General features: G+C 62.1%; 97 protein-coding genes, 3 tRNA genes and 1 pseudogene. 87 read left to right on the top strand and 14 right to left on the bottom strand.

Annotated elements, in window-relative coordinates:
• Window positions 1-66 precede the first annotated feature (66 nt).
• From WIT60_RS12680 to WIT60_RS12625, 12 genes are all read left to right on the top strand, one after another.
• A complete protein-coding gene (locus tag WIT60_RS12680) occupies window positions 67-966 on the top strand; it encodes a flagellin (RefSeq protein WP_339584271.1) in 900 nt (299 codons plus the stop codon).
• A 112-nt stretch (window positions 967-1,078) separates the two neighbouring features.
• On the top strand, window positions 1,079-2,566 hold the full coding sequence (gene fliD, locus WIT60_RS12675) for a flagellar filament capping protein FliD (protein WP_339584270.1): 1,488 nt from the start codon (window positions 1,079-1,081) through the stop codon (window positions 2,564-2,566).
• A gap of 248 nt (window positions 2,567-2,814) precedes the next feature.
• A complete protein-coding gene (gene fliD / locus WIT60_RS12670) occupies window positions 2,815-4,107 on the top strand; it encodes a flagellar filament capping protein FliD (protein WP_339584269.1) in 1,293 nt (430 codons plus the stop codon).
• Window positions 4,108-4,286: 179 nt separating this feature from the next.
• Window positions 4,287-4,700, top strand: a complete 414-nt coding sequence (fliS, locus tag WIT60_RS12665; protein ID WP_339584268.1) for a flagellar export chaperone FliS — start codon at window positions 4,287-4,289, stop codon at window positions 4,698-4,700.
• A complete protein-coding gene (locus WIT60_RS12660; protein WP_300156580.1) occupies window positions 4,697-5,044 on the top strand; it encodes a flagellar protein FliT in 348 nt (115 codons plus the stop codon). Before fliS ends, WIT60_RS12660 begins: the two co-directional genes overlap by 4 nt.
• Before the next feature lie 18 nt (window positions 5,045-5,062).
• Window positions 5,063-5,812, top strand: a complete 750-nt coding sequence (locus WIT60_RS12655; RefSeq protein WP_339584267.1) for a flagellar brake protein — start codon at window positions 5,063-5,065, stop codon at window positions 5,810-5,812.
• A gap of 45 nt (window positions 5,813-5,857) precedes the next feature.
• Window positions 5,858-6,820, top strand: coding sequence for a hydroxymethylbilane synthase (gene hemC, locus WIT60_RS12650; protein WP_339584266.1), 963 nt, complete (start codon window positions 5,858-5,860; stop codon window positions 6,818-6,820).
• Window positions 6,821-6,837: 17 nt separating this feature from the next.
• Window positions 6,838-7,686 (top strand): uroporphyrinogen-III synthase, encoded by an 849-nt coding sequence (locus WIT60_RS12645; protein ID WP_339584265.1) that lies wholly within the window; start codon window positions 6,838-6,840, stop codon window positions 7,684-7,686.
• Entirely contained in the window at window positions 7,683-8,816 is a 1,134-nt protein-coding gene (locus WIT60_RS12640; RefSeq protein ID WP_339584264.1) for a uroporphyrinogen-III C-methyltransferase, read from the top strand. Before WIT60_RS12645 ends, WIT60_RS12640 begins: the two co-directional genes overlap by 4 nt.
• Before the next feature lie 35 nt (window positions 8,817-8,851).
• A complete protein-coding gene (locus WIT60_RS12635; protein ID WP_339584263.1) occupies window positions 8,852-10,105 on the top strand; it encodes a heme biosynthesis HemY N-terminal domain-containing protein in 1,254 nt (417 codons plus the stop codon).
• An 83-nt stretch (window positions 10,106-10,188) separates the two neighbouring features.
• Window positions 10,189-10,265 (top strand) — tRNA-Arg (locus tag WIT60_RS12630).
• A gap of 34 nt (window positions 10,266-10,299) precedes the next feature.
• A tRNA-Arg gene (locus tag WIT60_RS12625) sits at window positions 10,300-10,376 on the top strand.
• A 35-nt stretch (window positions 10,377-10,411) separates the two neighbouring features.
• Here WIT60_RS12625 and WIT60_RS12620 read toward each other — a convergent pair.
• The 3 genes and pseudogenes from WIT60_RS12620 to WIT60_RS12615 all read right to left on the bottom strand — a co-directional run bounded on the left by WIT60_RS12620 (window position 10,412) and on the right by WIT60_RS12615 (window position 11,972).
• Window positions 10,412-11,107, bottom strand: a complete 696-nt coding sequence (locus WIT60_RS12620; protein WP_339584262.1) for a TVP38/TMEM64 family protein — start codon at window positions 11,105-11,107, stop codon at window positions 10,412-10,414.
• Window positions 11,108-11,204: 97 nt separating this feature from the next.
• Window positions 11,205-11,255 (bottom strand): annotated as a pseudogene (locus WIT60_RS16910) (iron-sulfur binding domain-containing protein); the annotation flags it as partial.
• The gene (locus tag WIT60_RS12615) at window positions 11,256-11,972 is read right to left on the bottom strand and encodes an excisionase family DNA-binding protein (protein ID WP_339584261.1); all 717 of its coding nucleotides are present in this window, start codon (window positions 11,970-11,972) and stop codon (window positions 11,256-11,258) included. It lies immediately after the preceding pseudogene.
• A gap of 4 nt (window positions 11,973-11,976) precedes the next feature.
• On the opposite strand from WIT60_RS12615, the gene WIT60_RS12610 reads away from it, so the two are divergent.
• Together WIT60_RS12610 and greB are read left to right on the top strand one after the other, a co-directional pair.
• A complete protein-coding gene (locus tag WIT60_RS12610) occupies window positions 11,977-12,105 on the top strand; it encodes a hypothetical protein (protein ID WP_339584260.1) in 129 nt (42 codons plus the stop codon).
• Window positions 12,106-12,142: 37 nt separating this feature from the next.
• Window positions 12,143-12,706 carry a transcription elongation factor GreB gene (greB, locus tag WIT60_RS12605; protein ID WP_339584259.1) on the top strand — a complete coding sequence of 188 codons (564 nt, stop codon included), beginning with the start codon at window positions 12,143-12,145 and terminating at the stop codon, window positions 12,704-12,706.
• A gap of 51 nt (window positions 12,707-12,757) precedes the next feature.
• Here the strand turns inward: greB and WIT60_RS12600 are convergent, their stop codons facing one another.
• The 4 genes from WIT60_RS12600 to WIT60_RS12585 form a co-directional block, all read right to left on the bottom strand.
• Window positions 12,758-14,959: a RelA/SpoT family protein gene (locus tag WIT60_RS12600; protein ID WP_339584258.1), complete on the bottom strand. Its 2,202-nt coding sequence runs from the start codon at window positions 14,957-14,959 to the stop codon at window positions 12,758-12,760.
• Between the two features lie 134 nt (window positions 14,960-15,093).
• A complete protein-coding gene (gene rpoZ / locus WIT60_RS12595) occupies window positions 15,094-15,297 on the bottom strand; it encodes a DNA-directed RNA polymerase subunit omega (RefSeq protein ID WP_339584257.1) in 204 nt (67 codons plus the stop codon).
• A 30-nt stretch (window positions 15,298-15,327) separates the two neighbouring features.
• Window positions 15,328-15,996: a guanylate kinase gene (gene gmk / locus WIT60_RS12590; RefSeq protein ID WP_339584256.1), complete on the bottom strand. Its 669-nt coding sequence runs from the start codon at window positions 15,994-15,996 to the stop codon at window positions 15,328-15,330.
• Entirely contained in the window at window positions 15,993-16,931 is a 939-nt protein-coding gene (locus tag WIT60_RS12585) for a YicC/YloC family endoribonuclease (protein ID WP_339584255.1), read from the bottom strand. The genes gmk and WIT60_RS12585 overlap by 4 nt, the downstream gene beginning before the upstream one ends.
• Before the next feature lie 32 nt (window positions 16,932-16,963).
• Here WIT60_RS12585 and WIT60_RS12580 point away from each other — a divergent pair, with 32 nt between their 5' ends.
• From WIT60_RS12580 to hemW, 4 genes are all read left to right on the top strand, one after another.
• Window positions 16,964-17,932, top strand: coding sequence for a serine/threonine protein kinase (locus WIT60_RS12580; RefSeq protein WP_320366754.1), 969 nt, complete (start codon window positions 16,964-16,966; stop codon window positions 17,930-17,932).
• Window positions 17,929-18,864, top strand: a complete 936-nt coding sequence (locus WIT60_RS12575) for a PP2C family protein-serine/threonine phosphatase (protein ID WP_339584254.1) — start codon at window positions 17,929-17,931, stop codon at window positions 18,862-18,864. The genes WIT60_RS12580 and WIT60_RS12575 overlap by 4 nt, the downstream gene beginning before the upstream one ends.
• Before the next feature lie 71 nt (window positions 18,865-18,935).
• A complete protein-coding gene (gene rdgB / locus WIT60_RS12570) occupies window positions 18,936-19,610 on the top strand; it encodes an RdgB/HAM1 family non-canonical purine NTP pyrophosphatase (RefSeq protein WP_339584253.1) in 675 nt (224 codons plus the stop codon).
• The gene (gene hemW / locus WIT60_RS12565) at window positions 19,607-20,818 is read left to right on the top strand and encodes a radical SAM family heme chaperone HemW (protein ID WP_339584252.1); all 1,212 of its coding nucleotides are present in this window, start codon (window positions 19,607-19,609) and stop codon (window positions 20,816-20,818) included. Before rdgB ends, hemW begins: the two co-directional genes overlap by 4 nt.
• A gap of 93 nt (window positions 20,819-20,911) precedes the next feature.
• On the opposite strand, the gene WIT60_RS12560 is transcribed toward hemW, so the two are convergent.
• Entirely contained in the window at window positions 20,912-22,606 is a 1,695-nt protein-coding gene (locus WIT60_RS12560) for a long-chain-fatty-acid--CoA ligase (protein WP_339584251.1), read from the bottom strand.
• Between the two features lie 275 nt (window positions 22,607-22,881).
• Between WIT60_RS12560 and WIT60_RS12555 the strand changes: the two genes are divergently transcribed.
• Complete coding sequence (locus tag WIT60_RS12555) at window positions 22,882-23,418, top strand: hypothetical protein (RefSeq protein ID WP_339584250.1); 537 nt, start codon at window positions 22,882-22,884, stop codon at window positions 23,416-23,418.
• A complete protein-coding gene (locus tag WIT60_RS12550) occupies window positions 23,415-25,025 on the top strand; it encodes a GMC family oxidoreductase (protein ID WP_339584249.1) in 1,611 nt (536 codons plus the stop codon). The genes WIT60_RS12555 and WIT60_RS12550 overlap by 4 nt, the downstream gene beginning before the upstream one ends.
• A gap of 95 nt (window positions 25,026-25,120) precedes the next feature.
• On the opposite strand, the gene ompA is transcribed toward WIT60_RS12550, so the two are convergent.
• Window positions 25,121-25,759: an outer membrane protein OmpA gene (gene ompA / locus WIT60_RS12545; protein WP_339584248.1), complete on the bottom strand. Its 639-nt coding sequence runs from the start codon at window positions 25,757-25,759 to the stop codon at window positions 25,121-25,123.
• Between the two features lie 333 nt (window positions 25,760-26,092).
• Between ompA and gyrA the strand changes: the two genes are divergently transcribed.
• From gyrA to lapB, 10 genes are all read left to right on the top strand, one after another.
• Entirely contained in the window at window positions 26,093-28,735 is a 2,643-nt protein-coding gene (gene gyrA / locus WIT60_RS12540) for a DNA gyrase subunit A (protein ID WP_339584247.1), read from the top strand.
• Window positions 28,736-28,810: 75 nt separating this feature from the next.
• A complete protein-coding gene (locus WIT60_RS12535; protein ID WP_339584246.1) occupies window positions 28,811-29,404 on the top strand; it encodes a hypothetical protein in 594 nt (197 codons plus the stop codon).
• 77 nt (window positions 29,405-29,481) lie between these two features.
• Window positions 29,482-30,588 (top strand): 3-phosphoserine/phosphohydroxythreonine transaminase, encoded by a 1,107-nt coding sequence (gene serC / locus WIT60_RS12530; protein ID WP_339584245.1) that lies wholly within the window; start codon window positions 29,482-29,484, stop codon window positions 30,586-30,588.
• On the top strand, window positions 30,581-31,705 hold the full coding sequence (gene pheA, locus WIT60_RS12525; protein ID WP_339584244.1) for a prephenate dehydratase: 1,125 nt from the start codon (window positions 30,581-30,583) through the stop codon (window positions 31,703-31,705). Before serC ends, pheA begins: the two co-directional genes overlap by 8 nt.
• A 19-nt stretch (window positions 31,706-31,724) precedes the next feature.
• Window positions 31,725-32,609 (top strand): prephenate dehydrogenase, encoded by an 885-nt coding sequence (locus WIT60_RS12520; protein ID WP_339584243.1) that lies wholly within the window; start codon window positions 31,725-31,727, stop codon window positions 32,607-32,609.
• A gap of 52 nt (window positions 32,610-32,661) precedes the next feature.
• Window positions 32,662-34,707 (top strand): bifunctional 3-phosphoshikimate 1-carboxyvinyltransferase/cytidylate kinase, encoded by a 2,046-nt coding sequence (locus WIT60_RS12515; RefSeq protein ID WP_339584242.1) that lies wholly within the window; start codon window positions 32,662-32,664, stop codon window positions 34,705-34,707.
• A 183-nt stretch (window positions 34,708-34,890) separates the two neighbouring features.
• Entirely contained in the window at window positions 34,891-36,576 is a 1,686-nt protein-coding gene (rpsA, locus tag WIT60_RS12510; RefSeq protein ID WP_339584241.1) for a 30S ribosomal protein S1, read from the top strand.
• Window positions 36,577-36,722: 146 nt separating this feature from the next.
• Complete coding sequence (locus WIT60_RS12505; protein ID WP_339584240.1) at window positions 36,723-37,037, top strand: integration host factor subunit beta; 315 nt, start codon at window positions 36,723-36,725, stop codon at window positions 37,035-37,037.
• Window positions 37,038-37,044: 7 nt separating this feature from the next.
• Window positions 37,045-37,416, top strand: a complete 372-nt coding sequence (locus WIT60_RS12500) for a LapA family protein (RefSeq protein ID WP_339584239.1) — start codon at window positions 37,045-37,047, stop codon at window positions 37,414-37,416.
• Between the two features lie 35 nt (window positions 37,417-37,451).
• The gene (lapB, locus tag WIT60_RS12495; protein WP_339584238.1) at window positions 37,452-38,609 is read left to right on the top strand and encodes a lipopolysaccharide assembly protein LapB; all 1,158 of its coding nucleotides are present in this window, start codon (window positions 37,452-37,454) and stop codon (window positions 38,607-38,609) included.
• On the opposite strand, the gene WIT60_RS12490 is transcribed toward lapB, so the two are convergent.
• Both WIT60_RS12490 and WIT60_RS12485 read right to left on the bottom strand, forming a co-directional pair.
• Window positions 38,603-39,208: a copper chaperone PCu(A)C gene (locus WIT60_RS12490; RefSeq protein ID WP_339584237.1), complete on the bottom strand. Its 606-nt coding sequence runs from the start codon at window positions 39,206-39,208 to the stop codon at window positions 38,603-38,605. The genes lapB and WIT60_RS12490 overlap by 7 nt on opposite strands.
• 71 nt (window positions 39,209-39,279) lie before the next feature.
• On the bottom strand, window positions 39,280-40,818 hold the full coding sequence (locus WIT60_RS12485; protein WP_339584236.1) for a YifB family Mg chelatase-like AAA ATPase: 1,539 nt from the start codon (window positions 40,816-40,818) through the stop codon (window positions 39,280-39,282).
• Between the two features lie 325 nt (window positions 40,819-41,143).
• Between WIT60_RS12485 and glnK the strand changes: the two genes are divergently transcribed.
• The 7 genes from glnK (at window position 41,144) to WIT60_RS12450 (ending at window position 50,662) form a co-directional block, all read left to right on the top strand.
• Window positions 41,144-41,482 (top strand): P-II family nitrogen regulator, encoded by a 339-nt coding sequence (gene glnK / locus WIT60_RS12480; RefSeq protein ID WP_339584235.1) that lies wholly within the window; start codon window positions 41,144-41,146, stop codon window positions 41,480-41,482.
• 96 nt (window positions 41,483-41,578) lie between these two features.
• On the top strand, window positions 41,579-42,991 hold the full coding sequence (locus WIT60_RS12475) for an ammonium transporter (RefSeq protein WP_339584234.1): 1,413 nt from the start codon (window positions 41,579-41,581) through the stop codon (window positions 42,989-42,991).
• 182 nt (window positions 42,992-43,173) lie between these two features.
• Complete coding sequence (gshA, locus tag WIT60_RS12470; protein WP_339584233.1) at window positions 43,174-44,469, top strand: glutamate--cysteine ligase; 1,296 nt, start codon at window positions 43,174-43,176, stop codon at window positions 44,467-44,469.
• Between the two features lie 84 nt (window positions 44,470-44,553).
• A complete protein-coding gene (locus WIT60_RS12465; RefSeq protein ID WP_339584232.1) occupies window positions 44,554-46,440 on the top strand; it encodes a potassium transporter Kup in 1,887 nt (628 codons plus the stop codon).
• A gap of 17 nt (window positions 46,441-46,457) precedes the next feature.
• On the top strand, window positions 46,458-47,645 hold the full coding sequence (locus tag WIT60_RS12460) for a benzoate/H(+) symporter BenE family transporter (RefSeq protein WP_339584273.1): 1,188 nt from the start codon (window positions 46,458-46,460) through the stop codon (window positions 47,643-47,645).
• A gap of 64 nt (window positions 47,646-47,709) precedes the next feature.
• The gene (gene gshB / locus WIT60_RS12455) at window positions 47,710-48,669 is read left to right on the top strand and encodes a glutathione synthase (RefSeq protein ID WP_339584231.1); all 960 of its coding nucleotides are present in this window, start codon (window positions 47,710-47,712) and stop codon (window positions 48,667-48,669) included.
• A 55-nt stretch (window positions 48,670-48,724) separates the two neighbouring features.
• Window positions 48,725-50,662 (top strand): ATP-binding cassette domain-containing protein, encoded by a 1,938-nt coding sequence (locus WIT60_RS12450; RefSeq protein WP_339584230.1) that lies wholly within the window; start codon window positions 48,725-48,727, stop codon window positions 50,660-50,662.
• Between the two features lie 40 nt (window positions 50,663-50,702).
• Here the strand turns inward: WIT60_RS12450 and ptsP are convergent, their stop codons facing one another.
• Window positions 50,703-52,529 carry a phosphoenolpyruvate--protein phosphotransferase gene (ptsP, locus tag WIT60_RS12445; RefSeq protein WP_339584229.1) on the bottom strand — a complete coding sequence of 609 codons (1,827 nt, stop codon included), beginning with the start codon at window positions 52,527-52,529 and terminating at the stop codon, window positions 50,703-50,705.
• 163 nt (window positions 52,530-52,692) lie between these two features.
• Here ptsP and WIT60_RS12440 point away from each other — a divergent pair, with 163 nt between their 5' ends.
• From WIT60_RS12440 to WIT60_RS12410, 7 genes are all read left to right on the top strand, one after another.
• Window positions 52,693-53,547 carry a GNAT family N-acetyltransferase gene (locus WIT60_RS12440; protein WP_339584228.1) on the top strand — a complete coding sequence of 285 codons (855 nt, stop codon included), beginning with the start codon at window positions 52,693-52,695 and terminating at the stop codon, window positions 53,545-53,547.
• Window positions 53,548-53,573: 26 nt separating this feature from the next.
• A complete protein-coding gene (gene rsmB / locus WIT60_RS12435) occupies window positions 53,574-54,923 on the top strand; it encodes a 16S rRNA (cytosine(967)-C(5))-methyltransferase RsmB (protein WP_339584227.1) in 1,350 nt (449 codons plus the stop codon).
• On the top strand, window positions 54,923-55,513 hold the full coding sequence (locus WIT60_RS12430; RefSeq protein ID WP_339584226.1) for a DUF4390 domain-containing protein: 591 nt from the start codon (window positions 54,923-54,925) through the stop codon (window positions 55,511-55,513). The genes rsmB and WIT60_RS12430 overlap by 1 nt, the downstream gene beginning before the upstream one ends.
• A gap of 6 nt (window positions 55,514-55,519) precedes the next feature.
• Complete coding sequence (locus WIT60_RS12425) at window positions 55,520-57,820, top strand: sensor histidine kinase (protein WP_339584225.1); 2,301 nt, start codon at window positions 55,520-55,522, stop codon at window positions 57,818-57,820.
• A gap of 27 nt (window positions 57,821-57,847) precedes the next feature.
• Entirely contained in the window at window positions 57,848-58,633 is a 786-nt protein-coding gene (locus tag WIT60_RS12420; RefSeq protein WP_339584224.1) for a response regulator, read from the top strand.
• Window positions 58,634-58,687: 54 nt separating this feature from the next.
• Window positions 58,688-58,763: transfer RNA gene (locus WIT60_RS12415), tRNA-Phe, on the top strand.
• Window positions 58,764-58,908: 145 nt separating this feature from the next.
• A complete protein-coding gene (locus WIT60_RS12410; RefSeq protein WP_339584223.1) occupies window positions 58,909-59,313 on the top strand; it encodes a YkgJ family cysteine cluster protein in 405 nt (134 codons plus the stop codon).
• A 42-nt stretch (window positions 59,314-59,355) separates the two neighbouring features.
• Here the strand turns inward: WIT60_RS12410 and WIT60_RS12405 are convergent, their stop codons facing one another.
• Window positions 59,356-59,922 carry a DUF2242 domain-containing protein gene (locus WIT60_RS12405; RefSeq protein ID WP_339584222.1) on the bottom strand — a complete coding sequence of 189 codons (567 nt, stop codon included), beginning with the start codon at window positions 59,920-59,922 and terminating at the stop codon, window positions 59,356-59,358.
• Between the two features lie 201 nt (window positions 59,923-60,123).
• Between WIT60_RS12405 and WIT60_RS12400 the strand changes: the two genes are divergently transcribed.
• Genes WIT60_RS12400 through WIT60_RS12390 form a run of 3 tightly spaced genes read left to right on the top strand, consistent with a single transcriptional unit; the run spans window position 60,124 to window position 65,401 of the window.
• Window positions 60,124-60,759 (top strand): DUF2760 domain-containing protein, encoded by a 636-nt coding sequence (locus tag WIT60_RS12400; protein ID WP_339584221.1) that lies wholly within the window; start codon window positions 60,124-60,126, stop codon window positions 60,757-60,759.
• The gene (locus tag WIT60_RS12395; protein ID WP_339584220.1) at window positions 60,756-62,603 is read left to right on the top strand and encodes an Hsp70 family protein; all 1,848 of its coding nucleotides are present in this window, start codon (window positions 60,756-60,758) and stop codon (window positions 62,601-62,603) included. The genes WIT60_RS12400 and WIT60_RS12395 overlap by 4 nt, the downstream gene beginning before the upstream one ends.
• Window positions 62,600-65,401, top strand: a complete 2,802-nt coding sequence (locus WIT60_RS12390) for an Hsp70 family protein (RefSeq protein WP_339584219.1) — start codon at window positions 62,600-62,602, stop codon at window positions 65,399-65,401. Before WIT60_RS12395 ends, WIT60_RS12390 begins: the two co-directional genes overlap by 4 nt.
• A 30-nt stretch (window positions 65,402-65,431) precedes the next feature.
• On the opposite strand, the gene WIT60_RS12385 is transcribed toward WIT60_RS12390, so the two are convergent.
• Window positions 65,432-66,595: a glycosyltransferase gene (locus tag WIT60_RS12385; protein WP_339584218.1), complete on the bottom strand. Its 1,164-nt coding sequence runs from the start codon at window positions 66,593-66,595 to the stop codon at window positions 65,432-65,434.
• Between the two features lie 182 nt (window positions 66,596-66,777).
• Between WIT60_RS12385 and WIT60_RS12380 the strand changes: the two genes are divergently transcribed.
• The 40 genes from WIT60_RS12380 to WIT60_RS12190 all read left to right on the top strand — a co-directional run bounded on the left by WIT60_RS12380 (window position 66,778) and on the right by WIT60_RS12190 (window position 109,862).
• Window positions 66,778-67,686: a glycosyltransferase family 9 protein gene (locus WIT60_RS12380; protein WP_339584217.1), complete on the top strand. Its 909-nt coding sequence runs from the start codon at window positions 66,778-66,780 to the stop codon at window positions 67,684-67,686.
• The gene (locus tag WIT60_RS12375; protein ID WP_339584216.1) at window positions 67,683-68,762 is read left to right on the top strand and encodes a glycosyltransferase family 4 protein; all 1,080 of its coding nucleotides are present in this window, start codon (window positions 67,683-67,685) and stop codon (window positions 68,760-68,762) included. Before WIT60_RS12380 ends, WIT60_RS12375 begins: the two co-directional genes overlap by 4 nt.
• Window positions 68,756-69,559, top strand: coding sequence for a DUF5672 family protein (locus WIT60_RS12370; protein WP_339584215.1), 804 nt, complete (start codon window positions 68,756-68,758; stop codon window positions 69,557-69,559). Before WIT60_RS12375 ends, WIT60_RS12370 begins: the two co-directional genes overlap by 7 nt.
• A gap of 22 nt (window positions 69,560-69,581) precedes the next feature.
• Window positions 69,582-70,637 (top strand): glycosyltransferase family 2 protein, encoded by a 1,056-nt coding sequence (locus WIT60_RS12365; protein WP_339584214.1) that lies wholly within the window; start codon window positions 69,582-69,584, stop codon window positions 70,635-70,637.
• Window positions 70,634-71,674, top strand: a complete 1,041-nt coding sequence (locus WIT60_RS12360) for a glycosyltransferase family 2 protein (RefSeq protein ID WP_339584213.1) — start codon at window positions 70,634-70,636, stop codon at window positions 71,672-71,674. The genes WIT60_RS12365 and WIT60_RS12360 overlap by 4 nt, the downstream gene beginning before the upstream one ends.
• 199 nt (window positions 71,675-71,873) lie before the next feature.
• Window positions 71,874-72,557 (top strand): alpha-1,2-fucosyltransferase, encoded by a 684-nt coding sequence (locus WIT60_RS12355; protein ID WP_339584212.1) that lies wholly within the window; start codon window positions 71,874-71,876, stop codon window positions 72,555-72,557.
• Between the two features lie 89 nt (window positions 72,558-72,646).
• On the top strand, window positions 72,647-73,369 hold the full coding sequence (locus WIT60_RS12350) for a DUF268 domain-containing protein (RefSeq protein WP_339584211.1): 723 nt from the start codon (window positions 72,647-72,649) through the stop codon (window positions 73,367-73,369).
• A 224-nt stretch (window positions 73,370-73,593) separates the two neighbouring features.
• Window positions 73,594-74,265: a DUF4254 domain-containing protein gene (locus WIT60_RS12345; protein WP_339584210.1), complete on the top strand. Its 672-nt coding sequence runs from the start codon at window positions 73,594-73,596 to the stop codon at window positions 74,263-74,265.
• Entirely contained in the window at window positions 74,265-75,221 is a 957-nt protein-coding gene (gene waaC / locus WIT60_RS12340; protein ID WP_339584209.1) for a lipopolysaccharide heptosyltransferase I, read from the top strand. The genes WIT60_RS12345 and waaC overlap by 1 nt, the downstream gene beginning before the upstream one ends.
• A gap of 4 nt (window positions 75,222-75,225) precedes the next feature.
• A complete protein-coding gene (locus tag WIT60_RS12335) occupies window positions 75,226-76,956 on the top strand; it encodes an ABC transporter ATP-binding protein (RefSeq protein ID WP_339584208.1) in 1,731 nt (576 codons plus the stop codon).
• 112 nt (window positions 76,957-77,068) lie between these two features.
• Window positions 77,069-78,793, top strand: a complete 1,725-nt coding sequence (gene pilB, locus WIT60_RS12330) for a type IV-A pilus assembly ATPase PilB (RefSeq protein ID WP_339584207.1) — start codon at window positions 77,069-77,071, stop codon at window positions 78,791-78,793.
• 31 nt (window positions 78,794-78,824) lie between these two features.
• On the top strand, window positions 78,825-80,042 hold the full coding sequence (locus WIT60_RS12325; RefSeq protein ID WP_339584206.1) for a type II secretion system F family protein: 1,218 nt from the start codon (window positions 78,825-78,827) through the stop codon (window positions 80,040-80,042).
• A 6-nt stretch (window positions 80,043-80,048) separates the two neighbouring features.
• Window positions 80,049-80,948: a prepilin peptidase gene (locus WIT60_RS12320; protein ID WP_339584205.1), complete on the top strand. Its 900-nt coding sequence runs from the start codon at window positions 80,049-80,051 to the stop codon at window positions 80,946-80,948.
• The gene (gene coaE, locus WIT60_RS12315; RefSeq protein ID WP_339584204.1) at window positions 80,948-81,577 is read left to right on the top strand and encodes a dephospho-CoA kinase; all 630 of its coding nucleotides are present in this window, start codon (window positions 80,948-80,950) and stop codon (window positions 81,575-81,577) included. Before WIT60_RS12320 ends, coaE begins: the two co-directional genes overlap by 1 nt.
• A 22-nt stretch (window positions 81,578-81,599) precedes the next feature.
• Complete coding sequence (zapD, locus tag WIT60_RS12310; protein ID WP_339584203.1) at window positions 81,600-82,358, top strand: cell division protein ZapD; 759 nt, start codon at window positions 81,600-81,602, stop codon at window positions 82,356-82,358.
• 4 nt (window positions 82,359-82,362) lie between these two features.
• Entirely contained in the window at window positions 82,363-82,602 is a 240-nt protein-coding gene (locus WIT60_RS12305; protein ID WP_339584202.1) for a DNA gyrase inhibitor YacG, read from the top strand.
• Between the two features lie 126 nt (window positions 82,603-82,728).
• Window positions 82,729-83,844, top strand: a complete 1,116-nt coding sequence (locus WIT60_RS12300; protein WP_339584201.1) for an MraY family glycosyltransferase — start codon at window positions 82,729-82,731, stop codon at window positions 83,842-83,844.
• Between the two features lie 97 nt (window positions 83,845-83,941).
• Window positions 83,942-85,063, top strand: a complete 1,122-nt coding sequence (locus WIT60_RS12295) for a polysaccharide biosynthesis/export family protein (RefSeq protein WP_339584200.1) — start codon at window positions 83,942-83,944, stop codon at window positions 85,061-85,063.
• Window positions 85,060-85,497 (top strand): low molecular weight protein-tyrosine-phosphatase, encoded by a 438-nt coding sequence (locus tag WIT60_RS12290; RefSeq protein WP_339584272.1) that lies wholly within the window; start codon window positions 85,060-85,062, stop codon window positions 85,495-85,497. The genes WIT60_RS12295 and WIT60_RS12290 overlap by 4 nt, the downstream gene beginning before the upstream one ends.
• A 13-nt stretch (window positions 85,498-85,510) precedes the next feature.
• Window positions 85,511-87,748 (top strand): polysaccharide biosynthesis tyrosine autokinase, encoded by a 2,238-nt coding sequence (locus tag WIT60_RS12285; RefSeq protein ID WP_339584199.1) that lies wholly within the window; start codon window positions 85,511-85,513, stop codon window positions 87,746-87,748.
• Between the two features lie 2 nt (window positions 87,749-87,750).
• Window positions 87,751-89,028: a Vi polysaccharide biosynthesis UDP-N-acetylglucosamine C-6 dehydrogenase TviB gene (tviB, locus tag WIT60_RS12280; RefSeq protein ID WP_339584198.1), complete on the top strand. Its 1,278-nt coding sequence runs from the start codon at window positions 87,751-87,753 to the stop codon at window positions 89,026-89,028.
• 10 nt (window positions 89,029-89,038) lie between these two features.
• Entirely contained in the window at window positions 89,039-90,058 is a 1,020-nt protein-coding gene (locus WIT60_RS12275; RefSeq protein WP_339584197.1) for an NAD-dependent epimerase/dehydratase family protein, read from the top strand.
• A 50-nt stretch (window positions 90,059-90,108) separates the two neighbouring features.
• A complete protein-coding gene (locus tag WIT60_RS12270) occupies window positions 90,109-91,893 on the top strand; it encodes an ABC transporter ATP-binding protein (protein ID WP_339584196.1) in 1,785 nt (594 codons plus the stop codon).
• Window positions 91,894-91,943: 50 nt separating this feature from the next.
• Window positions 91,944-92,924 (top strand): NAD-dependent 4,6-dehydratase LegB, encoded by a 981-nt coding sequence (locus WIT60_RS12265; protein WP_339584195.1) that lies wholly within the window; start codon window positions 91,944-91,946, stop codon window positions 92,922-92,924.
• A 7-nt stretch (window positions 92,925-92,931) separates the two neighbouring features.
• Window positions 92,932-94,083 carry a LegC family aminotransferase gene (locus WIT60_RS12260; protein WP_339584194.1) on the top strand — a complete coding sequence of 384 codons (1,152 nt, stop codon included), beginning with the start codon at window positions 92,932-92,934 and terminating at the stop codon, window positions 94,081-94,083.
• Window positions 94,080-95,243, top strand: a complete 1,164-nt coding sequence (neuC, locus tag WIT60_RS12255; RefSeq protein ID WP_339584193.1) for a UDP-N-acetylglucosamine 2-epimerase — start codon at window positions 94,080-94,082, stop codon at window positions 95,241-95,243. Before WIT60_RS12260 ends, neuC begins: the two co-directional genes overlap by 4 nt.
• Window positions 95,240-96,319 carry an N-acetylneuraminate synthase gene (gene neuB, locus WIT60_RS12250; RefSeq protein WP_339584192.1) on the top strand — a complete coding sequence of 360 codons (1,080 nt, stop codon included), beginning with the start codon at window positions 95,240-95,242 and terminating at the stop codon, window positions 96,317-96,319. The genes neuC and neuB overlap by 4 nt, the downstream gene beginning before the upstream one ends.
• Window positions 96,316-96,981 (top strand): acetyltransferase, encoded by a 666-nt coding sequence (locus WIT60_RS12245; protein ID WP_339584191.1) that lies wholly within the window; start codon window positions 96,316-96,318, stop codon window positions 96,979-96,981. The genes neuB and WIT60_RS12245 overlap by 4 nt, the downstream gene beginning before the upstream one ends.
• 19 nt (window positions 96,982-97,000) lie before the next feature.
• Entirely contained in the window at window positions 97,001-98,056 is a 1,056-nt protein-coding gene (locus tag WIT60_RS12240; protein WP_339584190.1) for a nucleotidyltransferase family protein, read from the top strand.
• Window positions 98,057-98,129: 73 nt separating this feature from the next.
• Window positions 98,130-98,405 (top strand): acyltransferase family protein, encoded by a 276-nt coding sequence (locus WIT60_RS16905; protein WP_445207697.1) that lies wholly within the window; start codon window positions 98,130-98,132, stop codon window positions 98,403-98,405.
• Window positions 98,318-99,127: an acyltransferase family protein gene (locus tag WIT60_RS12235; protein ID WP_445207696.1), complete on the top strand. Its 810-nt coding sequence runs from the start codon at window positions 98,318-98,320 to the stop codon at window positions 99,125-99,127. Before WIT60_RS16905 ends, WIT60_RS12235 begins: the two co-directional genes overlap by 88 nt.
• A complete protein-coding gene (locus tag WIT60_RS12230; protein WP_339584188.1) occupies window positions 99,117-99,869 on the top strand; it encodes an acylneuraminate cytidylyltransferase family protein in 753 nt (250 codons plus the stop codon). Before WIT60_RS12235 ends, WIT60_RS12230 begins: the two co-directional genes overlap by 11 nt.
• Window positions 99,823-100,911: a hypothetical protein gene (locus WIT60_RS12225; protein ID WP_339584187.1), complete on the top strand. Its 1,089-nt coding sequence runs from the start codon at window positions 99,823-99,825 to the stop codon at window positions 100,909-100,911. The genes WIT60_RS12230 and WIT60_RS12225 overlap by 47 nt, the downstream gene beginning before the upstream one ends.
• Window positions 100,912-101,154: 243 nt before the next feature.
• Window positions 101,155-102,273: a glycosyltransferase gene (locus WIT60_RS12220; RefSeq protein ID WP_339584186.1), complete on the top strand. Its 1,119-nt coding sequence runs from the start codon at window positions 101,155-101,157 to the stop codon at window positions 102,271-102,273.
• 107 nt (window positions 102,274-102,380) lie between these two features.
• The gene (locus tag WIT60_RS12215; protein WP_445207695.1) at window positions 102,381-103,463 is read left to right on the top strand and encodes a glycosyltransferase; all 1,083 of its coding nucleotides are present in this window, start codon (window positions 102,381-102,383) and stop codon (window positions 103,461-103,463) included.
• Entirely contained in the window at window positions 103,460-104,533 is a 1,074-nt protein-coding gene (locus tag WIT60_RS12210; RefSeq protein ID WP_339584184.1) for a glycosyltransferase family 4 protein, read from the top strand. The genes WIT60_RS12215 and WIT60_RS12210 overlap by 4 nt, the downstream gene beginning before the upstream one ends.
• Before the next feature lie 13 nt (window positions 104,534-104,546).
• The gene (asnB, locus tag WIT60_RS12205) at window positions 104,547-106,490 is read left to right on the top strand and encodes an asparagine synthase (glutamine-hydrolyzing) (RefSeq protein WP_339584183.1); all 1,944 of its coding nucleotides are present in this window, start codon (window positions 104,547-104,549) and stop codon (window positions 106,488-106,490) included.
• Entirely contained in the window at window positions 106,484-107,551 is a 1,068-nt protein-coding gene (locus WIT60_RS12200; protein WP_339584182.1) for an EpsG family protein, read from the top strand. The genes asnB and WIT60_RS12200 overlap by 7 nt, the downstream gene beginning before the upstream one ends.
• Before the next feature lie 18 nt (window positions 107,552-107,569).
• Entirely contained in the window at window positions 107,570-108,694 is a 1,125-nt protein-coding gene (locus tag WIT60_RS12195; protein WP_339584181.1) for a glycosyltransferase family 4 protein, read from the top strand.
• Between the two features lie 205 nt (window positions 108,695-108,899).
• Window positions 108,900-109,862, top strand: a complete 963-nt coding sequence (locus tag WIT60_RS12190; protein WP_339584180.1) for an IS5 family transposase — start codon at window positions 108,900-108,902, stop codon at window positions 109,860-109,862.
• The last annotated feature ends 127 nt before the right edge of the window (window positions 109,863-109,989 follow it).

The following is a 109,989-nucleotide window of genomic DNA, read 5'->3' as shown; positions in this document are numbered from 1 at the left end:
CAGACCATCACCATTGACAAGATTGCCAGCGCACGCACCAGCGATCTGGGCAAGTTTGAAGGCGTCTTGGCAACCAACCAAAGCATCGGCACTGCCAGCGATACCACAGCAGCAGCCAAAGTCACCATCGGTGGCACGGACTACAGTCTTGGCACCATCGCCAACGACGCCAAGGCCATTGCCGCAGCCATCAATGCCTCAGGTGCACCTGGTCTGTCGGCCACCGCAGGCAAAACAACGGTAGCCCAGGGAACCCAAACCGACGGCACAGAAGTGACCGCCCCTGGTGATGTTACCGTCAACATCAATGGCACTGACATCACTATTGGCGCCACAACCAATGCCACAACCAATCGCTCCAACGCACTCGACGCCATCAATGCCAAGTCGGCAGTGACAGGTGTGGTCGCCAAAGACACTGGCTCGGGTATCGAGCTGATCGCAGCTGATGGTCGCAACATCACCACGACGTTCAATGACACCAATACCACCGGCGCGACTATGGCCACGTTCGGCTTGGGCGCTGCAGGCACGACCGGAGCGGCCATTAACATCACCTACGCAGCTCCCGAGGGTGTGACAGGCGCTGTGGTGTTTGACGGTGTTTTGACAGGTGGCACACAGAGCTTCAGCATCGCCGGTCAAGGCGTTGCCGTATCCGCTCTGGATATCTCGAACGTCGCCGGTGCAAACGAAGCACTGACATCCATTGATGCAGCCTTGACGGCCATCAACTCCAGCCGCGCGGAATTGGGTGCCGTACAGAACCGCTTCAGCACCACCATCGACAACCTGCAGACGATGAGCGAAAACCTGACCGCCTCGCGCAGCCGCATCATGGATGCCGACTTTGCGCAGGAAACAGCCAACCTGAGTCGCGCGCAGATCCTGCAGCAGGCTGGCACCGCCATGGTAGCCCAGGCTAACCAGTTGCCTCAGAACGTACTGAAACTGCTGCAGGGCTAAACCCTTTGACGTGAGTTCAGCAGTAAATGACACTTGAGGCTCGACAACAAATCGAGCCTCAAGTTGTTGCTTGTACCGGCCGATAACATCCTCAAGCTCGGAGGGCATTGCCATGAGTATTTCATCAACAGGCATCGGCAGTGGGCTGGATGTCAGTAGCATCGTGTCGCAGTTGGTCGCCCTTGAAAAAAAGCCGCTCGCCAACCTGCAATCGACTGCGGTTCGGATCCAGACTCAAATCTCCACCTATGGGCAAGTCCAGAGCTTGATCTCGGATTTATCAGCTGCAGCGACCGAGCTAACCAAAGCCGGCTTGTGGACGCAAAACACAGCCACAAGCAGCAATACTTCCACGCTCACGGCCTCAGCCAAAGCTGGTGCGGCCAGTGGAACCTATAGCGTTCAGGTCAAGCAACTCGCTTCGGCTCAAAGTTTGGCATCGGGCTCGTTTGCCAGCAGTACCAGCGTGCTGGGCAGCGGTAAGCTGACCATCGAACTGGGCACCTGGTCTGGCGGTGCAACAGCCGACGACCCCGCAACAAACGCGATTGACGAAAGCGCACCCAGCGACTTTGTGCCTAAGGGCGAAGCCAAAAAGCTGGACCTCACGTTCAACAGCGCCACCACCACATTGGCCGATGTTCGGGATGCGATCAACAACGCCAAGTCTGGTGTCACTGCCAGCATCGTGAAAGACTCTAGCGGCGCCCGCCTGCTCGTTCGCAGCAATAGCACCGGCGAAGAAAATGCCATGCGCATCAGCGCGACGCAGATCGACAGCGAGACTCCGCTGACTGATGGCTTCGCCAAACTGAATTACATCAACCCACAAGCCGTCGGTGGTACAGGCATGACACAAACGGTGGCTGCAACCAATGCGCGTGCCACCATTGACGGCTTGGCAATTTCATCCAGCAACAATACGTTTTCGGATGTGATTGAAGGTGTGAGCTTCACCGTGGCGGCCACCACCACATCGCCTGTTACTTTAAGTATCGGCAACGACACCGGATCGCAGCGCGCAGCGGTACAGCGGTTCGCGGCCTCTTACAACGCCTTGAATGGCTTTCTCACCAGGCAAACGGCCTACGATGCAGCCACCAAGGTCGGAGGCACCTTGCAGGGCGACAACACGGTACTGAACCTCCGTGGCCGCCTGCGAGGGCTGCTGAGTGACAACGGGGCTGCTGATTTCAGTATTCTGAGCCTGACCAGCAGCAGTGCCGCGACGCCGCGCGACGGCTCGCTCACGCTGGACACCGCCAAGCTGGATGCCGCGCTTTCCGACCCTAGCAAACTCGCCAAATTGTTTGCTGGCAACAGCGAGTCGGGCGTTACGGGTATGGCCCAAAAATTGGCCGACTTTGCCACAGCGTTGACTGGCTCCGACGGCCTACTGTCCACCCGCAAAGAAGGCCTGACCAAGAGTCTGACACGGAATCAGAAAGACCAGGAGAAGTTGGAAGATCGGGTGGCCAAGGTGGCAGAGCGACTGAACAAGCAGTATCAGGCGCTGGATGGCCGCATGGCATCCCTCAACACCCTGTCGACCTACATAAACCAGCAAGTCACGCAGTGGAACAATAACTCCAACAAGTGATCGACTGAGGTAGTCGGGCCGACAATGGGCTACTCCGCAGCTTCACTCACTCCGCCACCATTGAATTTGTAACATATCTAGATCAAGCCTAAAGTTCTCTTTCGAACTACCGAAGGCATAGACATCAAGGAGTTTTCTGGTGACGCGGTGTCACTGCTCCTCTGTAAGGTGTCTTGCGGTATCGGGGGTTCATCATGGCAACGATCTCATCAGCCGGCACAACAGAAGGCGTTGATCTCACGAAAGTGATGAGCAACGCCTCTTTGGCACGCCTGAACACTGAGACGCCGCGCCCCCCCCAGCTGGAGGATGTCGCTGAAATTTCATCTAGCGGCATGCGACAAAGCGCCATCACGGCCCTGTCCGAAGCGGCATCGCAGTTGACCAGCAAAGCACTGTGGTCATCCACCGTTGCATCCTCTGGCGCCCCCGCCGCTGTCACCGCACGCAGCAATGCACAGACGCCAGCCGGAACGTATCAGGTCAACGTAACCCAACTGGCGTCGGCCCAAATCACCAGCACCGCCACGTTTTCGTCGCTCTCCACCGTGGTCGGGCTGGGTACGCTGAACATCGAAATGGGTTCGTGGGACGTGCCCCCCACCACCTTCGCCCCCAACCCCAACTGGCCCAAGGCCAACGTGGTGCTCGGCCCGAAAAACGACACGCTGGACCGCGTGCGCGACAAAATCAATGCCGCTGGGCTTGGCGTGGTCGCCACGGTGGTGTCTGACGCGACCGGTTCCAGGCTGGTGCTGCGTTCGACCGGCACCGGAGCAGACAACGGCTTCAAGATCACGACCGAAGAGGCTGACGCCCCCCAAGCGCCCGCTGAGAGCGGCTCGGACGTCGCAGCCCTGAGCGCGCTGGGGTTTGACCCCTCGTCAATGGGCACGACCGGGATGCAATTGCTGCAATCTGCAAGCAATGCCAAGGCGCAGATCAACGACGAAGCGGTGGAGTCCCCGCTGAATGCCATCGAAAGCCAGGCGGGCTTAAGCCTGATCCTGAAAAGCCCCACCGATATGCCGGCCACCATCAACGTCGGGCCTGACCGCACAGGCAGGCAACAAGCGGCCCAGAACTTCACCCAGGCTTACAACGCCTTGCAGAAGCTGGGCGGCAGCGTGGCCAACTCGGTGCAACGCGGCACCGAGAGCCTGCTGGGCACACCCGATCAGCCCACAGAGTTGGCTCGCACACTGGCACAAACGGGCATGACCCGCACCCCTGCGGGTGAGTTGCAGATCAACACGCAGCAGCTGTCCACTGCCTTGCAGCAGGATTCCGCCGCTGTGCGCCAAAGCCAGACCATGCTGGCGCAACAGGTGCTGGCCGACCTTCCGGCCAACACGACCGCAACCCCGCCAGATGCTGGCGCGCTTGCCCAGCCCAGCACCGACCTGGCTGCGAACTCACCCAGCAGCACGGCGGGCACCTTGCTTCGCCAGCGTTTGCTGGATCAGTACCAAGGTCTTCCATCCCAAACCGGGATGGAAGACAATGAATCTTCGATCCTGCCAGTTGCCTCACGTGCATAAGCCGGAACTGATGCTTTTTTGAGGCCTGTTTCTACGGCATCAAACAGGCATAAAGGGGTCAAGCTACGGGCCGTGCTGCCGATAACCAATTCAACGCTGTTATCAGCATCCACTGCACGAGATCTACGATGTACGCCACAGCCACAGGTTCTACTGCCAGCATGTTCAGCCAACGCAACATGAGCAACACCTATCGCCGCATCGACGTCGAAACCGGCGTAAACGGCGCATCCCCCCATCAACTCACCACCTTGCTGTTCAACGGGGCCTTGGACAGCATCGCGCAAGCACGCGGCGCCATGCTGAACAAGCAGGTAGAGGTCAAAGGCGCCGCCATTGGCAAGGCCATCCGCATCATCGACGAAGGTCTGAAAGCCAGCCTGAACCTGGCCGAGGGTGGCGAAGTGGCCCAGAACCTCAGCGATCTGTACGCCTACATCACCCTGCGCCTGACCCAGGCCAACCTGCGCAACGACACCGCCGCGCTGGACGAGTGCGTGAACTTGCTCAAACCTGTTCGTGAGGCTTGGCTGCAAATCGCCCCCACCTCCGACGCCCCCGCCTCGACCGCAGCCATGAGGATCCAAGCATGAACGCCCCCGACCTCATCACCGCCCGCGAAACCGAGCAACTCTCCCGCAACCTGCTCGGCTACTACGAGGCCATCGAATCCGCCAGCCAGGACATGCTGCAGGCCGCCCGCACCGGCGACTGGGACACCGTGGTCAAGCTCGAAGGCGCCTGCGCCGTGCTGATCGCGCAACTCAAGCACGCCTCGGAAAGCCGTACCCTCGGCCGCGACGAGCGCGCGCTCAAAAGCCGCATCATGCAGCGCATCCTCTTCAACGATGCGGAAATCCGCACGCTCACCGAGCCATGGCTGCACGATCTCAGCCGTATGATGGGCGCTTCCATAGACCCCAAGAAGATGCACTGAGTATCTCGATCCTGGACGATGAGCAAACCGTTGAACGACCGCGCGCAAGCCAGCGCGCTGGATGACTACCGCATCACGTCCCCCATCGAGATCTTCGATCTGCTGCGCCAGGTCGAAGCCTCCCGCACCCTGGTCACCCTCAGCAGCCCCGAGGGGCACAGTTACACCACGCTGATCTGGAACATCGAGCCTGATCGGGAACTCGTGGGTTTCAGCGGCGAAAGCAACCACGCCGGCCTGCGCGCCTTGCTGGAATCGAACGAGGTCACGGCGGTCGCCTACCTCGACAGCATCAAGCTGCAGTTCGACCTGGGGGGGCTGGTGATGGTGCACGGTGACCAGCTCAATGTCATCAACGCGCGCTACCCCCGCGAGCTGTACCGCTTTCAACGGCGCACCAGTTTTCGCGTCAGGCCTGCGGTCAGCGCCATGCCAACGGCCCATTTTGCCCACCCGCTCCAGGCCAAAACCGAGCTGTCTCTGCGCGTGCTGGACGTGAGCCTGGGCGGCATGGCCCTGTTCCTGCCCGACGACATGCCCACCATCCCCGATGGCACCCGCGTGCCCTCATGCAGTCTGCGTCTGGACGACGACACCTGGCTGGATGTGAGCTTCGTCATGCGACACGCCACCCCCATCCACCCCGAGACGCGCGGCTCGCGCCTGGGCTGCGAGTTCGTCAACCTCAACCAGGGTGAGCGCGACCTGCAGTTCTACATCAACCAGACGCAAAAGCGCCAACTCGCACTGGCCTCGCGCAAGGTTTGAGCAAAGCGGGCGCCCACAGGGGCCGAGCGCTGATAGCATCGACACATGACCGTGTCCGCCCCCTCCTCCTCTCCCTGGGTGATCGCCACCCGTGAAAGTCGCCTGGCCCTGTGGCAGGCCGAGCATGTCCAGTCCTTGCTGCAAGCGCGCTTTGGCCGAACGGTCACGCTGCTGGGCATGACCACCAAGGGCGACCAGATCCTCGACCGCGCCCTCTCCAAGGTCGGCGGCAAGGGCCTCTTCGTCAAAGAGCTCGAAGTGGCCCTGGAAGAAGGCCGTGCCGACCTGGCCGTGCACTCCCTGAAGGACGTGCCCATGGAGCTGCCCGACGGCTTCGTGCTGGCCGCCGTGCTGGAGCGGGAAGATCCCCGGGACGCCTTTGTCTCCAATCACCATGCCGCGCTGGACCAACTCCCCGAAGGCGCTGTCGTGGGCACATCCAGCCTGCGGCGCATGGTGCAGTTGCGTGCCCGTCGACCCGACCTCAAGATCGAGGCCCTGCGCGGCAACCTCGACACCCGACTGCGCAAGCTCGATGAGGGACAGTACGACGCCATCATTCTCGCTGCCGCAGGTCTCAAACGCCTCGGTTTGGCCGCGCGCATCCGCGAGCACCTCGACACCAGCGTGATGCTGCCCGCGGCGGGCCAAGGTGCGCTGGGCCTCGAAATCTGCGACAGCCACGCCGAGTTGAACACTGCCTTGCAAAGCTTGGCCCACACGCCAACCTGGCTGGCAACGCTGGCCGAGCGTGGCGTATCCCGCGCCATGGGCGGTAGCTGCTCAATGCCTTTGGCCGCTTTTGCCGAATGGCAAACCGGCCCCTCGGACGACAGTGAACCGGTGCTCGTCTTGCGCGCCCTGCTCGGACATCCCGAACAGCCCTTCCTGGTGCAAGCCACCACCAGCGGATGCCCTCGCAACGCTGACGAAGCGGACGCACTGGGTCGCCAGATCGCCGCACAGTTGCAAGCCCAGGCGGGCGAAGAATGGCTCGCGGCACTTTAAAAGACGCCGAACCCACCATGGACGCACTGCGCATCCTGGTCACCCGCCCCCAGCCACAGGCCGATGACTGGGTGGACGCCCTGCGCGCCCATCACATGGATGCGCACGCCCTGCCCTTGATCGCCATCGAAGCTCCCGCTGACCCCAGCCCCGTCACGACACTTTGGCAGAACCTGACACAGCATCGCCTGCTCATGTTCGTCAGCCCGGCGGCGGTGGAGTGGTTCTTTCAGCTGAGACCCGCAGGGATGACCTGGCCGTCACACACCCTTGCGGCCGCGCCCGGCCCTGGCACTGCCCGACAATTGATCGAGCGCGGCGCCCGTTGCGGCCTCATGCCACATCAGGTCCTCAACCCACGCGCTGATGCCGAGCAGTTCGACTCGGAGTCCCTGTGGCCCATGTTAGCCCCCCTGGACTGGGCCGGCCAATCGGTCTGCATCATCAGTGGTGGCGACCAGCGAGAGGCCCGCGGACGCCCTTGGCTGGCAGAGCAATTTCGCGCACGCGGCGCCCTCGTTCAGCCGCGACTGTGCTATCAGCGGGGGCCCGGCCATTGGAGCACCGCACAGCAAGCACTCGCGCGCACCGCGCTGATCGCGCCAGGTCGGCACGTCTGGCTGTTCAGCAGCTCCCAAGCCATGGATCACCTGCTCACCTCACACCTGCCTGAGTTGCCGGATCGACCTGACACGGACTGGTCCCAGACCCTTGCCCTGAGTACCCATCCACGCATCACCGAACGAGCCCGGCACATGGGCATCACCCAGATCATCGAGACCCGCCCCACGCTCGCGGCAGTGGTGGACGCACTACGCCAGGTGTCCGTAAATCAGGCGGTCGTCGATACAATCAAACCACTGTGACCGAGCCAACCCCCCCCACCCCCGAGACCCTGCCAGCCCCCCTGGCCCCGCAGGTTGAACCTGACCACGCCCCCACACCGGCGCCCGCCGAATGGGTTCGCTGGGCTGTGCTCGTGCTGAGCCTGACTTCAGCAGGAGGGCTCTGGCTGGCCTGGCAGGCACAGTCGCGCGTTCAAGGTCTGGAGCAAGAGTTGGTGCGCCGCCAGCAAAGCAGCCAGACTCAGGCCACCGAAGCGCACCTGCTGGCCAAACAAGCCCAGGAGCTCTCACGCGAATCAGCCGCTCGAACCGCCCTGCTGGAGAGCCGACTGGCCGAGGTGGCGCTGCAACGCACGCAGGTCGAAGACCTCATCAAAAACCTCAGCACCTCGCGCGATGAGAACCTGCTCGCGGATCTGGAGTCCAGCCTGCGTGTGGCCACACAGCAAGCTTCCCTGACCGGCAGCGCCGAGCCCCTGGTGGTTGCACTGCAGTCGGCTGATGCGCGTCTGGCGCGCGCTGCACAGCCACGGCTCGACAACGTCCGACGCGCGGTGGCCAAGGATCTGGATGATGTGCGTGCCACACGGGTGGCCGATCTGAGCGCTCTCACCTTGCGTCTGGACGAGGCCACGCGCCTGGTAGACGAGGTTCCCTTGCTCAACTCACCTGAGTCAGCTCGCGCTCAGCCTCGCAAAGCTGCGCCCCCGCCCAAGGCAAGCGCCCGCCAAGATGCAACCGCATCCGAGCCTGATGCCGCATCCGCCGCCTGGACCAGCCAGGTCTACCACTGGCTCAGCCAAGCGGGCAACCGTGTCTGGCTCGAAACGCGCAACCTGATCCGCGTCACCGAGATCCAGCGGCCCGAAGGCATGCTGGTCTCTCCCGAGCAAAGCTACTTCCTGCGTGAGAACATCAAGTTGCGCTTGCTCAACGCCCGCTTGGCGCTGCTGAGCCGCCAGACCGCCATCGCTGCCAGCGACTTGCAGGAAGTCGAAGCGGTCCTGCCGCGTTACTTCGATGCTCAGTCACGCAAGACGCAGTTGCTGCGCAACCTGCTGATCGACGTTGCAAAGCAAAGCACCCAGACCACCGTGCCAAGGCCCGATGACACCCTGGCAGCGCTGGCGGCCGTGTCCGCCGGCCGCTGACCCTCCGCACTGAAGCACTGAAGGACCGACGCACCATGCGCTCCATCGTCTGGCTTTTGCTGGTTGCCGTGATCGCCGTGGTTGGGGCCTCGGCCCTCGGCGCGAACGACGGCCTCGTCACCGTATACTGGCGTGGCTGGCGCACCGACGTCTCGCTCAACCTCTTCCTCCTCGTGCTGGTGGCCCTGTTCGTGGCGGTCTACTCCCTGGTGCGCGCCCTCGACAGTTTGCTGGCCTTGCCAGAGCGGGCCAAACAGTGGCGCACCTCACGCAGAGACCGTGTGGCGCAAGCTGCCCTGCGCGAGGGTCTGGCGCTGTATCTGGCTGGCCGGTACACGCGCGCTCACAAGACCTGCCAGAAGGCCATTGCCATCCAGGCTGACACACCCGAATTGGCGCTGGATGCCGAATTCACGGCCTTGGCGCACATGCTTTCAGCTGGAAGCCTGCACCGCCTGCAAGACCGCCAGCGCCGCGACGAGCACCTGCAACGCGCGCTGGAGTTGTCGCAGCTGACGCGCAAGCCGCGCGCCACCGAAGAAGGCGCAAGGCTGATGGCGGCTGAAAGTGCCCTGGAGGACCGCGATGCAACGCGTGCCTTGCGTGAGCTGGCAGAACTGCCCCCCGGTGTTGCACGTCGCACCCAGGCGCTGCGCCTGAAGTTGCAAGCAGCCCGACTCGCTCGTCAGCCCATGGAAGCCTTGCGTACGGCACGCCTGCTTGCCAAACATCAAGGCTTCACTCCCTCGGCAGCCGAGGGCCTGCTGCGCACCCTGGCCAGCGAAACCCTCGAAGGCGCCCGTGACATCGACCAAATGCGCAGCCTGTGGGTGAACCTCGATCCGCACGACAAACGTGACCCATTGGTGGTCTCGCATGCCGCGCGACGCATGTCTCAATTGGGCGCGCCCCACGAGGCGCGTCAATGGCTGGCCCCGCTTTGGGATCAGATCAACCAGCAATCACCAGAATCCGTTGAAGCCCTGTCCCGTGCCCTGCGCGACAGCCTGACCGGCCTGGAGGCCGATTGGCTTCCGCGTCTGGACGCCACCACGCCTGCTGCGCTTCGCAACCCAGCGCTGGCACTGACGTTGGGGCTCGCGCTGGCCGAGCGTCAACTGTGGGGGAAGGCTCGGGGCATGCTGCTGTCGGCGGCCAATGATTTGCAACTGGACGTCAACGATCGCCGCACAGCCTGGGCCCAACTGGGACAAATGGCGGAACGCGAAAATCGTCCAGAGGAAGCCGCGCGCTTCTACCGTCTGGCGGCGTTGCCGGAACGCGACTGAATCCCGGCAGCGCAACGAAGATCTGAGAAAAATCAGCGCCTGTTTACAAGCCTGTTAAAAACATGCTATAGTTTCACTTCTCGGCGGCTGTAGCTCAGTTGGATAGAGTACTTGGCTACGAACCAAGGGGTCGTGGGTTCGAATCCTGCCAGCCGCACCAAATCGCAAGACACGGTAAACCGAGAACATTTTTAGCGGCTGTAGCTCAGTTGGATAGAGTACTTGGCTACGAACCAAGGGGTCGTGGGTTCGAATCCTGCCAGCCGCACCAGACGAAGCCCTCAAGCTCACGCTTGAGGGCTTTTGTCATTGGGCTCCTCGCAGCTTGCGCGCACGCAACTGCTGATTCAGCCACCACAGCACGCCCGCCACCAGCAGCACGCCCCCCGCCAGCGCCATCCAGGCACCCAGCGTGGCCGTACGCACGGCCTCTTGCACCTGGCGCATGAACAGAGAAATCAAGACCGTGCCAGGCAGCAAGCCCAAGAATGTACCCAGAACATAGTCACGCAAGCGCACACGCAGCGCGCCGGCGCCCAAGTTCACCACAATGAAGGGGGCTACAGGCAAGGCACGCAGTAACACAATCGCCCATAGCCCGCGCCGATGAAGATGGGTCGACATGAGTTGCAAGCGCCCCTTTAACAGCCGATCCAATGCCTGCGCCCCGGTGACTCGCCCCAATCCGTACGTCACCGTGGCCCCCGCGACCATGCCCACCAAGGCATAGGCCATGCCAGGCCAAGGACCAAAAATCAGCACGCCCAGCGTGATCAAGGCCAGCACAGGCATCGCCAACGCCACCGCCACGACATAGGCCAGCAACACCCACACCGAGCCCATGGGCCAGGCCAAAACCTCCCGCCCGAACTCTGCAAGCATCACAGGACTGAGCAACACACGCCAAGCCGGATCACGCCACGCCATCCAGACCAGGCCCAGCAACAGCAAATAGACCAGCAACAAAGCCAGTCGCCCCCACGGCCTGCGGCGTCGCGCCAAGCTTGAACCCTGCACATTCTCCCCCGAGTGATCCCACCGTGCATCTTGGCGCAGGATCGCCGCTGCGCATGCCGCACAACCACCGATCACCGGGTTCTCACCCCTCCCCGTTCAGGGGGCATTCATCGCACTGCGGCCGTGTCGGGGTTCACTCAAGCTGGGCCGCCCTGCCCATCACACGCTGCCCCAACAGGTAGCGCCCCACGCGCACCGCGATCGCGTCCGCCGTCACAGGCGTATGCACCACCTCGACCGAGGCGGGCACACCTCCTCGGCGAATCAAGGTTTGCGGCGTCCAATCCGTGAGCAGCAACGTGCGCATGCCAGAGATCGACTCACTGCGCTCCAAGGTATGCAACATCGCCATGCCATCCATGCCCGGCAAATCAAGATGGGTGATGAGCAGGTCTGGCGTCTTCTGGCCGATCTGCAACAGCGCCAGATAGCCTGTTTCGGCAAATCGCAACTTCACGGCCTGCCCATATGGGCTCAATGCCAAGGTGCAGGCCTCTTGCCATGCCTGATCGTCCGACACCAGCAACACGTCCATCGCCTCAACAGGCACATCCGCAGGCGCCGAGCGCATGGACGCTCCACGCGCGCCTGTCTCGGCGCGCAACAAATCCTTGCGTGTCACCCGCGGCGAACCTGTCGGCGACGTTTCGCCTCCTAGCCCGGTACTCAGCGCGAGCGCCTCCACGGCGTTGTACGGAATCCGTCGATGCCCGCCGGGCGTCCGCGCTGCCGGCAAAATATCTGCCTCGACCCACAACTGCACCGTGCGCAAGGACACCCCCAGGCGTTGGGCCGCTTCACGTGTCGTCAACATCCGGGCACCCGGCCCCAACGGAATCACGTCGGACATTCTCTTGACCTTTCTGAGTCGCCCCGCCTCGCCTGCCGACGTCATTGGGGGCGCACTTTTTCATTTTTTGGATATTGTGCTCATTGAAGCCAGCATGCGCCGGCATGAAGGCATGTGCGGTGTGAACAAGTGACACTTTTGAAGGCCTGCGCATTGGGCACAATCGCCGTATGAGCAAAGCGTTCACCAAGGAAACCGACAGCGACGAGGACGATGACCTGTCCCTGCCACCGTTGCCTTCGGGCAGCAGGAACTACATCACCCCACAGGGCTACCAACGTCTGCGCGCAGAGTTGCTGCACCTGATCGACAACGAGCGCCCGAAAATCGTCGAAATCGTGCATTGGGCAGCCTCCAATGGCGACCGCTCCGAGAACGGAGACTACCTCTACGGCAAGAAGCGCCTGCGCGAGATCGACCGGCGCATCCGCTTCTTGACCAAACGCCTCGACATCGCCGAGGTGGCAGATCCCAGCTTGCACCACGGCAACGATCAAGTGTTCTTCGGGGCCACCGTGACCTATGAAAACCAGGCTGGGGTGGAGCGCACCATCACCATCAAGGGCATCGATGAAGTGGACAACCTGCAAGGTGAGGTCAGCTGGATCTCCCCGATCGCCAGGGCACTGCTCAAGTCACGTGTGGGCGACGAAGTGCAGTTGATGACCCCTGGCGGACTGGAGCGACTGGAAATCCTGGAGGTCCGCTACCCTGCCCCCGAAACGGCGCACTGAAGCCGTGCTGCGCCACTTGAGGCCTCCTCGCGCGGAGCGCCGATGGCGCACTCAGGCGCTCAGGCGCTCGGCATTGAGCACCACGGGGCAGCGCTTGAGTGAGCGAATGACTTCGGCCAGGTGGTCGGTGTCGCGCACCTCCAGCGTCAGCTTCAGCTCTGCGGTCTCACCGAGGCGCTCATTGCCCATCTCAATGTGGGTGATGTCGGTTTCCGCATGGCTGATGGCGCCAGCCACCTGGGCCAACACACCCTTGCCGTTGGCCACCAAGACTTTCAGCACGGTTTCGAACATCCGCGTCGGTTCGTCAGACCAGTTCACCTCGATCCAGCGCTCGCCATCGCGCTCGAACAAGCGGCGACCCACCGCGCAGGTCTGGGTGTGGACCACCAAGCCTTCGCCGCGCCCCAGATAACCCTTGATGCGATCGCCCGGCACCGGGCAACAACACGGGGCCAAGCGCACCGTGGCCCCCTCGCTGCCGTCAATCACCACTGAGCTGTGCGTGGGAGCCTCATCGGCAAAACGACCGAGCGTCAGTGTCAAGGCGTCCGGACGCTGTCCAGATTCGGCCATCAAATGAGCCAGACGCTTGGCCGCCATGCTCGCCACCTTGCGCCCCAAACCAATGTCGATCAGCAGTTCGTCACGGCTGCGGTTTCCGCCCAAGCGAATCAACTCCTGCCACAAGGCGCCGGAGGCACCTTCACTGTGTTCGTCACCCGGCGGCATCTTGAGGCCTTCTGCGCGCAAGGCCTGCGTCAGCAACTTGGTGCCCAAGGCCAATGACTCCTCCGCCTCCATGTTCTTCAGGTAGGCGCGGATCTTGGAGCGCGCGCGCCCCGTGCGCACAAAGGTCAGCCACGCCGGATTGGGCTTTGCGCCTGCCGCCGTGACGATCTCGACCACATCCCCACTGCGCAGCTCGGTGCGCAGTGCCACCGGCTCGCCGTTGACCTTGGCCGAGGCACACTTGTCGCCCACCCCGGAGTGGATGGCGTAAGCAAAGTCCACCGGCGTCGCCCCCTTGGGCAACGCCACGATGCGCGACTTGGGCGTCAGCACATAGACCGACTCAGGGAAGAGGTCGATCTTCAGGTGCTCCAGGAACTCGGCCGAATCACGGGTTTCGTGCTGGATGTCGATGAGCGACTGCAGCCACACCGCAGCCTGCTGCGGGTTGGCATCGCTGGCCTCGGCCTGCTCCTTGTACATCCAGTGCGCGGCAATGCCCTTCTCGGCCACGTCGTGCATCATCTGCGAGCGAATCTGGAACTCGACCGCTGTGCCCACCGGGTTCACCAGCGTCGTATGCAGCGACTGGTAGCCGTTGGGCTTGGGGATCGCGATGTAGTCCTTGAAGCGCCCCGGCAGCGGCTTGTAGAGCTGGTGCAGCACGCCCAGGGCCTTGTAGCAGTCCAGCAGCTCGTGCGTGACGATGCGAAAGCCGAAGATGTCGCTGACCTGCGCGAAGCTCAGTCCCTTTTCGATCATCTTGTTGTAGATCGAGAAAATCGTCTTTTCGCGACCGTACACCTCGATGTGCATGCCGGCTTCGCGGAAGGCGTCCTGCACCTCGCTCTGGATGCGATCCACCAGATTGCGACGGTTGCCACGCGTGCGCTTCACCGCTTTCGACAGCACGGCATGGCGCCACGGGTTGATGTACTGGAAGGACAGCTCCTGCAGCTCGCGGTAGGTCTGGTTCAGGCCCAGACGGTGCGCAATGGGCACATAGATGTCCAGCGTCTCGCGGGCGATGCGGGCACGCTTGTGCGCGGCCATCGCATCCATCGTGCGCATGTTGTGCAGGCGGTCGGCCAGCTTGATCAGGATGACGCGCACATCGCGCGCCATCGCCAACAGCATCTTTCGGAAGGACTCGGCCTGCGACTCCTCCTTCGTCGAGAAGTGCAGTTTGTCGAGTTTGGTCAGGCCGTCGACGATCTCGGCCGTGGGCGCACCAAACCGCTCAATCAGCTCGATCTTGGTGACCCCACAGTCCTCCATGGCGTCGTGCATCAGCGCCGCCATGATGGCCTGCGCGTCGAGCTTCATGTCGGCGCACAAACCGGCCACTGCGATCGGGTGCGTGATGTAGGGCTCGCCACTGGCACGAAACTGACCCAGGTGCGCCTCATCTGCGAAGCGGTAGGCCTCGCGCACGCGGCGGATGTCCGCCTCGTCAAGGTAGTCAAGCTTGTGGGTCAGGGCCGCAAAAGAGGCGGCGGCTGCATCGGTGGCCAGGGTCATCGTCAGACTGTAGCGCGGATACCCGTTCCCGTGAGCGGGCTGTGTCTATCGGACAAATAGAAAAAGGCCCGCTTGCGCCGGGCCTTTTCGGATGGACTCTTCCTGGCGCGCGCGCCAAGGGGGTCAGCGTGCGATCAGGTCGGCACCTTGCGCAGCATTTCGGTCCCCACCTGACCGGCAGCAATCTCGCGCAGCGCGGTCACGCCGGGCTTGTTGCGCGACTCGATCTTGGGGGTGTGCCCCTGGCTCAGCATGCGGGCACGGTAGGTTGCGCACAGCACCAGCTGGAAGCGGTTCGGGATCTTTTGCAGGCAATCTTCAACGGTGATGCGGGCCATGTGGGTGCTCCGGTAAGGTCTGAATCAGACTCAGATCAAATTGAGCGCACGAAACACATTGGGCTTGTTCCGACGCTGAGCTGAGTATTTTAACCGCTGTGCGTGAACAATGGACTTCAAGTCGAACAAAGCCGACTCAAACAGGGCATTGATCACCACAAAGTCGAAGTGCTGGGCCTGCGCGACCTCGATGCGGGCGTTGGCCATGCGGGTTTCGATCACCTCGGGGGCGTCCTCGCCACGGCGGTTCAGGCGCTGCAACAGCTCCTCGTAGCTGGGCGGCATGATGAAGATCAGGATGGCATTGGGGAAGATGCGCTTGATCTGCAGCGCGCCCTGCCAGTCGATCTCCAGCACGATGTCTTCGCCACTCTGGATACGGTCTTCGATGGCCTTGCGGGACGTGCCGTAGTGGTTGCCGTGCACGTGAGCGTGCTCGAAGAACTCACCGCGCTCGATCATGGCCTGGAACTCCTCTTTCGAGGTGAACCAGTACTCACGCCCGTGCTGTTCCTGACCGCGCGGGGCCCGGGTGGTGTGCGACACCGACACCTGCAAATGCGAGTCCACCTCCAGCAAGGCATTGACCAGGCTGGATTTGCCCGTGCCGCTGGGGGCCGACACCACGTACAGGTTGCCGGGATAGTCGGCCTCGGCTGCGGCGGGCGACGTGGAAGGGGGGGTTTGAGCGGTGGTCATTCGATGTTTTGCACTTGTTCACGCATTTGTTCGATGAGCACCTTCATGTCCACCGAAATCTGGGTCAATTCCAAGGCCGCGGCTTTGGAGCCCAGGGTATTTGCTTCGCGGTGTAACTCCTGAATCAGAAAATCCAGGCGTTTACCCACTTCGCCACCCTTTTTCAGCAGGCGGCCAATTTCGTCGAGGTGGGCTCGCAGGCGCTGAACCTCTTCGTCCACATCGATGCGCAAGGCATAAGCGGCGGCCTCGCTGAGCGCGCGCTCCTGGGCGGCTTCGGGCGTCACCGCGCCCCCCACGGCCTGCAGGGCGTCCTGGTACTTCTGTACGAAGCGCTCCTGCTGGCGTTGCACTGCCTGCGGCACCAGCGGCACAGCCTGCTCGGCGAGCGCCTTGAGACCCTTGAGCTTGTCTTGCAGCACAGCCACCAGGCGAGCGCCCTCGCGCTCGCGGGCCTCTTTCAAAGCCTCGACGCACTGGCGTGCAGCCTCCAGGGCGGCCTCTTCAAGGCGCACCGTGGGGGCGGCCGCCCGGCACCAGGTCAACACCTCGTTGACCGACAGCGGGGCCGCCTTGGGCAGCCAGTTCTGCACCGTACCCTCCAGGCGCGCCAGGGTGTGCAGCTGCTCGGTCTGAGGCTGCGGCCAACCCGCATCGGCGGCACGCTGGGGTTGCAAACGAAATTCGATCTTGCCGCGTTTGAACGAGGCCGTCAGCATTTCGCGCAGGGCGGGTTCCAGGCCGCGAAACTCGTCGGCCAATTTGAAACTCAGGTCGAGAAAACGGCTGTTGACCGAACGCAGTTCGGCCCCCACCGCCCCTGTGGCATGTTTGCGTGACGCAATTGGCGCATCGCCCTCGTCGGTGTTTTCACTGACGTGGTCGGGAGCCGACGACACCGCGCTTGCAAAGCCGGTCATGGAGTAGACTGACATGGTTACTTGACACCAGACGACAAAACTCGATTATGTCAAAGCCGAAACCTGCCCCGTTGCCCCCGGGCACCGTCGTGGGCGGCTACCAGATTGTCAAGAAGCTCGCTGCGGGCGGTTTTGGCGTGGTTTACCTCGCTGAGGACCCAGACAAGCGGCTGGTGGCGCTCAAGGAATACCTGCCCGCTTCCCTGGCGGAGCGTTCCGCGGGTGAGTTGATTCCCCGCGTCAAGCCCGACAAGCAGCCCCTGTACCGTCTGGGTCTGAAAAGTTTCTTTGAAGAAGGTCGCTCGCTGGCCCAGATCGCCCACCCCAGCGTGGTGTCGGTCTACAACTTCTTCCGCGAGAACGAAACCGTTTACATGGTGATGAACTATCTGCAAGGTGACACCTTGCAGGATTTCATCGTCACGGCGCGTGAACTCAAGCGCGACAAGGTGTTCCGCGAGTCCACCATCCGTTCGCTGTTTGATGAGATCCTGCGCGGCTTGCGCATTGTCCACCAGTACAAGATGCTGCACCTGGACATCAAGCCCGCCAACATCTTCATCACCAACGACAACAAGGCGGTGCTGCTGGACTTTGGCGCGGCGCGTGAAGTGCTGAGCAAGGAAGGCAACTTCATCCGCCCGATGTACACGCCCGGCTTTGCCGCGCCCGAGATGTACCGCCGCGACGGCTCGCTGGGGCCCTGGACCGACATCTACGCCATCGGCGCCTGCATCTACGCCTGCATGCAGGGCTATCCGCCCAACGATGCCCCACAGCGCATCGAGAAAGATCGCCTGGGCCTGTCCCTGTCGCGGCTGCGCAATGTGTACTCGGACAACCTCATCGAGGTGACCGAGTGGTGCATGTCGCTCGACCCGCTGGCGCGCCCCCAAAGCGTCTTTGCCCTGCAAAAAGAATTGGCACGCGAAACCGAGCGCCGCTACTCCAAGCTCACCTTCGCCGAGCGGGTCAAGCTGCAACTTGAAAACCTGAAAACCGGTGCCAAGACATGAGGTTCTCCGTCTACCAGATCAGCCGCAAGGGCGGCCGTGAGAAGAACGAAGACCGCATGGGCTACTGCTACACGCGCGACGCCGGGCTGTTTGCCCTGGCCGACGGCATGGGCGGTCACCCGGAAGGCGAAGTGGCTTCACAGCTGGCCTTGCAGACCATGGCCGCGATGTTCCAGCGCGATGCCAAGCCTGTGCTGGCCGACCCGCTGCGCTTTCTGCAAGATGCCATCATGGCAGGCCACCATCAGTTGCTGCGTTACGCCAGTGAGAAGGGCCTGATCGACAACCCGCGCACCACCCTGGTCGCGTGCATCCTGCAGGGCAACATGGCCTACTGGGCCCACTGCGGGGACTCGCGGCTGTACTTCGTGCGTGGCAACAAACTGATCGCCCGCACCCGCGACCATTCCTATTCGGAGCTGCAGCAGACCCTCGGTCACAACGCGCTGCACAACGATCGCTTTAACCGCAACGTGCTGTTCACCTGTTTGGGCAGCCCAGGCAAGCCCGTGGTGGACACCTCGGGCCCGCTGTTGCTGCAAGAGGGCGATCGCATCTTGCTGTGCTCTGACGGCCTGTGGGGCACGGTCGATGACGAGGTCATCACTGACCACCTGTCCGCCAGTCCCATCCACGAGGCGGTGCCGGAATTGGTCGAGGTGGCGCTGCGCAATGGTGGCGCCAAGTGCGACAACGTCACCATCATCGCGATGGAATGGGAGTCGGCCACTGACGAAGACAAGCCAAGTGTGTCCACCCATGAGCTAGGTGACGAGGTCTTCGCGTCCACAATCCAGGCCAGCATCGGCGCAGGCGCCGGTCCCGGCGACAATGTCGAAGATGATGACCTGGACGAAGCGGCCATCGAACGTTCGATCCGAGAGATCAACGAAGCCATCCGCCGCTCCGCCAACGGCACCCGCAAACCCTGATCGGACACCTCATCGCGCCAGCAGCGCGGCCGGTGCCCCGGTCGGGACCTGACCCACGCTGCTGACACCCGATGAGCAAACAACTGATCCTGGCGTCCAACAACGCCAAGAAACTGCGCGAACTGCAGGCCCTGATCGCCCCCCTGGGGGTGGAGTTGGTCACGCAAGGTGCGCTCGGCATCCCCGAGGCCGAAGAGCCCCACGTCACTTTTGTTGAAAACGCTCTGGCCAAGGCACGCCATGCGGCCCGCCTGGGAGGCGGCCCTGCGCTCGCCGACGACTCTGGCCTGTGTGTCAACGCCCTGGGTGGTGCGCCGGGGGTGCGCTCGGCCCGCTATGCGGTGGACGCAGGACGCGTCGCCGAAGGTGCGGGCCGCGAACACATCGACCCGGCCAACAACGCCTGGCTGCTGGAACAGATGGCCACCCACACTGACCGCCAAGCCCACTTCACCTGCCTGCTGGTGGCTGTGCGCCACGCCGAAGACCCCGAGCCCCTGATCGCGGAAGGCCACTGGTGTGGTCAGTTGTTGCACGCCCCGCAAGGCGAGCATGGCTTCGGCTACGACCCGCTGCTGTGGCTGCCCGAACACCAGCTCAGCGCCGCCCAACTGCCCCCCGAAATCAAGAACGCCGTCAGTCACCGCGCACTGGCCTGCCAGCAACTGCTGCAACTCATCACCGCCCGCTGGGGCCTGGGCACCGACGGTGCCACGGCCACTCACTGGCCCTGGCAATCCGCATGATCACCTTGCAACGCCCGGGTGCCCTGAGCACCCTGCCCCCACTGTCGCTGTACGTGCACCTGCCCTGGTGCCTGCGCAAGTGCCCCTATTGCGACTTCAACTCGCACGAACCCGGTGCGGCGCAGACCGCCGGGGCGGCTGGTGCCGGCCAGTTGTCGGCCCAGACCGAGGCCCGCTACCTTGACGCCCTGCGCGCGGACCTCGAATCAGCCCTGCCCCAAATCTGGGGACGCCGCGTGCACACCGTCTTCATTGGGGGTGGCACACCCAGCCTGTTCTCGCCCGACAGCATCGACCGCCTGCTGTCCGACATCCGCGCCCGCCTGCCGCTGGAAGCCGACGCCGAAATCACGCTGGAGGCCAACCCCGGCACCTTCGAGACCGACCGTTTCAAAGCCTTTCGCCAGGCCGGGGTCAACCGCCTGTCGATTGGCGTGCAGAGCTTTGACGGTGCCAAGCTGAAGTCGCTGGGCCGGGTGCACAACCGCGCCCAGGCCATCGCCGCCGTCGAAGAGGCGCAGCGCAACTTCGAGACCTTCAACCTCGACCTGATGTACGCCCTGCCAGGCCAGTCTCCAGCCGACCTGGAAGCCGACATCCAGCAGGCACTGGCCTTCGAGCCGCCGCACCTGTCGCTCTACCACCTCACGCTGGAGCCCAACACGCGCTTCGCCACCCAGCCACCCAAAGGCCTGCCTGACGAGGACACTGCCTTCGACATGCTGGACCACCTGATCGCGCGCACCACGGCCGCCGGCCTGCAGCGCTATGAGGTGTCGGCCTATGCCCGCCCCGGCCACCAGTGCGCGCACAACCTGAACTACTGGCAGTTTGGGGACTATCTGGGCATCGGGGCCGGCGCCCACAGCAAGATCAGCTTCCCGGACCGCATCGTGCGCCAGGTGCGTTGGCGCGAGCCGGCTGCCTACATGGACAAGGCCGTGCAGGGCCTGGCCTGCTCCAACGAACAGGACGTGCCATTGAAATCGCGCGCGTTCGAGTTCATGATGAACGCCCTGCGCCTGAAGGACGGCTTCGAGTTGCTGCGCTTTGCCGAGCGCACTGGCTTGACCCTGGCCAGCATCCAGCAGCCGCTGGCCGAGGCCGAGGCCAAAGGCCTGCTGCAACGGGACCTGGCCCGCGCCTGGCCCACCGACAAGGGCTTTGATTTCCTCAGCGACCTGCAGGCCTTGTTTCTGAGCGACTGACGCGCAAAAAAGCCGCTGCCCCTTGCGGGACAGCGGCCTTCTGCTTGTCTCCTCGGTCGCCAGCCGGGGCCTTACCCCAGCCAGTCGCCTCAGTTATTTCTTCTCGTCGCGCAGTTCGCGACGCAGGATCTTGCCCACGTTGGTCTTGGGCAGGTCGGTGCGGAACTCGATGTACTTGGGGCACTTGTAGCCGGTCAGTTGCTCGTGGCAATAAGCCTTGAGCGCCTCTTCGGTCAGCGTCGTGTCCTTGCGCACCACGAACAACTTCACCGCTTCGCCAGCCTTGGCATCGGGCACGCCCACGGCCGCGCATTCCAACACGCCGGGATGCAGGTTGACCACCTGCTCGACTTCGTTCGGGTACACATTGAAGCCCGACACCAGGATCATGTCCTTCTTGCGGTCGACGATGCGGACCTGACCACGCTCGTCCATGATGCCGATGTCACCGGTGCGGAAGAACCCATCGGAAGTCATGACCTTCGCGGTTTCATCGTCACGCTGCCAGTAGCCGGCCATCACCTGTGGACCACGGATGGAGATTTCCCCCACGCCACCGATGGGCATGTGGTTGCCATCGTCGTCGAGAATCGCCACTTCGGTCGAAGGCAGCGGGTAACCGATGGAGCCATTGAACTCGGTGTTATCCAGGCGGTTGGCTGTGGCCACCGGCGAGGTTTCCGACAACCCATAGCCTTCCACGATCGGGCAACCGGTGATCTTCTTCCAGGCTTCGGCGGTGGCCTGTTGCACAGCCATGCCACCACCCATCGACACCTTCAGACCCGAGAAGTCGAGCTTGGCAAAGTCAGGGTGGTTGGCCAGCGCATTGAACAAGGTATTCACAGCAGGGAACTGGTTCACCTTGTACGCACTCAGCGTCTTGATCACGGCCGGCAGATCGCGCGGGTTCGGGATCAGGATGTTCATGGAACCCAGGCGTGCACCCATGAAGTAGCACACCGTCAGCGAGAAGATGTGATACAGCGGCAGGGCACACACGGCCACCAAGGGTGCGCTGCCCAGCTTGTTCAGCTCAGGCTTGAACCAAGCTTCGTTTTGCAGGATGTTGGCCACCACGTTGCGGTGCAGCAGTGTGGCGCCCTTGGAGACGCCCGTGGTGCCGCCGGTGTACTGCAGGAAGGCCACATCGGAGAGCTTCAAGTCGGGACGGGTGTACTTCATCGAGCGACCCTTGGACACCACATCCTTGAAGGTCGTCAGCGTGCACTTGGCATTGTTCGGCAGGCTGTAAGCCGGCACCATCTTCTTGACGTTGCGCACCACGAAGTTGACCAGCGCGCCCTTCAGGAATGGCAGCATGTCGCCCATGGAGGCCAGCACGATGCGCTTGATCGGTGTGCGCGCCACCACTTCCTGCAGCGTGGTGGCAAAGTTCTCGAGGATGACGATGGCCTCGGCGCCGGAGTCCTTGAGTTGGTGCTCCAGTTCACGCGGCGTGTACAGCGGGTTGACGTTGACGACCACATAACCCGCACGCAGCACAGCAGCAATCGCCACCACGTACTGCGGCACGTTGGGCATCATCAGCGCCACACGGGCACCCTTGGCCAGACCCTGGGCCTGCAGCCAGGCGGCCATGGCGTTCGACATCTCATCGATCTGACGGAAGGTCCAATGCACCCCCATGAAGGAGGCCATATCCCGCTGGGCAAATTGCTTGAACGACTGGTCCAGCAAGTCGGCCAAGGAGGAATACTCTTCGGGGTTGATTTCGGCGGGCACGCCTGGTTCGTAGTGGGCAAGCCAGGGTTTGGTACTCGTCATCGTCGTCCTCTTGTCTGATCGGTTACGGCTGAATTCAATGCCAATGCGGCAGCAGAAGTCACCACTTCTGTGCTGCATGAATTCTGCAACACTCACTCCCCAGGGTTCACCCTCAAACCGCATCACGGACGTTTCTTTTTTGTTGAACGCCACCTGAACAGGTGACTTTCCGCCCCCTTCATACAGGGGTTTACGCCAATTCGCGCCTACCCACGCCAACTTCAATTTGACTCACAATGTTTCCTATTTGAGAAATCCGCCTGGAAACACACAACATGGTTGACCGCGCCATAGACCATCCCCTGATGCCCAAAAGACGCTGGTTTCTGAAGACGGCACTGGCCATCGGGGCGGTGGGAGCCACCCTGGGAGGCCTCGTGTTCTGGCACCGAGGCTTGAGCCAAGGCAAGTTCACCCCCCACGGACGAGACGTTTGCCACGGACTGGCGCGCGGCATTCTGGGCCCCATGCTGCCCAAAGATCCAGCCCAGCGCGCGGCTGCTCTGGAAGCGCACCTTGATCAGCTCGAAGCTTTCATCCAGGGCACGCCGGCCATGATGCAAATTCAGATCAACGCTGTTCTCGGTTTGTTGGGTAACGCCCCAACTCGCTACATGCTCACCGACCTGGGACGGTCCTGGCGCGAGGCCAGCGACGCACAGATCGCGCGCGCGCTCGAGACCATGCGTCTCAACCCCTTGCCCACGCAGCGCCTCACCTACCAGGTGGTGCGTGGCCTGACCTGCATGAGCTTCTTTACCCAAAGCGCCAACTGGCCTATGACCGGCTATCCCGGCCCCCTCGACATATGAGCAAGCTTCCCGATCCCTTCCGTGACGGTCTGGCCCGTGGCTGGAAAACCACCCATGGCGAACAAGGCCTGCCCGCCCAGGTGCAATGTGATGTGGCCATCATTGGCACGGGTGCAGGCGCCGGCATCACCGCTGAGTTGCTCACCCGTGCCGGCCTGGACGTGGTCCTGATTGAAGAAGGCCCTCTGCGCACCAGCACCGACTTCAATCAGAAAGAATCCGACGCCTATCGAACCCTGTACCAGGAGTCAGCCGCTCGCCGCACCCTGGACGGCGCCATCAGCATCATGCAAGGCCGCTGCGTGGGCGGCACCACGGTGATCAACTGGACCAGTTCGTTCCGGACACCGGACAGCACGCTGCGGCACTGGCAAGAGGTGTTCGGGCTGAGCGAGTACACGACCGAATCGATGGCCCCATGGTTCGAACAAGCCGAGCGTCGCCTGAACATGACGCCTTGGACCATCCCGCCCAATCTCAACAATGAGGTTCTGCGCAAGGGAGCGACCAAGCTGGGGATTTCTTCGGCGGTCATCCCACGCAACGTCAAGGGCTGCTGGAACCTGGGCGCCTGCGGCCTGGGTTGCCCGACCAATGCCAAGCAATCGATGCTGGTGACATCCATTCCCGCCGCGCTGGATGCCGGGGCCAGGCTGTTCTACCAGACGCGTGCTCAGAAATTTGACATTCAGAAGGGGAAGGTGACCGGTTTGATTTGCGTCCCCATCCGGCTCAACGGAGACAAGGTGTCTGATCGCACCATGCGGGTCACCGCACGGCACTATGTGGTCGCCGGGGGCGCCATCAACTCACCGGCTTTGCTGCGCCGGTCTGACGCGCCGGACCCCCACGGCCTCCTGGGCACCCGCACGTTCTTGCATCCGGTGAGCTTCTCAGCGGGCATCTTCGACGAACGGGTCGAGGCCTGGCAAGGCGCTCCGCAATCGCTGTACTCCGATCACTTTGTGCACGATGCACACCTGCAAGGACCGATCGGTTTCAAGATCGAGGCGGCACCGCTGCACCCAGGCATGGCGTCCATTTTGCTCGGCGGACACGGCGAACGTCTGATGGCACGCTTCCAGCAGTATCCACACACTCAGATGATGCTGTCCCTGATGCGAGACGGTTTCCACCCTGAGTCGGCGGGGGGCAAGGTGCGCATCCATCTGGACGGCACACCTGTGCTCGATTACCCGCTGACAGACTATGTCCTCGAAGGCTTCCGCCGCTCACTGCTGGCAATGGCGGAGATCCAGTTCGCGGCAGGTGCGCGTACCGTGCGCCCGTTCCACGAGCAGAGTGACGATTACCGCACGTGGGCCTCCGCCAAGGAAGCGATTGCACGTTTTGACATGAAGCCCTTGCTCACCGGCGCAGGCAGTGCGCACGTGATGGGTGGATGCGGCATGGCCGCCAGCGAGAAACAAGGCGTCGTGCGCCCGGACGGCGTGCACTGGCAACTCGAGAACCTGTCGGTTCACGATGGATCGGTTTTCCCAACCAGCATCGGCGCCAACCCGCAGTTGTCGATCTACGGCACAGCCAACCGTTTGGCCACACAGCTGGCCAAACGGTTGAGCGGCAAGGACGTGACCCTGGCCTGAACACCGCACACCTGGCGGCCACGCATGAAAAAACCCCGCCGAGGCGGGGTTTTCATCGTCAGGGCGATCCATGAGGACCACCCCACACGCATCAATTACTTGTTGCGGGTGCCGACGACTTCGATTTCCACGCGACGGTTCTTGGCGCGGCCTTCGGCAGACTTGTTGTCAGCCACGGGTTGCTTCTCGCCCTTGCCTTCGGTGTAGATCTTGGAGGCGTCGATGCCCTTGCCAGCCAAGTAGGACTTGACGGCTTCCGAACGCTTGACCGACAGCTTGTCGTTGTAAGCGTCAGAGCCGACGGAGTCGGTGTGACCCACGGCGATCACGACTTCCAGGTTCAGACCCTTCACCTTGTCGGCCAGATCATCCAGCTTGGCCTTGCCTTCGGGCTTCAGAGCGGTCTTGTTGAAGTCGAAGAAAGCGTCAGCGGCGAAACTCACCTTTTCGGTGGCGGGAGCAGCGGGCACCACAGCCGGGGCAGCGGCAGGAGCCGGAGCGGCAGGAGCGGCAGCAGGAGCCGGAGCGGCAGGAGCCACGGGAGCAGGCACGCCATCGCAGCCTTGAACGCCGGTGGCCGGAGTCCAGGGGGTGTCACGCCAGCAGTATTCGTTCGTGCCGTTCTTCCACACGGTGCCATCGGTGCCGCGCCAGTTGTCCACGGTTTGGGCGAAAGCACCACCGGCCAGAGCAGCGGTAGCGAACAGAGCAGCGACTTGATTGAGCTTGATCATGCGAGTCCTCACGATATAAGAACGCAGCGTTCAACTGCGAAGCGCCCTGATTGGGCAACAGACCGAAGCGCAAGATGGCAACGGCCGCCCCAGGGGTGAACCAAGGGCACATTACGAAATCATTGTGCCATAGTGAAATCGACTCTTGAAGGCAGAACTTCGGTGACGCAAGCGCCCACCTGAATTGTTGCGCGTGGGCGACATGATCGGCCAATTACAATGGTCTTTTCCATTCGGCTGAGGCAGCTGGGCTGCCCCGCCCCATGGAAGCGAAGTCCATGATGCCCTGACGACCCTCGTCGTCCGGTTGTCTCTTCTCACCGTGAAGCACGCATGACGCAATTCGCCAAGGAAACCCTGCCCATCAGCCTCGAAGAGGAAATGCGGCGTTCTTACCTCGATTACGCGATGAGCGTGATCGTGGGTCGGGCCCTGCCCGATGCCCGCGACGGCCTCAAGCCCGTTCACCGTCGCGTGCTGTTCGCGATGCACGAGCTCAACAACGACTGGAACCGGCCTTACAAGAAGTCGGCGCGTATCGTCGGTGACGTCATCGGTAAGTACCACCCGCACGGCGACTCGGCGGTGTACGACACCATCGTGCGCATGGCGCAGGACTTCTCGCTGCGCCACATGCTGGTCGACGGCCAGGGCAACTTCGGCTCGGTGGACGGCGACAGCGCCGCGGCGATGCGTTACACCGAAATCCGCCTGGCCAAGGTCGCCCACGAAATGCTGGCCGACATCGACAAGGAAACCGTCGACTTCGGCCCCAACTACGACGGCTCGGAAAAAGAGCCGCTGGTGCTGCCCACCCGCCTGCCCAACCTGCTGGTCAACGGTTCGGCCGGTATCGCGGTAGGCATGGCCACCAACATCCCGCCGCACAACCTCAACGAGGTGGTGGATGCCTGTTTGCACGCGCTCAAAAATCCCGACTGCTCGATCGACGAGCTGATGGAAATCATCCCAGCGCCAGACTTCCCCACCGCCGGGATCATTTATGGCCTGTCGGGCGTCCGCGAGGGGTATCGCACCGGCCGTGGCCGTGTGGTCATGCGCGCACGCGTGCACTTCGAGGACATCGGCAAGGGTGACCGTCAGGCCATCATCGTCGATGAGATCCCTTACCAGGTCAACAAGAAGACCCTGCTGGAGCGCATCGCCGAGCTGGTCAACGAGAAGAAGATCGAAGGCATCACCCACATCCAGGACGAGTCCGACAAGTCCGGCATGCGCGTGGTGATCGAGCTCAAGCGCGGCGAAGTGCCCGAGGTCATCCTCAACAATCTGTACAAGCAGACCCAGTTGCAGGACACCTTCGGCATCAACATGGTGGCCCTGATCGACGGCCAGCCCAAGCTGTGCAACCTCAAGGACCTGATCACGGTCTTCCTGGAGCACCGCCGCGAGGTCATCACCCGCCGCACCGTGTACGAGTTGCGCAAGGCGCGCGAACGTGGTCACGTGCTGGAAGGCCTGGCCGTGGCCCTGGCCAACATCGACGAGTTCATCGAGACCATCAAGACCTCGCCGACCCCGCCGGTGGCCAAGGCCGCCCTGATGAGCAAGAGCTGGGATTCGTCGCTGGTGCGGGAAATGCTGTCGCGCACCGACGGCGATGCCAAGCTCTACCGCCCCGAAGGCCTGCCCCTGAACTTTGGCATGCAGCCCGATGGCCTGTATCGCCTGAGCGAAGACCAAGCCGGCGAGATCCTGCAGATGCGTCTGCAACGCCTGACCGGCCTGGAGCAGGACAAGATCATCGGCGAGTACAAGGACGTCATGGCCCAGATCGCTGATCTGCTGGACATCCTCTCCAAGCCCGAGCGCGTCTCAAGCATCATCGGTGACGAACTGGGTGCCATCCGTCAGGAATTCGGCCAGACCAAGCTGGGCGCTCGCCGCTCGACCATCGAGCACAACGCGCAAGAGCTGGGCACCGAAGACCTGATCACCCCGACCGACATGGTCGTGACGATCTCGCACACGGGCTACATCAAGAGCCAGCCGCTGAGCGAGTACCGCGCCCAAAAGCGCGGCGGTCGCGGCAAGCAGGCCACGGCGACGAAGGAAGACGACTGGATCGACCAACTCTTCATCGCCAACACGCACGACTACATCCTGTGCTTCAGCAACCGCGGTCGCGTGTACTGGATCAAGGTCTGGGAAGTGCCTCAGGGCTCGCGCAACTCGCGCGGCAAGCCCATGGTCAACATGTTCCCGCTGGAAAAGGACGAGAAGATCAACGTCGTCCTGCCCTTGACCGGCGAGTTCCGCAGCTTCCCTGAAGACCACTATGTGTTCATGGCCACCGCCATGGGCACGGTCAAGAAGACCCCGCTTACCGACTTCAGCAACCCGCGCAAGGCCGGCATCATCGCCGTGGGCTTGGACGAGGGTGACTACCTGATCGGTGCTGCCCTGACCGACGGCAAGCACGACGTGATGCTGTTCTCGGACGGCGGCAAGGCGGTGCGCTTTGACGAAGACGATGTCCGCCCGATGGGCCGCAGCGCCCGCGGCGTGCGCGGCATGATGCTGGAAGAAGGCCAGTCGGTCATCGCCATGCTGGTGGCCGAAGACGAGACACAGTCCGTGCTGACCGCCACCGAGAACGGCTACGGCAAGCGCACCTCCATCGTCGAGTACACCCGCCACGGTCGTGGCACCAAGGGCATGATCGCCATCCAGCAGTCCGAGCGCAACGGCAAGGTGGTCGCGGCCACCTTGGTGCGTCCGGAAGACGAGATCATGCTGATCACCGACAAGGGCGTGCTGGTGCGCACCCGCGTCGCCGAGATCCGCGAACTGGGCCGTGCCACGCAGGGCGTCACCCTGATCGCCCTCGATGAAGGCGCCAAGCTGATTGGCCTGCAGCGCATCGTTGAAAACGATGCCCAAGCCAGTGCCAGCGACAGCGAAGACACGGAAGCCGGCACGGCCGAGGGCACATCGGACGGAACCGAAAACTGATCAGGCCACACCAAGCCTGACACCCCCTCCTCTCCAGGAGGGGTTCACACCTCAACCAGATTGCAAGGACACACGATGACTCTGAAGAAAACCGCCTGGGCTGTGGCCGTGGCCACCACGTTGGCCGTGACCTCGCTGTCGGCCCACGCCGACAAGAAAGCCATCGTGCAGAAGATTCTGAGCTCGCAGCAAGCTGCCCTGGACGACATGTCGCGCAATGTGGCCGAGCAGCCGGCCCGTCAACTGGCCGCCGGTGCACGCCAGATCCTGATGCAAGCCGTTCCTGAGGACAAGCGCGAAGCCACCGCCAAGCAAGTGGATGCCGAGATCAAGAAGTATCTGGAGAGTGCAGTCCCCGCCGTGCGCGCCAGCGCCACCAAGCTCAGCCCCACCGTGCTGGGCGCCATCTACGAAGAGAAGTTCAGCGAGGACGAACTCAAGCAACTGCAAGCCATGCTGGAGTCGCCCATCCTCAAGCGCTATCAGAGCCTGCTGCCCGAGATGAGCAACGCGCTGCTGGAGAAGGTCGTCGCCGATGCCCGCCCCCAGGTCACGCCCAAGCTGCAGACGGCGGAAACCAACATCCGCTCGATCCTGGACAAGGCTTCCGGTGGCAAGCTGAGCCAAGGCGAAGCCAAGCCGGCTGCCAAGCCTGCCACCAAGAAGTAATGTTCCCTGACGCCGGATGAGCGCCTCCCGCGCCCCGGCGTCCCGCCCGTCACACCGTTTGTGCCTGGATGTCGCCCATGACCCGCCCTTTCAATTTTTCAGCCGGCCCGGCCGCCCTGCCTGAAGAAGTCCTGCAACAGGCCGCCAGCGAGATGCTGGACTGGCATGGCTCGGGCATGGGCGTGATGGAGATGAGCCACCGCGGCAAGGAGTTCATCTCGATCGCCGAGCAGGCTGAAGCCGACCTGCGCGAGATCCTGTCGGTGCCGGCCACTCACAAGATCCTGTTCATGCAGGGTGGCGCCATCGCCGAGAACGCGATCGTGCCGATGAACTTGTCGCGCGGTGGACGGGCGGACTACGTGATCACCGGCTCGTGGTCGCAGAAGTCGGCCAAGGAAGCCCACAAATACTGCGAAGTGCACATTGCCGCCAGCAATGCTGCCGATCACCACACCACCCTGCCGGACTACGGCAGCTGGAAAATCAGCGACAACGCTGCCTATGTGCACGTGTGCAGCAACGAAACCATTCATGGCGTTGAAATGCACGAGTTGCCCGATCTGGCCGCGCTCGGCACCCCGGCACCTCTGGTGATCGACTGCTCGTCGCACATCGTTTCGCGCCCCATCGACTGGTCGCGCGTGGGCTTGGCTTACGCCGGCGCCCAGAAGAACATCGGTCCCGCTGGCCTGACCCTGGTCATCGTGCGCGAAGACCTGCTGGGCCACGCCCTGCCGATCACGCCGTCGGCCTTCGACTACAAGATCGTGGCCGACAACGGTTCGATGTACAACACGCCGCCGACCTACCCCTGGTATCTGGCTGGCTTGGTGTTCCAGTGGATCAAGCGCCAGCGTGAAGGCGACCTCACCGGCCTGGCCGCCATCGAGGCACGCAACGTCGCCAAGGCCAAGCTGTTCTACGATTACGTCGACGCCTCCGGCTTCTACGTCAACAAGGTGGCCGGCAACTGCCGCTCGCGCATGAACATCCCCTTCTTCCTGCCCTCGGACGATCTGAACGACGCTTTCCTGAGCGGCGCCAAGGCAGCCGGACTGCTGCAACTCAAGGGCCACAAGAGTGTGGGCGGCATGCGCGCCTCGATTTACAACGCCATGCCGCTGGCCGGCGTGGCCGCGCTGGTCGACTACATGAAGAGCTTTGCCGCACGCCATGGCTGATTCCGCGCACTTCCAACCCGATGATCGCCCGGTGGACGAGCAACTCGCCGACCTGCGTGTGCGCATCGACGCGGTCGATCAGCAGTTGATCGACCTGGTCAACCAGCGTGCCCGCTTGGCCCAGGCTGTGGGCGAGGTCAAGAAAATCGACGGTTCGCCGGTGTTCCGCCCGGACCGCGAGGCTCAGGTCATCGACCGCGTCAAGGCCCAGAACCCCGGCCCGATTCGCGAGGACAGCGTTGCCCCCATCTGGCGCGAGATCATGTCGGCCTGCCGCGCCTTGGAGGCACGCCAGCGTGTCGCCTTCCTCGGCCCCATCGGCACCTTCAGCGAACAAGCCACGCTCAACTACTTTGGCTCGTCCATCGAGGCCCTGGCCTGCCCGTCGGTGGACGAGGTGTTCCGCGCCACCATTTCGGGCTCGGCCGATTACGGCGTCGTGCCGGTCGAGAACTCGACCGAGGGCGTCGTGGCCCGTTCGCTCGATCTGTTGCTGGCCTCACCTCTGACCATCGTGGGCGAAACCAGTTTGCTGGTGACCCACAACCTGCTGCGCCAGGCCCCTTCGCGCGAAGGCATCACCACCGTGTGTGCCCATCCGCAAGCGCTGGCGCAGTGCCACAACTGGTTGAGCCAGAACCTGCCCGAGGCCGAGCGCCGCCCTGTGTCCAGCAATGCCGAAGGTGCACGTCTGGCGAGCCAGGATGGCGCCATCGCAGCACTGGCCAGCGAACGCGCGGCCACCCAGTACGGTTTGCATGTCGTGCAAGCGGCCGTGCAGGACGAGGCCCACAACCGCACCCGCTTCGTGATCGTCACCCGCCCCGGCCCGCACGTCGGCGTGGCCCCGACCGGTCACGACTGCACCAGCCTGATCGTCTCGGTGGACAATCGACCTGGTGCCGTGCACGACATGCTGGTGCCGCTCAAGCGTCACGGTGTGTCCATGACCCGTTTCGAGTCGCGCCCGGCGCGCTCGGGGAACTGGGAATACGTCTTCTTCATCGACCTGGCCGGCCATCCGGCACAGGACAATGTGGCCGCCGCCCTGCAGGAGTTGCGCGCCCAGTGTTCATTCTTCAAGGTGCTCGGCAGCTACCCGCTGGACGTGCACTGAATTCCAAGGATCTTGCAGCATGTTCAACCAACTTGGCCTGATCGGCTGTGGCCTCATGGGGGGCTCCTTTGCCCTGGCCCTGAAAAAAGCCGGCCTGGTCAAGCGGGTCGTCGGCTACAGCAAATCCCCCTCCACCGTTGAGAAGGCCCGTCGCCTCGGCGTGATCGACGTCGCGGCCGAGTCGGCTCTGCTGGCGGTGTCCGGCTCGGACATCGTGCTGATCGCCGTGCCCGTGGCCGCCAGCGAAGGCACGTTCAAGTCCATCCGTCACCTGGTCAACCCGGGTGTGCTCTTCATGGACGTCGGCTCGACCAAGCGCGATGTGGTCGATGCGGCCCGCCGCGTGCTGAAGGAGCGCCTGCCCTCCTTCGTGCCCGCCCACCCGATTGCCGGACGTGAAGTGGCGGGCATCGAGCACGCAGACCCGACCCTGTACCAGGGGCGCAAGGTCATCCTGACCCCCTTGCACCAGACGGATCCGACGTTGGTCCAAAAGGCCACCGACGTGTGGGCGGCCGTGGGCTGCCAGGTGCTCAAGATGAGCCCGGAACACCACGATGCGGCTTTTGCTGCCGTGAGCCACCTGCCCCACCTGCTGGCCTTTGCCTACATGAATGCCATGGCCGAGCAACCTGCCGGACAGGAGTACCTGTCTCTGGCTGGCCCTGGCTTCCGGGACTTCAGCCGCATCGCGGCCAGCGACCCCACCATCTGGCGAGACATCCTGTTGTCCAACCGCGAAGAGATCCTGCGCCAGTCCGAAGCCTTCCGCCGCGCCCTGGAAGAGCTCGAACGCCAGATGCGCGACTGGAACGGCCCGGAGTTGCAAACCTTGATCGAATCGGCCTCGACCTCGCGCAGCCAGTGGCAACTGAACCCGAAATCCACGGTCTCTCGCCTCTGAGGCTCTCTCAGACTCGCCCCACTCAAGGTGGGGCACACGAGTTTTCTTTCGCATGTACACCACCGCCTTCCTTGACCTCCCCCCGCTGCTGTCCGCCGGTGGTACCGTGCGACTGCCCGGCTCGAAGAGCATCTCCAACCGTGTGCTGCTGCTGGCCGGCTTGAGCGAAGGCACCACCGTGGTCCATGATCTGCTGGCCTCGGACGACACCCATGTGATGCTCGAAGCCCTGCGCACGCTGGGCTGCGACCTGCAGCAAGACGGCGACACGGTGCACATCACCGGTCTGGGCGGCCAGCTGGCCGTGAAGGACGCCGATCTGTTCCTGGGCAATGCCGGCACCGCCATGCGCCCGCTGACCGCCGCCCTGGCGCTGCTGTCGGCCACGCAAGGCGGCGTCTTCACCCTGTCGGGCGTGCCGCGCATGCACGAGCGCCCGATCGGTGACCTGGTCGATGCCCTGCGCCCGCTGGGCTGCACCATCGAGTGCACCGGCACCGAGGGCTACCCTCCGCTGCGCCTGGCCGGCGGCCAGCTTGAACTGTCAGCCCCCATCAAGGTGCGCGGTGACGTCTCCAGCCAGTTCCTGACCGCCCTCCTGCTGGCCCTGCCGCTGGTGTCACAGCAACAAGCTCTGACCATCGAGGTGGTCGGCGAGCTCATTTCCAAGCCCTACATCGAGATCACGCTGAACCTGCTGGCCCGCTTCGGCATCCAGGTCGAGCGCCAGGGCTGGGAGCGTTTCATCATCCCGCAGGGCAGCCGTTACCAATCGCCGGGTGAGATCCACGTCGAGGCCGATGCTTCGTCGGCGTCCTACTTCATCGCTGCCGGCGCCATCGCGGGCATCGACACGCCAGTGCGTGTCGAAGGCGTGGGCGCCGCCTCCATCCAGGGCGACATCCGCTTCGTGGAAGCCGCGCAGGCCATGGGCGCCCAGGTCACGTCTGGCCCGAACTGGCTGGAAATCCGCCGCGGCACCTGGCCACTGACCGCCGTGGACATGGACTGCAACCACATCCCCGATGCGGCCATGACCCTGGCGGTGATGGCCCTGTACGCCCAGGGCACGACCCGCCTGCGCAACATCGCCAGCTGGCGCGTGAAGGAAACCGACCGCATCGCCGCGATGGCCTGCGAACTGCGCAAGCTCGGTGCCACCGTGGTCGAAGGCGAGGACTTCATCGAGGTCACGCCACCCGCCACCGGCGCCTGGCAGCACGCCAGCATCCACACCTACGACGACCACCGCATGGCCATGTGCTTTTCGCTGGCCGCCTTCAACCCGCTGGCACCAACCGCCGCGGCGGGCAAGCCGGTGTCGGTGCGCATCGAAGACCCGCGCTGCGTGGGCAAGACCTTCCCCGACTATTTCGAGTCGCTGTTCCAGGTGGCCCAGACCGACCCGGACCTGATCCCGGTGATCACGGTGGACGGGCCCACGGCCTCGGGCAAGGGCACCTTGGCCAGCGCGCTGGCCCACCGCCTGGGCTACAAGTTCCTGGACTCGGGCTCGCTCTACCGCATCACGGCCCTGCTGGCGCTCGAACAGCAGGTCGATCTGGACGACGCGCAAGCGCTGGAAGCCCTGGCCCGCCGCGTCGGCCACGACATCAGCCTGCGTTTCGACGGCGAACACATCTGGGTGGATGACCGTGACGTCAGTGATGCCTTGCGTCGCGAAGAAGTCGGTCAGACCGCCTCGCGCATCTCGGCCGTGCCCGGCCTGCGTCAGGCCCTGGTCGAGCTGCAAAAGGCTTTCCGCGGTCTGCCGGGCCTGGTGGCCGATGGCCGCGACATGGGTACGGTGATTTTCCCGGACGCCGCGCTGAAGGTCTTTCTGACCGCCACAGCCGCCGAGCGCGCCGAGCGCCGGTACAAGCAATTGATCCAAAAAGGATTTTCTGCTAACCTAGACGAGATTTGCGCAGATTTGGAGGCGCGCGACCTGCGGGACCGTACCCGTGCCGTGTCGCCTCTCGTGCCTGCTGCAGATGCCCGCAAACTCGACAATTCCGCATTGACCATCGAAGCATCGATGGACACTGTGCTGGGTTGGTGGGTCGAAGGCTGGCCTCACGTGATCGCCGGACATTGAGTTCGCGACGCGACGCAGGCCGATACAAGGCTGTGACAACCGGCCCTGACCGCCAGGCCAGGGCATGAGCAATCTGGGTCGCCCCCTCGGTGACCTGGCTGTCATGTTCTTCAACCCAACCCGTTCCGGTCGTTCCTGTCGATCTGAGCGTTACCGCTGGCTCACCCCAGCACAGGAAATTCAATGTCTGAATCTTTTGCCGCCCTTTTTGAAGAGTCGCTGCAACGTGCCAACATGCGCACCGGCGAAGTCATCACCGCTGAGGTGGTGGCCGTCGAACACAACTTCGTGGTGGTCAACGCCGGCCTGAAGTCCGAAGCGTACGTGCCCATCGACGAGTTCCGCAACGACCAGGGCGAGATCGAAGTCCAAGTCGGTGACTTCGTGTCCGTGGCCGTGGATGCCATCGAAAACGGCTACGGCGACACCATCCTGTCGCGCGACAAGGCCAAGCGCCTGGCTTCGTGGCTGTCGCTGGAAACCGCTCTGGAGTCTGGCGACTTCGTGACCGGTACCGTCAATGGCAAGGTCAAGGGCGGCCTGACCGTTCTGGTCAACGGCATCCGTGCCTTCCTGCCTGGTTCGCTGCTCGATACGCGCCCTGTCAAGGACATGTCGCCGTTCGAAGGCAAGACCATGGAGTTCAAGGTCATCAAGCTGGACCGCAAGCGCAACAACGTTGTGCTGTCGCGTCGCGCTGTGGTCGAAGCCTCGATGGGCGAAGAGCGCGCCAAGCTGATGGAAACCCTGCGCGAAGGCGCGATCGTCAATGGCGTGGTCAAGAACATCACCGAATACGGTGCGTTCGTGGACCTGGGCGGCATCGACGGCCTGCTGCACATCACCGACATGGCCTGGCGCCGTGTCCGTCACCCGTCCGAAGTGGTGACCGTGGGCCAAGAGCTGACCGCCAAGGTCCTGAAGTTCGACGCCGAGAAGAACCGCGTTTCGCTGGGTCTGAAGCAAATGGGCGACGATCCGTGGGTTGGCGTGTCGCGCCGTTACCCCGCTTCGACCCGCCTGTTCGGCAAGGTCACCAACATCGCTGACTACGGCGCTTTCGTTGAGATCGAACCCGGCATCGAAGGCCTGGTGCACGTCTCCGAAATGGACTGGACCAACAAGAACATCGCTCCCAACAAGATCGTCAACCTGGGCGACGAAGTGGAAGTCATGGTCCTGGAAATCGACGAAGACAAGCGTCGCATCTCCCTGGGCATGAAGCAGTGCAAGCCGAACCCATGGGACGACTTCGCTCAGAACTTCAACCGCGGTGACAAGGTCAAGGGTCCCGTCAAGTCGATCACCGACTTCGGCGTGTTCGTGGGTCTGGCCGCCGGCATCGACGGTCTGGTTCACCTGTCCGACCTGTCTTGGAACGAGCCCGGCGAAGCTGCCGTGCGCAACTACAAGAAGGGCCAGGAAGTCGAAGCCATCGTTCTGGCCATCGACGTCGAGCGCGAGCGCATCTCCCTGGGCATCAAGCAGCTGGACAGCGACCCGTTCACCAACTTCACGACCCTGAACGACCGTGGCGCCACCGTCACTGGCACCGTGAAGACCGTGGACGCCAAGGGCGCCGAGATCAACCTGGGTGACGACATCGTCGGTTACCTGCGCGCTTCCGAAATCAGCCGCGACCGCGTTGAAGACGCTCGCAACGTGCTGAAGGAAGGCGACGAAGTCTCGGCCGTGATCATCAACATCGATCGCAAGACCCGCAACATCCAGCTGTCGGTCAAGGCCAAGGACAACGCCGAGCAGCAAGAAGCTCTGCAGCGTCTGAGCGCTGACACCACCAAGGAAGGCTCCGGCACCACCAGCCTGGGCGCCCTGCTGAAGGCCAAGCTCGACCAGAACAACGGTTGATCTGCCTTCTGCGCATCACATCCCTGCCGGCTTCGGCCGACGGGGGCTGTGATGAGCGTGGTACAAAGCCCCAGGTCCTGGCCCGCCAGGCCCGTGGGGCTTTTTGCTGATGCTCATCACAACCTCCCATTTTTCGCCTCTTTGACATGACCCGTTCTGACCTCGTGGCCCGACTGGCCGAACGCTTTGGCCAGCTGACGCAGCGCGACGCCGAATTTGCCGTCAAGACCATCCTGGACGCCATGTCGGAGGCGCTGGCCAAGGGGCATCGCATCGAGATCCGAGGCTTTGGGAGCTTCTCCATCAGCCGTCGCCCACCGCGCATGGGGCGCAACCCTCGCACGGGCGAGCAGGTGTTGATCCCGGAAAAGCTGGTGCCGCACTTCAAACCGGGCAAAGCCCTGCGCGAAGGGGTCGACAAGGTGGATACTGTGGGTTCTTCCGACACCTCTGACAGCTGAAACACCCATGCGTACCTTGAACTGGTTGTGGCGCGGCCTCCTGTTCTTCGTTCTGTTCGCCTTTGCGCTGAACAACCAGCACACGGTGTCGCTCAAATGGTTCCTCGGCTACCAGTGGCAGGCCCCGATGGTGTTCATCGTGCTGGCGGCCTTCGCACTGGGCTGTGCCGCAGGGGTTCTGGCCATGGTGCCAAGTTGGTGGCGCCAGCGTCGCGAAGCCCGCAACCGTCTCCTGTTGATGCCCGCCCCCGTCAAAGCCGAAGCAGGCACGGCATCGGCCTTGGTGGCGGGTGGACAAAGCGATGTTTCCGAACTGACCTTGCCGCCCGAACTCCCCTTCCCTCCTGACATGCCCGCGCCCCGCAAACCCGTCAAGTAACGTGGCGGCTGGCGCAAGACTCTTTCTCTGAGCCCATGGAATTCGATCTGTACTGGCTGCTTCTGGCAGCCCCGGTGGTATTTTTGCTGGGCTGGGTCGCATCTCGACTCGACCTGCGGCAACTCAAGCGCGAGGATCAGGCGTCGCCTCAGGCTTATTTCAAGGGTCTGAACCTGCTGCTCAATGAGCAGCAGGACAAAGCCATTGACGCCTTCATTGAAGCCGTTCAGCACGACCCCGGCACCACAGATCTGCACTTCGCATTGGGCAACCTGTTTCGCCGCCGGGGCGAGTACGAACGCGCCATCCGCATCCACCAGCACCTCTTGTCCCGCGGCGATCTGAAGCGGGAGGAACGAGAGCGTGCTCAGCATGCGCTGGCGCATGACTTCATGAAGGCGGGCCTGTTCGACCGTGCCGAAGAGGCGTTCAAGGCCCTCGAGGGCACTGCTTTCAGCACCGATGCCCGACTCGCCTTGCTGTCTCTGTATGAGCGCTCCCGCAATTGGCACCCGGCCATCGAGGTGGCGCGTCAGTTGGAGGCAACAGGCACGGGGTCTTTTTCGCAGCGCAGTGCCCACCATTGGTGTGAAGTGGCTCAGGAAGCCGATGCGCGTGGCCGAGCCGATGAGGCCGATCAGGCCTTGGCGCGAGCCCGGGAAGCGGCCCCGCAGGCGGCACGCCCCCTGGTGTTGCAAGGCCAGCGACTGGTCCGCCAGGGCAAACACGCCGAAGCGCTGCAGGTTTGGGACGAGTTGATGTTCAAGCAACCGCAGGCCTTTGCCTTGATTGCCATGGACTATGCACGCAGTGCCCGGGCGTGCGATGCGGTGCCGACAGCACTGAACAAATTACAGTCGGTGTACGCTCAGGCGCCCACGATGGATGTGTTGAACGCCATCGGCGAGTTGCAACCCGACGCAACGGACCGCCGCGAGGCCATCATGCGACACCTGCGCCAACAGCCATCGCTGTCGGCTGCCCAAAGTCTGATCCGCGAACGACTGGTCAGCCATGTGCCTCTGGAAGAGCCCGAGGTAGAGGTCCTGCAAAAAGCACTGACCAGCGCCGCCAAACCGCTTCAGCGATACCGCTGCGCGGCCTGCGGCTTCGAGAGTCAACATTACTTCTGGCAATGTCCAGGCTGCCAGAATTGGGATACGTATCCCCCTCGTCGCCTGGAAGATCAGTGAGCCATGCCGTGATGGTGCTGATGTGCGGCAGGTTGTGCCGCCATGCCTGAAGGCGTCGTGGCGGATGCTCCGCCAGAAGGCATCATCATGTGTGCCTTGACCGGAACGCTGATGGCCTGAGTGACCACCTTGCCATCGGCTGTGCGAAGCTTCAGGGTCAATTGCAGCACTTCACCCTCTGTCAGGGGTTCTTGAAGCTGGGTCAACATCAGGTGATGGCCGCCGGGACGCAGTACCACGGCCTGTCCAGCAGGCAGGGCCAGATTCGAGATGGCCCGCATGCGCATGACTTGACCATCCATGGTCATTTCGTGCAACTCGGACACACCCGTGCGAGCCATGGCAAAAGCCTCCAGGGTCAGTGGCTGGCGCGCTGTCAGAACCATGAAGCCTCCAGTGGCCGTTTGCCCCTTGACCATGGGACGAATCCAGGCGGAATCGACCTGAACCCAGGGGGCAGCGGCCTGAACCGCCTGATCTGGCTTCTTGCTCGCATTCGCGCTCGGTGGGGTCGATTGAGCCCAGCCCGAAGTGGCCAGAAGAGACAGTGTCAAGACAGCGGCGGCGGTGCGGATGCGTGGGTGGTGAAGGCAAGACATGCGGAGGTCTCCAGCTTGATGGGATGACCCAGAGTCTAGTGCCGAAGCACCGTGGGGCACACCCCGCCAGATCAAGACGCAGTCAGCGCACGTCGGTACTGAATGGCTTCGGCCATGTGAGCGGTGGCAATGCAGTCGGCCTCCGCCAGATCGGCGATGGTGCGCGCCAACTTGAGCACCCGATGGAAGGCCCGCCCTGACCACCCCAGGCGAGCGCAGGCCGACTGCAGGAAAGCCTGGGCAGCGGGCTCGGCGCAGGCATGCTGCTCCAGCGCAGCGCCTTCCAGAGTGGCGTTGAGTTGCCCCTGTCTCGACCATTGTCGAGCACGAGCGGCAACCACGCGCTGGGCAATTTCGGCCGACGAAGACCCGTCGGGGCTGCCGGCAAGCACCTCGGGCGCCACCGCGGGAACCTCCACCTGCACATCGATGCGATCCAGCAGGGGGCCACTGAGCCGACCCTGGTAACGTGCCACCTGGTCAGGCGTACAGCGACAGGCTTTGAGGGGGTTGCCAAAGTGCCCACAAGGACAGGGATTCATCGCGGCGATGAGCTGGAAGCGCGCCGGGAAATCATGTCGTCGCGCGGCACGGGAAATGGTGATGTGGCCCGTTTCGAGCGGTTCGCGCAAGGCCTCCAGGGCCGCCCGAGGGAACTCGGGCAGTTCATCGAGAAAAAGCACGCCATGGTGTGCCAACGAGATCTCGCCAGGCCGTGGTGGGGCGCCGCCGCCCACCAGCGCCACCGGCGAAGCCGTGTGATGCGGACTGCGGACCGTTCGTTGTCGCCAGCGACGGGCATCAAAATGCCCCGCCAGGCTGAGCACGGCCGCGGACTCCAGGGCTTCCTCGGGTGCAAGTTCTGGCAGCAAGCTGACAAAGCGCTGGGCCAGCATCGATTTGCCGCTGCCGGGCGGGCCCATCATCAAGACCGAGTGCGCCCCTGCTGCGGCGATCTCCAGCGCGCGCTTCGCGGCAGACTGCCCCTTGACCTCCCGCAGATCCGACAACGCAGCACCGTCAGCAGCGGCGAAGGAAGGCACCGACTGGGTGCGCACCAAGGTGGCGCCGGTGCCCTGCCCCGCGGGCCTGAGGGCCTCGACCACCTCCATCAAATGACCGGCCCCGTACAGGCAGGCCCCATCCACCAGCGCGGCCTCCTCGGCACTGGCCTTGGGTAAAACCAAGCCGCGCGCCTGCCCATCCCGAGCGGACTTCAATAGCGCCAGCGCCATGGGCAGGGCTCCACGGACTGGTCGCAACTCTCCGCCTAACGATAACTCGCCGGCAAACTCCAGCGTCCGCAGTCGAGCAGGGTCGAGATGTCCCATGGCGGCCAGGATGCCCAGGGCGATGGGAAGATCGAAACGTCCCGACTCCTTGGGCAGATCGGCCGGAGCCAGATTGACCGTGATGCGCTTGTTGAACGGAAACTCCAGCCCACTGTTGCTCAGAGCTGCTCGGACCCGTTCGCGGGCCTCTTTCACTTCGGTGTCCGCCAACCCCACCAGGGTGAACGACGGCAGGCCGTTGGCGAGATGGACTTCGACGGTGACCTCAGGCGCTTTGAGGCCATCCAGGGCACGACTGTGAACGATGGCAAGTGACATGAAAGGGATCCAGACGCAATCGCGCCGCTCCGCGACAAAGCGTCGATTGTGTGGAGCCCAAGAGAAACGGACATTCCCTCTGAGGGGCGGCCCCCCCCGCATTCGGGAGTTCTTGGGAATGGCACCGTTTTGGTGGATATGCCACGCTGCGAGATCGGACCACCGTCATGACGCACCACCTCAGTGCACCAATCCATGCAACAGACCGGAAAGCCCGCGTACACGGGTGATCTGGGTCAGACCCACATGCCTGCATTGTGTTGGCACGGTTCATGCAGATGATGGGTGTCAACAATTTTTCACCAACCTCACCGGAGTACCCATCATGAAAATGGTGACCGCCATCGTCAAGCCGTTCAAGCTTGACGAAGTCCGTGAGGCTCTGTCCGCCATCGGCGTTCAGGGCATCACGGTGACCGAAGTCAAGGGTTTTGGTCGTCAGAAAGGCCACACCGAGCTGTACCGTGGCGCGGAGTATGTGGTCGACTTCCTGCCCAAAGTGAAGATCGAAGCAGCCGTGGATGACGCCATCCTCGACCGCGTGATCGAAGCCATCGAAACATCGGCCCGCACCGGCAAGATTGGTGACGGCAAGATTTTCGTCACCCCGCTGGAGCAGGTGATCCGCATCCGCACCGGCGAGATGGACAAGGACGCCCTGTGATCGGGCCACACACCTGATCCGACTTTCGCACTTGTGGCCGACATGCCCTGCGGGGATTCGCGCCGTCACACCATTCGTTCTATCAAGAGGCATTTCATGAGAAAGCTCATTGCGTCATTCGCGCTGGGGCTCGCGGCCTTGGGCCTGCTGGGCGTCGCCCACGCCCAAGAAGTTGCAGCGTCGGCCCCCGAGATCGCTTCCGCCGTCGAGGCAGCGGTGGCCCCCGCCGCTGCTGTGGCGCCGGAAGCCGCCTCGGCTGCCGAAGCAGCCCCCACCCCCACCGTCAACAAGGGCGATACCGCCTGGATGATGGTCTCCACCATCCTGGTGATCCTGATGGTTGTCCCCGGCCTGGCCCTGTTCTACGGTGGCCTGGTGCGCAGCAAGAACATGCTGTCGGTGCTGATGCAGGTGCTGGTGGTGTTCTCGCTGATCTCCGTGCTGTGGGCCGCTTACGGCTACAGCCTGGCGTTCGGTGGGGCTGGCACCATCATCGGTGACCTGTCCAAGGCCTTCCTGAGCGGCATCACGCCCGCCTCGATGGCCGACACCTTCACGCCGGACGCCAAGATCCCCGAACTGATCTTCGTGGCCTTCCAGTGCACCTTCGCAGGCATCACCTGCGCCCTGATCGTCGGCGCCTTTGCCGAGCGCATCAAGTTCGGTGCCGTGCTGCTGTTCAGCGCGCTGTGGTTCACATTCAGCTACCTGCCGATCGCCCACATGGTGTGGGGTGCCGGCGGCTACCTGCTGAGCAAGGGCGCTCTGGACTTCGCCGGTGGCACCGTGGTGCACATCAACTCGGCCGTGGCCGGCTTGGTGGGTGCTTACATGATCGGCAAGCGCCTTGGTTACGGCCGTGAGTCCTTCACGCCGCACTCGCTGACGCTGACCATGGTGGGTGCTTCGCTGCTGTGGGTGGGTTGGTTCGGCTTCAACGCTGGCTCCGCACTGGAAGCCAACGGCAGCGCCGCCCTGGCCTTCATCAACACCCTGGTGGCCACGGCTGCTGCCGTGATGGCCTGGTGCGTGGGTGAAGCCTTGTTCAAGGGCAAGGCCTCGATGCTGGGTGCCGCCTCGGGTGCGGTGGCTGGCCTGGTGGTCATCACCCCCGCTTGCGGCTCGGTGGGCCCGATGGGTGCCATCGTGATGGGTCTGATCGCCGGCTTCATCTGCCTGTGGGGTGTCAGTGGCCTCAAGAAGATGCTCGGCGCAGACGACGCGCTGGACGTGTTCGGCATCCACGGCGTGGGCGGCATTGCCGGCGCCCTGCTGACCGGTGTGTTCGCTGCGCCTGGTCTGGGTGGCACGGGCGCCGAAGACTTCTCCATCGCTCACCAGTTGCTGGTGCAGGCTGAGGGCGTGGTCATCACCATCGTCTGGTCGGGCATCGTCGCTGCGATCTGCTACAAGATTGTGGACCTGGTGATCGGCCTGCGCGTGCCCGAAGAAGAAGAGCGCGAAGGCCTGGACATCACTTCGCACGGCGAGACCGCTTACCACAAGTGATCTCCTGAACACGGGACCGGAGGCCGTATCAGTTGACGGCCTCCAACATGAAAAGAGGGCCTCTTTCGGGAGGCCCTCTTTGTTTTTTTGCATCGCTGTGTTGCATGACGCTGAACGCCAACAGGCAGCGATCTTCCTAAAATAGCCTTCCTACCTCCTCACTTCACAAGGCGCTTCCCCCCATGGTTCCTCACCTGATCACCGCGCTGACCGGCCCCATCAACGAACTGGAGCAGCGGATGCTGGAGTCCGTGCCCGCCATCGAACGCTGGTTCCGTCTGGAGTGGATGGAGCACACCCCGCCGTTCTATACCTCGGTCGACCTGCGCAATGCAGGGTTCAAGCTCGCACCGGTGGACACCAATCTGTTTCCGGGCGGTTTCAACAACCTGACGCAAGAGATGCTGCCGCTGGCAGTGCAGGCCGCGATGGCCGCGATCGAGAAGATCTGTCCCGAGGCCAAGAACCTGCTGCTGATCCCGGAAGAGCACACGCGTAACACCTTCTATCTGTCGAACGTGGCGCGCCTGATTCAGATCTTCACGCTGGCCGGGCTGAATGTGCGCCTGGGCTCTCTGGATGAAAGCATCACCGAACCCACGGACGTGGCCCTGCCCGATGGCAGCCACCTGACCCTGGAGCCGCTGGTGCGCACGCGTCACCGCCTGGGATTGAAGCACTTCGACCCCTGCACCATCCTGTTGAACAACGACCTGTCGGCCGGCATTCCGGAGATCCTGCAGGGCCTGCACGAGCAGTATCTGCTGCCGCCGCTGCACGCAGGGTGGGCCGTGCGTCGCAAGAGCCAGCACTTTGCCGCCTACGAAGAGGTTGCCAAGAAGTTCTCCAAGCTGCTGGGCATGGACCCGTGGCTGATCAACCCGATGTACTCGGTGTGCGACGAGGTGAACTTCCAGGAGGGCACGGGCCTGGAATGTCTGGAGACGCAGGTGGACGCCATGCTGAGCAAGGTGCGCCGCAAGTACAAGGAATATGGCATCAACGAAAAGCCGTTTGTGGTGGTCAAGCCCGACAACGGCACCTACGGCATGGGCATCATGACGGTGCGTGATGCCAAGGAAGTGGCCGACCTCAACCGCCGCACGCGCAACAAGATGTCGGTGGTCAAGGACGGTCAGAGCGTCAACCGCGTTCTGATTCAGGAGGGTGTGGCCACGTACGAGCAAATCAACGAGGCCGTGGCCGAGCCCGTGGTCTACATGATCGACCGCTATGTCGTGGGTGGCTTCTACCGCGTGCATGCAGACCGGGGGGTGGACGAAAACCTGAACGCCCCAGGCTCGCATTTTGTTCCCCTGGGCTTTCCAGAGCCGACACAATTGCCACGCCCGGGCGTGAAGCCCGGTGCAAGCGCACCGAACCGCTTTTACATGTACGGTGTCGTAGCAAGGCTGGCCATGCTGGCAGCCAGCTATGAACTGGAAGCGCACGACCCCGATGCCGAGGTGTACACCTGATGTACATGCACTGTTGCGGTGCAACAAAATGTCTGTGAACGCAGGCAGAATGGCGTACTCGTTGTCTCGGGAAGCTCCGTCATCGTGCAACACGCTCCTCACGCCAAACCAAACGCCAAAGAACTGGCTGCCCTGACCCTGGGTGCCATCGGCATCGTCTACGGTGACATCGGCACCAGCCCGCTGTATGCACTCAAAGAAGTGTTCAACCACGGGCACCTTCCCCTGACACCGGAAAACATCTACGGCATCTTGTCGATGATGTTCTGGACCCTGACGGTGATCGTGTCGCTGAAATACGTGACGCTGATCCTGCGGGCCGACAACAACGGCGAAGGCGGTCTGGTGGCCATGCTCACGCTGGCCTCCACCGCCGTGAAAGACAAGCCGGCCTTGCGGGGCAAGTTGCTGGCCCTGGGCATCTTTGGCACCGCCATCTTCTTTGGGGACGGGGTGATCACCCCGGCCATCTCGGTGCTCTCTGCCGTGGAGGGCATGGAGGTGGCTGCGCCACAACTGGAGCGCTACGTGGTGCCCATCACGCTGGTGGTGCTGACGCTGCTGTTCATGGTGCAAAAGCATGGCACCAGTGGCATCGGCAAGTTCTTTGGCCCCATCACGGCACTGTGGTTCATCGTGGTGGCCTTGTTGGGTCTGTACCATGTGCTGCAAAACCCGGCGGTGCTGGCCGCCATGAACCCGCTGTACGCCCTGAGCTTCATCGCGGATCATCCGATGCTGGCGTTCATCGCGCTGGGCGCCGTGATCCTGTGCGCGACCGGTGCCGAAGCGCTGTATGCGGACATGGGGCACTTCGGCAAGCTGCCCATCCGTCTGGCCTGGTTCAGCTTGGTCATGCCCGCTCTGGTGCTGAACTACTTCGGCCAGGGCGCGATGTTGCTGGCTCACCCGGAGAACGTGGCTAACCCCTTCTTCGAGATGGCGCCGCACTGGGCGCTCTATCCGCTTGTGGGTCTGGCCACTTGCGCCACGGTGATCGCGTCGCAAGCCCTGATCACGGCGGCTTTCTCCGTCACCAAGCAGGTGATCCAGCTGGGTTACCTGCCTCGACTGCGCATCCTGCACACCTCCGAGAAGGAAACTGGTCAGATCTACATCCCCTTCGTGAACTGGGCACTGTACGGCTGCATCGTGTTGGCCGTGATCTTCTTCGGCTCCAGCGGCAAGTTGGCGGCGGCCTATGGCATCACGGTCACCATCGACATGATGATCACCACGGTGATGACCTTCTTTGTCATCCGCTTCGCCTGGAAGATGTCATGGATGGTGTGTGTGCTGGCCACAGCCTTCTTCTTTGCAATCGACCTGATGTTCTTCAGTGCCAACGTCATCAAGGTGATCGACGGCGGCTGGTTCCCGCTGCTGATCGGCATCGTGATGTTCAGCCTGATGATGACCTGGAAAGATGGTCGTGAGTTGCTCAGCAGCAGCCTGCGGTCGGATGCCATCGATTTGCGCCCCTTCCTGGAGGCCGTGTTCTGCAGTCCTCCGCTGCGCGTGGATGGCACGGCCGTGTTCCTGAACGCCGATGCGGGCACCACCCCCAATGCGCTGTTGCACAACCTCAAGCACAACAAGGTGCTGCACAAGCAAAACCTGTTCGTGACGGTGCGCTCGCATGAAGTGCCCTGGATCCCACTGAAGAACCGGATTGAGGTGGAAGACTTGGGCAATGACTGCTGGCAGGTCATTCTTCACTACGGGTTCAAAAACGAGCCCGATGTGCCGCGTGCGCTCAAATTGCTCAAGGAGCACAGCGTTTTCCTGGACGACATGGAGACAAGTTACTTCCTGTCGCGTGACATCGTGATCCCGACCATGGGTGGGGGCATGGCGCCTTGGCGGGAGAAGCTGTTTGCCAGCATGCACCGTAACGCCTCCGGTGCTGCGGCCTTCCTGAACCTGCCCACCAACCGCGTGGTGGAACTGGGCTCCAAGGTGGAGATCTGACCCAGGCGCCGCTTTCCCTGCGCCAGATCGCCCGGGACACCTCCCTCACGGCGATCTCGTCAGGCTTCGTCGCCACGCTGGTGGGCTTCACCAGCACCATCGCCCTGATTTTTCATGCAGCCCAGTCGCTGGGCGCCACACCGGCCCAGGTGACGTCCTGGGTACTGGCCCTGGGCGTGGGCATGGGGCTGGGCACGCTGGGCCTGTCGCTGTGGGCCCGTGCCCCCATTCTCATCACCTGGTCCACCCCTGGCGCGGCCGTGATCGCGAGCGCAGCCGGTGGTGGCGTGAGCCTGGCTGAAGCCACCGGCGCCTTCGTGCTGTGCGGGGCGTTGATGTGGCTGTGCGGGGTCACGGGCTGGTTCGAGCGGGTCATGAACCGCATTCCTGTGGCCCTGGCTGCCGCCTTGCTCGCCGGCATCCTGGCCAAGTTTGCGCTGCTGGCCTTTGCGGCCGCCACGCCTCAGCCGGTGCTGGTGGTGGGCATGCTGCTCACTTACTTGCTTGGCAAACGCCTGTGGCCCCGCTACGCCATCCCCGGTGTCCTGGTGGTGGCGGTGCTGCTGGCCACTGTGCAAGGCCAGTTGCACACCGCGGCCTTGCGCTGGGAGCCAGCCCTGCCCGTCTGGGTGACACCACAATGGTCGTGGCAGGCCATTCTGGGCATGGGACTACCGCTGTTCATCGTGACCATGGCCTCGCAGGCAGTGCCGGGTGTGTCGGCCATCCGGGTGTTTGGCTATCGCACGCCGGTGTCGCCCTTGATGAGCTGGTCTGGGGTGATCACGGTGCTGCTGGCGCCCTTTGGCGGCTACGCCTTCAATCTGGCGGCCATCACCGCCACCATCGTGCTGCAGCCGCACGCCCATCCGGATGCGCACAAGCGCTACACCGCAGCCCTGATGGCCGGTCTGTTCTACCTGGTGATGGCCGCGCTGGGCGGTGCCGTGGCCGGCGTCTTGACCGCCTTTCCCCCCGCGCTCATCATGGGCGTGGCGGGACTGGCCCTGCTGGGCACCATCGCCAACGGCCTGGCCGCCTCGCTGCAGGACACCCGCTACCGTGAGGCTGCCGTTATCACGTTTCTGGTGACGCTGTCGGGCGTCACGCTGATGGGCGTGGGCTCGGCCTTCTGGGGCTTGGTGGCCGGCGTGCTGACGCTGTTCGTGGAACACTTCAGGGCTCGTCCTTCGGACACCCCTTGAATCCCCCCGCACACCTCAGGCGCACACCGAGCTTGTGCGCCCGACCCTCGATCTGCAGACCATCATGAAACTCCTGTTTGTCGCCGACCCTCTGCACACCTTCAAGACCTACAAGGACAGCACCTTCGCGATGATGCGCGAGGCCGCCTCACGCGGACATGAGCTGTGGGCCTGCGAGCCTCAACAAGTGGTGTGGCAGCGCGGCAGTCTGGTACAGGCGCAGGCCCGTCGCATCACCCTGACTGGCGACGCGCACGACTGGTTTGACGAGCAGGAGCAGGCCCTGGTCGCACTGAGCAGCATGGACGCGGTGCTGATGCGCAAGGACCCGCCGTTTGACGCCGAGTACCTGTACGCGACCCACCTGCTGACCCAGGCCGAGCGCGAAGGCGCGCGCGTCTTCAACAAGCCACAGGCGCTGCGCGAGCACCCGGAAAAGCTGGCCATCCTCGAATTCCCGCTGCACATCGCCCCCACCCTGGTCACCCGCAGCATCGAGGCCGTGCGCGCCTTCCACACCGAGCACCGCGACATCATCCTCAAGCCGCTGGACGGCATGGGCGGCATGGGCATCTTCCGCGTGAAGGACGATGGCCTGAACCTGGGCAGCATCGCCGAGACGCTGACCAAGGACGGCACGCAGACCATCATGGTGCAGGCCTTCCTGCCGGCCATCAGCGAAGGTGACAAGCGCGTGCTGGTGATCGACGGCGAGCCCGTGCCCTATGCGCTGGCCCGCATCCCGCAAGGCGGCGAGGTGCGTGGCAACCTGGCGGCTGGCGGCAAGGGTGTGGCCCAGCCTTTGAGTGAGTCCGACTGGGCGATTGCCCGCGAACTGGGGCCGATTCTGGCCGCACGCGGCCTGCTGCTGGTGGGCCTGGACATCATCGGCGACCGCCTCACCGAGATCAACGTGACCAGCCCGACCTGCTTCCAGGAGATCACCGACCAGACCGGCTGGGACGTCGCGCAACGCTTCATTGACGCGCTCGAAAGCGCCGTGCAGCGCCAGCAGCGACAATGAGCACCTGCGTCAGCGGTGCTGGCGCCTTCTTTTTCCTCTCTGGATCGTTTCTTTCATGGCTCTTTTGACCCTGAGCGATGCCTGCCTGGCCTATGGCCACGTGGCCCTGCTCGACCACGCCGCCTTTGCGCTCGAAACCGGTGAACGCGTTGGCCTGATCGGCCGCAATGGCACCGGCAAGTCCTCGCTGCTGAAAATCATGGCCGGACTGGAAAAGCCCGACGACGGGATCTTGCAGGTGCAAAACGGCATCGACATCGCCTATGTGCCGCAAGAGCCCAGCTTTGCCGACGACGCGACCGTGTTCAGCACCGTCAGCGAGGGTCTGGCCGAGGTCAAGGCCGCCCGTGAGCGCTTCGAGGCCCACGAAGAAGGCGCCGATCTGGATGCCCTGATGACCTTCATCGAAGCGCGCAATGGCTGGAACTGGGAACAACGGGTGGACGAGACCCTGCAGCGCCTGCGCCTGGATGCGAGCCTGCCGATCGACGGCCTGTCGGGCGGCACCAAGAAGCGCGTGGCCCTGGCGCGTGCGCTGGTGGCCAGCCCGGACGTGCTCTTCCTCGACGAGCCGACCAACCACCTGGACCTGGACGCCATTGCCTGGCTGGAAGAGCTGCTGGTGGCCTTCAAGGGCGCCATCGTGCTGATTTCCCACGACCGCGCCTTCCTGGACAACGTCTGTACGCGCATCGTCGAGCTCGACCGCGGTGAGCTGCGCACTTATCCCGGCAATTTCACGGCCTACCAGGGGCTCAAGGCCCAGCAGCTGGCCGACGAGGCCGTCACCAACGCCAAATTCGACAAGCTGCTGGCCCAGGAAGAGATCTGGATCCGCAAGGGCGTCGAAGCCCGTCGCACCCGCGCCGTGGCCCGCATCAAGCGCCTGGACGAATTGCGCAGCACCCGCGCCGCGCGCCGTGAGGTGATCGGTCGCGTCAAGCTGGACGTGTCGCAAGGCGACCGCAGCGGCAAGATCGTGGCCGAGCTGGAAGACGTCTCCAAGGCCTTCGGCGGCCGCACCGTGGTGCGCGATTTCAGCGGCACCATCTTGCGCGGCGACAAGGTGGGCCTGGTGGGGCCCAACGGCGCGGGCAAGACCACGCTGCTGAAGATGATCCTGGGCGAGCTGGCCCCGGACAGCGGCACGGTCAAGCAAGGTGCCAACCTGCAAGTCGCCTACTTCGACCAGATGCGCGACCACCTCAATCTGGACGCCACGCTGGCCGATTTCATCAGCCCCGGCAGCGAGTGGATCGAGATCAACGGCTCACGCAAGCACGTGATGGGCTATCTGCAGGACTTCCTGTTCGCGCCCGCACGCGCCAACTCGCCCGTACGCACACTCAGCGGTGGTGAGCGCAACCGCCTGTTGCTGGCGCGTCTGTTCGCCAAGCCCAGCAACGTGCTGGTGCTCGACGAACCGACCAACGACCTGGACATCGACACGCTCGACCTGTTGGAAGACCTGCTCGCCGACTATCCAGGCACCGTCTTCCTGGTCAGCCATGACCGGCGCTTCCTCGACAACGTGGTCACCTCCACCTTGGTCGCCGAAGGCGACGGGCGCTGGCGCGAGTACGAAGGCGGTGTGGAAGACTGGCTGATCCAGTCACGCCGTGCACAGGCCCTGGCGGCGGGCAAGCCGGGTGCCGCCTCGATTGCTTCGGCCACGAAACAGGGCGGCGCCGCCGACAGCCGTACCCCCGTGACGGTGGCACCGGACACGTCCCCAGCCGCGCCTGCAGCGACACCGGTGGTGGCGCAACCCAAGCGCAAGCTCAGCTACAAGGAGCAGCGCGAACTCGACGAGTTGCCCGGCCGCATTGAGGCACTGGAAACCGAACAGGCCGAACTCAACCGGCAACTGGCCGACCCGGACATCTACCGCAAGGAAGGCGCCAACGTGGCCGCCATGCATGCCCGCGTCGAGGCGATCGACGAAGAGCTGCTGGTCTTGCTGGAGCGCTGGGAGCAACTGGGCGAGCGGTGACCCCGGGTGTGGTGCTCACGCCTGCGCGTGGGACCATGCTTCAGGCGCTCTGGCGCATCTCCGCGGAAGCGGGTGACCACGCCACTGGCGCCGAGGTGCCCCCGCGATGCACGGTGGCAAACAACTCGCCGCAGGCCGCTTCCGGGTCATCGCTGGCCAGCACCTCGGGCACCAGGGGTGCGAGGCGGCGTGTGTCCACCCGCAAGACACGCTGCTTGACCGACGCAATTTGGGTGGGGTGCATTGAGAACATGCGCAACCCCATGGCCAGCAACAACTCGGTGAAAGCCGGATCACCCGCCATTTCACCGCACACGCTCACCCCCTTGCCGGCGGCACGCGCCTGCGCAATCGAAGACTGGATCAGGCTGAGCACAGCCGGGTTCCACGGATCATAGAGGTGGGAGACCTCCTCATCTGTCCGGTCGATGGCCAGCGTGTACTGAATCAGGTCGTTGGTGCCAATGGAGATGAAATCGAAGTGGCGCAGGAACACCGGTAAGGTCAACGCGGCCGCAGGCACCTCAATCATGGCGCCGATCTCCACCTCGCCGAAGGGCTTGCCTGCCTCTGCCAGTTGCCGGCGTGCGTGTTCGATGTGCTCCAGGGTCTGACGGATCTCGCGCAGATTGCTCAGCATCGGGATCATGACCTTGACCGGGCCGTGAGCAGCTGCGCGCAACAAAGCCCGCAATTGCCGGCGGAACATGCTGGGCTCAGACAAACTCCAGCGGATGGCGCGCAGGCCCAAGGCGGGGTTGAGCACCGATTCATGGCGCAACTCAGATGGCGTCATGCCCTCCAGGGGCTTGTCGGCGCCGATGTCGACCGTGCGGATGGTGACAGGCAGGCCCTTCATGGCCTCGACCGCACGGCGGTAGGCGTCGTACTGCTCTTCCTCGTCGGGCAGGTCGCCGCCGCGGTTCATGAACAGAAACTCGCTGCGGAACAGGCCCACGCCCACGGCCCCGGCTTCCAGGGCGGCGGGCGCGTCTTCAGGCATCTCGATGTTGGCCACCAACTCGACGCGCTCGCCATCGAGCGTGACGGCCGGCGTGTGGCGCAAGCGCGCGAGGCGGCTGCGCTCCAACTCACTTTGGCGCTGGCGGAAGCGGTACTCCTCCAGCACGATGGGCGAGGGATCCACGATCACCAGGCCGGCATCGCCATCGATGATGATGCAGTCATCCTGAAGGATCAGGTTGCTGGCCTGGCGCGCGCCCACCACAGCCGGAATGTCCATGCTGCGCGCCACGATGGCCGTGTGCGAGGTCTTGCCGCCCACATCGGTGACGAAACCTTTGAACACACTGCGCTTGAAGCTGAGCATGTCGGCCGGCGCAATGTCGCTGGCCACCAGCACCAGCGGCTCATCGCCCCCGAAGTCGTGAGCACCTTGCCCCGGCTCGGGCACCGCCGACGGCGCCCCACGGCCCAGGCTGCGCAGCAAACGCTCGACCACCTGCTCCAGATCGGCCTTGCGTTCACGCAGGTAGGCGTCTTCCATCTCGTCGAACTGGCGCGCCAGCACTTCCAGCTGGGCAGACAGCGCCCATTCGGCGTTGTAATGGCGCTGACGAATCCAGTCGACCGAGGCGCCGATCAGGGCATCGTCCTGCAAGAGCATGTGGTGCACATCCAGCAGCGCGGCCAACTCGGCTGGGGCATCGGCCGGCAGATCGCGCTTGAGCACATCAAACTCGGCCGCCACCCCATCGCGCGCCGCCAGCAGACGCGCCACCTCCCCATCGATCAGACTGGGATCGATGAAGACGTGCGGCACGTCGATACGGCTGGAGGCCACCAGCACCGCGCGACCGATGGCCACACCGCGGGATACCGGCAAGCCAAATATCTGGATGCTCATACCGTCCATCCTATCAGCCTGCATCCCGCCAGACGGTCGGGATTTCTCATAGGACGTACTAAGCGCTCGTCACGGGCCTGTCATCCAACGTTCACCGCACCGTCACCGGACGCGTCAAAACTGTCCAGTCATGTCCACAAAGACCTGAGATTGGAGAGAGACAATGCGTGACCTCCCCCTGCCGACCCTGCCGATGGCAGACCTGTCTTCCCACCTGTCGGCCGAATCCCGTGCCGCGCGGAGGTCACTTCACCCGGGGTCGACGCCCGAGGCCGGCACACGGCCAGGCATTGAAGTCGTTTGGGCACGCACTGCGGAAGATGTTCTCGCCGCGCAGCGTCTGAGGTACGAGGTCTTCGCCCTGGAGATGGGCGCCCGCCTGAGTGTGCCCGTCGGCAGCCCTGCCGGTCACGACATCGACCTGTTCGATCCGTATTGCGAGCACCTGCTGGTGCGCCTGGAGGCGGGCACCGGTGAACCCGGCCCCGTGATCGGCACCTACCGTGTGCTGACGCCCGAATCGGCCAAGCGCATTGGCGGCCTGTACAGTGAGACTGAGTTTGACCTGACCCGCCTGCGCCCGCTGCGCGGCAAGATGGTGGAGCTGGGTCGCTCGTGCGTGCACCCCGACCACCGTAACGGCGGCGCCATCATGGCGCTGTGGGGCGCGTTGGCCGAGTTCATGGTGCGCAACGATCTGGACACCATGATCGGTTGCGCTAGCATCAGCATGCGCGACGGTGGTCACGTGGCCGCCAGCCTGTGGGAGCAGTTGCGCCAGACGCACCTGGCCCCGATCGATCTGCAGGTGCGTCCACGCCTGCCGCTGCCGGTGGACGAACTGGACCGCCACCTGAAGGTCGAGCCGCCCGCACTGATCAAGGGCTATCTGCGTGTGGGCGCCAAGGTGCTGGGCGCACCGGCCTGGGACCCGGATTTCAACACCGCCGACCTGCCGATGTTGATGCGCATTGCCGACCTGCCGTCGCGGTATCGCAAGCACTTCCTGGGGGCCTGAGCCGGGCAGCGCATAGACTGCGCGGCATGAGCAAAACGGTTTCGACCTCTTCCCCCCAGTCCCTGCCCCTGTGGCAACTGCTGAGCGGCTGCGCCGATGCGGTGGCCGCGGTGCGTCAGGGCCAATCCCTGACCGATGCGCTGGCCGCGCGCAAGACGGCGGAGCGACCCGGCGTGCAAGCCCTGTCGTTCGCGGTGCTGCGGCGTCTGGGCACCGCCCAAGCCCTGCGTCTGCGCCTGGTACCCAAAGCCCCCCAGCCCTGGGTCGATGGGCTGCTGCTGTCCGCCCTGGCGCTGGCCTGCGGCCCCGAATACAACGCGCACACCCTGGTGGACCAGGCCGTGGAAGCTGCCAAGCGGCGTGCCAAGCCAGCCAGCGGGCTGGTCAACGCCGTGCTGCGCCGCTTCCTGCGTGAGCAAGCCACCTTGCTCGCGGAGTTGGACGATGACCCAGTCGCCCACTTCAACCATCCGGCATGGTGGATCAAGCGCCTGCAAAAGGACTGGCCCGAGCACTGGCAAGCCATCCTGATGGCCAATCAGGAACAGCCGCCCATGACACTGCGCGCCAACCTGCGCCATGGCCGCACCGCCGCCTACCGTATCCGTCTGAGCGAAGCTGGCCTGCTGACCAACCTCACCACCGCCTCCGTCGACAGCCCCGATCAGCCTCAACCCATCGTGCTGCCCCATGGTGTGCCGGTGCAACGCCTGCCCGGCTTTGACCAAGGCGACGTCTCGGTTCAGGACGCAGCCGCTCAAATCGCAGCCCCCCTGCTCGTGTATGCCGGCGGGCACAAGCTGCCTGCGGGTGCCCGCGTGCTCGACGCCTGCGCGGCCCCGGGTGGCAAAACCGCTCACCTGCTGGAACTGGCCGACCTGGACGTGACCGCGCTGGACGCTGACCCCGAGCGCCTCGCCCGTGTGAACGACACCTTGCAGCGCCTGGGATTGAAGGCGCGCACCGTGGCAGCCGATGCCAGCCAGCCGCAAAGCTGGTGGGACGGCCAGGCCTTTGACGCCATCTTGCTGGACGCGCCTTGCAGCGCCTCCGGCATCGTGCGACGCCATCCAGACGTGCGCTGGCTGCGGCGCGAGACCGACATCGCGGCCCTGGCGCACACCCAGGATGCCATCCTCAACGCCCTGTGGCCGCTGCTCAAACCAGGCGGCCACCTGCTCTACTGCACGTGCTCGGTCTTCAAAATGGAAGGTCAGGACCGCATCGACGCATTTTTGCAACGCACACCCGACGCCCAGGCGCACCCTGCGCCCGGCCACCTGCTGCCTGTGGTCGAATACTTGGACCCCGCCGGCCGCGACCGTGGGGATGGCTTCTTCTACGCTCTGCTGAGCAAGTCCCCGCTGGGTTCCTGATGCCTGTGATGCGCCGCCGAGACCTGCTGCTCCGCAGCACCTCTGCCCTGTGGACCGCCGCCCTGGCCTCCACAGGCGGTGGAGCGTGGGCGGCCTGGGCCAACAGCGGCGCGGAACTGGCCCGCCTGGTGGCCCAACAAGACGAAGACGGACTGATCCTCAGCTACGAGGTGCGCTTCGACCTGCACCGCGACGTGGAACAAATGCTCTCCAAAGGGATTGCCGTGGTGTTCTTGGCCCAAGCCGAGGTGTTTGAAAGGCGCTGGTACTGGACGGACCGCCGCATTGCCTCGGCCACCCGACGCTGGCGTCTGGCCTACCAGCCTTTGACGCGCCAGTGGCGCCTGAACTTTGACGGTTTCAGTCGCCCCTACAGCCGCCTCAGTGAAGCCCTGGAGGTGCTGCGTCAGGGCAGCCGCTGGCTGATCGCCGAGCAACTGGGCGATGCAACCCCGGCCGACTGCTATGTGGACTTCCGCTTCCAACTCGATGCCAACGAATTGCCCCGGCCTTTGCAGATTGGACTGGGCGGCCAGGCGGACTGGACGCTGCAGATCGAACGGCGCGTGGGCGTGAGCTCGGCACGCTGACGCCCCATGCCGGCCTTCAAACTCAACCAACGCTGGACCTGGATCATCGCCAGCGTGGCCATGCTCGGTGGTGGCCTGGTCCTGACCTTTCTGTTGGTGCTGGCCACCCAGAACAGCGAACAACTGGAGCCGTACTTCAACTGGCTGCTCTGGGGCAATGTGGCCACGGCCGCCCTGCTGGGTCTGGTCATCTTGTTGGCCTTGGGCCGGTTGGTGCTACGCCTGCGCCAGCGCCGCTTTGGCAGTCGCTTGCTGCTGAAGCTCGCTGGCATCTTCGGCCTGGTCGGCTTGTTGCCTGGCGTGCTGATCTACACCGTGTCTTACCAGTTCGTCTCCCGCAGCATCGAGACCTGGTTTGACGTGCGGGTGGAGGGTGCGCTCGAAGCCGGTCTGAACCTCGGACGCAACACCCTGGACAGCCTGACCCGAGACCTCGCGACCAAAACCCAGGTGGCGGCCGACCGCTTGGGCAGCCACCCAGACACACTGCCCGGCCTGCTGGAGCTGGAGCGGCTGCGCGAACAACTGGGAGCACAAACCGTGAGCCTGGTCAGCGAAAGTGGCCAGGTCGAGTGGAGCGCGGGCGGCGCAGGCGATGTGCCGCTGATGACCGAACGCGTGAGCCCCTCATGGCGTCAGGATGCCCGACAGAAAGGGGTGATGGCCCAGGTAGAAAACCTCGATGACGAGGCCATGCCCGACTCCGCCCGCATCGTGGCGCTCGCCTGGATGCCCGACCGCAGCTTTCAGCTTCAGGCACGGGGGCACTACCTGATGGTCACCCAGCGACTGCCTGCCGAAATTGTGCGCAACGCCCTGGACGTTCAGGCGGCCTACAGCGAATACCAGCAACGTGCATTGGGCCGCGAAGGCCTGCGGCGCATGTACATCGGCACCCTCACCCTGGCACTGATCCTGGCGGTGTTCGGTGCCTTCTTGCTCGCGGCCACGCTGGGGCAACAGCTGGCGCACCCGCTGTTGCTGCTGGCCGAGGGCGTGGGGGAGGTGGCACGCGGCGATTTGCGACCGAAGGCCGTCTTCACCTCGAAAGACGAACTGGGGGGACTGACCCGCGCCTTTGCGGAAATGACGCAACAGTTGGCCGACGCCCGAGCGCTGGTCGATCGCAGCGTGCATGACCTCGACAGTGCACGTGCCCACCTTCAGGCCATCATGGACAACCTGACGGCTGGCGTCATCGTGTTCGATGCCCATGGTCGCATCGAAACCGTCAACCCCGGCGCCACCCGCATCCTGCGTCTGCCGCTGTCGGTGTACCGGGGACGCCCACTGTCGGACGTACCCGAACTCGCCGGCTTCGCCGCCAGCCTGGCGCAACGCTTCGAGCTCTACGCCCATGACCCCACACCCGGCGAACGCCAGCAATGGCAGGAGTCCTACGAGTTGCAACTGCCTGGCAGCGCCGAGCCCCTGACCCTGCTGGTACGGGGTGCCGACCTGCCCCCCGACGAACGCCTGATTGTGTTCGACGACCTCACCGAGGTCGTGTCCGCCCAACGGGCGGAGGCCTGGAGCGAAGTGGCTCGCCGCGTGGCGCATGAAATCAAGAACCCACTCACGCCCATCCAGCTCTCGGCCGAGCGCCTGCAGATGAAGCTGCACGACAAGCTGGACGAGCCAGGGCAAAGTCTGCTGCAACGCTCGACAGACACCATCGTGACCCAGGTTCAGGCGCTCAAGGCCCTGATCAACGAGTTCCGGGACTATGCCCGCCTGCCCTCGGCAAAGCTGGCCCCTCTGGACCTGAACGCCCTGGTCAACGAGGTGATGGCCTTGTACGGCCAGGCTCTGGAACAAGGCACCGTGCAGTTGAACCTGCGGCCTGATCTGCCGCACATCCTGGGCGACGCCGCGCTGCTGCGTCAGGTGGTACACAACCTGGTCCAGAACGCCCTGGATGCGGTGGGAGAACACCCGCCCGCCAACGACGTCCCACGCGTGGTGCTGCGCACCGACGTGTCTTTGAACGAGACGGGCGAGGTCCGCGCCGTGCGTCTGGCTGTGCAAGACAACGGTCCAGGCTTCCCCGAGAAAGTCATCAAGCGCGCCTTCGAGCCCTACATCACCACCAAGGCCAAGGGCACGGGCCTGGGTCTGGCGGTGGTCAAGAAGATCGCCGACGAGCACGGCGCCCTGGTGCGCATTCGCAATCTGGGATCTGCAGGGGGCACACCCCCAGGCACAGGGGACGCAGGCCCCATTTCTGAGCCGAGAGGGGCTCAAGTTTCGCTATCATTTTCAAAGCTTTCATCAGAAACACCACAAGCTGGGCCACACTACGCATAGTTCCCACTTGAGGGTTCCCTCCTATTCATGGCTACCATTCTTGTTGTCGATGACGAACTGGGCATCCGCGCCCTGCTGTCAGAAATCCTGAGCGACGAAGGTCACACCGTTGAAGTCGCTGAAAACGCCGCCAAGGCACGCCAGTTGCGCGAACAGTGCCAACCCGACCTGGTCTTGTTGGACATCTGGATGCCGGACGTTGACGGCGTCACTTTGTTGAAAGAATGGGGTGCCAACGGTCAATTGACCATGCCCGTCGTGATGATGTCGGGGCACGGCACCATCGACACCGCCGTGGAAGCCACCAAGTTTGGCGCCCAAGCTTTCCTGGAAAAGCCCATCACGATGCAAAAGCTGCTGCGCACCGTGGAGCAAGGCTTGTCCAAGCCGGCCCCACGTGCCGCTGCTCCGGCCCAGCCTGTGCACACCGCCACGGTGACGCCCATCACGGCGGCAGCCTCGTATGCGGTGCCCCTGAGCAGCGCTGCCCAACCCTTGCGCAGCGACATGGTGGGCATCGAGCCCGTGCACACACCTCAACCCGTGGCCTACGGCATGCCCGTTCACAACGGTGCCCTCAATGCCACGGCCCACAACGGTCTGTCGCATGAGCAAAGCTTCGAGCTGGATCGTCCGCTGCGCGAAGCCCGCGATGACTTCGAGCGTGCTTACTTCGAGTTCCACCTGGCGCGTGAAGGCGGCAGTATGACCCGCGTGGCCGAGAAAACCGGCCTGGAGCGCACCCACCTTTATCGCAAACTGAAACAACTTGGTGTTGATTTGGGCCGATCGAAGAAATCGGCAGCAAATTGATGCTATAGTTCAGGTCTTCGTTGATCACTGCAACGCAGCAATCAACGAAGAGATGGCCTGGTAGCTCAGTTGGTAGAGCAGCGGATTGAAAATCCGCGTGTCGGTGGTTCGATTCCGCCCCAGGCCACCAGAATCATCAAAAAAGCCCATCCACTGCGATGGGCTTTTTTGTTTCCGGTCGCCAACTCGGGCTCACGCTTCACGCTGCCCCGATGTCGCCCTGCTGCAATTGTTGCGATTTCACAACTGACTGCACACACCCACACGACCAAGCCATGAAGTCTTCGATCCACCTCGTCGACGTCGACCGCCCGGACACGTGGTCACGTTACCGCAACGGCCTGTGCGACACCTGCGTGGCCAACTGCTGCACGATGCCGGTGGAGGTGAAGTTGCCCGACCTGGTCCGACTGGGCCTGGTGGACCCGTTTGAGGCCGAACACGAAGAGCCCAAGCAGATTGCCAAGCGCCTGAGCAAGGCGGGTGCGATCGAGCACTTCAATTTCAAGCACAGCATCTTCACGCTGTCACGCCGGGCCAGCGGCGATTGCCAGTACCTGGATGCCATCACAAGGCGCTGCACGGTGTACGAGCAACGCCCCAACACCTGCCGCAAGCATCCTCAGGTGGGGCCACGCCCCAACTACTGCCCTTACGGGACGCGGGCGCAACGCCGCTGAGAAGGGCATGAGGCCCCTGCGCTGCGCGGGCGGAATCGATCGTCAGGGCTTTTCGTTGAGGTACTGCTGTAGCAGGCTGAAAAAGCCGTCGTAGAAGGACTCCTCCGAGATCGTTTCGACCCCGACCTTGACCATGGAATCGCTGCTCGACATCAAGGGAATGGAGAGCGAGCCGATGGCGCTGAGGCCCAGGCTGGCGGAGGTGTTGGCCTTCTTGAGGCTGTAGCTTTCCTGCACGCCAGTGACAAAGGCGAGGCTGACCTGCCCTTGAGCGTCTTCCGGCACACAGACCACACGGATCAGCATCTTCAGGTGCGACTCCACGTCAGGCTGGAAGTGCTTGGTGCCTTCCACCAGGTCGGGGCTGCTGCTGTTGACGATGTAGCCCTGGCTGAGCAGTGCCCGGCGACCCGCCTCGCAGGTTTGCGCAGGCGTGGCATCGATCAGGCGTGAATAGGTTTCGGCCGCACCAAAGGCCTCATGGCGAGTCGAAGCGGGTTTGGGCGTCCCCGCACAGCCTGAAAGCCACACGGCGCATGCCACGATGCCCCACCCTGCACGAACACGCGCCCTGCGCCAAGTCTGCGGGAAAAGAGAAAAGCGTGTCATGAGCATGATTGTCAGGGTGCTGGCGCATCTTCGCACCGTCAGGGGCATGACCGTGTGTCAGGTTCATGCTCAGCGGGTCGGTGCGGTACGCCAGCGGGAGCAGGCTTAGGTAACATGTCGCCTCCGCGCAACCGGCGCCCGACGCATGCGGCTACCCCAGCGCTTGGACCCCGCGCCCCAGACACCTGTTTCTTCGCCATCATGAGTTCCAACCCTCCCTCTCTGTCGCGCCGCATTTCGCTGGCGTTTGGCAGCTTCTTCGGCATCCTGTCGCGCCCTGACTTCGCAGCCGACATTGAGCGCTTGCGTTCGGGCGGCGCGTCCGAAGCGCCGGCGGCCCTGCCCCCCTCGTCGGCGCCTGCGAGCGCGCCAGTGGCCGAGTCTGCGCCCACAGCACCGCCCCCTGTTGCCGCCGCACCCGTCACACCTCCCGCAGCCCCCGCCACACCGAAGGTCGCCGACACCAGCGCGGCCCTGCAACTGCTGTCGCTGCTGCAGCGGGAGGCCCGCCTCGTCGACTTCGTGCAGGAAGACATCGCCGCCTACAGCGATGCCGAGATTGGTGCCGCCGCCCGCGTGGTGCACGAGGGCTGCCGCAAGGTGCTGCGCGAGCATGTCAGCCTGGCGCCCGTGCGATCTGAAAACGAAGGCAGCCGCCTCACCCTGCCGGCCGGCTTCGATGCCAGCGCCGTGCGCCTGACCGGCAACGTGGTCGGCCAGGCGCCGTTCACCGGCACGCTCACGCACCGGGGCTGGCGCGCCACCGAGGTCCGCCTGCCGCAACTGACAGAAGGGCACGACGCCCAGATCGTGGCGCAGGCCGAGGTGGAACTGTGAGCACGTCGTCGCGCTACACCATTGGCATCGACCTGGGCACCACGCACTGCGCCCTGTCTTGGGTGGACACGCAGGCCAGCGATGGCGAAAAAGTGGTGCAAGGCGTCTTGCCCATCCCGCAGTTGACTGGGCCCGGTGCCGTGGAAGGGCGCGAACTGCTGCCCTCCTTCCTGTACCTGCCGCACGCCAGCGAATTCGCTCCCGGCGATCTGAACCTGCCCTGGTCCACGACCGAGTCGGTGGCCGTCGGCGAGATGGCCCGCTCGCGGGGTGCCGCCACGCCGATCCGGCTGGTGTCCAGCGCCAAGAGCTGGCTGTGCCACCCCGGTGTGGATCGCCGCGCGCCCATCCTGCCGGCCGATGCGCCTGCCGAGGTCGAGCGCGTGTCGCCGCTGGCCGCCTCGGTGCGCTACCTGACACATCTGCGCGATGCCTGGAACCTGGCACACCCGGAGGCGCCTTTCCAGGAACAAGACATCACCGTCACCATCCCCGCGTCGTTCGACCCTGGCGCACGGGAACTCACCGCCGAGGCCGCACAGCAAGCGGGCTACGCGAACCTGACGCTGCTGGAAGAGCCGCAGGCCGCGCTCTACAGCTGGATTCAGCGCAGCCAGGGCCAGTGGCGCAAAGAGGTGCAACGCGGTGACCTGATCTTGGTGATCGACGTGGGTGGCGGCACGACCGACCTCTCGCTGATGGCCGTGCTGGAGCGCGATGGCAACCTGGAGCTGCAACGCGTGGCCGTGGGCGACCACATCCTGCTGGGTGGCGACAACATGGACCTGGCGCTGGCCTATGGCGTGGCGCGCAAGCTGGCCGGGCAAGGCACGCAGCTGGATGCGTGGCAGACGCGCGCGCTCTCGCATGCCTGCCGGCAGGCCAAAGAGACGCTGCTGAACGATGCCAGCGTGGCCACCGTGCCCGTGGTCGTGCCCAGCCGAGGCTCCAAGCTCATCGGTGGCGCCATCCGCACCGAAGTCACGCGCGACGAACTGAACCAGATCCTGTTGGAAGGATTCTTCCCACAGGTCGCGGTGTCGGATGCGCCGCTGAGCCGCGCCCGAGCGGGTCTGACGCAACTGGGCCTGCCCTATGCGCAGGATGCGGCCATCACCCGCCACCTGGGCGCGTTCCTGAGCCGCCAGCGCGAGGCCTTGGCCGAGTTGAATGGCTTTGAAGGCAGCTTGTCCGCCAGCGCCAGCTTCCTGCACCCCACAGCCGTGTTGTTCAACGGCGGTGTGCTCAAGTCCAGCTTGCTGGCCAATCGGGTGCTGAACATTCTCAACGGCTGGTTGGCGGCCGAAGGTGGGCCTGCCGCCCGCCTGCTGGGCGGGGCCGATCTGGACCTGGCTGTGGCGCGCGGCGCGGCCTACTACGGCTATGTGCGCCGGGGGCGCGGTGTGCGCATCCGCGGCGGCACGGCACAGGCCTACTACGTCGCGGTGGAGTCGAACATGCCCGCCATCCCCGGCATGGAACCGCCCATCCAAGCCCTGTGTCTGGCCCCCTTCGGCATGGAGGAAGGCAGCGAAGCCGGTGTGGCCGCCGCCGAGTTTGGCCTGATCGTGGGCGAGCCGGTGCGCTTCCGCTTCTTTGGCTCGTCCGTGCGCCGCCAGGACAGCGTCGGCACCCTGCTCGACTTCTGGGGGCCCGATGAGTTGCAGGAGCTGGCCGAGATCGAGGCCAACCTGCCAGCGCAAGGCCGCACTGCGGGCGAGATCGTGCGCGTGCAACTGCACGCCCGCGTGACCGAAACTGGCGTGCTGGAACTCGAAGCCCTGCCCGTGGGCAGCTCCGAGCGCTGGAAGGTCAGCTTCGACGCCCGCGCCGACAGCCTGTGAGCGCACGCTACACCGTCGGGATCGACCTCGGCACCAGCCACACCGTGGTCGCGTATGCCGACCACGCGGCGCAGGCCTCGGCCGGTGACGAGGCGATCCGGCTGTTTGCAATCCCCCAGGCCGTCGGGCCCGGTGAGGTCGCAGCCCGCGAACTGCTGCCCTCCGTGCGCTACCACCCTGCGCCTGGCGAGCTGGGCGCCGGTGATCTGATCACACCTCCACCCTCGTCGGCCCATGAGGTGCCCGCCGTCTTGGGCGATTACGCCCGCGCCTTGGGTGCCCAGGTCCCTGGACGCCTGGTCAGCAGTGCCAAAAGCTGGTTGTCGCACCCGGGCGTGGACCGCACCGCAGCGATCCTGCCGTGGGGCGCGCCGGACGATGTGCCCAAGGTGTCGCCTGTGGCGGCCAGCGCCAGCTACCTGGCCCATGTGCGCGAGGCCTGGGATGCCACCTTCCCCGACGCCCCGCTGGTCGAGCAAGACATCGTGCTCACCGTGCCCGCGTCCTTCGACGAAGGCGCACGCGGCCTGACCCTGGCCGCCGCGGAGCAGGCGGGCCTGCACCGCCTGCGCTTGCTGGAAGAGCCCCAAGCCGCCTTCCACGACTGGCTGTTTCGCCACCGCACCGATCTGAACCACGCCCTCGGCCCCGCCAAGCTGGTGCTGGTGTGCGACGTGGGCGGTGGCACCACCGACCTGACGCTGATCCAGGTCGCACACGATGCGCTGGGCCAGCCCCAGCTCACCCGCATCGGCGTGGGCGACCACCTCATGCTGGGCGGTGACAACATGGACCTGGCGCTGGCACACCTGGTCGAACGCCAGATGGCGCAACGCACCCCGCTGTCCGCTGCACGCCTGGCGCAACTGGTGCAACGCTGTCGCATCGCCAAAGAGCAACTACTGTCCGACGCTGCCCCTGCCGAGGTCACCGTCACCTTGTTGGGTGGCGGCGCGCAACTTATCGGCAGTGCGCAATCGGTCAAGTTGCAGCGAGACGAGGTCTTGCCCCTGCTCGTCGATGGCTTCCTGCCTCGCTGCGAGCGCCATGACCGGCCCCGCCAGCGTCTGGCTGGCATCGTCGAATTCGGCCTGCCTTATCCGGCCGATGCGGCCATCACACGGCACCTGGCGGCGTTCTTGAGCCAGCATGCCCAAGCCGCGCAGCAAGCCCTGGGGGATGCGCCACACGCCCCCTTGGCCGTGCCCGACACCCTGCTGCTCAACGGCGGCGTGTTCCGCGCCCCGGCCCTGGCCCAGCGCTTGGCCCACACGCTCAGCGACTGGGCAGGCCACCCCGTGCACGTGCTGCACAACGACGCCCCCGACGTGGCCGTGGCCCGCGGCGCGGTGGCCTACGCCTTGGTGCGATCCGAGCGGGTCCTCGAGTTGGGCCGCGGCATCGGGGGTGGCTCGGCCCGCAGTTACATGCTGGTGCTCGACGACACCCCGGGGCAAGGCCAAGGCATCTGCGTGCTTCCGCGCGGCACGTCCGAAGACACCGAAGTCGTCTTGCCCGACCGCACCTTCGCCCTGCGCCTGGGTCAGGCGGTGCGCTTTCACCTCGTCTCCACGGTGGCCGACACCGCCTGGCAAGCCGGTGACCTGCTCGCGCTCGACGACGAACGCTTCGTGCGCCTGCCCGCCATCACCACCGTGCTGCCCTTGCCCGCGGGGCAGCGCGCCCTCGACGTACAGGTGCAACTGAGCGCCACCATGACCGAAGTGGGCACGCTGGAGGTGCACTGCACACGCATCGACGACCCCAGCCAGCGCTGGCGGCTCGCCTTCGAGCTGCGTGGCCAAGCGGCCACCGCCTCCAGCAACACGGCCGACAAAGATGCTCCCGTCCATCCACGCCTGCCCGACGCCGTGCAGCTCATCGACCAGGTGTTCGGCACGCAAACCCAAGCCGTCGATGCCAAGACCGTGCGCCAATTGCGCACCCGGCTGGAGCGCCTGCTCGGCGCCCGCGACACCTGGGATCTGCCCCTGCTGCGCGCCCTGTTCAATGCCCTGTGGGCCCGCATGCGTCGCCGCCGACGCAGCGCCGAGCACGAACGCGTGTGGCTCAACCTGACCGGCTACTGCCTGCGACCCGGGCTGGGCGCCCCGCTGGACAGCTGGCGCATCGAACAGATCTGGCCGCTGTTCGCCCAGGGCATCCAGTACACCCAAGACAGCAACAACTGGTCTGAATGGTGGACGCTGTGGCGCCGCGCTGCAGGCGGGCTCGACGCGGCGCAGCAGCTGCAATTGCTCGAAGTGGTGGGCGAACACCTCATGTCCATCCAGCACGCCCGGCGCGACAAAGACCCCTTGCAAAGCAGCTACGACGACATGGTGCGCCTGGTCGCCTCGCTGGAACGCGTACCGGCTGCCTACCGCGTCGAAGTCGGCAACTGGCTGGTGCAGCGTCTGCAGAAAACAGGCGACAAGCCCCACACCTGGTGGGCCGTGGGGCGGCTGGGTGCACGGGTGTCGCTCTATGGCAATGCGGAAAACGTCGTCCCGCCCGAGACCGCCAGCGTCTGGCTGCAAGCCTTGCTGGATCTGGATTGGCGCACCGTGGACCACGCCGCCTTTGCCGCCACAACCCTGGCGCGCATGAGCGGTGATCGGGCTCGCGACCTGCCTGCCGAGTTGCGCGAGACGGTCATCCAGCGTCTGGAGGCCATCGGTGCCCCGGCCAGTTGGAGCGCCATGGTGAGCGAGGTGGTGGAGCTGGATGAGGCCGATCGGAAGCGCAGCTTTGGGGAGGCGTTACCGGTGGGTTTGAGGTTGTTGGTGATGGCTTGACAGCCCCGCACCACCCAACCCCGCGCAGCATCAGGCCACAGGCCGCTCCGCCAAGTGCTTGGTGATGGTCCGCAGGCAGTTGCCATATCGCTCGGCCATCACTGCCACGCCAAAATCGCGCAAAGCTCGCTCTCGGGCCTGTTGCGCCAGGGCTGAGGCCCACAAAGGATCACGCAGCAATTCCTCCAATGCATGGGCCAGCGCCGCGGCATCGGCATGCGCCACCAGTCTGCCATCCACGCCATCACGCAGCAGTTCCTTGACACCCACCACGGCACTGCCCACCACCGCACAGCCAGCAGCCATCGCCTCGACCATCGCCAGAGGCATGCCCTCGTAATGCGTCGACAAAACGAAAAGCTGGTGTGACATCAGCAAGGCAGGCACGGTCGGGCAGTGCCCCAAAAACTGCACCTGCTGCGACAACGCCAGCTCCCTCACCAGTTGCTCGGCGCGCTCCCGATACCGACGCTTGCCAACCCCAGCCAGCATCACGGGCGGCGTCAAGCCGCGATCCCGCAGCAGCGCCACCGCACGAATCAAGGTCTCATGATCCTTCTGCCGAGCAAAGCGCGCTGACATCACGATGCCCGGTGTGCGATCTGCATAAGGGGTCGCCTCGGCTGCCACAAAAGGCGCCAGCTTGATACCGTTGGGAATCGCCATGGTGCGATCTGCAGGAAAACCCAATTCCAACAGGCGCTCTTTGACCCCCTCAGAGCAACCGATGATCGCCGCCGTTCTCTGCGCCAGCCATTTCGCCTGCGCCAAACGCCACCACGAATAGCGCTCGCGCGAATTGTGCTCAACATGAACCAAGGCCGGCACCTTCGCCAACAGCCCGGCATATCGGCCCCAGAGATGCTCGCTGAAGCCATGCGCCACCAGAACGTCAGGCTTGAACCTGCGGCACACCCTCACCAAATCCAGCACCGTTGCAATGTGCGACCAACCCTGGACCACCTCTACCGCCAAGCCCTCCTGCCGCAAGGCCTCCACGCGCGCAGGATCCGCCTGACGCTTGCGCCGCAAGACCAGCAAGGCCTCCATGCCCGGGTCGGTCACGGCGGCTCGCACGAGCTCCACCGCCACCTGGGTGGCCCCAGAAAATCCGCCCGTCACAAAATGGATCACACGCAACGGACGCTCTCCTGCACTGACGCCCACACCGATCTCCGAAGAATAGTTATCCACAGTCACAAGTCCATCAAGCCTAACCGACAAGGATTGCCATCATGCGTCAAGATCGGTGCCAACGACTAACGGCTGACCCTTGAGCGCGGCATGCTGGCAAAATCTCGCCAATGCAACCGTCTCAACCCGATCGGGCATCGTCCCCTGTGCGCCGCCCCCTGCTCATCAGACTCTGTAATTGGGTGGGTGAAGCTGTGCTCTCCCTGCCCACCCTGAATCTGCTGGAACAACAGGGTTACGAACTGCACCTGATCGGAAAACGCTGGGCCGTCAAACTGTTTGAAGGACATGGCTGGACCATTCATGTCCGCCCCGCCAAGCGCGCCGATGCCATCGCTCAACTCAAACACCTGCGGCAACATTTGGCGCAGCAACATCCTGAGTTCACGCGACACCCCAACCTCGTGCTCTTCACCAACTCCTTCTCCAGTGCGCTCGAAGCCCGCCTAGCTGGACTCAAGCCCATCGGGTACAACCGAGAAGGCCGCGGCCTGCTCCTCAGCCACAGCGTGCCTTACCAACCCGGCCTGCATGCCGCCGACAACTACTGGCGCATTGGCAGCCACTTCGTCGGCAGCACGTTCCCACGCCCCAAAGCACTGGGCCTGCGCCCCTCGGCCCAACACTTGGCACAGGCCCGGCAGTGCATGGCAGACCACCGCCTCTCACCCGGCTTCATCATCCTTTGCCCCTTCTCGGGCGCGGCTGACACCACGGGCAAGAAGCGGTGGCCCCACTTCGGTCAACTCGCTCAGTCCCTGCAACACCAGGGACGGCAAGTTGTCTTGTGCCCGGGCCCTGATGAGGAGGCCGAGGCACACGCGAACTACCCTGACGCCATCGTGCTCACCGGCGTTGATCTTGGCACCTACGCAGCGCTGGCGCAGCAGGCGGACTGCACTGTCTCCAATGACACCGGCCCCGGCCATCTTGCCGCCGCCGCAGGGGGACGCGTGGTCAGCGTGCTCGGCCCAGACGGCGCGCCCATGTGGCACGTACAGGGCGAGCACGTCACCATCCTTCGCCCAGAGCAGGGTTGGCCCACGCTGGCCTCTGTCGTCGATGCCATCAACACGCGGCCCCCTCAATGAGCGACGCCAAGCCCTTTCACATTGCCCTGCAATTTGGACACATCCGCCACTTCAACGAAGGGCTGAGCGAGGTCGCGCGCCAACTGGCCCTGCAGTACGCTGCACAAGCTGCGCAACTCAAGGCAGAGCGCCATGTGCACTTCCACTTCATCCTGCCCAGTCAATGGCATGGGATGTTTGGACCGAACGTGACCTACCACGAGCTGCGCGACGCCATGCGCCTGCGTCATCGCTTCCCGGTGGACCTGGATGTCTGGCATGGCCTGCACCAGCACATGCGCTACCGACCTCCCGTCAACAGCAAGCGCAACATCATCACCGTTCATGACCTCAACCATGTGTATGCGAAACATGGGCTGAGCCTGTGGTGGCAGAACCTGCGGCTGACACGCCATCTGCGACGTGCACACCAGCTGGTGGCCATCACACAGTTCGTCGCCGATGACATCCGTCGCTGCCTGCCCTGGGCACCACCCGCTGTGGTCATTCACAACGGTGCAGCCGACCTCACCCAGCACGCCCAAACGCCCGTGCCGGAACTCGTAGGGCAAAGCTACCTGCTACACATCAGTCGCATGTCGGCATCAAAGAATGTGGGTTCGCTGATCGACATGGCAGCCAGCTGGCCCGAACAGCTGCTCGTTCTCGTGGGCCCCGACAGCCCCGAAGTCGAAGCTCACAGACAACGCGTCACAAGCATGGGCCTGCGCAATGTGCGCTTTGTCACCGATGTCGACGAAGCGCAAAAGACTTGGCTGTACGCCAACTGCAAGGCCTTTCTCTTCCCGTCTTTGATGGAAGGATTTGGGTTGCCCCCGATTGAGGCCATGTTTTTTGGCAAGCCGGTGATCGTCGCGCGACGCAGTTGCCTGCCCGAAGTGTGTGGTGAGGCCGCGGCTTATTGGGATGAGTTCAGCGGGCCAGCCATGCGTAAAGTCGTGGAAGACTGGCAGACCCAGCACCGACAAAATGGTGACCTTGCAGTACGAGTGACCGCCCAGGCCCGCCGCTACGCCTGGCCGCGTGCAGCCCGTCAATACCAAGCGCTGTATGAGCAGGGCCAGACCGCATGCTGAACTTGCCGCAAGTGACCCTGTGCTGCGTCGATACGCGGCTGCCGCAAATGGCGCTGGACGCCATGAAAATCTGTATGGCTCAGGTCGAGTTTGGCGATGCCTGTTTGTTCACCTGTCCCAACCATAGCCTGACAGACGTACCCACGGGCATCCGCGTGATTGAGCTCGACAACATCAACTCGATCGAAGCCTACTCGCACTTCTTGCTCAAAGGCATGGGGCCCTACTTGCAGACCTCTCACATGCTCATCGTGCAGTGGGATGGCTATGTGCTTGATCCAAGCATGTGGAGCGATGATTTTCTTACAGTGGACTACATCGGTGCCGTGTGGCCCCAATACGATGACGCACATCGCGTCGGCAATGGTGGATTCTCATTGCGATCGCGCCAGTTGCTAGATGCCCTTCAAAACGATGCCATAGTCGCACACCATCCTGAGGATGTATGCATTGCGCGTACCAACCGTGTGCTGTTAACACAACGTTGGGGCATCCGTTTTGCAGATGAGGCCTTAGCTCATCGCTTTGCCTTTGAGAGGGAACGCCAGACGTCGAGCAGCTTCGGTTTTCACGGAATGTCAAATATGGCGGACTTGTTGACAGTTCCCCAAATTGATCAACTCGTGCACGATGCACCTGCCGATCTCTTTAGCAGTGTGGAAGCACGAAATTTCATTAAGCGGCTCATTAGACGAGGTCTCCACTCTGCAGCCAGACTCGCACTGGCAAAAAGAGCATCTCGCAAATCGATCAATTTATCGGACCTTCGCCTGCTGCTCAGACTGTACTTGCGTTGAACCTGCCATAAACACCCAACCTATGCATGCACGGCCATCTATTTCATTTGTTGTCCCTGCCTACAACGTCGCAAGCTACTTGGATGAATGTCTTAGCAGTATTGTGACGGCAAGCCAAGTAGGCGACCAGCTTATCCTGATAAACGACGGCAGTACGGACCAGACCGGCGCGCTCTGCCGCCAGTGGGCTGCACTCCATCCTCGCCTAATCACTTTGCTAGAGCAGCACAATCTGGGACTATCTGTGGCGCGCAACAACGGATTGCAACTGTCGACATGCCCATACGTTCTCTTCATGGACTCAGACGACGTTGTACAGACGGCCGCTCTGACGCGTGCGCGCGGTATCCTTGCATCACAGGCGCCCGACATCCTTGTCATGGACTTTTGTTGGTGGCACCCCGAGCGCCACCAGCCATTTAACCGTGCCCCAGCCTGCTCCCACCCTGCACGCACGTACCAATCACACCGCGAGGCGTTCTGCATTCAAACATTCCTGGACAACCGCTTGTCAGCGTGTAGCCGGATCTTCAAGCGAGATCTTCTTGCGCAATTAGCACCCGATGTGTTCCCACCCGGAGACGCCTACGAAGAGATTGCAACTGTCCCACGTCTCACGTTGCGCGCCCAGTCCCTGTATTATCTCAACGAGGTTCTTTTTTACTACCGTATCCGCCCAGGGAGCATCACCCAAACGAAAAAAGCCAAGCAATGCTTAGATCTGAGCAAGGCAATGACAACCACCGTACACGAAGTGCGCTCCCTCGGCCTCAGCGATGAAGTAGAAATGGCTGCCAATATGGCCGCAGCTAATTTAATGGTCTCGGCGATTCGGGATTGCGGCTTGGTTATTGACGACAAAACGAAACTCTACGAGCGCGTGCTGGAACAAGGTATGGCCACACTGTCGCTGCCCGTTCCGAAGATCGTCGCAGCGTTAAAACACCGCAACCATGCTACAGATCGAAAAACTGCAAAGCATCTACAGGTTGCACAGCGATTCCCTAAATTTTTCCTCGCGTCACGCAGGTGGGTCTATAACATCAAGCGTCAACTTAAGCGGCGCGCATCAGCATGAACGATTGCCGCATTGCCTTTCTGGTTTCAACTTTCAATATGGCGCGATACGTCGAAGATATGCTTGACAGTGTGCATCAAGCCATGCGAACAGGAGACCAGCTGATTGTCGTGGACGATGGAAGCACAGATGATACCTATGGTGTTTGTTTCCGCTGGGCGAGGCGACTATGCCCTGAAGCATCAATCTCATCACTGCCAAACCTCGGCGTCTGTGCAAGCCGCAATGCAGCGCTAGCCCAAGCATCGGCAGACTACGTCCTCTTCCTTGATGGTGATGATCAAATTGATCCGGCTGCCGTAAGTGAGGCCAGAGCACTACTTCCACACCTGCGACCTGACATCCTCGAGTTTGATTTCCAATACTGGACAACCGACGAAAAAAGAGAGACGATTCACGCGTCGACACCGAAAAGTCATCATGCAGGCAGCCTTATAGAAAACAAAGACGAAATTCTTTGCAACACATTACAAGATCGGGCTTGGGCGCTCTGGGGTCGAATGATTAGCCATCGCTTGCTTTACACTCAAGGTAAACCACTATTTCCAGCAGAACTGACAATAGACGATTTACCTACAACCCCACGTATCGCTGCACGCGCCAATACTCTATATTATTTGCAGAGACCTATCATTCGATACCGATCGGCACCCAACAGCCTGAGCCGACAACGCTCAGCACGACATTGCCTAGATATCTCAAGAGCAACCAATTTCGCTCTTCAGGAAATACACTTTGAGGAACAAAGCAATGCCGTAAAAAAAGCAATTAGAATATGGATTGGGCGAACCTTTTATGAAGCATTGCGCATGGCTTCCCAGTCACCGCAATGCAACATAGAATTATTTATAAGAATTTTCACCTCAGCAATCAGAGATAACCACATGGATGCCAACCTTGTGATCAAGGATCTATTAGGCACCAGCAATGCAATGGACAAGAAAATCGCCAAAGAGCTTCAGAGATTTGAGCGACATCCACAACTGCAATCTATTCGACGCCTAATCAAGTCTCGCTTGAAAAGCCGCATTTCTTGAGCAACTTCCAAGCAACATGCGCTTTAGTCACATTTTTAGACCCAGACACCTCGTCGTATCCAGCTTGGCTGGTGGCTTAGGCAATCAGTTATTCCAGTACGCTTTTGGCCGAGCAGTGGCGTTGAGGCATAATTGCGAGCTAGTTCTGGATACTCGCATTTTGCAGATAAAAGAAGGGCAAACACCTCGCGAGTTACGGTTGACTGACTTCGAAATCAAAGCCAAGATAGGCACCCTAAGTCACCGAGAACTCGATCGCTGCGTGGCTCTGAAAGAACGCCAATCTTGCTATGATCAGTTCATCGTAGACAGGACAGTTCCCGGATGCCGTCTGACCGGCTACTGGCAAACGGAAAAATATTTCGCTCACATCAGACCGCAACTGCTTAGCGAGTTGACATTGTGCGAACCCGTTAAAGAATATATCGCCAACCTCGCCCAAGCAGTTAACCGACACCCGAATTCCGCCAGCGTGCACTTTAGGCGCGGCGACTACGTCACTGATCCTCAGGTTGCGTCCTTTCACGGAGTCTGCAACATAACCTACTATCAAAACGCCATTCGTGCACTCAAAGCTGCGCGGATTAAGCCACATTTTTTTCTATTCTCAGACGACCCTGACTGGTTAGCTGCAAACGTCCCGGATGAAATAGAGGATTTCACAATTGTAGATTCACGACAATCCAGTGATCGAGAAGATCTTTGGCTAATGAGCCTCTGCAAGCATCACATTGTAGCCAACAGCAGTTTCAGCTGGTGGGGTGCATGGCTGAGCCAAAAGCAAGGCCTTCAGTTCGCGCCAGCGCAGTGGTTCATCAGCCCCACATTCATCGACCGAGACATAGTGCCGCCGACGTGGCACAGAATTCCCGCAGTAGCTTAATGATCAAAACGATAAAGTCTCTCATGCTTAGTGTTGCCGCTTTGCACCTAACGCTAGCGCAAAGACCTCTGCGCACACGCACGTTCAAAATGGCCAAGCGCTACCTCTTGGACCGTGAAGCCTTTCTGGATGCAGGTGGACTCATCATATTAGACAGACCGATGCTGCAAGATCTGACCGATCAGGCTGGCTCCGCCTCCGGGCACTACTTCCATCAAGACCTGCTGGTTGCGACAAAGATTAACCTCGCCAATCCTATTAAGCACGTCGATGTCGGCAGTCGTATAGATGGCTTCGTTGCTCACGTTGCCTCGTTTCGAGACATAGAGGTTTTCGATATTCGCCCGCTCAGCCCCACAGCGCATACTCGCATCAAATTCATTCAAGGCGATTTGATGTCGCAGGACAAAGTGCCGGTAGATTACTGCGATTCGCTTAGCTGTCTGCACGCCTTAGAGCATTTTGGACTAGGCAGATACGGTGATCCGATCGCCCCCGAAGGACACCGAAAAGGATTCGACAACTTGACGCGCATGTTAAAACCAGGCGGCATGCTCTACATCAGCTTCCCGATTGGGTCAAATGAGACCATAGGCACCCACTTCAATGCGCACCGAGTATTCGATCCGACCGAAATTTTAGCGTGGAGTGGTGACACGTTCACACTTGTGGACTACAGCTACGTTGACGACAACGGGGATCTACATCTAGACAAAACCCCTGCTCAAACACCTGCTTTGAAATATGGCTGCGGCATTTTCACATTGATGAAAAATCAAACCACATCCGGGAACCGGTATCATGAGGCATGATATGCAGCGCATTTTCATACACCAACTGACTGAACATAACCCTTTGTGATTATGCAAATGCATAAGAATAGGCTGCTGCGTGAAGAGGTTGCTCGGAGAGGACTACAGAATAAGTAGCTTCAGAGCAGGCGCTCGTCAGCGACAGACTCAGTGCTGCTCCGGCGATGACCACAAAGCCCAGAGATAATCGCACCTCGCGCACACATTGAAACAAGGAACGTGCCATGAGCATGCTGCACCAACTTGGCGAACAAGTCAGTCGCCTACACGACACCACACTGAACGCTGCCGGCGGCCCACCCGTTGCCCAGCCCGCCGCGACCTCAGACACGGACCGCACCGCCCAACTCTGGCACTGGATCCACACCAACCACTTCTTCAACAGCTCCCTCTGGGCTGAAGAGGACTTGGCGCGCCGCACCACCGTCAGCGCCGAAGAGATCGCGCAAAACAAGCGTGCCATCGACAAGTTCAATCAGGCCCGCAACGACGCCACCGAACGCGTGGACGAAATCCTGTTGACCGAACTCGGTCTGGTGGATGCCGCCTCGGCCCAAACCGACGCGCCCGTCTCCAAAGTGCCCGCTGGCGCGCGCCTGAACAGCGAAACCGCTGGCAGCATCATCGATCGCATGTCCATCATGGCGCTCAAGATCCACGCCATGCGAGCGCAAACACAGCGCACCGACGTGGATCAGGCTCACCGTGACAGCAGCCAAGTCAAGCTCGACAAGTTGCTGCAACAACGCGCTGATCTGGGTCAGTGCCTCGACGAGCTCATTGCCGACACCCAAGCTGGCAAGGCTTACTTCAAGGTTTACCGTCAGTTCAAGATGTACAACGACCCGCGCTTCAATCCTGCGCTGGTCGCCGAACGCGCCAAGCAACAAGGCTGATGCGGGTTCTCATCATCAAGACCAGCTCCATGGGCGATGTCGTCCATGCGCTGCCTGCCATCAGTGACATGGCGCGCGCCATCCCCGGCATCCAAATTGACTGGTTGGTCGAGAAGAGCTTTGCCGCGATGCCCCAACAGCATCGCGCCGTTCAACGCGTCATCACCTTGCAATGGCGCAAATGGCGCAAAAGCCTTCGCTCCCCCGAGACACAAGCAGCGATCCGCAACTGGCGCGCCGAGATGCGCCATAACCGCTACGACTTGATCATCGACCTGCAAGGCTTGCTCAAAAGCGCCGCCTTCGCGTGCTTTGCCCAAGGGCCACGTGCCGGCTATGACTGGCACAGCATCCGTGAGCCCCTGGCCTCCCTGTTTTATGGCCGCAAGGGGCATGTCGCGCGCGACCTTCATGCCGTAGATCGATGCCGACAACTGGCCTCGCAGTTATTGGGCTACCCGCTGCCCCAGACTGCGCCCGATTTTGGCCTGCAGGCTTGTGCAGACGCATGGCGCCCAGCTAGCACACGTCCGTATGCTGCACTGATCCCCTGCGCCAGCCGCCCGGAAAAGCTCTGGCCCCAACAAGGCTGGATCGCAATAGGACAACAACTGCGCCAGCAGGGACTGGACGTTGCTGTCATGTGGGGCAGCCCCGAGGAAGAGCAGCGCGCCAAAGAGATTGCGCATGCAGTCCACGGCGCCGTCCCACCGTTTCTCACCGTGGCCCAAGTCGGTGACACCCTGGCCCACGCCAGCCTCGTGATCGGCCTGGACACCGGCATGACCCACCTGGCCGCCGCACACGGTCGCCCCACCCTCGGCATTTACTGTGATCATGAGCCTGGTCTTGCCGGCGTGACCGGCCCGGGGCAGGTCATCAGCCTGGGCGGCAAAGGTCAGGTTCCCTCCCTCGAAGCCGTGATGCAAGCCATGCGCACGCTTCAGCCTCTCTGAATTCATGGACTACAAAGCCACCCTCAGCAAGCTCCTCGCCTACATGCGCCCCCAATGGCGCACTTTCGCGGTGGGCGTGCTGTGCTTTTTACTCAGCTCAGCCGTTGAGCCCCTGGTTCCCGCCCTGTTCAAAGCGCTGATCGACTCAGGTTTCAAAGAGGGTCTGAAGTACCCCCTCTGGATCGTGCCCATCGTCGTCATTGGCCTGTTCGCCGTCCGTGGCCTCTTCAATTTCGCGGGCACCTATGTGATGAACCACGGCTCATCCATGATGGTTCTCAACCTGCGCCGTGACCTGATGCGCGCCCTGCTGCGCGCCGATGCCAAGCTCTTCACCACCATCAGCCCGGGTGTCGCCGTCGCTAAGGTGATCAACGATCCCCAAGCAGCATCGGGCGCGCTCAGCAACTCGGTCATCTCTGTGATCCGAGATGCCACCACCCTGCTCTTCCTGGTCGGCTACCTGCTCTACCTCAACCCCCAGCTGACTCTGTTGGCCTTCATTTCCATGCCCCTCCTGGGCATGAGCGTGAAAGCCATCCGCAAGCGACTCACCAAAGTGGGTGAAGCTGCCTATCAAGCCCAGATGACACTCGTCACCACCGTCGATGACAACGCACGCGCTTGGCGGGTGGTGCGCACCTTTGATGCGGTGGACTTCGAATTGCAGCGCTTTGAAGAAGCCGCCGTGCACCATCGTCGCATGGCGATGAAGCAGGTGGTGGCCAGTGCCCTGGTCACCCCGGTGACACAGGTCGTGGCCGCCATTGGCGTGTCCATCATCCTCACCCTGGCCATCTGGCAAGCCAGCCAGGGCTCGGCCACCGTCGGCGAGTTCGTCTCCTTCATCACCGCCTTGCTGATGACGATCTCGCCCATGCGCCACCTCACCGACATCGCCACACCCATCAGCGGCGCCCTCATCACCATGAACGGCGCGTTCGAACTCATCAACGCGCCGGTCGAGCCCGACAACGGCACCCAAATCCTGCCCAGCTGCCAAGGTGACATCGCCTTCAAACACGTCGGACTCCAGTACGAAGGTGCCGCCACCCCGGCATTGAACGACCTGAACCTGCAAATCAGCGCGGGCGAAACCATCGCACTGGTTGGCTCGTCGGGTGCGGGCAAAAGCACGGTGGTCAGTACCCTGCTTCGCTTCGCTCACCCGAATGCAGGCGAAATCACCCTGGACGGCATTCCGATCGAAGACCTCAAGCTGGCCAGCTTGCGACGCCACTTTGCCGTGGTCTCGCAAGACATCATCCTGTTCGAAGGCTCCATTGCCGCCAATGTGGCCTATGCCAGCCCCAGCGGACTCGACCGCGACAAGGTTGAAAAGTGCCTGCGCGCGGCCAACCTCTGGAACCACGTCTCCACCTTGCCCGACGGCATGGACACCCACATCGGCACCAACGGCAGCAAACTGTCTGGCGGACAGCGCCAGCGACTGGCCATTGCACGCGCGCTCTACCGAGACGCCGCGGTGTGGATTTTCGATGAAGCCACCTCCGCACTGGACTCCGAATCCGAAGCCGTCGTGCAACGCTCCATCGAAGACCTTCGCGGCAGCAAAACCCTGATTTTGATCGCTCACCGCCTCAGCACCATTCGCAATGCTGACCGAATTTATGTGATGTCAGAGGGTAAGGTGGTCGAACAAGGCTCGCATACTGATTTGCTGAGTCAGGGCGGAATCTATGCCGGCATGGTCAAGATTCAAGCCGCACATTAATAGCGAAACGGCATAATCACAACGCAATACCAGCGTTCGCCCGGTTTACAGCCCGTCACGAATACGGGAAGATTGGTTTTGCACCCCGCCGCTATCGCCTCACGCTGAATCCATGGCCGACTCCCTCCTTGCAGAATCCCCCGGACATCTGACCGGCGTTGCCCGTGTTCTGGTCAACGCTGGCAAGCTCGACAGCGTGGAAGCCGACGCTCTGGCCAAAACCGCCAAGGAACAAAAGAGCAGTTTTGTCCACGCCGTGGTCAGCAGTGGCAAGCTCTCTGCCAGTGCGCTGGCCCAAACCCTCTCCAAGGCCCTGTCGGTTCCGGTGGTAGACCTCTCGGCCATCGATGTGCAGCGCCTGCCCAAGGGCATCATCGACAACAAGCTCTCGTCGCAATACCAGGTCCTGGCGCTGTCCAAGCGCGGCAACCGCCTGTTCGTCGCTGCCTCCGACCCCACCAGTCAGGAAGCCGTCGAGCGCATCAAGTTCGCCACCCAGCTCAACCCCGAGTGGATCATCGTCGAGCACGACAAGCTGCTCAAGATGCTCGAAGGCAGCACGGCCAGCGCACAAGAGCAACTGGCCGCACTCGCCTCCAGCGACTTCGAGTTTGACGTCACCGAAGACACCGGCACGGCGCAGCAAGACTCCCCCGACATGGCCGCCGAGGTGGAAGACGCGCCCGTGGTGCGCTTCCTCCAGAAGATGCTGATCGACGCGATCAACGCCCGCGCCTCCGACCTCCACTTCGAGCCCTACGAATACAACTACCGCGTGCGCTTCCGCGTCGACGGCGAACTGCGCGAAGTCACCCAGCCGCCCATCGCCATCAAGGAAAAGCTGGCGTCCCGCATCAAGGTCATCTCCAAACTCGACATTGCCGAAAAACGCGTGCCCCAAGACGGCCGCATGAAGCTCAAGTTCGGCAACAAGGCCATTGACTTCCGGGTCAGCACTCTGCCCACGCTGTTTGGCGAGAAGATCGTGATCCGTATTCTGGATCCGTCCAGCGCCAAGCTCGGGATCGAGGCCCTCGGCTACGAGCCCGCCGAAAAAGAGCGCCTGCTTGCGGCCATCGGACGCCCCTACGGCATGGTGCTGGTCACCGGCCCCACCGGCTCCGGTAAGACCGTCTCGCTCTACACCTGCCTGAACATCCTCAATCAACCGGGCGTCAACATCTCCACGGTCGAGGACCCGGCTGAAATCAACCTGCCAGGCATCAACCAGGTCAACGTGAACGACCGAGCGGGGCTGAACTTCTCCACCGCGCTCAAAGCCTTCCTGCGTCAGGATCCCGACATCATCATGGTCGGTGAAATCCGTGACCTCGAAACCGCCGACATCGCCATCAAGGCCGCCCAGACTGGCCACATGGTCATGTCCACCCTGCACACCAACGATGCGCCCGGCACCCTCACCCGCCTGATGAACATGGGCGTGGCGCCGTTCAACATCGCCTCGTCGGTCATTTTGATCACCGCCCAGCGTCTGGCGCGCAAACTTTGCGAAAACTGCAAAGTGCCGGCAGACTATCCCCGTGAAGCCTTGCTGCGTGCGGGTTACAAAGAATCCGAACTCGACGGCAGCTGGAAACCCTACAAGGCCGTCGGATGCTCATCTTGTAACAACGGTTACAAAGGACGTGTCGGCATTTACCAAGTCATGCCGATCAGTGAGGAAATACAACGGATCATTCTCTCGCAAGGCACAGCTATGGATATTGCCAAGCAAGCCAAGGCAGAAGGCGTGCGAGACTTGCGGGAATCGGGTCTGGTCAAAGTGCGCGCAGGTGTCACCTCTCTGGAAGAGGTCATTGCGGTCACCAACGAATAAAACCCACGATATCGACACGGAGTCCTGACACATGGCCACGGCACCTGCCAAGAAACCGCAAGAGTTCGCCTTCGAATGGGAAGGCAAAGACCGCAACGGCAAGATTGTCCGGGGTGAAATGCGCGCCGGTGGTGAGGCAGTGGTCGGAGCCACCTTGCGTCGTCAGGGCATCCTGGTCCAGAAGGTCAAGAAGCGTCGCACCTCGGGCGGCAGCTCCATCAAGGGCAAAGACATTGCCATCTTCACGCGCCAGTTGGCCACCATGATGAAGGCTGGTGTCCCCTTGCTGCAAGCCTTTGACATCGTGGGCCGCGGCAGCACCAACCCGCGCGTCACCAAGCTGCTGGCCGACATCCGCGGAGACGTGGAGACCGGTACCAGCCTGTCGGCCTCGTTCCGCAAGCACCCCCTGTACTTCGACGCCCTGTACTGCAACCTCGTCGAGGCCGGTGAAGCCGCCGGTATTTTGGAAACCCTGCTCGAACGCCTGGCCACGTACCAGGAAAAAACCATCGCCATCAAGCAAAAGATCAAGTCGGCGCTCACCTACCCCATCGCCGTGCTGGTTGTGGCCTTCGTGGTGGTGGCCGTCATCATGATCTTCGTGATCCCGGCGTTCAAACAGGTCTTCACCTCCTTTGGTGCCGACCTGCCCGCCCCCACCTTGATGGTGATGGCCATGTCCGAGTTCTTCGTCTCGTACTGGTGGGCCATTTTCGGCATCATCGGGGGCGGCATTTACTTCTTCCTCGAAAGCTGGAAGCGCTCCGTGCCCATGCAAAAGGCCATGGACCGGCTGTTGCTCAAGATCCCGGTGTTCGGTGACCTGATGTTCAAATCGGCCGTTGCCCGCTGGACGCGCACCTTGTCCACCATGTTTGCCGCGGGCGTGCCCTTGGTCGAAGCCCTCGACTCGGTGGGCGGCGCCTCCGGCAACGCCGTGTTTGCCGAAGCCACGGAACAGATCCAGAAAGACGTTTCTACCGGCACCAGCCTCACCACGGCGATGCAGAACGTCAACCTGTTCCCCGTGATGGTCATGCAGATGAGCTCCATCGGTGAAGAATCGGGTTCGCTCGACCACATGCTGGGCAAGGCCGCCGACTTTTACGAAGAAGAAGTGGACGAAGCCGTCAAGGCGCTGTCCAGCCTGATGGAGCCTTTCATCATCGTGATTCTGGGCACCATCATCGGCGGCATCGTCGTGTCGATGTACCTGCCCATCTTCAAGCTCGGCCAGGTGGTTTGATCGCTCATGGATGTTGATTTGCTGTGGTCGTTTCTGACCAATGTGGTGCTCACGCCCTGGGGGCTGGGCATCCTGGGCCTGTGCGTGGGCAGCTTCCTCAACGTGGTCATCCACCGCATGCCCCAAATGATGGAGCAGCAGTGGCAGGCCGAGGCCCGGTCCGTTCTGGGCCTGCCCGATGCCGAGTCAGCCGCCAAAGGCGAGCCGGCTTCGGAGGGCGCGCCCGCCCTCAGCCTCTCCAAGCCAGCCTCCCGCTGCCCATCGTGTGGTCATGCCATCCGCTGGTATGAAAACATCCCCGTGATCAGCTGGCTGGCATTGCGCGGCAAATGCTCTTCCTGCGGCACGCGCATTTCGCTGCGCTACCCCTTCATCGAACTGGCCACCGCCGCCCTGTTTGCGGCCTGCGCCTGGCGCTTTGGCAACCAGCCCACCACGCTGCTGTGGTGCGGCTTTGTGGCGGCCCTGGTGGCGGCATCGGCCATTGACTGGGACACCACCATCCTGCCCGACAGCATCACCCTGCCCCTGCTCTGGGCCGGCCTGGTCATCGCCGGACTGGGCTGGAACCTGCCCTTGAACGAGGCGCTGTGGGGTGCCGTCGCGGGCTACATGTCGCTGTGGTCGGTGTACTGGCTGTTCAAGCTCACCACCGGCAAAGAAGGCATGGGTTACGGTGACTTCAAGCTGCTCGCCGCCCTCGGCGCCTGGCTGGGCTGGCAAATGATCCTGCCCATCGTGCTGGGCTCGTCCATCATCGGCGCCGTCATCGGCATCGGCATGAAGCTCAGCAGCCAGTTGCGTGAGGGCGTGTACGTGCCTTACGGCCCCTTCCTCGCAGGTGCGGGCCTCGTGGTCGCGCTGGCTGGCTCGGCACGCGTCCTGGGCTGGCTGGGTTGGGCCTGATGGCCTCTCAGTCGCCTCGGCGCCTCACCGTCGGGCTCACCGGCGGCATCGGCAGCGGCAAATCCACGGTCAGCCAGATGCTGGTGGCGCTGGGCGCCCACCTGGTCGACACCGACGCCATCTCTCGCGCGCTGACCGCCCCCGGTGGCGCGGCCATCCCGCACATCGCACAGCAGTTTGGTGAGGCCTTCATCGAGCCCAGCGGCGCCATGGACCGCGCCCGCATGCGCGAACTGGCCTTCACCGACCCATCGGCCCTGGCCCGGCTGGAAGCCATCTTGCATCCCTTGATCGGCCTGCACGCCGATCAGCACGCCAGCCTGGCCCTGCCAGACCAACACATCATCTACGACGTCCCCTTGCTCGCCGAGTCCGGCCGCAAGTGGAAAGACAAGGTCGACCGCATCCTCGTGGTCGACTGTGAGCCCGAAACCCAGATCGCCCGCGTCATGGTGCGATCGGGCTGGCCTCGCGAGGCAGTCGAAGCCGTACTCGCCAAGCAGGCCCAACGCGAAACCCGCCTCGCCCTGGCCGACCACGTCATCCTCAATGAGGGGCTCAGCCTCGAAGAACTCCGTACAAAGGTCACGAAACTCTGGGGTATGTGGAACAATCAGGCCCCATCGTGAAAGAACAGCATCAGGTGACGCGTTGATCCTCTACGAATACCCATTCGGTGAAAGCATCCGCACCATGCTGCGGCTGGAGCACCTCTTCGATCGCCTGGGCTTGCTGATGGGCCGCGAAGACCCGGTGGACCACCACTACGCCTTGTCGACCATATTCGAGGTGATGGACGTGGCCTCGCGCGCCGACCTCAAGAGTGATGTGCTGCGCGACCTGGACCGCTACAAAACCCAGTTCATGGGCTACCGTGGCAACCCCGCCATCGAAGAAGCGATTCTGGACGAGGTGCTGGCCCGCATCGAGCGCGCGCACAGCGGGCTTAGCCAGATGCAAGGTAAGGCTGGGCAATCGCTGGCTGCCAACGACTGGCTCATGAGCATCCGCAGCCGGGTGAGCATCCCCGGCGGCACCTGTGAGTTCGACCTGCCCGCCTACTATGCCTGGCAACACGAACCTGCCGCCAAGCGTCAGGCCGACATCCAGCGCTGGGTCGGCACCCTCACCCCACTAGCCGATGCCCTCAAGGTCATGCTGGGCTTGCTACGCGATGCCGGGCACCCCCACATGGTGGCCGCGCCCTGCGGGCAGTATCAGCAAAGCCTCAAAGAAAACCGCAACTACCAGTTGCTGCGCCTGCGCATCAATCCCGCCTTGGGGCTGATTCCTGAAATCAGCGCCAATCGCCTGCTGGTATCCATTCGCCTGATGCGACCCGATGCAGACGGAAAGTTGAAAATCGCCTCAGATACTGACGCTGGCTTTGAACTCACCTTGTGCTCCTGACAACATGGCACAGTCCCCCGCTTCCCACACGACTGCCGACTCGGCAGTCGACACAAACACCTCCGCCAAGACCTTGACGGTGCGTTGCCCCTCGTGCGGTCTCATGCACCCCTACCGCACCGACAATCCCTACCGACCCTTTTGCGGCAAAGGCTGCAAGGCCATCGACCTGGGCGCCTGGGCCAGCGAAGCTTACCGTGTCGAGGCCAAACCCAGCTCTGAAGACCTGCCTGACGACCTGTGACAGAACGGATGACGGCACCATGACTGCTTTGTGACAGACCCATTCACCCACGACAGCACCTGCAAAACCAGGTGGATGAGGCTCGTCGCACTAGAATAGCGAACAATTGTTGCGCTGCCGTAAACCATGCCCGTGTCTGACCCCTTGCTACTTGAGCGACTCCTCTTGATCGTGGGCGCCAGTTTTACCGCGTGCCTGCTGGTGGTGCTCACCCAAAGATGGCATGGCAAGCACTCGCTAGACCACGACCTGGACGGCGCTCAAAAGCTACACACCAAAGCGGTGCCCCGGGTCGGTGGATTGGGCTTGATCATCGGCTTAATGGTGGCAGGCTTGGCCAGCTACGTGACCCATGGCAACAGCTACCCCACCACCCTGACACTTCTCGTCTGCGCCTTGCCCGTGTTCCTCGCTGGCTTCGTGGAAGACCTCACCAAACGCGTGTCGGTGCGCACCCGCCTACTCAGCTCGTTCGTGTCCGCGGCGCTCGCCGTCTGGCTGCTCGGCGCCCGGATGCCTGATGCGGACACGATTGGGCTGGACGCCCTGTTGCAACAAGCCCCCGTGCTGACCATCTTGTTAACCGTTGTGGTGGTGGGCGGCATCACCCACTCCGTCAACATCATCGACGGCCTGAATGGCCTGGCTGGTGGCGCCGTTTGCATCATGTTGGGTGGATTGGCCACGCTGGCCTGGCTACATGGCGACACCATGGTGATGAAGCTCTGCCTGTGGGGCATTGCCGGGCTGATGGGCTTCATGCTGCTCAACTACCCCTTCGGCAAGATTTTCCTGGGTGATGGCGGTGCCTATCTGGCCGGATTCTGGCTGGCCGAATGCGCCGTGCTGCTGGTGGCCCGTCACCCCAGCCTCTCGAACTGGACGGTGCTGCTGTGCTGCCTGTATCCGGTGCTGGAGACTTGTTACTCCATGTTCCGCCGCCACGTCATCCACAAAGTGCCCAGCGGCCTGCCAGACATGGGGCACATGCACCAACTGCTCTACAAATGGCTGCACGTCACACTGCCTTACGACGCCCTGCCCCACTGGTTCAGCCACGGGCTCACCAGCGTGAAAATCTGGGCCATTGTGGCGCTTTGCCAACTGGTCGCCATCACCACCCCCAATAATGCAACGCTGCATCTCGTAGCCATTGCGATCACCACCGCGCTGTATGCGGTCTTGCACCGTGCCCTGTGGGCAGAAGACGAACCCGCTGACCCTACCTTGGCCGCGCGCTGAGCGCCGCCACATCGTGAAACGCTCCGCATTCACATTGGCTTAAGATACTTCGCCATGGTGCGCACAGCACTGCCACCCATTGCCCCACACACTGTTCATGCAACATACCGCCCTTCAACGCGTTTTCTCCCTCCAGCGCTGGCCCGCACTGCTCGCCAGCCTGATGGTGCTGGCCTTGAGCGGCTGCGCCATGTCGCCTGGTTTTTACATGGCGGGCACACAGCAAGCCGCCCAGCCGGCAACTGAAGAAGTTGAAAGCGAAGGCGTCACCCTCATCAGCATCACCCCTGATCTGATCCGCGAACAACGCAACGCCCACCCTCAAAACAGTGCGGAACAGGTCATGCACCTGTTCGGCACCCCGCGCCCCTACAAGATCGGTGCCAGCGACATGCTGCACATCACGGTCTGGGGCCACCCTGACCTGAACCCCACCCCCACCGCCGGCACTGACACCAGCGGCTACGTGGTCAACAGCGAAGGCTTCATTCAGTACCCCTTCATTGGTCAAATCAAGGTCGCAGGGCTAACCGAAACACAGGCTCGCCAAAGCCTCGCCAAGCAACTGGCCAAATACATCAAAAACCCTGACATCACCGTCAAGATTCAGTCTTACCGCGCCAACCGCATCTACATCGACGGCGAAGTGAGCACCCCGGGCCTGCAGGTCATCAACGACATTCCCATGACCCTGCCCGAGGCCTTGGCGCGCGCCGGTGGCTTGAATGCCAAGGCCGACCGCTCGGCCATTGCCATCACACGCAACGGCGTCACCACCCGCGTCAACCTGCCACAACTGACTGCAGAAGGCGTCAACCCCAACCGCATCATGCTGACCTCGGGTGACATGGTCCGCGTCCACAGCACCGAAGATGCCAAGGTCTTCGTGATGGGCGAAGTGCTGCGCCCCACTGCAACACCCTTGCGCTACGGCCGCCTCAACCTGAACGAAGCCCTGGGCGAAAGCGGCGGCATCAACCCCGCCTCTGCCGACCCCAAGCAAATCTACGTCTTGCGCAGCGATGCTGGCGAACAGCCACGGCTCTACCACCTCAACGGCAGCACCCCCGCAGCCTATGCCCTGGCCGAGGGGTTCGAGCTGCGTGCGCGTGATGTCGTCTACGTCGACCCTGTCCCGCTGGTGCGCTGGAACCGTGTCATCAGCCTGTTGCTGCCCAGCAGCCAGGTCATCACGACCACCCGCAACATTGTCAACTGACGATGCGGATCCTAACCCTTTGTGTGGGCAACATCTGCCGTAGCCCCATTGCCGAAGCCTTGCTCGCGCGTGAGTTGCCTGCCCACACCGTGGTGTCGGCAGGTCTAGGGGCACTCATAGGCCAACCGGCCGATGCGTTAGCGCAAGCCGTGGCGGCCGAACATGGCCTTGACCTTAGTGCCCATCGCGCCCAGCAGGTAAGCAGCTGGCTTTGCCAGCAAAGCGACCTCATTCTGGTTATGGAGCAAGGCCATAAATCCGAACTGGAAAGGCAGCTGCCAGCTGTGCGCGGCAAGGTTTACCGCATCGGCCATCTCGGCCAATTCGACGTCGCCGATCCTTATCGCCTACCCCGATCAGCCTTCGACGAGGCCTACGCAGCCATCGCTCGAGGTGTATCTGACTGGGTGCCACGCATCCAACAATTGAGCTGAACCCTCCCCATTCATGACCGCATCTCCCACGCCACTGCCCGCCGCGCAGCCCCCCCATCGCGATGATGACGAGGGCATTAGCCTCGTGGCACTGCTCAATACTGCTCTTGACCAACGCTGGCTCATCGGTGGAGCCACAGTCATCGGGTTGCTGCTAGCTGGGGCCTACACCAAGCTTTCCACACCCATTTACCAGGCCGATACCGTCATTCAGGTCGAGAGTGGTCAAGGGGGAGGCATGGGTGCTGTTCTGGGTGACTCTGGAGGCGACTTCAGCATGAAGTCATCCACCAGTGCCGAGATCGAGATCCTGCGTTCGCGCCTGGTGGTGGGCCGTACCGTTGAGCAGTTAAAGCTAGACGTACAAGCGCTTCCAAAGTACCTCCCCGTGTTGGGTGAATGGCTGGCACGCGGTGCCACCGCACCCTCTCAACCGGGCTTACTGGGTGCAAGGGGCTATGTTCACGGCAACGAGGCCTTGACCATCGACAAGCTCGAGCTGCCTGCCCTGTTTCGGGGTCATGATCTGACTGTACGCCTGCAAGACAGTGGTTACAGCCTGCTCACAGCTCAAGGTCAGACACTGGTCGAGGGCCACGTGGGGATGCCTGCGCCCTTCGCCTTCCAAGGGCAAAAAGGCGAAATCCTGATTTCGGCGGCAACCGGTCTGCCCGGTGCCGAGTTCACCGTTCGCCGCACTTCCAAACTGGCCAGCACGCGCTCTTTACAAAGTCGTCTGGACATCACAGAGAAGGGGCGCGGGTCTGGGTTGATCCAGATCACCCTTGAGGACAGCGACCCTGAGCGCGCCGCCCGCATCCTCAACCGCCTTAGCACCCTGTACGTTCAGCAAAACAACGACCGCAAATCGGCGGAGGCAGAGCGGACACTTGCGTTCCTAGAAAAGCAACTGCCCCTGGTGCGGAAAGACGTGGATGCGGCCGAGAACCGTTTCAACCAGTTCCGCATGAAGCAAGGCACGTTTGACCTTGGGGCCGAAGCCGGCGCCATGCTGTCGGAGATCTCCGGGCTGCGCATAAAGTTGCTGACCTTGCAGCAACAACGTAAAGAGCTGAGCGCACGCTACACCAACGAACACCCTGTCATGCTAGCGCTGGATACTCAGATCAGCGACCTTAACTCCCAGGTCACATCCATGGAAGGCACGGTCAAAACCCTGCCGGCTCTGGAGCAAGACCTGTTGAACCTCACGCGCGATGTGAAGGTGAGCAACCAGTTATACAACACCCTGCTCAACAGCTACCAGCAAATGCGCTTGGTCAAGGAAGGCAAGGTGGGCAACGTGCGTATCATCGATGTGGCTTCCGTGCCTGAATGGCCCATCCGCCCTCATCAAGGCAAGGTACTGACCATCGGCCTGCTGGGGGGCATGGTCGCGGGCTTTGCACTGGCCTTCCTGCGCCATTCCATACGCGCAGGCATCACCGACCCGTCAGAACTTGAACAACACCTCGGCCTTCATGTCTTTGCCACCGTGCCGCACAGTGCCATTCAGGCCAAACTGGCGCAGACCGTCAAGGCCGAGCAGCCCGGCACCCACCTGCTGTCCCTGACACACCCTGACGAGCCTGCGGTCGAGAGCCTGCGCAGCCTGCGCACCGCACTGCAGTTCGCTATGCTCGATGCGCCCAACCGTATTGTGCTGATCACCGGAGCAACCCCCGGTATCGGCAAATCGTTTACCAGCGCCAACTTTGCTGCCGTGCTGGCAGCCTCTGATAAACGTGTGCTGCTCGTCGATGCGGACATGCGCAAAGGCCACATTCACCAATTTTTTGGGATTGAACGCGGTATGGGTCTGAGCGAATTGATCGCAGGCACCCAAACCTTGGACAAGGTCGTGCATAAAAACCTTGCACCGGGGCTGGATTTTGTGACAACTGGTTCGGTACCCCCAAACCCGGCTGAATTGTTAATGTCTCCTCACACAAGCCAGCTTTTGAAAGACATTGCATCGGCTTACGACATTGTGCTGATCGACACCCCGCCCGTGCTTGCAGTGGCCGACACCGCGGTGCTGGCACCGCAAGTGGGCACTGTTTTCCTAGTGGCACGGGAAGACGTGTCCACGCTGGGCGAGGTGGAAGAAACAACCAAACGACTGAAACAGGTCGGAGTTACGGTCCAAGGCGTGATCTTCAACGGCATCAATGTTGACAAACGTCGATACGGCAACAAATACAGCCGCTACCGCTATCGCGCCTACAACTACACCTCTGATAAGCAGTAATCATGAACTTGCAAGATTGCACTGTGGCCGTCATTGGCCTGGGCTATGTGGGCCTGCCCTTGGCTGTCGAGTTTGGCAAGCAACGCCCGGTCATTGGCTTTGACATCAACCCTGCACGCATTGCAGAGCTGCAAGCCGGGCAGGACCACACCCTGGAATGCAGTGCTGAAGAGCTGCGCCAAGCCACGCACCTGCGCTACAGCTGCCAGGCCGAAGAGCTGCGCCAGGCTCAGGTGTACATCGTCACCGTGCCCACCCCGGTGGACCAGGCCAACCGCCCTGACATGACCCCGCTGGTCAAAGCCAGCCAGACCGTGGGCAAGGTGCTCAAGGCCGGTGATGTCGTGATCTACGAGTCCACCGTGTACCCCGGTGCCACCGAAGAGGTGTGCGTGCCCGTGCTGGAAAAGTTCAGCGGCCTGACCTTCAACGTCGACTTTTTCTGCGGCTACAGCCCCGAGCGCATCAACCCCGGTGACAAAGAGCACCGCCTGCCCACCATCAAGAAGGTGACCAGCGGCAGCACCCCCGAGGTGGCCGACGCTGTGGACGCACTGTACGGCCAGATCATCACCGCAGGCACGCACAAAGCCAGCAGCATCAAGGTGGCCGAGGCCGCCAAGGTGATCGAAAACACCCAGCGCGACGTGAACATTGCGCTGATGAACGAGCTGAGCCTGATTTTTCACAAACTGGGCATTGACACCCTGGAGGTGCTGCAAGCCGCTGGCACCAAGTGGAACTTCTTGCCCTTCCGCCCCGGTTTGGTGGGTGGGCACTGCATTGGCGTGGACCCGTACTACCTGACGCACAAGGCACAAGAGGTGGGCTACCACCCCGAGGTGATTTTGGCAGGCCGGCGCATCAACGACAGCATGGCCGCCCACGTGGCCGACGAAACCGTGAAGCTGATGTTGCGCAAGGGCCTGCCCGTGCTGGGCAGCAAGGTGCTGGTGCTGGGCCTGACCTTCAAAGAAAACTGCCCCGATGTGCGCAACACCAAGGTGGTGGACATTGTGAAAGCCCTGCAGGGCTACAACACCCAGGTGGACATTTTCGACCCCTGGATTGACGTAGCCGAGGCCCAGCACGAATACGGCCTGCAATGCCTGACCGAGGCCCCCCAGCCTGGCCAGTACGCCGCCGTGATCCTGGCCGTGGGACATCAGCAGTTCATGGAGCTGGGTGAAGCTGGGCTGAAAGCCTTGGGCGTGCCCAACGCTGTGGTGTTTGATGTGAAAAGCATTTTGCCCTTGGGCGCCGCCGACGGCCGCCTGTGAAGACCTTGACATGACCCGTTACGAACAACTTTGCCAGGCCCTGCCCCTGGCCCCCAAGACCTGGCTGGTGACCGGCGTGGCCGGCTTCATTGGCAGCAACCTGCTTGAAACCCTGCTGAAGCTGGACCAACGCGTGGTGGGCCTGGACAACTTTGCCACCGGCCACCAGCGCAACCTGGACGAAGTGCAAAGCCTGGTGACGCCTGACCAATGGGCACGCTTTCGTTTCATCAAGGGCGACATTCGCGAACTGGCAGACTGCCAGCAAGCCTGCGAAGGCATAGACCACGTGCTGCACCAGGCCGCACTGGGCAGCGTGCCGCGCAGCCTGGCCGACCCGATCACCACCAACGCTACCAACATCAGCGGCTTTTTGAACATGCTGGTGGCGGCGCGCGATGCCAAGGTGCGCAGCTTTACCTACGCCGCCAGCAGCTCAACCTATGGCGACCACCCCGCGCTGCCCAAGGTGGAAGAGAACATTGGCAAACCGCTGAGCCCCTACGCGGTGACCAAGTATGTGAACGAGCTGTATGCCGACGTGTTTGCGCGTTGTTATGGTTTTAACGCCATTGGGCTGCGCTACTTCAATGTTTTCGGCCCGCGACAAGACCCGGATGGTGCTTATGCGGCTGTGATTCCGAAGTGGACCGCCGCCATGATCCAGGGCGACGACATCTTCATCAATGGCGATGGCGAAACCAGCCGCGACTTCTGCTTTGTGGCCAATGCCGTGCAGGCCAACCTGCTGGCCGCCACCGTGGCGGAAGACCGCGCACGCAACCAGGTCTACAACGTGGCCGTGGGCGACCGCACCACGCTCAACCAGCTTGTCAGCGCACTGCGCCAAGCGCTTGGGCAGAACGCCGTCGCCTACGACAAGGCCCCGGTTTACCGCGACTTCCGCGCTGGCGATGTGCGCCACTCCCAGGCCAACATTGGCAAAGCGCAAAGCCTGCTCGGCTACGCCCCGACGCACGACATCTTCTTCGGCATTCAAACCTCAATGCCTTGGTACATCAACCAATGATGCTGCCTGAACCGTCTGGTTGTTTACGACACGTAGCAAGCCACTAGCAAATGAGCTTTTCCAACGATTTCAAGCGCCTTATGCGGCAGGTATCGCCGCGTCGGCGCTTACAGATGATCGCGTTGTGCCTGCTGATGCTCGTCGGCGCGGCTGCGGAAATGGCCACCCTCGGCGCCGTTGTGCCCTTCCTCGGCCTTCTGGCCAACCCCGGGCTCGCCGATCAATATCCGATTGTTGGGCGCGCGCTTAACGTTTTCGGGATTGAATCGGACAAGCTGCTCGTCGCAGCCGGGATTCTGTTTTGCCTGATTGCAGTGGGAGCTGCTGCGATCAGGATCCTACTCATGTGGGCAATATATCGATTCACATTCGGTTTGGGCGCTGATTTGGGTGGCGAGGTCTATCGTCGCACCCTCTACCAACCCTATGCCTGGCACGTCAGCCAGAACACCAGTCAAATCCTGGCTGGCATCCAGAAGGTGAATGCGGTCACCAACGGTATCCTTGTTCAAGCCATTCAGGCCGTGGTGGCGTTGGTCATGACCTTGTCTATCCTCACCATGCTGTTCTTCATTGATTTCAACACCGCCCTCTTGGCCGGCACCGGGTTCACCATCCTGTACGGCCTGATGAGTTGGTTCAGCCGAAAGCGACTGGACCAAAACAGTCGGCTCATCGCCCAATACGAGACTGGTCGCATGCAGGCCGTGCAGGAAGGTCTTGGGGGGATCCGAGATGTCCTGCTCGACGGGTCACAACCGCTCTATCACAGCAGGTTTGCATTCCTAGACCACCGGATGCGGCGTGCGCAGGCCACAAACAGCTTCATCGCAGCCGCTCCGCGTTATGTCATCGAGTCTGCAGGCATGGTCATGATCGTAGGCCTCGCCTTTTGGCTAAGCGCTCAGGACGGGGGCATGACAGGCGCCATCCCTGTGCTGGGCGCACTTGCAATCGGTGCACAGCGACTGCTCCCACAAATGCAGCAGGTGTATGCGGCCTGGTCATCTGTTAATGGCAACCGGCATCAACTTCACGATGTGCTTGCGCTGCTTGAGCGCCCGATGCCCATGGCAAACGATGATCACGCTCGCCCCATTCATTTGGGTCAGCCACAGCATTCTGGGACCGCCTTAACGCAGCCGCTTCTCGCGTTCAAACAAGTCTCTTTTCGCTACCAGCCAGAAAGTCCACCCATCCTGGATCAAATCAGCTTCTCAATTCCCCGGGGCGCTCGCATTGGCATTGTTGGTCAAACCGGTAGCGGCAAGAGCACCCTGGTCGATCTCATCATGGGCTTGCTGGATGCGACCGAAGGCGAAATACTGATTGAAGGCCAGATACTCAAACCGACCAACCGTCGCATCTGGCAGCAACGCATTGCGCATGTTCCACAAGCCATCTTCCTTTCCGACGCAACGATTGCCGAAAACATTGCTTTTGGCGTGCCAGCTGAGCAAATCGACCACGCCCAGGTTTGCGATGCGGCTCGCAAGGCGCAACTTGCCACCTTCATTGAGGGACTACCGGCGAAATACCACACATCAGTGGGGGAGCGTGGTGTGCGCCTGTCCGGTGGGCAGCGTCAACGGATTGGGCTCGCACGTGCGCTGTATAAACAAGCCGATGTTTTGGTGCTTGATGAAGCGACGAGTGCGTTGGACGATGCGACCGAGCAGACGGTCATGGCTACTTTGACCGAGTTGGGCGACAACATCACTGTCCTGATGATCGCTCATCGCCTGGGAACCCTCTCAGGATGTGATGCCATTCTCTCCCTGGAAGCCAAGGCCGCCCCCCGTTGGGTGACCTACAAGGATCTTGTCGGTTCCTAAAAATCGTGCATGTAAGAAAAAGTCATACATAAACACGACACCTTCGTTATATGAAAAATGTACTAATAACCGGTGCCGACGGCTTTATCGGCTCTCACCTCACTGAGCTTCTGGTCAAAGAGGGCTACCAGGTCAAAGCTCTCTCGCAGTACAACTCCTTCAACTACTGGGGTTGGCTAGAAGATGTGGCTTGTCGCCAAGACATTGAGGTGTTGAGCGGTGACGTGCGCGACCCCCATTACTGCAAGCACATCACCAAAGATGTGGACATCGTCTTTCACTTGGCTGCCCTGATCGCCATCCCCTACTCCTACGTCGCCCCAGACAGCTACGTGGACACCAACGTCAAAGGCACACTGAACATCTGTCAAGCCGCCCTGGAGAACGGCGTCAAGCGCGTCATTCACACGTCCACCAGCGAGGTTTACGGCACCGCTCAGTACGTACCCATCGACGAGAAGCACCCGCTTCAGGCCCAGTCGCCTTACAGCGCCTCCAAAATCGGTGCCGACGCGATGGCCCTGAGCTTCTACAACGCCTTTGATCTGCCGCTCACCATTGCGCGCCCGTTCAACACCTATGGTCCGCGTCAGTCGGCGCGGGCGGTGATCCCGACCATCATCAGTCAGATCGCCAACGGCAAGAAGCAAATCCAGCTCGGCGACGTCTCCCCAACGCGCGATTTCAACTACGTTGCTGACACCTGTCGCGGTTTCCTCGAACTGGCCCGTTGCGACAAGGCCATCGGCGAGACGGTGAACATCGGCTCCAACTTCGAGATCTCTGTGGGTGACACCCTCAATCTCATCCGCGAGTTGATGAACAGCGATGTCGAGTTCCTCACAGACGAGCAGCGCCTGCGCCCCGGCAAGTCAGAGGTCTTCCGTCTGTGGTGCGACAACACCAAGATCCACAACCTGACCGGATTCAAGCCAGAATTCAGCATCCGGGACGGTCTTAAGGCGACCGTGGACTGGTTCACACGCCCCGAGAACCTGGCCAAGTACAAGGCCGATATCTACAACGTCTGACCTGCCCATGTTCAACGCACTGGTCCAGTTCATCCGCGAGCAATATCGCAGCGATGACTTCATCCCGCTTCATGCCCCGGTTTTTGCGGGACATGAGCGTGACTATGTGACGGACACCATCGAATCCACCTTCGTGTCCAGCGTCGGAGCCTTCGTGGACCGGTTTGAGCGTGACATGGCCGCCTACACCGGCAGCCCCAGGGCAGTCGCCACCGTGAATGGCACAGCGGCTCTGCACATTTCCCTGAAGCTGGCAGGCGTTCTGCCGGGCGAGTTGGTCGTCACTCAGCCCCTCACCTTTGTCGCCACCTGCAACGCCATTGCCTATTGCAGTGCCGAGCCTTTGTTTATTGATGTAGACCGGCACACACTTGGACTGTCTCCCACGGCGCTGGACGCCTGGTTGACCGAGCACGCAGAAGTCGGCGATGACGGTCTGTGTCGCACCCGATCCGACGGCAAAGTGATCCGCGCCTGCGTGCCAATGCACACCTTTGGTCACCCGGCTGACCTCGATGGCTTGGTCAGTGTCTGTGCCCGTTGGCAGATCGTTCTGGTCGAAGACGCCGCCGAGTCACTGGGCAGCTTCTACAAGGGCCGCCACACCGGGACCTTCGGTGCCTTGGGCACGCTCAGCTTCAACGGCAACAAAATCATCACCACCGGCGGCGGCGGCATGATCCTCGCTAACGAGGCTCTGGGCACCCATGCCAAGCACCTCACCACCACAGCCAAGAAGCCACACCCCTACGAATACGTGCATGACGAGGTGGGCTACAACTACCGTCTACCCAACCTCAATGCTGCGCTGGGTTGCGCGCAATTGGAGCAACTGGAAGCGTTCATCGCCAACAAGCGGGAGTTGGCCGCCCGCTACGCTGAGCACTTTCAGGGCAGTGATCTGAAATTCTTCACCGAACCCGCAGACTGCCGCTCCAACTACTGGCTCAATGCGGTCATCTGCGAAGGGCATGAGCAACGCGACGCCCTACTCAAGGCCACGAACGACCGCGGGGTGATGAGCCGCCCAATCTGGGCGCTGATGAACCACCTGCCCATCTACGCACACTGCCGCAAGGGTGAACTGAGCAACGCCGAGTGGTTGGAGGCCAGGGTTGTCAATCTGCCTAGCAGCGTTTTGCCAGACCTCGTCGTATGAAGCGCCGTATCGCTGTTTTCACCGGTACCCGAGCCGAGTATGGGCTCCTCTACTGGCTGATGAAAGACATCCAGGCCAGCGACCAGCTGACTCTGCAGGTCATCGTCAGTGGCATGCACCTCTCACCAGAGTTTGGTGAGACGTGGCGGCAGGTAGAGGCCGATGGCTTCCCGGTCGACGCCAAGGTCGAGATGCTGCTGTCCTCAGACACACCGGTCGGCGTGGTCAAGTCCATGGGCCTGGGCACCATCGGCTTTGCGGATGCCCTGGACAGGCTCAAGCCGGACATGCTCGTGGTCCTGGGTGATAGATTTGAAGCCCTCGCGGTGGTGCAAGCTGCACTCATCATGCGCATACCGGTGGCGCATCTGCATGGTGGAGAAATCACCGAAGGTGCCTACGACGACGCCATTCGCCATGCGATCACCAAGATGTCCAGCCTGCACTTCACCGCTGCCGAGCCATATCGTCAGCGAGTGATCCAGATGGGTGAAGCGCCCGGGACGGTCTTCAACGTTGGGGCAGTCGGCCTCGACCACCTGCAGCGCAACGTACCCATGTCCCAGGCGGCCCTATCGGAGAGCCTAGGATTCGCGTTGCGGGAACCTTACTTCCTGGTCACTTACCACCCCGTCACGCTGGCCGATGAAGACCCGGAAATCAGCTTTCTCGCCCTGTTGGCTGCCTTGGATCGCTTCCCAGATCATCAAGTGATCTTGACCTATCCCAATGCCGACAACGGTGGCCGCGCCATCATCCCCATCCTGGAGGATTACGCCAGCCGCGAACCTGAACGCGTGCTTGCGATCCCGTCTCTGGGTTTCCGGCGCTATCTGAGTGCTCTCAGCCGCACAGCGGCAATGATCGGCAATTCGTCCAGCGGCATCATCGAAGCGCCTTCGTTTGGCATCCCGACTGTGAACATCGGCAGCCGCCAATTGGGCCGCCTTGCCGCGAACTCGGTGCTCCACTGCGCACCGGACGCCGAGTCGATCTACCAAGCCATCGCCACCGCCGTGTCGGCGGAGTTCGCATCCACCTGCCGAACTGTGTCAAACCCATATGGGCAAGGCAATGCGTCCGAGCAAATCGTCCGCGTCATTGAAAAACACTCGGGCCCCTTCCACAAGCATTTCCACGACTTGGAGCCTCGGCCATGAGCACAGCCCCTGTTTACGTCATTGCCGAAGCGGGTGTGAACCACAACGGCCAGCGTGACCTTGCGTTTGCGTTGGTCGAGGCCGCAGCCAAAGCGGGGGCTGATGCAGTCAAGTTCCAGACGTTTGATGCCGCTAAGCTTGCCTCCAAAAGTGCGCCCAAAGCGGCCTACCAGAAGCAGAGTACCGACGCCGCAGAAAGTCAGTTGGCCATGCTCAAGAAGCTGGAGCTCCCACAAGCTTGGCACCACGAACTGCAGACTCACGCGCGCAACCACGGCATCGAATTCCTGTCCACGGCCTTTGATGTCGAGAGCCTGGCCTTCCTTGTTGAGTTGGGCATGCCGTTGTTCAAGATCCCGTCGGGCGAGCTGACCAACGGCCCGCTGCTGTGGCAGTTTGCTCGCACCGGCAAGCCACTGGTACTGTCTACCGGTATGGCGACGCTCGCTGAGGTTGAACAGGGCTTGGCCATCGTGGCACATGCACTGAATGCCGATGCCGAACCGACCTCCGTCGACGAAGTCTGGCGCGGCTGGAGTCGCCCCGAGTGGCGCAACAGCCTGCGCCACCACGTCACCCTGCTGCACTGCACATCTCAGTACCCCACCCCTTTCAACGAAGTGAACCTGCGCGCGATGGACACCCTGGCGACGTCCTTCGGACTGGCGGTGGGATATTCCGATCACACCGAAGGCATATTGATTCCGATTGCCGCGGTCGCACGTGGCGCCCGCGTCATTGAAAAGCACTTCACCCTCGACAGAAACCTGCCTGGCCCCGACCACAAAGCCTCGCTGGAGCCAGCCGAGTTGGCTAAAATGGTCCAGCAGATCCGTGCACTGCAAGTGGCTTTTGGTGATGGCAGCAAGAGCCCGCAGCCCAGCGAGTGGGACACCCGCCAAGCCGCGCGGCAACAGGTGATTGCTGCACGCACCATCGAGGCAGGTGCCATGATCACGCGCGCTGACTTGAGCACCGCACGCTGTGGTCGCGGCCTGCAACCCACGGCCTTGTGGGGTTTGGTCAATCAGACTGCCACTCGCGCCTATGTCATCGGGGATGTCATCGAGCCATGAACCGCCCACTCGGCACAGACTTTCCCCTGATCCTGATCGGCGCTGGTGGACACGCGCGCGTGCTGCAAGAGCTGGCTCAAGCTTCGGGACGGCAGTTTCTCGGTGTTTGTGACCCCCAACTCGCTAGCCAAGGGGAAACAACCTGGCGTGGCTTACCCGTACTGGGCGGCGACGATGCGCTGGAGGAAATTGACCCAAGCAGCGTTGGCTTGGTCAATGGCATCGGACAACTGGTGGGCAGCCAGGCGCGAAGCGATCTTCACGAACGTCTAAACACGGCTGGCTTCATGTTCCCTCCCTTGGTTCATCCTGCAGCCTGGGTGGCCGGCAGCGCCAGGCTGGCCGATGGCGTGCAGGTCATGGCAGGGGCCATCGTCCAGCCAGATTGCCGTGTCAACCGCAATGTCATCATCAACACACGCGCCAGCGTTGATCACGACTGCGTCATTGGTCAACACGTCCACATTGCGCCAGGCGCAACCCTGTGTGGCGGCGTGCAGGTCGGCGAAGGTGCCTTCATCGGCGCCGGCGCCGTGATCATCCAAGGCATACGCGTCGGTGCCGGTGCAGTTGTGGGCGCCGGGGTGACCCTCACCCGCGATCTGGACGCCGGACTGACCATGCGGTGTGCCGCTGGTCACCTCAAACATCTTCGCCACTGACAGGCCAGTGAAAGCACAAATGAAAAATTGGGACTCAGCCCTCACAGGCCCGCAAGCTACGCTTGAAGAGGCCATCGCCACCATGGATCGCAGCGCGCTGCGCATTGCGCTCATCGTCGATGACACGCGACACCTGCTGGGCACGCTCACGGATGGCGATGTCCGCCGCGCTTTGCTCAAGCATTTGCCCCTGAGCATTCCGGTGGATCAGGTCATGTGCAAAGCGCCACAGGTTGCCCAAAAGGACTGGAATCGCGAGCGGAGTTTGGCGGTGATGGAGCGCATGCAACTGCTCCAACTTCCTGTGGTGAACGAGCAGGGCCAAGTCATTGGCCTTGAAACCCTGCACGGCCTGCTCGACAAGCGACTGATCAGCAATCCCGTATTTCTGATGGCCGGTGGTTTTGGCACACGGCTTCATCCGCTGACGAATGACTGCCCCAAGCCCTTGCTCAAGGTCGGGGACAAACCCATTTTGGAGTTGATCCTCGAAAGCTTCATCAAGGCAGGCTTTCACAGGTTCTTCATCTCCACGCACTACCTGCCTGAAATGGTGCGAGACCATTTTGGTGACGGCGAACGCTGGGGCGTGAGCATCCGCTACACCCATGAGGAAACGCCGCTTGGCACGGGTGGTGCGCTGGGCCTGTTGCCGCAAGATGAGATCAACGAGCCCATCTTCGTGATGAACGGCGATTTGCTGACCACGCTCAACTATCAGGAACTGCTGCAGTTCCACACATCACATAACGGTGTGGCCACCATGTGCGTGCGAGAGTACGAATACCAGGTGCCCTACGGCGTGGTTCAAAGTGAAGGCCACTTGATCCGATCCATGGTCGAAAAGCCGGTTCAGAAGTTCTTTGTGAATGCGGGCGTCTATGTCCTGTCGCCAGAGTTGGTCAAGCGCGTCAAGCCAAACACACGGCTGGACATGCCGACTTTGCTGGAAGAGGCGATCGCCCAAGACGAGAACGTGACCATGTTCCCGGTTCACGAGTACTGGCTTGACATCGGTCGCATGGAAGACTTCAAGCGCGCACAAGAAGAGATCGGCGGGGTGCTACGTGGCTGATCCCGTCGCCAAAGCGGTCGCAACTCGGTACGAGCCGCTCGACTGGCTGCGTGGGTTGCTGGCCGTGTCGATCATGCTGTACCACCTCATCGGGTGGGACATCGCGCCACTGAAGTCCGACACCCTACTGGGACGGCTCGGTGCTTATAGCGTGTCGATGTTTTTTGTCCTGTCCGGGCTCAGCATCGCCTTGGCGTACCACCGCTATTTCTCGGACTGGAGCAGCGTGTGGCGCTTTGGCGTACGGCGGGTCTTCCGAATCTGGCCCGTACTCTGGATAGCTGTGATCGCGATGACTTTGATACGAGCCTTGGGGGGGGGGCACCTGGTTGGCAACAAATTCTGCTGAACCTGACCACGCTGTATGGGTTTATTCTGCCGACCGGTTACATCAACACCGGCGCATGGTCCATCGGCAACGAGATGGTCTATTACAGTCTGACGCCAATCATTGTGGTGGCCTACAACCGCAGCGTAGGTTTTGGGAATTTATTATTACTTCTGGCGTTGGCCGTAGGGGCAGGATTCGCATTCAGTTGGTTGAATCCCACGGCCACGTTGGCGGCCCAGTGGGCCCTTTACGTCAACCCATTCAATAATCTCTTTCTCTTCGTGTTCGGCATCTCGCTTTATTACAACACTGCAGGCCAGAGATGGTCACGCGGGGGCGCGCTGGCGGCGATGGTCGTTGCCCTGGCCACATTCTCGCTGTACCCAGTCAGTGGAGATCAGATACTGATCGTGACAGGGCTGAACCGCTTCGTTTTCAGTGCGGCAGCAGTACTTCTGGTGCTCTCTTTCTATAAATTGGAATTGGATTTGCCCCGCGCTCTAGCGACACCCCTGACGCAACTCGGTTTAGCGACGTATGGTGTCTATCTGCTGCATCCGCTGGTACGTTTGGTATGTCATCGCGCCCTTCCTGATGCAGGTGTATTTGTGTTGATCCCACTCACGATTGCGCTGACATTGCTCGTCTCTTTGGTTGTTTACCACCGCATTGAACTACCGATGATGCAGATCGGCAAGCGCCTCACGCGGCCACAGCCGCAGCCCGCCCATGCCATCTGAAAATCGCATCCTCGCCATCGTTCCTGCGCGCGGTGGCAGCAAGCGCCTTCCGCGCAAGAACGTGCTACCGCTGGGCGGCAAGCCGCTCATCGCTTGGACGATCGACACGGCGCTCGAAAGCGGCTGCTTCATGGACGTGCTGGTCAGCACCGATGACGAGGAAATCGCCGATGCTGCCCGCGCAGCCGGTGCGCTGGTGCCCTGGTTGCGCCCGGCGGAGCTGGCCACAGACACTGCCAGCAGCGCAGACGTCATTGCACACGCGCTGGCGTGGTACGAACGCGAAAACGGTCGAGTTGACGCGGTGCTGCTGCTACAGCCGACCAGCCCCTTCCGCAGCACCGAGTCGATTCGCGGCGCAGTGCGGACCTACGGCGAGCAGACCGGTCAGGTACGTTACCCGGTCGTCAGTGTCAGCCCTGCAGTCACGCATCCTGCCTGGACCTTCACCTGGCGTGACGGCGCGCTGCAACCGAGCCAAGGTTGGGAACCGTTGGGCCTTCGCTCGCAGGATCTGCCGTCAGCCTATGCGCTCAACGGCGCACTGTACGTGATCCCCGCTGAGGACGTGCGCTGCGGTCTGCCCATTGTGCGCCCTGGCGTCTTGCCCTATGTCATGACCGACAGTCGTGAAAGCCTGGACATTGATACCGTTGACGACTGGGCGCTGGCGTCGTACTGGGCGAGGAAGCCCAATGAGCGAGCAGATAAATTCAAAACTCCCCGATTCCACGACGGGTAGTGATGACTTACCAAAAAATAACCTATCATCGATCATGACATGGCAAACAAGCGAAGAACTCAACAAACTGCTGCCAACCCCCAATCCATTCAGTGGAAATCGCAGTATTGAAAGATATGGTTTTTTGCATGTCTTGAATAATATCTGCGATCTACGTATAAGTCGGCGCGCTTTTGCTGAATGGGTGCATGGGTGGATCTGGGATGAGCATCCATCAGCAGACATCCTCCACCTTGGTGGGCTACCACGTGACGTAACAGTTATCGTTCGCAGCATCGCTGAGCAAAAAGCACTTATTAATGAGGGGTTCCAGCGCACTTTTGTAGGGGGCCTTCCATTTTCTTACATAGAGAAACAGCATGGGTTGCGAAGTCGCCACAATTTGCTAGCATTCCCACCTCACTCCGCAGAATTGGAGAAAATAACAACAAGTCAGTCCGAATACATGGATTACCTTGAGTCGATAAAAAATAATTACGAATCAATTTACGTTAGCATCTTCTATCTCGATTGGAATGGACCTATTCATCGCGCCGCTGAAGATCGAGGGTTAAAGGTAATCCAAGGAGCGCGACCCGACGACGCAGCAAGCCTGACAAGAATGAGGAGTATTTTCGATGCATTCGAGCAAGTGACTTCAAACACAATGGGAAGTCATTTCTTGTATGCGCTATATTCAGGGTGCCGCTTTTCCATTTGCGGACCACAATACATCTACAAGCCCGAAGATTTTTTGAAAAACAGGAACCCAGACAGGCGCCTCAGAGAAAAAATTGATAAGATAATATCAGTTCAACAACCTCAATATCTAAAGGCCAGATTCGGGAAGTTCTTCACGTCCTCGCCCCTCGAGGGCCAAGCAGATGTAGGTTTCGCCAAGGATGAAATTGGCGAAAGACACCGCCTGACGCCGGAACAAATCATCGACGCCTTAGGTTGGTCATTACGCGGTCAACTTGCTGGCTATGCGGCTAGCGCAATACGTAGGGCACAGCGTTTGAAACGACCGAAGGTTGAAGTCAAAGTCGACCCAAATGTTTAATCATACACCTTATTACCAGATAAAACTCGGACGAAGTCGGTTGCGCGTTGGCCAACGTTTGACACATCACCCACCTGCCACGAAAGGAAAGGGCGGATTCAAAAGTAGAGTGCAACACCTGCATCCCTGTAATGTGCGCAGATGCAAAGCTCCCCGAGACGCCACCAGAAACGTCACCTTTGAGCCCGCCAAAAAGGTGGCAAACGTAAGAACCGCCCAGCAACCACCCGTCCTTGCTTACAAATGTGTTTTTCCATTCTTCTTCCGGACCTTCGAGGCGGTGGCGCAGAGCGCGTGGCAGTCAATCTAGCCAACGGCTTTGCCCTGCGGGGCTACAAGGTTGACATGGTTCTGCTATCGGCCGCGGGTGAACTCCTGGGCGACTTGCGCCCTGAAATTCGCATAGTTGACCTGAAAGTACAGCGCATGCGCTGGGCTTTCCCTGCTCTGGTGCGCTATTTGCGGCAAGCACGGCCGGATGCCGTATTGGCCAACATGTGGCCGTTGACGGTCCTTGGGCTCTGGGCACGCACGCTGTCACGCGTGCCCACACGCTTGGTGGTGGCAGAACACACGACTTGGTCTCGGTCGCCATTGCTGGCTCGTTGGTCGGTTGGCTGGCAGGTACGCGCCAGCATGCACCGCTTTTTCCCCAAGGCGAACGGCATCGTAACTGTCTCGCAAGGTGCCGCTGACGATTTAGCTTCGTTTGCCCATTTGGATCGCCGCACCATCACAGCCATTCACAACCCTGTGGTGGGCACCCATCTTCCACAAGCAAGTGAACCGCCCACCTCCCCGTCAGGCTGGTGCCTGGGCGCTCATCGTCGGGTGCTTGCGGTCGGTGCGCTCAAGCAAGAAAAAGATTACGGCGCCTTGCTCAATGCCTTTGCCGCGCTGCGCCAACGGGTCGATGCAAGGCTGCTGATTTTGGGCGAAGGCGAGGATCGTGCCGCGCTAGAGGCGCAAGCACACCGCATGGGCATCACAGACAGCATGTTCATGCCCGGTTTCGTCAAGGACACCGCACCCTACTACCGTCATGCTGACCTGCATGTGCTCTCATCCACGGCTGAAGGTTTTGGCAACGTCGTCGTTGAAGCGTTGGCAGCAGGCACGCCTGTGGTGAGCACCGACTGCCCATCCGGCCCGCGAGAAATCTTGTGCGACGGACAATTCGGGCACCTGGTGCCTGTTGGGGACGTTCAAGCATTGGCCGCAGCCATGCAGGCCTCCCTCACTGCCACACACGATCGGGCCGCACTGATGGCCAGGGCGCATGACTTCTCCATCGACAAGGCTGTCGATCAATACGAAGCCTTGCTGTTTCCAGCACACGCATCAAGCAAAGCCAAGTCATGACCTCTCGGGTTCTCTACATTTCCTACGACGGTATGCTGGAGCCACTGGGGCAATCTCAGGTTCTGGCTTATCAGGAGCGTCTGGCCCCTGGCGCGCAGTTGCACTTGATGAGCTTCGAAAAGCCCGAGGACTGGGCCAATGCAGAGGCGCGGAATTCAGTTGAGCTGCGCATCAAAGCATCCGGGATCCAGTGGCATCCTCGTCGTTATCACAAGCGCCCCTCAGCAGCGGCAACGGCTTTTGATATTTTGGTGGGTATTGCGTCTGGCCTTTGGCTCGTCCTGCGTCATCGCATTACGGTCGTGCATGCTCGCAGTTATGTGTCCGCCGTGATGGCCTTGGCGCTTAAAAAACTCACAGGCGCTCGCTTTTTGTTCGACATGCGTGGCTTTTGGGCAGACGAACGAGTCGATGGCGGCCTATGGCCACGTGAGGGGCGGATGTACCGCGTGGCCAAATGGTTTGAACGGAAGTTCTTGCTGAACGCCGACCATGTGATTTCGCTCACACAAGCAGCGGTGCGCGAGATGGAAAAATTCCCCTACCTGGCTGGCCACATGCCGCCAGTCACGGTCATACCGACCTGCGCAGACCTGTCTCGATTCAAGCCATTGCCCGTCACGCGAGAAGGCTTCGTGCTTGGCTACGTAGGTTCCGCTGGCACCTGGTACGAATTTGATGCGGCCGTGGCCTGCTTTGCAGAACTGCTGCGCCAAAAACCTGATGCCCGTTTTCTGATCATCAACCGCAACGAGCACGAATACATTCGCGAGCGCTTGCTGGCCGGAGGCGTGTCACTAGACGTTGTCGAACTGCGTCCCGCCACACATGCCGAGGTGCCGCAGCAGATTGCCCGCATGCACGCTGGCGTGTTTTTCATCAAGCCCTTGTTTTCTAAACAAGCTTCTGCCCCCACCAAACTGGGTGAGTTTCTCGGTTGTGGCATTCCCTGCCTGGCCAACAGTGGCGTGGGTGACATGGCCGAAATCCTTGAAGGTGAGCAGGTCGGCATCGCACTGAATGATTTCACACCGGACACCTTGCGCCAGGGCTTGACGCGCTTGTTGAAACTGGTCGAAACCGACGGAATCCAGGAGCGCTGTGTGGCCGCAGCTCACAAGCACTTCTCATTGACAGAAGGCGTGGCGCGTTACGCGCAGGTCTATGCCCGGCTGACGGAACCCCAATGAAGGTCTTGTTGCTGACGCGGTACGACCGCCTGGGCGCCAGCAGCCGCATGCGCATGTTGCAATACCTGCCGTGGCTGACGTCCGCAGGTATGGACGTGACCGTGTCCCCCCTGTTTCCAGATGCCTATGTCCAGGGCCTGCAGACTGGGCATCGAAATCCATGGCACGTGTTGCGCGCATACTGGCGCCGCCTTCGCACCTTGCTCAGCAGTGACAATTTCGATTTGTTGTGGATCGAGAAGGAGTGCCTGCCGTGGCTGCCGGCGTGGGTAGAGCAGGCACTGCTGCCTGCTCGGATTCCATATGTGCTCGACTACGATGACGCCGTGTTCCATTACTACGATGAGCACCGCAGCACATGGGTCAGGCGCCTGCTGGGCAACAAGCACCCCGCGCTGATGCGCAACGCGGCCCTGGTGGTGGCAGGCAATGCCTACTTGGCCAGCTTCGCCCGCTCAGCAGGGGCACCTTGGGTCGAAGTCGTCCCCACGGCAATAGACCTCACTCGCTACAGCACTCTTGATGGCACGGCCTCGACGACGCCTCAACGACCGCCCTGCGTCGGTTGGATCGGGCAACGAGCAACAGCCGACTTTCTGAGGCCGCTGGCCCCCTTGTTCGAACGCCTCGCGGCCTCAGGCCTGGGCCGGTTTGCCGCCATTGGCATTGACACCCAGGCCCTCGGCCTGCCGATGGCATCCATCGCCTGGACGGAATCCAGCGAAGTGGCTTCGATCCAGAGTTTCGACGTGGGCATCATGCCGTTGGTGGATGGACCCTTTGAGCGTGGCAAGTGTGGCTACAAGCTCATCCAGTACATGGCCTGCGGCTTGCCTGTGGTGGCATCACCCGTTGGGGTCAATGCACAAATTGTTGAGCACGGTGTCAACGGCTTTTTGGCGAGCACATCGCAGGAATGGGAAGACGCTTTAACAACACTTCTCACTGATTCCGCGTTACGCGCGCGCATGGGGCAAGCGGGTCGTCACAAAGTTGAACAAGAATATTGCCTTCAGGTCACCGGGCCCAAACTGGCAAACCTGCTTCATTCGGCTGCGGCCCCAAAATAAAGTATCAGTACCGATGTGTGGACTTGCAGGTTTTTTCTTCAGCAATACCCAACTGGATCACACCAGTGTGGCGCGCAGTATGGGAGACGCGCTCCTTCACCGTGGTCCTGACGATTCAGGGGTATGGACCGACGCTGCTGAAGGCATAGCGCTGTCGCACAGGCGACTGGCCATCGTGGACCTGTCGCCAGCGGGACACCAGCCCATGGCGTCGCCAGACGGGCGCTTTGTCATGGCGTTCAATGGTGAAATTTACAACCACCTGGCCCTGCGCGCGGAGCTTGAAGCATCTTCGCAGGCACCAGCATGGCGTGGTCATTCAGACACCGAAACCTTGCTGGCGGGCTTTTCGGCTTGGGGGGTCACAGCCACGCTCCAACGCGCAGTGGGCATGTTCGCCATCGCACTGTGGGACCGACAAAATCGCCGCCTCACCCTCACCCGCGATCGCCTGGGTGAAAAGCCCTTGTTCTATGGCTGGGTGCGCGGCGCCTTCGTGTTTGGCTCTGAGCTCAAGGCCCTGCGCGCGTATCCAGGCTTTGACAACCCCATCAACCGCGACGCGCTGGCCCTGTACCTGCAGCACTGTGCAGTTCCGGCGCCTTACTCCATCTACCAGGATATTTTCAAGCTGGACCCGGGTTGCGTGCTCACGATCGACCACGCGGGCTTGGCCAGCAAAACCGTCCAAACCTCGCCTTATTGGCGCTTCACCGACGCTGTGAAGCGCGGTTTGGCTGATCCCATTCAGAACGAAACCGAAGCGCTGACGGTGTTGGAAAGCACCTTGCGCACAGCGGTGTCCCAGCAAGCCGTGGCCGATGTGCCGCTGGGCGCCTTTCTGTCGGGGGGCATTGACTCGTCGCTCATCGTGGCGCTGATGCAGGCGCAGTCCGGCAGACCGGTCCAAACCTTCACCGTGGGTTTTGAAGAGGCCGGGTTTGACGAATCGCCTCATGCCTTGGCGGTGGCGCGGCACCTGGGCACCGAACACCACGAGCTGCGCGTCTCTGCCGCTGATGCCCGCGCCGTCATCCCTCTGTTGCCGGCCATGTACGACGAGCCGTTTGCCGACAGTTCGCAAATTCCCACCCACCTGGTGTCCAAAGCCGCGCGGCAACACGTGACCGTGGCCCTGTCTGGCGATGCCGGCGATGAGCTGTTTGGTGGCTATAACCGCTATTTTTGGGGCAAGCGGATCTGGAATCGTGTGGGCTGGATGCCGCCAGGTCTTCGACGAGCCCTCGGTGCAGGCATTCAGCAATTGCCCGTGCACGCCTGGGATGGCATCGGGCGCGCGCTGCCGGGCCGGCATGGGGTTGCACGCCTGGGTGACAAAGCGCACAAAATGGCACAGCGGCTGCAAACCATTGGCAACACGGACGAGTTGTACCGCAGCCTGGTGACCGAATGGCCCCATGCCACCAGCTTGGTGCGCGGTGCGCGCCGCGTGAACACCAAGCTGGACGACATGGCCTTGGTGGCCGGTGTGCCCGACGTAGAGCACCGCATGATGCTGTGGGATACGCTCACGTATTTGCCCGACGACATCTTGACCAAGGTAGACCGCGCCGCCATGAGTGTGAGCCTCGAAACCCGCGTGCCCTTCCTCGATCACAACGTGGTGGAGTTGGCATGGCGTTTGCCCCTGCACATGAAAATTCGTGGCGGCCAAGGCAAGTGGGCTTTGCGCCAAGTGCTTTACAAGCATGTGCCGCGCGAGCTGATTGAACGCCCCAAAGCCGGCTTTGGCATTCCGGTGGGGCAATGGCTCTGCGGCCCTTTGCGCGAGTGGGCAGAGAACCTGCTCAACGAGGCCCGTTTGCAGCGCGAAGGCTATTTTGATCCGGCACCCATCAGGCGAGCTTGGGCAGAACACTTGAGTGGCAGGCATGACTGGACCGCACGCTTGTGGACCATCTTGATGTTCCAGGCATGGCTGGAGACCACATGCTGACGTATTGGTTGCTGTTTCTGGTTCCGGCCTGGTTGGCGCTGGCAGCGCCCACACGTGCGCAGCAGCCTGGCAAACGCTGGAGTGCACAGTGGATGCTGGCTTGGTTGCTCTTGACCTGCATTGTGGGCTGGCGCCACGAAGTAGGGGGGGACTGGGTTCAATACATGGCCCACTATGACGAAGCGTTGACGACCCCGCTTGCGCTGGCAATGTCAAAAGGTGACCCAGGCTACAAACTGTTGTTGTGGGCTGTGACCAATCTGGATTGGGGCGTTTACGCGGTGAACCTGGCTTGTGGCGCGGTGTTCAGTGCTGGCTTGGTGGCCTTTTGCCGTCAGCAGCCGCGCCCTTGGTTGGCCTTGACGGTGGCCATTCCTTACACCGTGATCGTGTTGGGCATGGGTTACACACGACAGGGCGTGGCGCTGGGGTTTGCCATGCTGGGCTTGGTCAGCCTGAAGCAAGGGCGCTTGTTGCCCTTTGTGGCCTGGGTTGCGCTGGGAGCCACCTTCCACAAGTCTGCCGTGCTTTTGGTGCCCTTGGCGGCTTTGGCCACACCACGTAACCGTTGGTGGACCGCAGTATGGGTGGGGGCCACCACGGTGGCGCTGTACCAAACGCTGCTGGCGGACAGTGTCGATACCCTGGTTGCCGGTTACATCGACGCGGGTTATCAGTCAGAAGGCGCTGCCGTGCGGGTGCTGATGAACGTGCTGCCCGCCATGCTGCTGCTGTGGCGTCGCAAGCACTTTAATTGGACTGTGCCCGAACGAAATTTCTGGACCATGGCGGCGGTATTGGCCTTGCTCAGTGTGGTCTGGTTGCTTGTGTCGCCATCTTCCACAGCGGTGGACCGCTTGGCGCTGTACCTGATTCCTCTGCAGTTGTATGTGTTCAGCAGGTTGCCCGATGTGTTGGGCAAGCGAAGTGATGCAAAGCTGATGGTGAGGGCGGTGGTTGGCTATTACGCCCTGGTTGAAGCCGTGTGGCTGCTGTTTGCCACCCATGCGTACGCCTGGTTGCCCTATCAGTTTTACCCATGGATCTGGTTGTGGGAGTAATGCGTTCTGAGAGTTCTTTTGTTCGCCAACACCGATTGGTATCTGTATAACTTTCGCCGGTCACTGGCCTTGGCGTTGCGCGATGCCGGGCATGAGGTCATTCTGCTCTCCCCTCCTGGGCCCTATGGCGCCAAGCTGCAGTCGCTGGGCTTGGAGTGGCACGCTGCCCCCATGGACCGACGCAGCTTGAACCCTCTGAGAGAGATCAAGCTGCTGCGTTGGCTGACCCAGTTCATGCGCGCCCAACAGATTGATGTGGTTCATGGCTTCACAATCAAGTGCGCCGTCTACGGCTCGCTGGCCGCCCGTTGGGCGGGTGTCCCGGCTCGCGTCAATGCAGTCGCCGGCATGGGGTATGTGTTCACCAGCAACGACGCGAAGGCACTCATCTTGCGTCCCGTGGTGCGCAGTTTGTTGCGTCTGGCCTTGGGCGGTAAGGGTGCACGTCTGATTCTGCAAAATCCAGACGATGTACGCTTGTTTCAACAGGCAGGCTTGGTCGATGAGGCCACCATCCGACTGATCCCCGGCTCTGGGGTGGACTGCAGTCGTTTTGCACCGACAGATTCAAACCTTCGCCAACCTGGTGCACGCATGCGTGTCGTACTCCCGGCACGCCTGCTGTGGGACAAAGGCTTGGCCGAATTCATTGACGCGGCTCGCCTGTTGAAAGCGGCAAACAAGCCCATTGATCTGCTCTTGGCGGGCGACCCTGACCCCGGCAACCCAGCCGCCGTACCCGAGGCAACGGTGCAGCAATGGGTCAGGGAAGGCTTGGTCGAATGGCTGGGTCATGTGGACGACATGCCCGCATTGTTCCGGTCGGTTGACGTCGTGGCCTTGCCCAGCTACCGCGAAGGGCTGCCAAAGGGCTTGATTGAAGCTGGCGCCAGTGGCCTACCGCTGGTCACGACAGATGTACCGGGTTGCCGAGAAGTGGTCACAAACAACGTGGATGGCTTATTGGTTCCAGTCAAGGACGCAAATGCGCTGGCTGATGCATTGGCGCGCTTGTGTGATGACTTTGAGCTGCGCTCCCGCTTGGGGATGGCTGCCCGTGCCAAGGCCTTAGCGGAGTTTGATGAACACATCATCATCAAGCGAACGATGATGGTTTACGAGGAACTGGTGCCGCATGGCTGAGCGAAAACTAATTTGGCTGGAAGTCATGCGCGGACTGGCGGCGGTGTGGGTCTTGCTGCACCACGCGACGCAGTCCATCAACCACTTCGTTAGTCCACTCGGCGATAGCGCGTTGTTCTTCGAAAACGGATACCTAGGGATGGTCTGCATAAACCGCCTGGACATGTGCTTGGCGCCAGCGTGATTGCCTGAGACGATTGAGCCCATGAAGCAGAGCAGCCTTGGATTGGGAACCTCGACGAAGCGCACGCGCCGTCGGGAGTTCCTCGACGAGATGGACCGGGTGGTGCCGTGGTCCGACCTGGTGGCGCAGATCGCGCCATTCATGCCCGAGGGCAAACGCGGCCGCCCGCCGTTCCCGGTGGAGTCGCTGCTGCGCATCCACTTCATGCAGCAGTGGTTCACGCTGAGCGACCCGGCCATGGAAGAAGCGCTGCACGACATGCCCCTGTTCCGCGACTTCGCCGGCCTGGGCGGCTGGGACGACCGACTGCCTGACGAGAGCACCATCTTGCGCTTCCGTCATGTGCTGGAGAAGAACAAGCTGGCCGAGCGCATCCTGGCCACGGTCAACCTGCTGCTGGGGGCCAAGGGTCTGATGCTGCGCAGCGGCACGGTGGTCGATGCCACGCTGATCTCAGCACCGAGCTCGACCAAGAACGCCAGCGGTGAGCGTGACCCGGAGATGCACCAAAGCAAGAAGGGCCAGCAGTGGTTCTTCGGCATGAAGGCGCACATTGGGGTGGACGCCGACTCGGGCCTGGTGCACACCGTGCGTGGAACCTCGGGCAACGTCAACGACGTGGTCGAAGCCAACAGCTTGCTGCACGGACAAGAAACGGATGTCTTCGCCGATGCGGGCTACCAGGGTGCCCACAAGCGACCTGACGCCAAAGTAGATGTGAAGTGGCATGTGGCCATGCGACCAGGCAAGCGCAAGTTGCTGGACAAAACCGATCCGGTAGATGCGCTGACCGATCAGGTCGAACGCATCAAGGCCAGCATCCGCGCCAAGGTGGAGCATCCGTTCCGTGTCATCAAGCGCCAGTTCGGCCATGTGAAGGTGCGCTATCGCGGCTTGGCCAAGAACACGGCGCAGTTGCACACGCTGTTTGCGCTGGCCAACCTGTGGATGGTCCGCAAGCGTTTGCCGGGGAGCCAGGCATGAGTGCGTCTGCTGCATGGGAAATGGGTGCGAAACGCGCCCAAAACACCTGCCAAAGGTACGCCCAGCCGCCTTTCTGGTCATGTCAGCACACCCAACCATGGTCAGCACTCATTTGTGCAGACCTTCC

The organism is Aquabacterium sp. G14 (assembly GCF_037482285.1).
Lineage (GTDB): Bacteria > Pseudomonadota > Gammaproteobacteria > Burkholderiales > Burkholderiaceae_C > Aquabacterium.
Note: the sequence above shows the minus strand (reverse complement) of the source record. Positions and strands in the feature narration are given on the sequence as shown.

What these genes read in the sequence shown, in the direction of transcription:
- WIT60_RS12350 (WP_339584211.1), top strand. Translation starts at nt 72,647, where the DNA reads ATGGCCAAGCGCTACCTCTTGGACCGTGAAGCCTTTCTGGATGCAGGT.
- serC (WP_339584245.1), top strand. Translation starts at nt 29,482, where the DNA reads ATGACCCGCCCTTTCAATTTTTCAGCCGGCCCGGCCGCCCTGCCTGAA.
- WIT60_RS12295 (WP_339584200.1), top strand. Translation starts at nt 83,942, where the DNA reads ATGCAACATACCGCCCTTCAACGCGTTTTCTCCCTCCAGCGCTGGCCC.
- WIT60_RS12190 (WP_339584180.1), top strand. Translation starts at nt 108,900, where the DNA reads ATGAAGCAGAGCAGCCTTGGATTGGGAACCTCGACGAAGCGCACGCGC.
- WIT60_RS12600 (WP_339584258.1), bottom strand. Translation starts at nt 14,959, where the DNA reads ATGACCCTGGCCACCGATGCAGCCGCCGCCTCTTTTGCGGCCCTGACC.
- WIT60_RS12225 (WP_339584187.1), top strand. Translation starts at nt 99,823, where the DNA reads ATGAGCGAGCAGATAAATTCAAAACTCCCCGATTCCACGACGGGTAGT.
- gshA (WP_339584233.1), top strand. Translation starts at nt 43,174, where the DNA reads ATGGTTCCTCACCTGATCACCGCGCTGACCGGCCCCATCAACGAACTG.
- WIT60_RS12230 (WP_339584188.1), top strand. Translation starts at nt 99,117, where the DNA reads ATGCCATCTGAAAATCGCATCCTCGCCATCGTTCCTGCGCGCGGTGGC.
- WIT60_RS12245 (WP_339584191.1), top strand. Translation starts at nt 96,316, where the DNA reads ATGAACCGCCCACTCGGCACAGACTTTCCCCTGATCCTGATCGGCGCT.
- WIT60_RS12440 (WP_339584228.1), top strand. Translation starts at nt 52,693, where the DNA reads ATGCGTGACCTCCCCCTGCCGACCCTGCCGATGGCAGACCTGTCTTCC.
- WIT60_RS12375 (WP_339584216.1), top strand. Translation starts at nt 67,683, where the DNA reads ATGAGCGACGCCAAGCCCTTTCACATTGCCCTGCAATTTGGACACATC.
- WIT60_RS12320 (WP_339584205.1), top strand. Translation starts at nt 80,049, where the DNA reads ATGGATGTTGATTTGCTGTGGTCGTTTCTGACCAATGTGGTGCTCACG.
- fliD (WP_339584269.1), top strand. Translation starts at nt 2,815, where the DNA reads ATGAGCAACGCCTCTTTGGCACGCCTGAACACTGAGACGCCGCGCCCC.
- WIT60_RS12515 (WP_339584242.1), top strand. Translation starts at nt 32,662, where the DNA reads ATGTACACCACCGCCTTCCTTGACCTCCCCCCGCTGCTGTCCGCCGGT.
- neuB (WP_339584192.1), top strand. Translation starts at nt 95,240, where the DNA reads ATGAGCACAGCCCCTGTTTACGTCATTGCCGAAGCGGGTGTGAACCAC.
- WIT60_RS12660 (WP_300156580.1), top strand. Translation starts at nt 4,697, where the DNA reads ATGAACGCCCCCGACCTCATCACCGCCCGCGAAACCGAGCAACTCTCC.
- WIT60_RS12335 (WP_339584208.1), top strand. Translation starts at nt 75,226, where the DNA reads ATGGACTACAAAGCCACCCTCAGCAAGCTCCTCGCCTACATGCGCCCC.
- WIT60_RS12405 (WP_339584222.1), bottom strand. Translation starts at nt 59,922, where the DNA reads ATGACACGCTTTTCTCTTTTCCCGCAGACTTGGCGCAGGGCGCGTGTT.
- rpoZ (WP_339584257.1), bottom strand. Translation starts at nt 15,297, where the DNA reads ATGGCCCGCATCACCGTTGAAGATTGCCTGCAAAAGATCCCGAACCGC.
- WIT60_RS12500 (WP_339584239.1), top strand. Translation starts at nt 37,045, where the DNA reads ATGCGTACCTTGAACTGGTTGTGGCGCGGCCTCCTGTTCTTCGTTCTG.
- coaE (WP_339584204.1), top strand. Translation starts at nt 80,948, where the DNA reads ATGGCCTCTCAGTCGCCTCGGCGCCTCACCGTCGGGCTCACCGGCGGC.
- ptsP (WP_339584229.1), bottom strand. Translation starts at nt 52,529, where the DNA reads ATGAGCATCCAGATATTTGGCTTGCCGGTATCCCGCGGTGTGGCCATC.
- gmk (WP_339584256.1), bottom strand. Translation starts at nt 15,996, where the DNA reads ATGACCACCGCTCAAACCCCCCCTTCCACGTCGCCCGCCGCAGCCGAG.
- glnK (WP_339584235.1), top strand. Translation starts at nt 41,144, where the DNA reads ATGAAAATGGTGACCGCCATCGTCAAGCCGTTCAAGCTTGACGAAGTC.
- WIT60_RS12505 (WP_339584240.1), top strand. Translation starts at nt 36,723, where the DNA reads ATGACCCGTTCTGACCTCGTGGCCCGACTGGCCGAACGCTTTGGCCAG.
- WIT60_RS12325 (WP_339584206.1), top strand. Translation starts at nt 78,825, where the DNA reads ATGGCCACGGCACCTGCCAAGAAACCGCAAGAGTTCGCCTTCGAATGG.
- neuC (WP_339584193.1), top strand. Translation starts at nt 94,080, where the DNA reads ATGAAGCGCCGTATCGCTGTTTTCACCGGTACCCGAGCCGAGTATGGG.
- WIT60_RS12410 (WP_339584223.1), top strand. Translation starts at nt 58,909, where the DNA reads ATGAAGTCTTCGATCCACCTCGTCGACGTCGACCGCCCGGACACGTGG.
- WIT60_RS12645 (WP_339584265.1), top strand. Translation starts at nt 6,838, where the DNA reads ATGGACGCACTGCGCATCCTGGTCACCCGCCCCCAGCCACAGGCCGAT.
- WIT60_RS12360 (WP_339584213.1), top strand. Translation starts at nt 70,634, where the DNA reads ATGAACGATTGCCGCATTGCCTTTCTGGTTTCAACTTTCAATATGGCG.
- WIT60_RS12300 (WP_339584201.1), top strand. Translation starts at nt 82,729, where the DNA reads ATGCCCGTGTCTGACCCCTTGCTACTTGAGCGACTCCTCTTGATCGTG.
- rdgB (WP_339584253.1), top strand. Translation starts at nt 18,936, where the DNA reads ATGAGCAAACAACTGATCCTGGCGTCCAACAACGCCAAGAAACTGCGC.
- ompA (WP_339584248.1), bottom strand. Translation starts at nt 25,759, where the DNA reads ATGATCAAGCTCAATCAAGTCGCTGCTCTGTTCGCTACCGCTGCTCTG.
- rsmB (WP_339584227.1), top strand. Translation starts at nt 53,574, where the DNA reads ATGAGCAAAACGGTTTCGACCTCTTCCCCCCAGTCCCTGCCCCTGTGG.
- WIT60_RS12550 (WP_339584249.1), top strand. Translation starts at nt 23,415, where the DNA reads ATGAGCAAGCTTCCCGATCCCTTCCGTGACGGTCTGGCCCGTGGCTGG.
- WIT60_RS12520 (WP_339584243.1), top strand. Translation starts at nt 31,725, where the DNA reads ATGTTCAACCAACTTGGCCTGATCGGCTGTGGCCTCATGGGGGGCTCC.
- gshB (WP_339584231.1), top strand. Translation starts at nt 47,710, where the DNA reads ATGAAACTCCTGTTTGTCGCCGACCCTCTGCACACCTTCAAGACCTAC.
- WIT60_RS12365 (WP_339584214.1), top strand. Translation starts at nt 69,582, where the DNA reads ATGCATGCACGGCCATCTATTTCATTTGTTGTCCCTGCCTACAACGTC.
- pilB (WP_339584207.1), top strand. Translation starts at nt 77,069, where the DNA reads ATGGCCGACTCCCTCCTTGCAGAATCCCCCGGACATCTGACCGGCGTT.
- WIT60_RS12635 (WP_339584263.1), top strand. Translation starts at nt 8,852, where the DNA reads ATGCGCTCCATCGTCTGGCTTTTGCTGGTTGCCGTGATCGCCGTGGTT.
- WIT60_RS12370 (WP_339584215.1), top strand. Translation starts at nt 68,756, where the DNA reads ATGCTGAACTTGCCGCAAGTGACCCTGTGCTGCGTCGATACGCGGCTG.
- WIT60_RS12485 (WP_339584236.1), bottom strand. Translation starts at nt 40,818, where the DNA reads ATGTCACTTGCCATCGTTCACAGTCGTGCCCTGGATGGCCTCAAAGCG.
- WIT60_RS12400 (WP_339584221.1), top strand. Translation starts at nt 60,124, where the DNA reads ATGAGTTCCAACCCTCCCTCTCTGTCGCGCCGCATTTCGCTGGCGTTT.
- WIT60_RS12270 (WP_339584196.1), top strand. Translation starts at nt 90,109, where the DNA reads ATGAGCTTTTCCAACGATTTCAAGCGCCTTATGCGGCAGGTATCGCCG.
- greB (WP_339584259.1), top strand. Translation starts at nt 12,143, where the DNA reads ATGAGCAAAGCGTTCACCAAGGAAACCGACAGCGACGAGGACGATGAC.
- pheA (WP_339584244.1), top strand. Translation starts at nt 30,581, where the DNA reads ATGGCTGATTCCGCGCACTTCCAACCCGATGATCGCCCGGTGGACGAG.
- WIT60_RS12275 (WP_339584197.1), top strand. Translation starts at nt 89,039, where the DNA reads ATGACCCGTTACGAACAACTTTGCCAGGCCCTGCCCCTGGCCCCCAAG.
- WIT60_RS12425 (WP_339584225.1), top strand. Translation starts at nt 55,520, where the DNA reads ATGCCGGCCTTCAAACTCAACCAACGCTGGACCTGGATCATCGCCAGC.
- WIT60_RS12475 (WP_339584234.1), top strand. Translation starts at nt 41,579, where the DNA reads ATGAGAAAGCTCATTGCGTCATTCGCGCTGGGGCTCGCGGCCTTGGGC.
- fliS (WP_339584268.1), top strand. Translation starts at nt 4,287, where the DNA reads ATGAGCAACACCTATCGCCGCATCGACGTCGAAACCGGCGTAAACGGC.
- WIT60_RS12420 (WP_339584224.1), top strand. Translation starts at nt 57,848, where the DNA reads ATGGCTACCATTCTTGTTGTCGATGACGAACTGGGCATCCGCGCCCTG.
- WIT60_RS12305 (WP_339584202.1), top strand. Translation starts at nt 82,363, where the DNA reads ATGGCACAGTCCCCCGCTTCCCACACGACTGCCGACTCGGCAGTCGAC.
- WIT60_RS12655 (WP_339584267.1), top strand. Translation starts at nt 5,063, where the DNA reads ATGAGCAAACCGTTGAACGACCGCGCGCAAGCCAGCGCGCTGGATGAC.
- tviB (WP_339584198.1), top strand. Translation starts at nt 87,751, where the DNA reads ATGAACTTGCAAGATTGCACTGTGGCCGTCATTGGCCTGGGCTATGTG.
- WIT60_RS12240 (WP_339584190.1), top strand. Translation starts at nt 97,001, where the DNA reads ATGAAAAATTGGGACTCAGCCCTCACAGGCCCGCAAGCTACGCTTGAA.
- WIT60_RS12490 (WP_339584237.1), bottom strand. Translation starts at nt 39,208, where the DNA reads ATGTCTTGCCTTCACCACCCACGCATCCGCACCGCCGCCGCTGTCTTG.
- asnB (WP_339584183.1), top strand. Translation starts at nt 104,547, where the DNA reads ATGTGTGGACTTGCAGGTTTTTTCTTCAGCAATACCCAACTGGATCAC.
- WIT60_RS12575 (WP_339584254.1), top strand. Translation starts at nt 17,929, where the DNA reads ATGAGGTTCTCCGTCTACCAGATCAGCCGCAAGGGCGGCCGTGAGAAG.
- WIT60_RS12560 (WP_339584251.1), bottom strand. Translation starts at nt 22,606, where the DNA reads ATGACGAGTACCAAACCCTGGCTTGCCCACTACGAACCAGGCGTGCCC.
- WIT60_RS16905 (WP_445207697.1), top strand. Translation starts at nt 98,130, where the DNA reads ATGCTGTACCACCTCATCGGGTGGGACATCGCGCCACTGAAGTCCGAC.
- WIT60_RS12450 (WP_339584230.1), top strand. Translation starts at nt 48,725, where the DNA reads ATGGCTCTTTTGACCCTGAGCGATGCCTGCCTGGCCTATGGCCACGTG.
- rpsA (WP_339584241.1), top strand. Translation starts at nt 34,891, where the DNA reads ATGTCTGAATCTTTTGCCGCCCTTTTTGAAGAGTCGCTGCAACGTGCC.
- WIT60_RS12285 (WP_339584199.1), top strand. Translation starts at nt 85,511, where the DNA reads ATGACCGCATCTCCCACGCCACTGCCCGCCGCGCAGCCCCCCCATCGC.
- WIT60_RS12215 (WP_445207695.1), top strand. Translation starts at nt 102,381, where the DNA reads ATGAGCTTCGAAAAGCCCGAGGACTGGGCCAATGCAGAGGCGCGGAAT.
- WIT60_RS12430 (WP_339584226.1), top strand. Translation starts at nt 54,923, where the DNA reads ATGCCTGTGATGCGCCGCCGAGACCTGCTGCTCCGCAGCACCTCTGCC.
- WIT60_RS12220 (WP_339584186.1), top strand. Translation starts at nt 101,155, where the DNA reads ATGTGTTTTTCCATTCTTCTTCCGGACCTTCGAGGCGGTGGCGCAGAG.
- WIT60_RS12265 (WP_339584195.1), top strand. Translation starts at nt 91,944, where the DNA reads ATGAAAAATGTACTAATAACCGGTGCCGACGGCTTTATCGGCTCTCAC.
- WIT60_RS12200 (WP_339584182.1), top strand. Translation starts at nt 106,484, where the DNA reads ATGCTGACGTATTGGTTGCTGTTTCTGGTTCCGGCCTGGTTGGCGCTG.
- fliD (WP_339584270.1), top strand. Translation starts at nt 1,079, where the DNA reads ATGAGTATTTCATCAACAGGCATCGGCAGTGGGCTGGATGTCAGTAGC.
- lapB (WP_339584238.1), top strand. Translation starts at nt 37,452, where the DNA reads ATGGAATTCGATCTGTACTGGCTGCTTCTGGCAGCCCCGGTGGTATTT.
- WIT60_RS12260 (WP_339584194.1), top strand. Translation starts at nt 92,932, where the DNA reads ATGTTCAACGCACTGGTCCAGTTCATCCGCGAGCAATATCGCAGCGAT.
- WIT60_RS12555 (WP_339584250.1), top strand. Translation starts at nt 22,882, where the DNA reads ATGGTTGACCGCGCCATAGACCATCCCCTGATGCCCAAAAGACGCTGG.
- hemW (WP_339584252.1), top strand. Translation starts at nt 19,607, where the DNA reads ATGATCACCTTGCAACGCCCGGGTGCCCTGAGCACCCTGCCCCCACTG.
- WIT60_RS12615 (WP_339584261.1), bottom strand. Translation starts at nt 11,972, where the DNA reads ATGTCCGACGTGATTCCGTTGGGGCCGGGTGCCCGGATGTTGACGACA.
- hemC (WP_339584266.1), top strand. Translation starts at nt 5,858, where the DNA reads ATGACCGTGTCCGCCCCCTCCTCCTCTCCCTGGGTGATCGCCACCCGT.
- WIT60_RS12535 (WP_339584246.1), top strand. Translation starts at nt 28,811, where the DNA reads ATGACTCTGAAGAAAACCGCCTGGGCTGTGGCCGTGGCCACCACGTTG.
- WIT60_RS12580 (WP_320366754.1), top strand. Translation starts at nt 16,964, where the DNA reads ATGTCAAAGCCGAAACCTGCCCCGTTGCCCCCGGGCACCGTCGTGGGC.
- gyrA (WP_339584247.1), top strand. Translation starts at nt 26,093, where the DNA reads ATGACGCAATTCGCCAAGGAAACCCTGCCCATCAGCCTCGAAGAGGAA.
- WIT60_RS12585 (WP_339584255.1), bottom strand. Translation starts at nt 16,931, where the DNA reads ATGTCAGTCTACTCCATGACCGGCTTTGCAAGCGCGGTGTCGTCGGCT.
- WIT60_RS12345 (WP_339584210.1), top strand. Translation starts at nt 73,594, where the DNA reads ATGAGCATGCTGCACCAACTTGGCGAACAAGTCAGTCGCCTACACGAC.
- waaC (WP_339584209.1), top strand. Translation starts at nt 74,265, where the DNA reads ATGCGGGTTCTCATCATCAAGACCAGCTCCATGGGCGATGTCGTCCAT.
- WIT60_RS12210 (WP_339584184.1), top strand. Translation starts at nt 103,460, where the DNA reads ATGAAGGTCTTGTTGCTGACGCGGTACGACCGCCTGGGCGCCAGCAGC.